99 protein-coding genes, 2 tRNA genes and 3 other annotated features (2 of these 104 running past the window's edge) are annotated in these 115343 nt (G+C 56.4%); of the genes, 75 read left to right on the top strand and 26 right to left on the bottom strand.

The genetic code is table 11. The features are described from left to right. Together leuB and ACTQY5_RS03485 are read left to right on the top strand one after the other, a co-directional pair. Positions 1–535 carry the 3' portion of a 3-isopropylmalate dehydrogenase gene (leuB, locus tag ACTQY5_RS03490; protein WP_441368820.1) on the top strand. Its footprint begins 539 nt before the window's first position, so only the last 535 of its 1074 coding nucleotides appear in the window; its start codon lies beyond the left edge, outside the window; its stop codon occupies positions 533–535. Positions 536–640: 105 nt separating this feature from the next. Next, complete coding sequence (locus ACTQY5_RS03485; RefSeq protein WP_441368819.1) at positions 641–1234, top strand: DNA-3-methyladenine glycosylase I; 594 nt, start codon at positions 641–643, stop codon at positions 1232–1234. A gap of 46 nt (positions 1235–1280) precedes the next feature. Here the strand turns inward: ACTQY5_RS03485 and ilvN (ACTQY5_RS03480) are convergent, their stop codons facing one another. The 5 genes from ilvN (ACTQY5_RS03480) to ACTQY5_RS03460 form a co-directional block, all read right to left on the bottom strand. Beyond that, on the bottom strand, positions 1281–1784 hold the full coding sequence (ilvN, locus tag ACTQY5_RS03480; RefSeq protein WP_154487499.1) for an acetolactate synthase small subunit: 504 nt from the start codon (positions 1782–1784) through the stop codon (positions 1281–1283). Next, complete coding sequence (gene ilvB / locus ACTQY5_RS03475; protein ID WP_154487501.1) at positions 1781–3478, bottom strand: biosynthetic-type acetolactate synthase large subunit; 1698 nt, start codon at positions 3476–3478, stop codon at positions 1781–1783. The genes ilvN (ACTQY5_RS03480) and ilvB (ACTQY5_RS03475) overlap by 4 nt, the downstream gene beginning before the upstream one ends. Before the next feature lie 39 nt (positions 3479–3517). Continuing rightward, positions 3518–4528, bottom strand: a complete 1011-nt coding sequence (ilvC, locus tag ACTQY5_RS03470) for a ketol-acid reductoisomerase (RefSeq protein WP_022487954.1) — start codon at positions 4526–4528, stop codon at positions 3518–3520. 82 nt (positions 4529–4610) lie between these two features. Continuing rightward, positions 4611–4850 (bottom strand) — a binding site (T-box leader). Between the two features lie 131 nt (positions 4851–4981). Next, a complete protein-coding gene (locus ACTQY5_RS03465; RefSeq protein ID WP_022487955.1) occupies positions 4982–5668 on the bottom strand; it encodes a response regulator transcription factor in 687 nt (228 codons plus the stop codon). Next, positions 5646–7151: a sensor histidine kinase gene (locus tag ACTQY5_RS03460; RefSeq protein WP_022487956.1), complete on the bottom strand. Its 1506-nt coding sequence runs from the start codon at positions 7149–7151 to the stop codon at positions 5646–5648. The genes ACTQY5_RS03465 and ACTQY5_RS03460 overlap by 23 nt, the downstream gene beginning before the upstream one ends. Before the next feature lie 238 nt (positions 7152–7389). Continuing rightward, positions 7390–7629, top strand: a binding site (T-box leader). Positions 7630–7773: 144 nt separating this feature from the next. Between ACTQY5_RS03460 and ilvB (ACTQY5_RS03455) the strand changes: the two genes are divergently transcribed. From ilvB (ACTQY5_RS03455) to ACTQY5_RS03440, 4 genes are all read left to right on the top strand, one after another. After that, positions 7774–9471, top strand: coding sequence for a biosynthetic-type acetolactate synthase large subunit (ilvB, locus tag ACTQY5_RS03455; protein ID WP_022487957.1), 1698 nt, complete (start codon positions 7774–7776; stop codon positions 9469–9471). Positions 9472–9483: 12 nt separating this feature from the next. Beyond that, a complete protein-coding gene (gene ilvN, locus ACTQY5_RS03450; RefSeq protein ID WP_022487958.1) occupies positions 9484–10047 on the top strand; it encodes an acetolactate synthase small subunit in 564 nt (187 codons plus the stop codon). Further along, entirely contained in the window at positions 10044–11294 is a 1251-nt protein-coding gene (locus tag ACTQY5_RS03445) for an ATP-binding protein (protein WP_441368818.1), read from the top strand. The genes ilvN (ACTQY5_RS03450) and ACTQY5_RS03445 overlap by 4 nt, the downstream gene beginning before the upstream one ends. Before the next feature lie 94 nt (positions 11295–11388). Next, positions 11389–11949, top strand: a complete 561-nt coding sequence (locus ACTQY5_RS03440) for a methylated-DNA--[protein]-cysteine S-methyltransferase (RefSeq protein ID WP_288310807.1) — start codon at positions 11389–11391, stop codon at positions 11947–11949. Between the two features lie 30 nt (positions 11950–11979). Here ACTQY5_RS03440 and ACTQY5_RS03435 read toward each other — a convergent pair whose 3' ends face one another. Next, entirely contained in the window at positions 11980–13485 is a 1506-nt protein-coding gene (locus ACTQY5_RS03435) for an ArnT family glycosyltransferase (protein WP_441368817.1), read from the bottom strand. Between the two features lie 157 nt (positions 13486–13642). Between ACTQY5_RS03435 and ACTQY5_RS03430 the strand changes: the two genes are divergently transcribed. Continuing rightward, complete coding sequence (locus ACTQY5_RS03430) at positions 13643–15532, top strand: YadA-like family protein (RefSeq protein WP_441368816.1); 1890 nt, start codon at positions 13643–13645, stop codon at positions 15530–15532. A 38-nt stretch (positions 15533–15570) separates the two neighbouring features. Here the strand turns inward: ACTQY5_RS03430 and ACTQY5_RS03425 are convergent, their stop codons facing one another. Then, on the bottom strand, positions 15571–16692 hold the full coding sequence (locus tag ACTQY5_RS03425) for a 5-methyltetrahydropteroyltriglutamate--homocysteine S-methyltransferase (RefSeq protein WP_154487511.1): 1122 nt from the start codon (positions 16690–16692) through the stop codon (positions 15571–15573). 148 nt (positions 16693–16840) lie between these two features. Beyond that, a complete protein-coding gene (locus tag ACTQY5_RS03420; protein WP_441368815.1) occupies positions 16841–21127 on the bottom strand; it encodes an acyl-CoA dehydratase activase-related protein in 4287 nt (1428 codons plus the stop codon). Between the two features lie 226 nt (positions 21128–21353). On the opposite strand from ACTQY5_RS03420, the gene ACTQY5_RS03415 reads away from it, so the two are divergent. Then, positions 21354–22202: a carcinine hydrolase/isopenicillin-N N-acyltransferase family protein gene (locus ACTQY5_RS03415; RefSeq protein WP_441368814.1), complete on the top strand. Its 849-nt coding sequence runs from the start codon at positions 21354–21356 to the stop codon at positions 22200–22202. Positions 22203–22323: 121 nt separating this feature from the next. Beyond that, the gene (locus ACTQY5_RS03410; protein ID WP_441368813.1) at positions 22324–23937 is read left to right on the top strand and encodes a putative polysaccharide biosynthesis protein; all 1614 of its coding nucleotides are present in this window, start codon (positions 22324–22326) and stop codon (positions 23935–23937) included. A gap of 46 nt (positions 23938–23983) precedes the next feature. On the opposite strand, the gene ACTQY5_RS03405 is transcribed toward ACTQY5_RS03410, so the two are convergent. Beyond that, a complete protein-coding gene (locus ACTQY5_RS03405) occupies positions 23984–24940 on the bottom strand; it encodes a M23 family metallopeptidase (RefSeq protein WP_022487970.1) in 957 nt (318 codons plus the stop codon). 141 nt (positions 24941–25081) lie between these two features. After that, positions 25082–25621 (bottom strand): PadR family transcriptional regulator, encoded by a 540-nt coding sequence (locus ACTQY5_RS03400; protein WP_022487971.1) that lies wholly within the window; start codon positions 25619–25621, stop codon positions 25082–25084. Between the two features lie 172 nt (positions 25622–25793). Between ACTQY5_RS03400 and ACTQY5_RS03395 the strand changes: the two genes are divergently transcribed. From ACTQY5_RS03395 to ACTQY5_RS03385, 3 genes are all read left to right on the top strand, one after another. Then, positions 25794–26777 (top strand): alpha/beta hydrolase fold domain-containing protein, encoded by a 984-nt coding sequence (locus tag ACTQY5_RS03395; protein WP_441368812.1) that lies wholly within the window; start codon positions 25794–25796, stop codon positions 26775–26777. Between the two features lie 13 nt (positions 26778–26790). Continuing rightward, complete coding sequence (gene ygiD / locus ACTQY5_RS03390) at positions 26791–27582, top strand: 4,5-DOPA dioxygenase extradiol (RefSeq protein ID WP_022487973.1); 792 nt, start codon at positions 26791–26793, stop codon at positions 27580–27582. 160 nt (positions 27583–27742) lie between these two features. Continuing rightward, on the top strand, positions 27743–29137 hold the full coding sequence (locus ACTQY5_RS03385) for an NAD-dependent succinate-semialdehyde dehydrogenase (RefSeq protein ID WP_022487974.1): 1395 nt from the start codon (positions 27743–27745) through the stop codon (positions 29135–29137). A 39-nt stretch (positions 29138–29176) separates the two neighbouring features. Here ACTQY5_RS03385 and ACTQY5_RS03380 read toward each other — a convergent pair whose 3' ends face one another. After that, on the bottom strand, positions 29177–30418 hold the full coding sequence (locus ACTQY5_RS03380) for an aminopeptidase (RefSeq protein WP_441368811.1): 1242 nt from the start codon (positions 30416–30418) through the stop codon (positions 29177–29179). Between the two features lie 415 nt (positions 30419–30833). Between ACTQY5_RS03380 and ACTQY5_RS03375 the strand changes: the two genes are divergently transcribed. The 20 genes from ACTQY5_RS03375 (at position 30834) to ACTQY5_RS03280 (ending at position 48069) form a co-directional block, all read left to right on the top strand. Then, complete coding sequence (locus tag ACTQY5_RS03375) at positions 30834–31145, top strand: hypothetical protein (RefSeq protein ID WP_441368810.1); 312 nt, start codon at positions 30834–30836, stop codon at positions 31143–31145. Next, positions 31139–32995 (top strand): V-type ATP synthase subunit I, encoded by a 1857-nt coding sequence (locus ACTQY5_RS03370; protein WP_441368809.1) that lies wholly within the window; start codon positions 31139–31141, stop codon positions 32993–32995. The genes ACTQY5_RS03375 and ACTQY5_RS03370 overlap by 7 nt, the downstream gene beginning before the upstream one ends. A 14-nt stretch (positions 32996–33009) precedes the next feature. After that, positions 33010–33486 (top strand): V-type ATP synthase subunit K, encoded by a 477-nt coding sequence (locus ACTQY5_RS03365; RefSeq protein ID WP_012937581.1) that lies wholly within the window; start codon positions 33010–33012, stop codon positions 33484–33486. Between the two features lie 16 nt (positions 33487–33502). After that, positions 33503–34111, top strand: a complete 609-nt coding sequence (locus tag ACTQY5_RS03360) for a V-type ATP synthase subunit E (RefSeq protein WP_330011903.1) — start codon at positions 33503–33505, stop codon at positions 34109–34111. 1 nt (position 34112) lies between these two features. Next, positions 34113–35108 (top strand): V-type ATPase subunit, encoded by a 996-nt coding sequence (locus tag ACTQY5_RS03355; RefSeq protein ID WP_074705073.1) that lies wholly within the window; start codon positions 34113–34115, stop codon positions 35106–35108. A 26-nt stretch (positions 35109–35134) separates the two neighbouring features. Continuing rightward, positions 35135–35461 (top strand): V-type ATP synthase subunit F, encoded by a 327-nt coding sequence (locus tag ACTQY5_RS03350; protein WP_012937584.1) that lies wholly within the window; start codon positions 35135–35137, stop codon positions 35459–35461. 6 nt (positions 35462–35467) lie between these two features. After that, positions 35468–37243 (top strand): V-type ATP synthase subunit A, encoded by a 1776-nt coding sequence (locus ACTQY5_RS03345; RefSeq protein ID WP_187287533.1) that lies wholly within the window; start codon positions 35468–35470, stop codon positions 37241–37243. Next, the gene (locus tag ACTQY5_RS03340) at positions 37236–38627 is read left to right on the top strand and encodes a V-type ATP synthase subunit B (protein ID WP_441368808.1); all 1392 of its coding nucleotides are present in this window, start codon (positions 37236–37238) and stop codon (positions 38625–38627) included. The genes ACTQY5_RS03345 and ACTQY5_RS03340 overlap by 8 nt, the downstream gene beginning before the upstream one ends. A gap of 3 nt (positions 38628–38630) precedes the next feature. Next, positions 38631–39266, top strand: a complete 636-nt coding sequence (locus tag ACTQY5_RS03335) for a V-type ATP synthase subunit D (RefSeq protein WP_012937587.1) — start codon at positions 38631–38633, stop codon at positions 39264–39266. A 104-nt stretch (positions 39267–39370) separates the two neighbouring features. Beyond that, positions 39371–40723 carry a MocR-like pyridoxine biosynthesis transcription factor PdxR gene (pdxR, locus tag ACTQY5_RS03330; RefSeq protein ID WP_308664031.1) on the top strand — a complete coding sequence of 451 codons (1353 nt, stop codon included), beginning with the start codon at positions 39371–39373 and terminating at the stop codon, positions 40721–40723. A gap of 94 nt (positions 40724–40817) precedes the next feature. Further along, positions 40818–41375: a hypothetical protein gene (locus ACTQY5_RS03325; RefSeq protein WP_154487547.1), complete on the top strand. Its 558-nt coding sequence runs from the start codon at positions 40818–40820 to the stop codon at positions 41373–41375. A 15-nt stretch (positions 41376–41390) separates the two neighbouring features. After that, complete coding sequence (locus tag ACTQY5_RS03320; protein ID WP_441368807.1) at positions 41391–41966, top strand: nitroreductase family protein; 576 nt, start codon at positions 41391–41393, stop codon at positions 41964–41966. Between the two features lie 26 nt (positions 41967–41992). Continuing rightward, on the top strand, positions 41993–42850 hold the full coding sequence (locus tag ACTQY5_RS03315) for an NAD(P)/FAD-dependent oxidoreductase (RefSeq protein WP_154487551.1): 858 nt from the start codon (positions 41993–41995) through the stop codon (positions 42848–42850). Beyond that, on the top strand, positions 42847–43854 hold the full coding sequence (locus ACTQY5_RS03310; RefSeq protein WP_441368806.1) for a hypothetical protein: 1008 nt from the start codon (positions 42847–42849) through the stop codon (positions 43852–43854). The genes ACTQY5_RS03315 and ACTQY5_RS03310 overlap by 4 nt, the downstream gene beginning before the upstream one ends. Before the next feature lie 220 nt (positions 43855–44074). Next, positions 44075–44542, top strand: a complete 468-nt coding sequence (locus ACTQY5_RS03305; RefSeq protein ID WP_022487996.1) for a peptidylprolyl isomerase — start codon at positions 44075–44077, stop codon at positions 44540–44542. After that, a complete protein-coding gene (locus tag ACTQY5_RS03300; protein ID WP_154487555.1) occupies positions 44539–44808 on the top strand; it encodes a GIY-YIG nuclease family protein in 270 nt (89 codons plus the stop codon). The genes ACTQY5_RS03305 and ACTQY5_RS03300 overlap by 4 nt, the downstream gene beginning before the upstream one ends. A 156-nt stretch (positions 44809–44964) precedes the next feature. After that, positions 44965–45162 carry a cold shock domain-containing protein gene (locus ACTQY5_RS03295; RefSeq protein WP_009015310.1) on the top strand — a complete coding sequence of 66 codons (198 nt, stop codon included), beginning with the start codon at positions 44965–44967 and terminating at the stop codon, positions 45160–45162. Positions 45163–45271: 109 nt separating this feature from the next. Next, the gene (locus tag ACTQY5_RS03290; RefSeq protein WP_022487998.1) at positions 45272–46027 is read left to right on the top strand and encodes an SDR family NAD(P)-dependent oxidoreductase; all 756 of its coding nucleotides are present in this window, start codon (positions 45272–45274) and stop codon (positions 46025–46027) included. A 9-nt stretch (positions 46028–46036) separates the two neighbouring features. Then, complete coding sequence (gene brnQ / locus ACTQY5_RS03285) at positions 46037–47383, top strand: branched-chain amino acid transport system II carrier protein (protein WP_154487557.1); 1347 nt, start codon at positions 46037–46039, stop codon at positions 47381–47383. A gap of 77 nt (positions 47384–47460) precedes the next feature. Further along, positions 47461–48069, top strand: a complete 609-nt coding sequence (locus tag ACTQY5_RS03280; protein WP_022488000.1) for a porin family protein — start codon at positions 47461–47463, stop codon at positions 48067–48069. 41 nt (positions 48070–48110) lie between these two features. On the opposite strand, the gene ACTQY5_RS03275 is transcribed toward ACTQY5_RS03280, so the two are convergent. Beyond that, a complete protein-coding gene (locus ACTQY5_RS03275) occupies positions 48111–48875 on the bottom strand; it encodes a helix-turn-helix transcriptional regulator (protein ID WP_441368805.1) in 765 nt (254 codons plus the stop codon). Continuing rightward, positions 48875–50368 carry a hypothetical protein gene (locus ACTQY5_RS03270; RefSeq protein WP_441368804.1) on the bottom strand — a complete coding sequence of 498 codons (1494 nt, stop codon included), beginning with the start codon at positions 50366–50368 and terminating at the stop codon, positions 48875–48877. The genes ACTQY5_RS03275 and ACTQY5_RS03270 overlap by 1 nt, the downstream gene beginning before the upstream one ends. Before the next feature lie 169 nt (positions 50369–50537). On the opposite strand from ACTQY5_RS03270, the gene ACTQY5_RS03265 reads away from it, so the two are divergent. Beyond that, positions 50538–50614 (top strand) — tRNA-Arg (locus ACTQY5_RS03265). A 33-nt stretch (positions 50615–50647) separates the two neighbouring features. Here the strand turns inward: ACTQY5_RS03265 and ACTQY5_RS03260 are convergent. Beyond that, positions 50648–52051 (bottom strand): aspartate ammonia-lyase, encoded by a 1404-nt coding sequence (locus tag ACTQY5_RS03260; protein ID WP_022488002.1) that lies wholly within the window; start codon positions 52049–52051, stop codon positions 50648–50650. 287 nt (positions 52052–52338) lie between these two features. Between ACTQY5_RS03260 and ACTQY5_RS03255 the strand changes: the two genes are divergently transcribed. The 11 genes from ACTQY5_RS03255 (at position 52339) to ACTQY5_RS03205 (ending at position 64156) form a co-directional block, all read left to right on the top strand. Further along, positions 52339–52707, top strand: a complete 369-nt coding sequence (locus tag ACTQY5_RS03255; RefSeq protein ID WP_154487563.1) for a CidA/LrgA family protein — start codon at positions 52339–52341, stop codon at positions 52705–52707. Then, entirely contained in the window at positions 52700–53383 is a 684-nt protein-coding gene (locus tag ACTQY5_RS03250) for an LrgB family protein (protein WP_302573757.1), read from the top strand. The genes ACTQY5_RS03255 and ACTQY5_RS03250 overlap by 8 nt, the downstream gene beginning before the upstream one ends. A 139-nt stretch (positions 53384–53522) precedes the next feature. Continuing rightward, a complete protein-coding gene (locus ACTQY5_RS03245; protein WP_154487567.1) occupies positions 53523–54677 on the top strand; it encodes a M20 family metallopeptidase in 1155 nt (384 codons plus the stop codon). 21 nt (positions 54678–54698) lie between these two features. Next, positions 54699–56138, top strand: coding sequence for a YfcC family protein (locus tag ACTQY5_RS03240; RefSeq protein ID WP_022488006.1), 1440 nt, complete (start codon positions 54699–54701; stop codon positions 56136–56138). A 91-nt stretch (positions 56139–56229) separates the two neighbouring features. Then, positions 56230–56483, top strand: a binding site (T-box leader). A gap of 85 nt (positions 56484–56568) precedes the next feature. Beyond that, a complete protein-coding gene (locus tag ACTQY5_RS03235) occupies positions 56569–57549 on the top strand; it encodes a bile acid:sodium symporter family protein (RefSeq protein WP_022488007.1) in 981 nt (326 codons plus the stop codon). A gap of 87 nt (positions 57550–57636) precedes the next feature. Beyond that, positions 57637–58392 carry a hypothetical protein gene (locus ACTQY5_RS03230; protein WP_308664036.1) on the top strand — a complete coding sequence of 252 codons (756 nt, stop codon included), beginning with the start codon at positions 57637–57639 and terminating at the stop codon, positions 58390–58392. A 130-nt stretch (positions 58393–58522) separates the two neighbouring features. Further along, positions 58523–59398 (top strand): NAD(P)-dependent oxidoreductase, encoded by an 876-nt coding sequence (locus ACTQY5_RS03225; RefSeq protein WP_308664037.1) that lies wholly within the window; start codon positions 58523–58525, stop codon positions 59396–59398. A 128-nt stretch (positions 59399–59526) separates the two neighbouring features. Beyond that, on the top strand, positions 59527–60570 hold the full coding sequence (locus tag ACTQY5_RS03220) for an ABC transporter substrate-binding protein (protein WP_154487573.1): 1044 nt from the start codon (positions 59527–59529) through the stop codon (positions 60568–60570). A 109-nt stretch (positions 60571–60679) separates the two neighbouring features. After that, positions 60680–62365, top strand: coding sequence for an ABC transporter permease (locus ACTQY5_RS03215; protein ID WP_154487575.1), 1686 nt, complete (start codon positions 60680–60682; stop codon positions 62363–62365). 14 nt (positions 62366–62379) lie between these two features. Then, on the top strand, positions 62380–63450 hold the full coding sequence (locus ACTQY5_RS03210) for an ABC transporter ATP-binding protein (protein WP_308664038.1): 1071 nt from the start codon (positions 62380–62382) through the stop codon (positions 63448–63450). A 325-nt stretch (positions 63451–63775) separates the two neighbouring features. Further along, positions 63776–64156, top strand: a complete 381-nt coding sequence (locus ACTQY5_RS03205; RefSeq protein ID WP_022486751.1) for a RidA family protein — start codon at positions 63776–63778, stop codon at positions 64154–64156. 38 nt (positions 64157–64194) lie between these two features. On the opposite strand, the gene ACTQY5_RS03200 is transcribed toward ACTQY5_RS03205, so the two are convergent. Beyond that, positions 64195–64947, bottom strand: a complete 753-nt coding sequence (locus tag ACTQY5_RS03200; RefSeq protein WP_022486752.1) for an IclR family transcriptional regulator — start codon at positions 64945–64947, stop codon at positions 64195–64197. A gap of 199 nt (positions 64948–65146) precedes the next feature. Between ACTQY5_RS03200 and ACTQY5_RS03195 the strand changes: the two genes are divergently transcribed. Both ACTQY5_RS03195 and ACTQY5_RS03190 read left to right on the top strand, forming a co-directional pair. Further along, complete coding sequence (locus ACTQY5_RS03195; protein WP_154487579.1) at positions 65147–66115, top strand: agmatinase; 969 nt, start codon at positions 65147–65149, stop codon at positions 66113–66115. 3 nt (positions 66116–66118) lie between these two features. Continuing rightward, positions 66119–66637, top strand: a complete 519-nt coding sequence (locus ACTQY5_RS03190; protein WP_154487581.1) for a folate family ECF transporter S component — start codon at positions 66119–66121, stop codon at positions 66635–66637. A 42-nt stretch (positions 66638–66679) separates the two neighbouring features. Here the strand turns inward: ACTQY5_RS03190 and ACTQY5_RS03185 are convergent, their stop codons facing one another. The 3 genes from ACTQY5_RS03185 to ACTQY5_RS03175 form a co-directional block, all read right to left on the bottom strand. After that, on the bottom strand, positions 66680–68083 hold the full coding sequence (locus tag ACTQY5_RS03185) for a radical SAM protein (protein WP_288310765.1): 1404 nt from the start codon (positions 68081–68083) through the stop codon (positions 66680–66682). Positions 68084–68252: 169 nt separating this feature from the next. Then, complete coding sequence (locus ACTQY5_RS03180; RefSeq protein ID WP_370833513.1) at positions 68253–68576, bottom strand: AzlD domain-containing protein; 324 nt, start codon at positions 68574–68576, stop codon at positions 68253–68255. Then, a complete protein-coding gene (locus ACTQY5_RS03175; protein ID WP_370833514.1) occupies positions 68573–69331 on the bottom strand; it encodes an AzlC family ABC transporter permease in 759 nt (252 codons plus the stop codon). Before ACTQY5_RS03175 ends, ACTQY5_RS03180 begins: the two co-directional genes overlap by 4 nt. Before the next feature lie 185 nt (positions 69332–69516). Here ACTQY5_RS03175 and ACTQY5_RS03170 point away from each other — a divergent pair, with 185 nt between their 5' ends. The 5 genes from ACTQY5_RS03170 to ACTQY5_RS03150 all read left to right on the top strand — a co-directional run bounded on the left by ACTQY5_RS03170 (position 69517) and on the right by ACTQY5_RS03150 (position 74617). Next, the gene (locus ACTQY5_RS03170) at positions 69517–70782 is read left to right on the top strand and encodes a DUF1015 domain-containing protein (RefSeq protein WP_022486758.1); all 1266 of its coding nucleotides are present in this window, start codon (positions 69517–69519) and stop codon (positions 70780–70782) included. Further along, positions 70766–71851: a 3-phosphoserine/phosphohydroxythreonine transaminase gene (gene serC / locus ACTQY5_RS03165; RefSeq protein WP_154487589.1), complete on the top strand. Its 1086-nt coding sequence runs from the start codon at positions 70766–70768 to the stop codon at positions 71849–71851. The genes ACTQY5_RS03170 and serC overlap by 17 nt, the downstream gene beginning before the upstream one ends. Before the next feature lie 12 nt (positions 71852–71863). Next, positions 71864–73114 (top strand): sodium/glutamate symporter, encoded by a 1251-nt coding sequence (gene gltS, locus ACTQY5_RS03160; RefSeq protein WP_441368803.1) that lies wholly within the window; start codon positions 71864–71866, stop codon positions 73112–73114. 135 nt (positions 73115–73249) lie between these two features. Beyond that, the gene (locus tag ACTQY5_RS03155; protein ID WP_022486761.1) at positions 73250–73804 is read left to right on the top strand and encodes a LemA family protein; all 555 of its coding nucleotides are present in this window, start codon (positions 73250–73252) and stop codon (positions 73802–73804) included. 30 nt (positions 73805–73834) lie between these two features. After that, the gene (locus tag ACTQY5_RS03150; protein WP_441368802.1) at positions 73835–74617 is read left to right on the top strand and encodes a TPM domain-containing protein; all 783 of its coding nucleotides are present in this window, start codon (positions 73835–73837) and stop codon (positions 74615–74617) included. 222 nt (positions 74618–74839) lie between these two features. On the opposite strand, the gene hydG is transcribed toward ACTQY5_RS03150, so the two are convergent. Then, positions 74840–76261: a [FeFe] hydrogenase H-cluster radical SAM maturase HydG gene (gene hydG / locus ACTQY5_RS03145; RefSeq protein ID WP_154487595.1), complete on the bottom strand. Its 1422-nt coding sequence runs from the start codon at positions 76259–76261 to the stop codon at positions 74840–74842. A gap of 993 nt (positions 76262–77254) precedes the next feature. Between hydG and ACTQY5_RS03140 the strand changes: the two genes are divergently transcribed. From ACTQY5_RS03140 to ACTQY5_RS03130, 3 genes are all read left to right on the top strand, one after another. Continuing rightward, positions 77255–77620 carry a hypothetical protein gene (locus tag ACTQY5_RS03140; protein ID WP_308664043.1) on the top strand — a complete coding sequence of 122 codons (366 nt, stop codon included), beginning with the start codon at positions 77255–77257 and terminating at the stop codon, positions 77618–77620. Between the two features lie 27 nt (positions 77621–77647). Beyond that, complete coding sequence (locus ACTQY5_RS03135; protein ID WP_441368801.1) at positions 77648–78490, top strand: hypothetical protein; 843 nt, start codon at positions 77648–77650, stop codon at positions 78488–78490. Between the two features lie 164 nt (positions 78491–78654). Then, positions 78655–79629 (top strand): hypothetical protein, encoded by a 975-nt coding sequence (locus ACTQY5_RS03130; protein WP_441368800.1) that lies wholly within the window; start codon positions 78655–78657, stop codon positions 79627–79629. A 137-nt stretch (positions 79630–79766) separates the two neighbouring features. On the opposite strand, the gene ACTQY5_RS03125 is transcribed toward ACTQY5_RS03130, so the two are convergent. Beyond that, positions 79767–80294, bottom strand: a complete 528-nt coding sequence (locus ACTQY5_RS03125; RefSeq protein WP_154487597.1) for a hypothetical protein — start codon at positions 80292–80294, stop codon at positions 79767–79769. 200 nt (positions 80295–80494) lie between these two features. Next, positions 80495–80571: transfer RNA gene (locus tag ACTQY5_RS03120), tRNA-Arg, on the bottom strand. 184 nt (positions 80572–80755) lie between these two features. On the opposite strand from ACTQY5_RS03120, the gene obgE reads away from it, so the two are divergent. The 7 genes from obgE (at position 80756) to ACTQY5_RS03085 (ending at position 87832) form a co-directional block, all read left to right on the top strand. After that, complete coding sequence (gene obgE, locus ACTQY5_RS03115; protein WP_022486765.1) at positions 80756–82033, top strand: GTPase ObgE; 1278 nt, start codon at positions 80756–80758, stop codon at positions 82031–82033. Between the two features lie 56 nt (positions 82034–82089). Continuing rightward, complete coding sequence (gene proB / locus ACTQY5_RS03110; protein WP_154487599.1) at positions 82090–83214, top strand: glutamate 5-kinase; 1125 nt, start codon at positions 82090–82092, stop codon at positions 83212–83214. Between the two features lie 15 nt (positions 83215–83229). Next, positions 83230–84486, top strand: coding sequence for a glutamate-5-semialdehyde dehydrogenase (locus ACTQY5_RS03105; RefSeq protein WP_154487601.1), 1257 nt, complete (start codon positions 83230–83232; stop codon positions 84484–84486). A gap of 189 nt (positions 84487–84675) precedes the next feature. Then, complete coding sequence (locus ACTQY5_RS03100; RefSeq protein ID WP_302573729.1) at positions 84676–85749, top strand: efflux RND transporter periplasmic adaptor subunit; 1074 nt, start codon at positions 84676–84678, stop codon at positions 85747–85749. A gap of 17 nt (positions 85750–85766) precedes the next feature. Beyond that, a complete protein-coding gene (locus ACTQY5_RS03095; protein ID WP_441368799.1) occupies positions 85767–86465 on the top strand; it encodes an ABC transporter ATP-binding protein in 699 nt (232 codons plus the stop codon). Continuing rightward, positions 86458–87672 carry an ABC transporter permease gene (locus ACTQY5_RS03090; protein ID WP_022486770.1) on the top strand — a complete coding sequence of 405 codons (1215 nt, stop codon included), beginning with the start codon at positions 86458–86460 and terminating at the stop codon, positions 87670–87672. Before ACTQY5_RS03095 ends, ACTQY5_RS03090 begins: the two co-directional genes overlap by 8 nt. Further along, on the top strand, positions 87665–87832 hold the full coding sequence (locus tag ACTQY5_RS03085; RefSeq protein WP_288174262.1) for a hypothetical protein: 168 nt from the start codon (positions 87665–87667) through the stop codon (positions 87830–87832). Before ACTQY5_RS03090 ends, ACTQY5_RS03085 begins: the two co-directional genes overlap by 8 nt. Before the next feature lie 175 nt (positions 87833–88007). Here the strand turns inward: ACTQY5_RS03085 and ACTQY5_RS03080 are convergent, their stop codons facing one another. Further along, positions 88008–89678, bottom strand: coding sequence for an RNA-binding domain-containing protein (locus ACTQY5_RS03080; protein ID WP_022486771.1), 1671 nt, complete (start codon positions 89676–89678; stop codon positions 88008–88010). 264 nt (positions 89679–89942) lie between these two features. Beyond that, positions 89943–91013, bottom strand: a complete 1071-nt coding sequence (locus ACTQY5_RS03075; protein ID WP_441368841.1) for a sodium/glutamate symporter — start codon at positions 91011–91013, stop codon at positions 89943–89945. Between the two features lie 32 nt (positions 91014–91045). Between ACTQY5_RS03075 and ACTQY5_RS03070 the strand changes: the two genes are divergently transcribed. After that, positions 91046–91303, top strand: a complete 258-nt coding sequence (locus ACTQY5_RS03070; RefSeq protein WP_308664049.1) for a DUF3870 domain-containing protein — start codon at positions 91046–91048, stop codon at positions 91301–91303. 147 nt (positions 91304–91450) lie between these two features. Beyond that, a complete protein-coding gene (gene glyA, locus ACTQY5_RS03065; RefSeq protein ID WP_441368798.1) occupies positions 91451–92779 on the top strand; it encodes a serine hydroxymethyltransferase in 1329 nt (442 codons plus the stop codon). A gap of 177 nt (positions 92780–92956) precedes the next feature. On the opposite strand, the gene ACTQY5_RS03060 is transcribed toward glyA, so the two are convergent. Next, positions 92957–93520 (bottom strand): HutD/Ves family protein, encoded by a 564-nt coding sequence (locus ACTQY5_RS03060; protein WP_288310776.1) that lies wholly within the window; start codon positions 93518–93520, stop codon positions 92957–92959. A gap of 199 nt (positions 93521–93719) precedes the next feature. Between ACTQY5_RS03060 and ftcD the strand changes: the two genes are divergently transcribed. The 3 genes from ftcD to ACTQY5_RS03045 are packed head-to-tail and all read left to right on the top strand — an operon-like array spanning position 93720 to position 96963. Next, entirely contained in the window at positions 93720–94625 is a 906-nt protein-coding gene (gene ftcD, locus ACTQY5_RS03055) for a glutamate formimidoyltransferase (protein WP_022486777.1), read from the top strand. 27 nt (positions 94626–94652) lie between these two features. Further along, on the top strand, positions 94653–96323 hold the full coding sequence (locus ACTQY5_RS03050; protein ID WP_441368797.1) for a formate--tetrahydrofolate ligase: 1671 nt from the start codon (positions 94653–94655) through the stop codon (positions 96321–96323). 19 nt (positions 96324–96342) lie between these two features. Further along, the gene (locus ACTQY5_RS03045; protein ID WP_022486779.1) at positions 96343–96963 is read left to right on the top strand and encodes a cyclodeaminase/cyclohydrolase family protein; all 621 of its coding nucleotides are present in this window, start codon (positions 96343–96345) and stop codon (positions 96961–96963) included. Positions 96964–97247: 284 nt separating this feature from the next. Here ACTQY5_RS03045 and ACTQY5_RS03040 read toward each other — a convergent pair whose 3' ends face one another. Then, positions 97248–98696, bottom strand: coding sequence for a sigma-54 interaction domain-containing protein (locus ACTQY5_RS03040; protein WP_441368796.1), 1449 nt, complete (start codon positions 98694–98696; stop codon positions 97248–97250). Between the two features lie 274 nt (positions 98697–98970). Here ACTQY5_RS03040 and ACTQY5_RS03035 point away from each other — a divergent pair, with 274 nt between their 5' ends. The 4 genes from ACTQY5_RS03035 to hutH all read left to right on the top strand — a co-directional run bounded on the left by ACTQY5_RS03035 (position 98971) and on the right by hutH (position 105302). Beyond that, entirely contained in the window at positions 98971–100569 is a 1599-nt protein-coding gene (locus ACTQY5_RS03035; protein WP_022486781.1) for a BCCT family transporter, read from the top strand. A 4-nt stretch (positions 100570–100573) separates the two neighbouring features. After that, the gene (locus tag ACTQY5_RS03030; protein ID WP_308664052.1) at positions 100574–102103 is read left to right on the top strand and encodes an HAL/PAL/TAL family ammonia-lyase; all 1530 of its coding nucleotides are present in this window, start codon (positions 100574–100576) and stop codon (positions 102101–102103) included. 266 nt (positions 102104–102369) lie between these two features. Continuing rightward, the gene (locus ACTQY5_RS03025) at positions 102370–103674 is read left to right on the top strand and encodes a Na+/H+ antiporter family protein (RefSeq protein WP_154487611.1); all 1305 of its coding nucleotides are present in this window, start codon (positions 102370–102372) and stop codon (positions 103672–103674) included. Positions 103675–103742: 68 nt separating this feature from the next. Continuing rightward, positions 103743–105302, top strand: a complete 1560-nt coding sequence (gene hutH / locus ACTQY5_RS03020) for a histidine ammonia-lyase (RefSeq protein WP_154487613.1) — start codon at positions 103743–103745, stop codon at positions 105300–105302. Positions 105303–105407: 105 nt separating this feature from the next. On the opposite strand, the gene ACTQY5_RS03015 is transcribed toward hutH, so the two are convergent. Continuing rightward, complete coding sequence (locus tag ACTQY5_RS03015) at positions 105408–106823, bottom strand: FAD-binding oxidoreductase (protein ID WP_022486786.1); 1416 nt, start codon at positions 106821–106823, stop codon at positions 105408–105410. A gap of 215 nt (positions 106824–107038) precedes the next feature. Between ACTQY5_RS03015 and ACTQY5_RS03010 the strand changes: the two genes are divergently transcribed. From ACTQY5_RS03010 to ACTQY5_RS02990, 5 genes are all read left to right on the top strand, one after another. Continuing rightward, positions 107039–108667 (top strand): hypothetical protein, encoded by a 1629-nt coding sequence (locus ACTQY5_RS03010; RefSeq protein WP_441368795.1) that lies wholly within the window; start codon positions 107039–107041, stop codon positions 108665–108667. A gap of 107 nt (positions 108668–108774) precedes the next feature. Beyond that, on the top strand, positions 108775–109929 hold the full coding sequence (locus ACTQY5_RS03005) for an efflux RND transporter periplasmic adaptor subunit (protein ID WP_022486788.1): 1155 nt from the start codon (positions 108775–108777) through the stop codon (positions 109927–109929). A 14-nt stretch (positions 109930–109943) separates the two neighbouring features. Continuing rightward, positions 109944–113093, top strand: coding sequence for an efflux RND transporter permease subunit (locus tag ACTQY5_RS03000; protein ID WP_022486789.1), 3150 nt, complete (start codon positions 109944–109946; stop codon positions 113091–113093). A gap of 172 nt (positions 113094–113265) precedes the next feature. Continuing rightward, the gene (locus ACTQY5_RS02995; RefSeq protein ID WP_022486790.1) at positions 113266–115023 is read left to right on the top strand and encodes an ABC transporter ATP-binding protein/permease; all 1758 of its coding nucleotides are present in this window, start codon (positions 113266–113268) and stop codon (positions 115021–115023) included. A gap of 19 nt (positions 115024–115042) precedes the next feature. Beyond that, on the top strand, positions 115043–115343 hold the start of the coding sequence (locus tag ACTQY5_RS02990; RefSeq protein ID WP_022486791.1) for an alanine/glycine:cation symporter family protein. The gene runs 1061 nt beyond the window's last position; 301 of the gene's 1362 nt are visible here — the first part of the coding sequence; it begins with the start codon at positions 115043–115045; its stop codon lies off the right edge, out of view.

The following is a 115343-nucleotide window of genomic DNA, read 5'->3' as shown; positions in this document are numbered from 1 at the left end:
GCGCCGGGGCAAGGTGACCAGCGTGGACAAGGCCAATGTGCTGGGGGCCTCCCGGATGTGGCGTAAAATCGTGGAAGAAATCCATGAGGTCAAGTATCCTGATGTGGAACTGAACCATTTTTATGTGGACAACTGCGCCATGCAGCTGGTGCTGAACCCGAAACAGTTCGACGTGATCCTTACCAACAACATTTTCGGGGATATCCTCAGCGACGAAGCCTCCACCATTGCCGGCAGCATCGGGCTCCTGCCTTCTGCCAGCCTGGGGGACGGCACCGGGCTCTATGAACCCATCCACGGCAGCGCCCCGGACATTGCCGGAAAGGACATTGCCAATCCCCTGGGGACCATCCTGTCTGCCGCCATGCTGCTGCGCTATTCCCTCCATCAGGAAGAAGCCGCCCGGGCCATCGAAAAGGCCGTGGACGAGGTGATGAAAGCCGGCTACCGGACTCCGGACCTGGCCGGAGAAGGACTCACCACCGTAGGCACGAAGAAAATGGGCCAACTGGTGGCGGAAGCGGTGAGAAAATAAGGGGTCTGCTGCCTGGGCAACAGACCGTCAGCTGTCAATGGTCAGCGGCCGAAGGAAAAAAGCTGCCTGGAAAGGCAGCTTTTTTTGATGAAGGAGATGAAAATTATGACCCAATGGGCGGACGGGAAAATACGGTATTTCTGGGCCAATCCCAACAATCCCTTGTATATCCGGTACCATGATGAGGAATGGGGCCGGCCGGTCCATGAAGACCGGAAACTGTTTGAGATGCTGCTTTTGGAAACCTTTCAGGCCGGCCTTTCCTGGGAGTGCGTACTGAACAAGCGGGAAGGGTTCCGGCAGGCCTTTGACGGCTTCGACCCGGAAATCATTGCCCGTTATACGGAAGCAAAAACAGAAGCTCTCCGGCAAAATCCCGCCATTATCCGGAACCGGCTGAAGATCCGGGCCGCCGTGACCAATGCTCAGGTGTTCCTGACCATCCAAAAGGAATGGGGGACCTTCGACCGGTACCTGTGGCACTGGACGGAAGGAAAGACCATCCGGGAAACGGGCCTTGCCCATTCCCCTCTGTCCGATGCCCTGTCCAAAGACCTGAAGAAGCGGGGTATGAAATTCGTGGGCACCACGGTGGTCTACTCCCTCCTCCAGGCCGTAGGAGTCATCTGGAGCCATGAGAAGGGGTGCTTTTTAGAGCAGCCGGAAGAACCGGCCGCGTCAACGGCCGCTGACCGCTGACCGCTGACAAAAAAGGAGTTCCGCAAAACGCGGAACTCCTTTTTCTTTACATCTTCTTCACCGGCACCAGCCCCCGTCCCAGGGAAATCTGCCCGGTCCGGGCGATTTCGATGATCTGGTAGTCTTCCAGGACTTCCAGCAGGGCGTCGATGTGGTCTTCCCGGCCGGTGAGCCGGAGCACCAGGGACTTTTTCTGCACGTCCACCACTTTGGCATGGAACAGGTCCGCCAGGTTGGTCAGCTCTTCCCGCGCCTGGGGGGTGGGGGCGCTGACTTTGATCATGGCCAGTTCGTAGCTCACAAAGGGAGCGTCGTCCAGGTTCACCACCTTGATCACATCGATAAGCTTGGCCAGCTGTTTGATGGCCTGGTCCAGCTCGTACCGGTCCTCCACGGACACCACGATGTTGATCCGGGTCACGTCCCGTTCTTCCGTATAGCCGGCGTTGATGAACTCGATATTGATGGCCCGGCGGCTGATCAGTCCGGCTACATGGGTCAGGACCCCGGGCTTGTTGTCGGCCAGGATGGCCAGATGCTGTCGAATCATGATTGTTCGCCTCCTGTTACCATTTCATCCAGTTTCTTCCCACCAGGGACCATGGGGTAGACATTTTCGTCCGGCGGGATGGTCACTTCCAGAAGGGCCGGGCCGTCCTGGGCAAAAAGTCTGTCCAGGGCTTCCGGCAGCTGGTCTTCCGTTTCCACTGTCCAGGCCGGTACGCCCATGGACTGGGCAATCCCTGCAATGGACGGATTGGCCGTCAGGTCGGATTCGGCAAAATGGCCCTGGTAGAACATGCCCTGCCACTGATGGACCATGCCCAGGGTGTTGTTCCGCAGGACGACGGTCTTTACGGCAATGCCGTATTTGTGGAGGGTGGCGAATTCCTGACAGTTCATCAGGATGCTCCCGTCTCCGGTAATGAGCACCACCGGGTTGTCCGGAGCCCCCAGCTTGGCTCCCAGGGCGGCGGGCAGACCGTAGCCCATGGTCCCCAGGCCTCCGGAAGTGATGAAGTGATGGGGCTGGGAAACCGGGTAGAACTGGGCGGCCCACATCTGGTGCTGGCCCACATCGGTGGCGGCAATGGAATCGGGACCGGCCTTTTGGGCCAGCTGTTCCAGCACTACCTGGGGAGAAAGCCCTCTGTCAGAGGAAGGACGGGTACCGGAAGGATGGCCGGCCTTCATTTCCTGGAGCTCCTGGCGCCAGGTGACGGTCTGGACCGCCGGAATGGGGGCGGCTTCCAATTTCTTCCAGAAGGCGGGCAGGGACCAGCGGAGATCCCCGTTCACACTGAGATCCGCGTGGACGATCTTGTTGATCTCCACCTGATCGATGTCGAAATGGACGATCCGGGCTTTGGGAGCGAAGTTGGCCACAGAGCCGGTGACCCGGTCGTCGAACCGGGCTCCCACTGTGAGCAGCAGGTCACACTGGGTGATGGCCATGTTGGCGGTCCAGGTGCCGTGCATACCGGCCATGCCCAGGTTTTCCTCCCAGGCATCGGGGATGGCTCCTTTGCCCATAAGGGTGTATACCACCGGCAGCTGGGCGGCTTGGACGATCTGCCGGAGGGTGTCCGCAGTGTCGGACAGGACCACTCCGCCGCCCACCATCAAAAGGGGACGGTGAGCCTTACGGAGAGCCTCCAGGGCCCGGTCCACTTCTTCTTCCCGGCCTTCCTGGAGGGGCTGATACCCCCGGAGGGAGACGGTTTCCGGATATTCGTAGTCAAAGGCCGTGTCGAACACATCCTTGGCCACGTCCACCAGCACCGGTCCCGGCCGGCCGCTCCGGGCGATGTAGAAGGCTTCCTTCAGCACCCGGGGCAGGTCCTGAACCTTTTTCACCAGGTAGTTGTGCTTGGTGATGGGGGTGGTGATGCCGGAGATGTCCGCTTCCTGGAAGGAATCCCGGCCGATGAGATGGGTGGCCACCTGGCCGCTGATCACCACCAGAGGGATGGAATCCATATTGGCGGTGGCAATGCCGGTGACCATGTTGCAGACTCCGGGACCGCTGGTGGCAAAGCAGACACCCACTTTCCCGGTGGCCCGGGCATAGCCGTCCGCTGCATGGACGGCCCCCTGTTCATGGCCGGTGAGGATATGGGGGAATTTCATCCGGTACAGAGCATCATACAGGCTCAGTACGGCCCCTCCAGGATAGCCGAAGACAACCTGGACCTGTTCTTTTCGCAAACTTTCGATGACGGCTTCTGCACCGGTGATTTTCATGGTTTCCCCTGCCTCCTTTAAAGCTGGAATGGTTGTGGATTACTCGTTTTTGTCGTTTTCATGGAGCCAGGGCATCATGCTGCGCAGTTTTTCCCCGACTTTTTCGATGGGATGTTCCGCATGCTGACGGCGCATGGCCAGGAAGTGAGCCCGGCCGCCGGCACGGTTTTCCAGCAGCCAGTCTTTGGCGAAGGTGCCGTCTTGGATATCCTTCAGAACCTGTTTCATGGCAGCTTTGGAATCCTGGGTCACCACTTTCGGGCCGGCGGTATAGTCCCCATATTCGGCGGTGTCGGAAATGGATTTCCGCATTTTGGCCATGCCGCCTTCGTACATCAGGTCCACGATCAGTTTCATTTCATGGAAGGTTTCAAAGTAGGCGATTTCAGGCTGATAGCCGGCTTCGCACAGGGTTTCGAATCCGTTGGTGATCAGCTGGCAGATGCCGCCGCACAGGACAGCCTGTTCCCCGAACAGGTCAGTTTCCGTTTCTTCTTGGAAGGTGGTCTGGATGACCCCGGCACGGGTGCCGCCGATGCCTCTGGCATAGGCCAGGGCCAGGTCGAAGCATTTGCCCGTGGCATCCTGTTCCACTGCGAATACATCAGGGACGCCGCCCCCTTCTACAAAAGTCCGGCGGACCAGATGGCCCGGACCTTTGGGAGCCACCATGAACACGTCCACATCAGCGGGAGGGACGATCTGCTTGAAATGGACGTTGAACCCATGGGCAAAAGCTAGGGCGCTGCCGCTTTTCAGGTTGGGAGCGATTTCGGCTTTGTACACATCGGCCTGCTTTTCATCAGGGATCAGGACCATGGTTACGTCAGCAGCGGCTACCGCTTCGGCTACGGTCTTCACTTCCAGGCCGGCAGCCCGGGCCACATCGGCGGATTTGCTGCCTTTGTACAGGCCCACCACCACGTTGACGCCGCTTTCCTTCAGGTTCAGGGCATGGGCATGGCCCTGGCTGCCGTAGCCGATGACGGCCACCGTCTTGTCCTTCAGTACGCTCCAGTTAACGTCCTTGTCATAAAATACTTTTGCCATGGGAAACATCTCCTTTGAAAATAGAAATAAAATGGGGATACACTGCAGGGGTCTTTCGTATAAAAAAATCCGTCCCTATGAAAATAGGGACGGAAAGTTTCCGCGATACCACCCTGGTTCTCCGGCCATTGCTGGCCTGGAGCGCTCTGCAACGTACAATCATACGCGTTCCGGTTAACGGGGGAAAGCCGTCCGTGCTTACTGTCTTTCAGCAGGCTCCTGGGGGAGGATTTTCCTTTGCCGGTTTCTGCTGGCTCTCACCATCTGTCAGCTCTCTGGGAGAAACGGGAGGCAAAGTACTCGTTCCCTTCATGGGATTTGCCTTGTTCACTTGGTTTGAAAAGGATGGTGTCAGTATACATTGCACAAGAACAGTTGTCAACATGATTTTTAAAAAAGTTTCAAAAGCACAAAACGAAAATAAAAAGTGTAAAGAATGTAATAGCCGTTTTTCTATTTCCGGAACCGGTAGCCCACGCCCCATACGGTTTCGATGTACTCCGGTTTGGTGGTGGAGGTTTCGATTTTTTCCCGAATCCGGTTCACGTGGACGGAAACCGTGGCCGTGTCCCCCAGGGAATCTTCTCCCCAGATCCGCTCGAACAGGGTCTCTTTGCTGAACACGATCCCCGGATGTTCCGCCAGGAACAGCAGCAGGGCGAATTCCTTGTTGGGCATGATCACTTCTTTCCCGTCCACATAGACCCGGTGGCCTTCCCGGTCGATGGTCAGGCCTCCCCGCTGGAGCACCGGGCTGGCGGCTTTCTGGCCGGTGAGCTGCCGGTACCGCTGGAGATGGGACTTTACCCGGGCCACCAGTTCTCCCGGGCTGAAGGGCTTCACGATATAGTCATCGGCGCCCAGGCCCAGGCCCCGGATCTTGTCCACATCTTCCTGCCGGGCGGACACCATAAGGATGGGGATGTTCCGCTTTTCCCGGATCTGCCGGCACACCTGGAACCCATCCAGCCCCGGCAGCATAATGTCCAGCAGCACCAGATCCACCTCTGGTTCCAGGGCTTTCTTTTCCCCGGAGGGGCCGTCCGGGGCGATTTCCACCTGATAGCCGTTGGCTTCCAGATAATCCCGTTCCAGTTCCGCTATATCCCTGTCATCTTCAACAATCAGGATCTTTTCCATTGTTCCCATTCTCCTCCAAAGAAAATTCCATGCATATTTTCAGGCCCCTGGGCTGATTGGCCTCCGCCCAGATCTTTCCCTTCATGGTTTCCACGATTTTCCGGACCACCGCCAGGCCCAGGCCGCTGCCGGCGGACACATGGCTCCGGGCCCGGTCCGTCCGGTAGAAGCTTTCAAAGATCCGGTCCAGCTGGTCTGGTGCCACCCCGGATCCGTTGTCCGCCAGTTCCAGCCGTACCCGGTTCTTTCCGTCAGAGAACAGGTGGAATTGGGCGGTGCCGGTTTTTTCCGTTTTGTATTTCCAGCTGTTGCTCAGCAGGTTGTCCAGCACCCGGGCAAACTGGTCCCGGTCCATTTTCACAGGGGCCCGGTCCAGGGTGCTTTCCAGAGTCACCTGGAGGCCGTTCTGTTCCCAGTGATCCTTTTGTTCCTCCACATAGTCCTTCAGACAGGCGCAAAGATCCACCGTTTCCCAATGGAAGGGAACCTGGTCCAGATCCAGTTTGGAAAACAGGAACAGGGTCTGGTTCAGTTTGGCCATGCTTTCGGTGGTTTCCAGGATTTTCTGGAGGTACCGCTGCTGTTTTTCCGGGGTGTCCGCGATCCCGTCCTGGAGCCCGGAGGCATAGCCCTGGATTTTGGTGAGAGGGGTGGCCAGGTCGTGGGCGATCCCTGCCAGCATTTCCTTCCGGCTCCGGTCATACTGCTCCCGTTTTTCCCGGGCATGGCGCAGTTCCAGCCGGGTGGTCTCAAAGGCCCGGAGGGTGTCTCCGATTTCATCCCGGCTGTCGGCTTTCACCGGGGTATCCAGGTCTCCCCGGCTCACCTGGGCGGCCACCCGGCGGAGTTTGTTCAAAGGCTTCAGCAGCTGGACGGCCATAAGCCGGCTGAGAGCCAGGCCTGCCAGGGCAGCGGTCAGCATCACCAGCAGGAAGGCTCCTACGAAGCTGCCCTTGAAAAGTTCCTTGGAGTGCATGGCGAACCGGTCGTCGGTTTCCACCAGCGGGTCAGCCCCCACCACATAGGTTTCCACGCCGGTCTGGAGGGAACGGTAGTAGAAGGCCACTCCTTTTTTCCCCCAGCTGATGCCACCCCGGCCTTCCGGTACCTGCTGGAGAGTGGCGGTGCGGATTTCCTCCGGCTGCTGCCCTTCCGTCACATAGAAGGGCTGGCCGTTCCGTTCCAGCAGTACCCGGAGCCCCTGGTCTTCCAGATGGTCACTGACCAGCAGCAGAGGTTTGGGTTTGTCCGGGTTGTAATGGTCTGACCGGACCCGGAGCCGGGTCAGTTCAAACTGGATGGACAGAGTGGGGCCGCTTTCCGGCCAGATGAAGGAAAGGACGCTGGCACGGTTCAGGTTTTCTATACCAAAGATCCAGAAAATCCCCACACTGAGCACCATGAAGCAGAGTACAGGGGTCAGGATCATCAGATAGTTGGCGGCCAGCAGCCGTTTCCGGATGGGAAGGTCTTTCCAGCGCATAGGTTCCACAGTCCCGCCCGGGAAAAGCGGGAGGCTCCTTTCTTTTTGACTGTCTTCATATTATAGCATTTTTCCCGGGGCCTCCGAATGGAAGGAAAGATTGTTTCGAAAGAGTTTATGGGCTGTTTCTTTCTTTACAATAAAAAAATAAAAAATGGGAGAATGCAACAAAAATACAAAAAATCATTGACAAGCGTACTCACGGGAGATAAAATAGCGACAATTCACAATTTCAAATCCCAATCCCATGAGGGGAAAGAGTAGTCCGGGGGAAGCTGACAGAGAGATGGCGGCAGGTGCGAGCCATCAGGGGAACCTGGAGGAAACTGGTCCCGGAGGAGACAGGCTGAAGCAGGGCAGTAGGCCTGGACGGTGTTCCCCGTTACCGGAAGCGCGTATGACTGTACGTGGCAAAGTGTCCCGGACCAGCAATGGACCGGGGAAACAGGGTGGTACCGCGGATTTTTCCGTCCCTTTGGAGGGACGGATTTTTTTATTTCTGCGGCCACCGTCAAATCGACTTTCCCCACCAGGGTTCCGATACCAGAACCCATTGAAAAGGATCAGGGCCACGATACCAGGGCCCAGTTGAAAAGGAAACAGCGTTGAAGGAGGACCTCTTATGGAAATGACCGGCGCAGAAGCCATCCTTGCATGTCTCAAAGCAGAACAGGTCCCGGTGGTTTTCGGCTACCCGGGAGGGGCCGTACTGGGCCTGTATGATGCCATTTACAAAACCAACTTTCCCCATATCCTCACCGGCCACGAACAGGGGGCCATCCACGCGGCGGACGGGTACGCCCGGGCCACCGGAAAGGTGGGGGTGTGCATTGCCACCAGCGGCCCCGGGGTCTGCAACATGGTGACGGGGATTGCCACCGCCAACATGGATTCCATTCCCCTGGTGATCATCAGCGGTCAGGTGGCCACCTCCCTGATCGGTCAGGACGCCTTCCAGGAGGCGGACACCGCAGGGATCACCACTCCCATCACCAAATACAACTATCTGGTCCGGAAGGTGGAGAACCTGCCCCAGGTGCTGAAAGAAGCCTTTTACATTGCCCGGACCGGCCGGCCGGGACCGGTGCTCATCGACATCGTCACCGACGTGTTCGATGCCAGACTGGATTTCCAGTATCCCCAGGAGGTCCATCTCCTGGGCTACCAGGGGAGTCTCCATCCCCGGCAGTCCGATGTCCGGCGGGCGGCGGAAGCCCTCTGCCGGGCCCACCGTCCGGTGATCATGGCCGGAGGCGGGGTGATCCTGTCTGGCACCGGAGGAGTGCTTACGGAACTGGCCCGAAAAACCGGGATCCCGGTGGTCACCACCCTGATGGGGAAAGGGGCCGTGCCCGATTCCCTCCCCCAGAACCTGGGGATGCTGGGGATGCACGGCAGCTACGCCGCCAATATGGCAGTATCCGGCTGTGACCTGCTGCTGGCTTTCGGGGTCCGGTTCGACGAACGGTCCACCGCCAAGGCCAGCCTGTTTGCCCCGGCGGCCCGGATCGTCCATTTCAATGTGGAACCGGGGGAAATCAACAAGATCATCCCGGTCCAGGTGGCGGTGCCCGGCGATCTCCAGGAATCCCTGCCCCTTTTTGCCAGTCTGGTGGAACCTCTGGCAGAAGCCGTTAAAGAGCAGACGGCTCCCTGGCGGGAACAGGGAGAAGAAATGAAACGGGAGGTCCCCTGCAGCGCCCATGGGTGCACCGGGGGGATTTCTCCGGAAACCGCCCTGAAACAGGCGGCGGCCCGGGCTCCCCAGGACACCCTTGTGGTCACCGACGTGGGCCAGCACCAGATGTGGGCGGCCCAGTTCTTCCCTACGGAACAGCCCCGGCATTTCCTTACGTCCGGAGGGCTGGGCACCATGGGGTTCGGCCTTCCTGCCGCCCTGGGAGCCAAAGTGGGGGAACCGGACAAAACCGTCCTCCTGATTACCGGGGACGGGAGCATTTTGATGAACTGTCAGGAATTCACCACCCTGCCCACCTACGGCATCCAGGTGAAGATCATCGTCCTGCGGAACGGCCAGCTGGGCATGGTGCGCCAGCTCCAGGGCCTGTTCCGGGGAGGCCGGTATTCCCAGACCAAACTGATCCGGAAGCCCTCCATGGCCAAAATCGCGGAAGCCATGGGGATCCCTTCCCGGAGCATTTCCCGGCCGGAAGAGCTGGCAGCAGGTCTGGAGTTCCTGTTTGGGTCGGAGGGATCCGCCCTGCTGGAAATCACCATTCCCGAGGATGAACGGGTCTATCCCATGGTCCCGGGCAGCAAAGGGCTGGATCAGATGATCCTGGGCCCGGAAGAGAAATAAGGAGGAAAACCCATGAAATGGCAGCATATCGCCCTTCTGGTCAACAACCGGCCGGGAGTCCTGTCCCATGTGGCCGGACTCATCGCCCGCCGGAACATCAATATCGAATGCCTGAACGTAGGCTACACGGAAATCCCGGAAATCAGCCGGATCAACCTGGTGGTGGGAGTGGAAAGCCGGTTCCAGCTGGACCAGGCCATCCACCAGCTGAGCCATCTCATCGATGTAATCAAGGTGGTGAACCTGGATGATGCCCCCCTGGTGAGCTATGAACTGACCCTGATCAAGGTCAGCGCCCCTACCCCCCAGATCCGGGAAGAACTGACCAACATTGCTGGCCTGTTCCATGCCAAGATCGTGGATGTGTATCCGGATTCCCTGATTTTCCGGCTTACGGGACGACAGGATCATATTGAGGCCTTAAAGCAGATGCTCCGGAGCTACACCGTCCTGGAAATCGCCACCACCGGCCAGATTGCCCTGGGACGGGGGCCCCAGACGGTGAAGGACAGCCTGCTGGCCGCACCACGGCCGGAAGAAACGGAACCGGCTGAAAGGAAAGGAGAACAGCCATGAGCCAGAACCAAACCGCGGATTTCCGCCTGTTTGCCCGTTTGTCCGTCCTCCGGAACCTCCGCCGGGATCCGGTGATCCACAGCCTGGCCAAAGTCCAGGCCCATCCGGAACGGGAGAAACACCTGGCCCGGGCCCGGGAAGCTGTCCTGGCCGCCGCTGAAGAGCTGGGCCTTGCCGGGAACCTGTGGCAGGGATACTTTTTCCATCTCCTGGCAGAAGGGGACAACCTGGCCGCCCAGGTGGCGGAAAACCGGGGCACCGCCGGCAGCGGCCTTCTGGCGGCTCTCACCCGGGATCTGGAGGCCCTCCGTCCCTTTTTGGACCTGTCCGGGCAGGCGGTGTTCCAGGACGGGTTCTATGACCATTATGAACCCAGCCGGCCGGCCCGGGAGAACCTGGAAAGCCAGCTGGCCCGGCAATTGAAAGAAACCCCTGAAGCCGCCGGACAGGCCCGGCTGCTGCTCCACCATTACCAGCGGTACGGCCGGGGGAAAATGGCCCGGTATGAAGCCTTCTGCCTGGATGCCAAGGGACGGTTCCAGGGGATCGCTGACTTTCCCCATTACGCCTGGGACGATATCCTGGGCTATGAGGACCAGAAGGAGAAGCTCCTGGCCAATACCCGGCAGTTCATGGCCGGACGGGGCTGCAACAATGTGCTGTCCACCGGCAGCCGGGGCACCGGGAAGTCCACCTCCATCAAGGCCCTGATCCCCCTGTTCAGTGCCCAGGGCCTGCGGCTGGTCCAGATCAAGCGGGATCAGCTCCAGCTCCTGGCGGAAGCCATGGAACGGGCCGGGAAGATCCGCAGCCACCGGTTCCTGTTCTTTTTCGACGACCTGTCCTTCGATGAGAACGAAAAGGAATACAAGTACCTGAAATCCGCCATTGACGGAGGGGCTGCTCCCCAGCCGGACAATGTGATGCTGTGCGCCACCAGCAACCGGCGGCACCTGCTGAAGGAAACCTGGACGGACCGGAGCGACGACCTGGAGGCGGAAGTGTACCGGGAAGACGCCACCAATGAATCCATTTCCCTGTCCGACCGGTTCGGGCTGATCCTCCATTTCGGGGCTCCCACCCAACAGGAATACCTGGCCATCATCGACCACGAACTCCGGAAAGAAGGCATCCAGCTGTCCCCGGAAGAACTCCGGGTGGAAGGGGTCCGGTGGGAAATGGAACACTCCGGCCGGAACGGAAGGATCGCCAAACAGTTCGTCCAGTGGTATCTGGGGAATCATTGAGAGGGTTGCTGCGTCTGCAGCAGCCCCTTTTTCATGTCTGATAACCGCCGGTTTTTTTTTTTGGTACAATATAGGCAGAACAGGAGGGAAAACCATGAAAAAGACGGTGTTGTATCTTGCCAAAGCAGAAAGCCCCCTGGGGACCATCCTCTTGAGCAGCCATGGAGAAAAGCTGAACGGGCTGTGGTTCCAGGGAGAGAAGTATGAAGAAATCCGGATGAAAAACGAAGGCGGTGTGGAAGAACGGCCGGATCTCCCTGTATTCCAGGAAACCCGGCGTTGGCTGGACCTGTATTTCCAGGGGAAAGATCCAGGCTTCACGCCTCCCCTTGAACTGTCCGGCAGTGATTTCCGGCAGCAGGTAGGGCGGATCATGCTGACCATTCCTTACGGAAAGACCATGACCTATGGCGCCATTGCCCGGGAAATGGCCCGGAGGGAGGGAAAGGAGCGGATGTCGGCACAGGCCGTGGGAGGAGCGGTGGGCCACAATCCCATCAGCTTGATCATTCCCTGCCATCGGGTGGTGGGGACCAGCGGAAGCCTGACCGGATACGGCGGCGGTATGCCCCGGAAAGTGTGGCTGCTGGAACATGAAGGAATCGATCTGAAAGCCTCCGGTTTCACCATACCGAAAAAAGGGACTGCCCTGTAACAGGGACAGTCCTTTTTGCTTCCAGGAGATTCAGGTTCTTCCCCACACGGTCCAGCGTCCTCCTTCTCCCAGTTTCTCCCAGTCTCCCGAGACCTGCTGGAGGAAGTCTTTCTGGCTGCTCTGGTCCACCAGTACAATGAGCCGTCCCGTATCCGGCAGATCTTCCAGGGCTTGGAAGGGCATCATGTTCTTGGCGTTCCAGCTGATCCCTTCCGGCCGCATCTGCTGCAGCCGCTGCCGGGTTACCAGCCGGGGAGCGGGGATCTTGCTGTAATAGGTGAAGGATACCGGATACCGGCCTCCGTACACGTACACCGGAACCCCCGGTACATGATGGGCAGAAACCAGCTGGGCCGCATCCCAGGCGGAAGCCTGGCGGCACAAAGGGGCGGCCAGCACAAAAGACAGCACCGTGAACAGCAGGCCCATGGCCACGGCTGCCCGTTTCACCCAGTACTGGAGATCCAGCCGGCTGGCGGCACAGGCCAGGCCTATGGCCAGCGGGGGCAGACAGGGGAAGGTGTAGGTGGGATATTTGGTGGCCATGCATTCAAAGAAGAACCAGGTGACCAGCACCCACAGGAACAGGAACCGCTGCCGGTCGTCCAGGCTCTTCCAGAAGGTCCGGGTTTTGATCCGTTCCTTCAGGGTCTTCCCGTACTTCTTCCACAGCCAGGGCAGGCTCAGGCTCCAGGGGAAGCAGCCAATGAGGAAAATCAGGAAGTAATACCACCAGGTGTTGTTCCGGGGATGTTCGGACACCGTGGCCCGGAGCACATTGTGGACCCCGATGAACCCGTCCAGGAAGGCGAAACCGTGGAGAAGTGTCATGGGAACGTACCAAAGGGCGGCAATGGCCAGAGCCAGCAGGATCCCCCGGAACAGCTTCATGTGGGCCAGGGTCTTGAAATCCCGGTTCCCGGCCAGGTAGGCCAGGATGATCAGGCCGGGGAGCACCAGACCCAGAGGCCCTTTGGTCAGGATGGCCAGACCGGCCAGGGCATAGGCTCCGTAATACAGACGGGGCCGTTTTTCTGTCTTGGCCAGGTAGAACAGCATCAGGGCTCCATCTATGGCAACAAACAGGGTCATGTCGGTGATCACCGCCTTGGCCAGGTAGAAATATTCCACACTGGTGGCCATAATGAGACCGCTGAGGAATCCCACATTCCGGCTGTACAGCTTCTGGGCGAACCAGTAGGTCTGGAGCACCCCGATGGTGCCGAAAACCGCCGGGAAGAACCGGGCGGCAAAGGAAGTCTCTCCAAACAGCCGGAAGGCCGCCAGCAGTTCTCCGTAGAACATCCAGGGCTTGTCATACCAGTAGTTCCCGTAGATCCGGGGGGAAAGCCAGTCCCCGGAAGCCAGCATCTCCTTGGCGGTAAGGGCATAGTTGGATTCCACCGGATCGGTGATCAGCAGCTGTCCGTTGCCGGCAAAGAACAGCACCAGGCTCAGCAGCAGAAGCAGGAAAGCAGGCCAGTGCCGATGATAAAAGCCCAGCAGCGGATTGTCGTCATGTTCCCAATATTCCATATCCGGATCCTCCCATATCTTGATGGTTCCAGTATAGAAGGGAATCTTAAAGGAAAATTAAACACAATCGAAGGATTGATTAAAGAAAAGGAGGACAGCTGTACGTACGACTGCTGGTATGACAGGAAGAGGAAAAATAAAATACGGAAAATTCCAAGTGAACCCGGAAGACGGTAACCGGGACCGGAATTATCTCAATGATGGAGCCAAGGGAACCGATTCCCTGGCAGTAGGGGCCGGGGCTTATGCCGATGGGACCATGGGGGCAACCGCCCTGGGCAATGATGCCCATGCAGAAGGGGAACGGGCTTTGGCCGTAGGGAACGGATCCCGGGCCACAGGGTTGGATGCCATTGCCATCGGCACCGGGTCCCAGGGAGAAGCCAATGGCACCAATGCCATTGCCATTGGGGAACAGAGCCATGCTGTAGGCATGTACACCACAGCGGTAGGCAGTTATTCCGAAGCCACTGCAGAAGGGGCCGTGGCCCTGGGGCAGCAGGCCAAGAGCAAAGGAGAAATCAGCACCAGCATCGGCATCATGGCCAATGGCATGGGCGAAGGAGGAACGGCCGGGAATCATTCCACCGCCGTAGGGGCCTATTCTGAATCTTCCGGACTGGCTTCCACAGCTCTGGGCGGCTTCAGCAAAGCCACTGAGAAATTTGCCACTTCCCTGGGGTATGCCAGTGGAGCCGGCCTGCGGGGGACGGCGGTGGGAGCTGCCAGTAAGGCAGAAGGAGAAGGGGGAACGGCAGCCGGTATCCTGAGCCGTGCTGTTGCCTCCGGGTCCGTGGCTCTGGGCATGGAATCCGTGGCCGACCGGGAAGCGGGCTGGCAGGGCTACCATCCCGTATACGGCCAGATGGTCGATTCGTCTCCTGCCTGGCAGTCCTCGTGGGGCGCCGTGTCCGTAGGAGCTGGGCCTCAGGATCAGGATGAAAACGGCAGGCCGATTCCCCAGCGGACCCGGCAGATCATCAACCTGGCTGCCGGTACGGAAGATACGGATGCCGTGAACGTAGCCCAGCTGAAGGAAGCCATGAGCGATGCCCGGATCTCCATCCATGCCGGAGAAGGGATCATTGTGGAGAAACGGGGAACGGAATACACCATCAAGGCCAATCTCAACGGATTGAGCAACGAACATGGAACGGTACATATCCTGTCCGACCCCAGTGAGCTTCCCGGCACCCAGGATGAGCCGGAACTCAGACCGGCCAGAGCTGCCCTGCGGGCGGTGGCGGAACCGGAAACTGACGACGGAGGTCCGGTCCATGTAGGCTACGTGGCCAACGAGGTGGATTTTGCCACCGACGATGGGAATACCGCCAAACTCAACGACGGGGGCACCGTCAAGGTACTGGGCGGGGACAACATCCATACGGCTTCCAGTTCCACTACAGTCGAAAATGGCCGGACTGTGGACAAAATCCACATCCATCTGAAACCGGACATCAAGGTGGACAGTGTGACCATCGGGGAAAAGGGCCCGGTGCTGGATGGAAAGGGTATGGATATGAAAGGTCTGTCCATTACGGGACTGGCACCTGGTGAAGTGTCGGCTGCCTCTACAGATGCAGTGAACGGCAGCCAGCTTCACGCCACCAACCAGATGGTCCAGGAAAATCGGCAGAACATTACCCAACTGGGGAACTCTCTGAACAAACTGGATGCCCGGGTGAACCGGGTGGGTGCCGGGGCCGCCGCGCTGGCAGCTCTCCAGCCCCTGGACTTTGATCCGGATGACAAATGGGATTTTGCCGCCGGATACGGCAATTATGCAGGAGCCCATGCCATGGCCATCGGGGCCTATTACCGGCCCACGGAAGATGTGATGTTCAGTGTGGGAGGCTCCTTCGGCGGAGGCGAGAATATGGTCAATGCCGGAGTCACCTTCAAATTGGGCAAAGGAGGCAAAGTGACCACCTCCAAGACGGCCATGGCCAGGGAAATCAGCATCCTCCGCAGCAATGTGGAAGAACTGAAAGCCATCGTCAACCGCCAGAGTGCCCTGATCGATCAGCTGACTGCAAAAGAACGGTAAGGAAAAGGGGCTGTTGCGTATGCAACAGCCCCTTGTTTTCATGCATCTTCCCAGACTTTTTCCGCAATGGACCGGATCAGCCGGAGCTTGGCCCACTGTTCTTTTTCCGTCAGAAGGTTCCCTTCTTCGGTGGAGGAGAAACCGCACTGGGGACTCAGGCACAGCTGGTCCAGGGGTACGTATTTTTCCGCTTCCCGGATCCGGGCGATGATGTCTTCTTCCTTTTCCAGTTCCGGGGTCTTGGAGGTCACCAGGCCCAGGACCACCTGCTGGTCTTTGATGAACCGGAGAGGTTCGAAGCCTCCGGCCCGGTCGCTGTCGTATTCCAGGAAGAATCCGTCCACATGGCAACGGCCGAAGAGGGTTTCCGCCACCGGTTCGTAGCCGCCGCTGGAGAACCAGGTGGAACGGAAGTTCCCCCGGCAGATGTGCATGGTGATGGTCATGTCCTCCGGTTTGGCTTCCAGGGCCCGGTTGATCATATCCACATAGTGGTTGGCCAGTTCATCCAGGTCAAAGCCCCGTTCTGCATAGGCTTTCCGCTTGTCTGCGTCGCAGAATTCTCCCCAGCTGGTGTCATCCAGCTGCAGGTACCGGCAGCCGGCAGCGTAGAAGGACCGGATGGCCTGCTGGTAGGCCAGGGCAATGTCCGTGAACAGCCGGTTCTGGTCCTGGTATTGGGGAATGGGTTCATAGTGTTTTTCCCGGACGCAGCAGATCAGGTGCAGCATGCTGGGAGAGGGGATGGTCATTTTGGCCAGGGTGTCCCCGGCGGCTTCCTTCAGGAACCGGAAATGGTCCAGGAAGGGGTGGCTGCCGAAGCTGATGGGACCGGTGATCTTGGCAGTCCGGGCTTTGGGCTGGGCCCCTTTGAAATGGACGGACCAGTTTTCTGCGGAAATCTCCGTAACTCCTTCCAGTTCCGTCAGGAAATCCAAGTGCCAGTACCGGCGGCGGAATTCCCCGTCGGTAACGGCCCGGAGTCCAACTTCTTTTTCCTTGGCCACCAGGTCTCGGATGGCTTCGTCTTCCGCAGCCTTCAGGTCAGCGGCAGTGATGGTCCCGGCGGCAAAAGCCTCCCGTTTTTCCTTCAAAGCAGCCGGCCGCAGAAAGCTCCCTACAATATCATACCGAAAAGGCGGTTTGTTCTTTACAGTCATGAATATATCCTCCCACATCATTCACATTTTGTTCATGGGAAAAGTATAGCATACGCATAGGGATTTGGATAATGCAGAAAAACAACCGGTTGCTATAGATTTTGGGAATAACAAAAAAGGCCTGCTGCGCCGGCAGCAGGCCTTTTCTTTAAATCATGATCTCCCTCTTCGCCAGATTCTCGTCGAAGAAGCCTTTTTTCTTTTCTGCTTTGGGAGCGGGAGCCGGGGCGGCGCTGGTGCGGATGTTCTCCACAAACAGCAGCAGCCGGTTGGTCACGTTCACGTCGCTGACCCCGCTGTCGAAGTCCAGGCTCAGCAGGTTCATGTGGGGATAGAGGGATTTGATCTTCTTTTCGATCCCCTTGGAGATGATGTGGTTGGCGATGCAGCCGAAAGGCTGGAGGCTGATTACATTCTCAATGCCGTGCTTGGCGAAGTTCACCACTTCCGCCGGCAGCAGCCAGCCTTCCCCGAACTGGGCGGCCATGTTGATGATGTTCTTCCCGTCGTTGGCCAGTTCGAAAATGTCCTCGATGGGAGTGAAGTATCGGAATTCTTCCCCGATCTCGTTGAACTTCTTCACCTGCTTGTTCACCCACATGTACAGCACATCGGCAATCACATTGGGCATATGGTGCCGTTCCAGGCCGAATTTCCGGTTGGTGATCCGGTTCACGAAGGCCTGCATGAAGAAGGGTGTCAGGAGAGGCGGCATCACTTCGATGGAATGCTCCATGAGCCAGCCAGTGATGTTCTTATGGGCGAAGGCGTTGAACTTCAGGTAAATCTCCCCTACGATCCCCACCTGGGGCAGCCGCACATCCGGCTTGGCCAGGTCGTTGAATTCCGCCGCCGCTTCCTTCAGCAGCTTCAGAAGGCCGCTGGAGCTGTTGGCTTCGATTTCCTTCTTGGCCAGATCCAGGTACTTGTCCTTCAGTTCTTCTGCTTTGCCCTTTACGGTTTCCCGGACCACGGAGGCATTGAAGAACTTGGCCAGGCAGTCGGAGAACAGCACGGTGGAAACGGTGATCTTGGCGATTTTCAGCCAGTTCAGTTCAAACCCCGGCTGGTCGTTCTGGATGTTCTTGCTGGTGGCCAGGGACAGCACCGGGGTGTCCTTGAACCCGGCAGAAATCAGGGCGTGCTTGATGAGACCGAAATAGTTGGAGGCCCGGCACTGGCCGCCGGTCTGGGTAATGGCCACTGCCGTGTGGGACGGGTCGTATTTCCCGGACTGGAGAGCCCGGATAAAGTCTCCCACCACCAGGGTGGCCGGGTAGCATACTTCGTTGTTGGCGAACTTCAGCCCCAGATCCGCACTCTGGACGGTACTTTCCGGCAGGGTTTCCACATGGAACCCTGCATTCTTCATCACCGAAGGGATCAGAGGGGAAATGAAGGGGGTGAAATAGGGAGCCAGGATGGTGTAGTCCCGCATGCTCTTTTCGAAGCGGGGAGGCTGTTCGAAGGGGGTGGAAGTGAATTTGGCATCCCGGTTGTACCGGATGCTTTCCACCACGGACCGGACCCGCAGTTTCAGAGAGCCGATATTGGACACATCGTCGATCTTCAGCAGGGTCAGGGCCTTCCCGTGACGCTGGAGGATGCCCCGGACTTCGTCCTGGAGAAAGGCATCCGGGCCGCAGCCGAAGGAGGTCATTTCCATAAAGTGGACGCTGTTGTCCTGACGGGCCACCCAGTCGGCAGCCTTGGAGATCCGGTTGATGTAGGCCCACTGGCGGACCAGATAGGAATCATCGATGGTGATGGTGCTGTCATCCCGGACCAGGTCCTCGTTGATCACATTGATGCCCATGGCTGCAATGGATTCGCTGAGTTTGTGCTGGATCAGGGGGTCCGTATGGTAGGGACGTCCTGCCAGCAGGATGGTCAGCTGTTTATTGTCCCGGCTTTTCCGGAGAATTTCCTCATTCTTTGCCTTGATGGCCCGGCCGTATTCTTCCTGGGCCTTCAGGGCCGCCTTCAGGGCCTTGTCCGCGGTGAACCGGTCAAAGCCGATGTAGCTCAGGTATTTCCGGATCTGCTTCTTCAGCAGGGATTCATCCTGGAAGTTGATGGGCGGGGAATCAATGGGGATCTCCGTGTTCACCACGCTTTTGATCACGTCGGAATAGCCGGAGACCACCGGGCAGTTGTAGCTGTTCAGCTGCCGCTTGTCATCCTGCCGTTCGTAGATCACATAGGGCATGAAGATCCGGTTCACCCGCTTCCGGATCAGGTTGTTGATGTGGCCGTGGACCAGTTTGGCCGGGAAGCAGATGTTGTCGCTCATCACATCGTGGATCCCGCCTTCGTAGTTCTTGAAGGTGGAGGGATCGGACAGCTGGACCTTCAGGCCGCAGGTGGTGAACAGGGCATGCCAGAAGGGATAATCCTCGTAGATGTTCAGGCACCGGGGGATCCCGATGACCCGCTGGGCATCCTCGTTTACCGGACGGTCGAAGAGCAGCTTGTATTTGTAGTCGTAGATGTTTTCTCCGGGCTTGTGGTCTTCCCCGTTGTTGGTGAAGAATTTCTCACATTTGTTCCCGGAATAATAGATGCTGCCGTTGCTGAAGTTGTACTTCTTGATCAGGCAGTTGTTTTCGCAGCCGTGGCACTGGAGCTGGCTGTCAGTGTAGTTGGCCACATGGATCATGTCGTCCAGGGTGGCTTCCCCTTCCGCCCGGCTCCGGGCAAACAGGGCACAGCCGTAGGCTCCCATGATTTCCGGGATGTTGCTCCGGTGGACAGTGGTGCCGGTCAGCAGTTCGAAGGCCCGGACCACCGCATCATTCTTCATGGTGCCTCCCTGGAGGACGATGTCGTTCCCCAGGTCATGGGTGTTCTGGAGCTTCAGTACCTTGTACAGGCAGTTCTTGATCACGGAATAGGCCAGACCGGCGGAAATGTCCCCGATAGTGACCCCTTCCCGGAGGCTCTGTTTTACCTTGGAGTTCATGAACACCGTGCACCGGGTACCCAGGTCGCAGGGTTCCTTGGCTTCACAGGCCAGTTTGGCAAAGTCGCTGACGGAATAGTTCAGCCCCTTGGCGAAGGTTTCCAGGAAGGTGCCGCAGCCGGAGGAGCAGGATTCGTTCAGTTCCATCCGGTTCAGGACCCCGTGATCCACGAAAATGGCCTTCATGTCCTGGCCCCCGATGTCCAGGATAAAGGAAACGTCCTGGTGGATTTTCCGGGCGGCCAGATAATGGGCGATGGTCTCGATGATGCCGGTCTTCAGGTCGAAGGCGGCTTTGATCAGGTCTTCCCCGTAGCCGGTGGAACAGCTTCCCAGGATCCGGGGGTTGGCTCCCACCTTCAGGCATTCTGCATAGAACGCTTCGAAGGCTTCCTGGACGGCGCCGATGGGATTCCCGTTGTTGGGCCCGTAATGGGTGTACAGGATCCGGTCTTCCGGGTCCGTAACCACCAGCTTGGTGGTGGTGGAGCCGGAGTCGATGCCCACATAGACTGCGTCGGTTTCCGGGGTGAGAGGGGTCAGCTGGATGGCGTCCGCTTCCTTGGCTTTTTTCCAGGCGGCATAGTCTTCCGGGGATTTGAAAATGGGAGGCAGGATGTCATCGGACCGGACGGCCACTTTGGGAGCGCTTTCCAGTTTTTCCACCAGCTGGTCGAAAGTGATGGAAGGAGCGTCTGCCGCACTGAGGGCAGTGCCGTAGGCCGGAATCAGGTTGGCGTTGTCCGGCACCACGAAATTCACATAGGGGATCTGGAGACAGTCCATGAGAGCCTTCCGCAGAGCGGGCATAAAGGTCAAAGGACCGCCGCAGAGCAGGATCTTGGGCTCGATGGTGCAGCCGTGGCTCAGGGTGGAAATCACCTGGACCGCCACTGCATGGAAAATGGAAATGGCAATGTCTTCCCGGCTCACGTTCTTGGCCAGCAGGTTCTGGATATCCGTTTTGGCAAAAACTCCGCAGCGGGAAGCGATGTAGTGGACGTGCTGGGCCTTTTCCGCCAGCCCGTTCAGCTGTTCGATGGGAATCCCCAACAGCACAGCCATCTGATCCAGGAAGGCCCCGGTGCCGCCGGCACAGTTCCCGTTCATCCGCAGATCACAGCTGCCATCTTTTTTAATATACACGATTTTGGCGTCTTCGCCGCCGATGTCGATCAGGGTGGCCACGTCCGGATATTTGGCTTTGACGAATTTGGTGGCGGCGATGACTTCCTGTTCAAAAGGAATATTGAATTTTTCCGCCACCCCCATGCCCACGGAACCAGTGATCTTCAGCTTCAGGCTGGCGGCTCCGATCTGGGAACGCAAAGTCTGCAGTTCTTCCCGCAAAACGCCAGCCACATTGGCCTGGTGCCGCTTGTAGCGGGAAAACACCACATGGGAATGATTGTCCAGCACGACGATTTTGCACGTGGTGGACCCGATGTCTAAACCTACACGATACGTACTCATAATGCACCTCATCTTAAAGTGTATTTAATTATAGCACAAATCCCGGAGAACTCCAGTGGTTAATCCAACATAGGGTATGTGGCAGCAGGTCCTGAATGAAACCCTTATCGCAGTGCAGAGTGAAGGGGGCAGAGGATTCCCTCCAAGCCCGGTGTTGGGGGCATAAGGCCCTGAAAGGATAATTGTGATACAATGACAGAAAACAAAGAAAGGGAAGGAATCCATCATGGGAATTTCAGTAAGGAAACTTCTCCCAGTCTGCCTGGCCGCCTGGTTGCCGGCGGCTGCCGCCTGGGGATGTACCCTGTTCGGAGCTCAGGGGAGCCGGGTCTTGGGAGGGGGAAGTCTGCTTGTAAAGAATCGGGACTGGCGGCCGGAATATCAGGAAATGCGGCTGGCCCAGGGACCTTTATACCGGTATTATGGAATCTATGGGGGAGCGGAAAACCATATGGCTCTCAAAGGCGGGGTTAATGAAGCCGGCCTGGCGGTGTTCTCAGCATCTGCCAGCAGCATCCCGCGAAAGGAACGGCTGGCCATGGGGCCTTGGGGAAAGGGGGCGCTGAAAGAACTTCTGGGCAGCTGTGCCACAGTAGAAGAGGCGCTGGCCAGGGGTACGGATTTGGGAGGTCCCAAATTCCTGCTGCTGGCAGATGCTTCTGAACTGGCCTGGGTGGAAGTGGGGGATCATGACCAGGTGGCTGTGCGCCGGGTCAGCAACGGTACCCTTTCCCATACCAATTTTTATCTGAGCCCGGAGTTCCAGCGTCTGAATCTGAAAGAGGGCGTTTCGGCTCGGCACCGGTACCGCCGGATCGAAGAACTGCTGGCAAGCCAGCAGACCCCGTATGTGTTGGAAGATTTGATCCGCTTCAGCCAAGACAAGGCGGAAGGACCGGACAACAGCATCTGGCGGCTGGGCAGCCGGCCGGACGGACCTCAGACCCTTGCTGCTTTTGGGGTGTGGCTGCATCCGGGAGCCCGGCCGGATGTGTTTGTCAAGATCCGCTACAGCCCCGGAGACCAGGGAAGGGAGGATGAGTATCAGCTGGATGGAGAACATTTATTTCCCTGATCCATGGGAGAAATGCCCACAACCTGCCAAAATATGATAAAATAATACAATTACAGTGCAAATCCCAGGAGCCCGGCGGACCCGTCGGGGTTCCTGCAGAAACCGATAAAGGAAGGGCAGTATGGAACAGCAAGGACAAACTTCCGGCAACAGCAAGACGAAAAAATTTTTGAAGGGTACTTTGATTCTCACCATTTCCAGCATCGTGGTGAAGGTGATCGGGGCCCTGAACTGGGTGATCCTCTCCCGGGTCATGGGGGGCGAAGGCATTGGTCTGTACCAGATGGGCTTCCCCATCTATCTCATGGCCATCACCGTTTCTTCCGCCGGGATCCCGGTGGCCATTTCCATCATCACCGCGGAAAAAGTGGCCAAGGAGGACTATACCGGGGCCCAGCGGGTGTTCCGGGTATCCCTGCGGATGCTGTTCTGCACCGGGCTGTTCTTCTCCCTGTGCCTGCTGGTGATGGCCAGATGGCTGGTGTCTTCCGGGATCATCCCGGATCCCCGGGCCTACTATTCCATCATCGCCCTGGCACCGGCGGTGTTCTTCGTCACCTTCCTTTCCAGCTTCCGGGGGTACTTCCAGGGCTGGCAGATCATGACTCCCACCGCCTGTTCGGAAATCACCGAGCAGCTGGTCCGGGTGGTCACCATGATCGCCTTTTCCTATCTGCTGATGCCCTACGGTCTCACCTATGCGGCAGCCGGGGCCAGCATGGGGGCTGGGGCCGGGGCCCTGTGCGGCCTCCTGCTCCTCCAGGTGTTCTACCTCCGGCTGAAGCACAAATTCTTCCCCAAAGGGGAACAGAAGGTGCCGGAAGCGGAACAGGAACCGGCCGGGAAAATCATCCGCCGGCTCATCGCCCTGGCCCTGCCCGTATCCATGTCCAGCCTGATGCTGCCCATTGTGTCCAACCTGGACATGATGATCGTGCCCCGGCGGCTCATGGTGGGAGGCTGGTCCATGTCCGAAGCCACCACTCTGTTCGGGTATCTCACCGGCATGGCGGTGCCTCTCATCAACATGTCCACCATCCTGACGGCGGCTCTGTCCATCAGTCTGGTGCCTGCCATCAGTGAATCCCGGGTGCTGGAAGACAGGGAAGGGATCCGGGAAAAAGTGGCGGCGGCCTTCTCCGTGGCGGCGGTAATCACCATTCCCTGCAGCATCGGCCTTCATGTACTGGGAGGACGGGTGGCGGCCCTGATTTATAACGCCCCCAAGGCCGGGCCCTCCATTGAGACCATGAGCTGGGCCATTTTCCTCCTGGGGCTCCATCAGGTGAGCACCGGGATCCTCCAGGGGTTGGGGAAGACCAAGATCCCGGTGATCAATATGATCATTGCGGCGGCTTCCAAAGTGCTCCTGAACTGGAACCTGACCCCCACCCTGGGAATCGTGGGGTCCTCCTGGGCCACTGTGGCGGATATCGGGATCGCCGCCATCCTGAACCTTTTCTTCATTAAAAAGTACACCGGCTTCTCCCTGGAACTGAAGCAGCTGGGAAAAACCGCCCTGGCTGCCCTGGTCATGGGAGCGGCGGTGAAAGGCTTCCTGGCCCTGGTGCCCAACTGGGGTGCCTGGAGCATCTTGGGCGGCATGGCCGTGGCCGTGCCCGTCTACGGCATCCTGCTGCTGGTGCTGAAGACCATGCCCGAAGAAGAACTGAACCAGATCCCCTTCCTGGGAAGGAGAATGGTGATGGTGGGGAAGAAATTGAAGTTGTTATAAAAAAAGCTGTGAAGAAATGAGGATTCATTTCTTCACAGCTCCTTTTTTATCCCACCGGCCTTGCAAAATTCAGCGGATTCACCGGACTCCCGTTCTGGCGCACTTCGAAATGCACGTGAGGGCCGGTGCTGTAGCCGCTGCTGCCGGCGTAGCCGATGATGTCTCCCCGGCGTACGGTCTGGCCCGGCTGGACGGCGATGGCGCTCATGTGGCCGTAGCAGGTGGTGAGCCCGTTGCCGTGATTGATGCTGACGAACCGGCCGTAGCCCCCGTTCCACTGGGCATCTTCCACCGTTCCGGCAGCGGATGCCTTGATGGGGGTGCCGTAATCCACGGCGATGTCCACCCCGGGATGGTAATCACTGCCGTTCCCGAAAGGATCTGCCCGGAGCCCGAAGAAGGAACTGATTTCTCCGCCGCTCACCGGCCAGCCGTAGGTGCCGTCCCCGGTATCCGACAGGGCCAGCAGCATGTTGGTGAGGTTTTCCTTCTTGTAGGCCAGCTTTTTCCAGTTGATTTCATCCTGGACTTCCAGTACGGAAAGCTGGTCAGCGGTGGTGGAGCCTCCCTGGCCCCCTTTGTCCAGTTCCTTGGACTTTTTGTCCACGGCATCTTCTCCGATTTTTACTCCGTCCTTGGCCAGCTTCTGACGGACGGCGTTTTCCACCTGGACCACCTGGGCCAGTTCCCGCTGGAGCTTTTCGTTGTCATCCATAAGCTTGGCCAGCCGTTCCGTATAGACCCCATAGTCCGCCCGGTAGTTGGCCAGTTCCGTCTGTTCGTCCCAGGCCTTGAACAGCAGCCCGGCACACACCGCCAGCCCCATCAGGCTGGCCAGGAAGGCACCGCAGAAGCCCACCAGCAGCTTGGGCCCTGCATGGAATTCCTGGATTTGCCCGTCTGCATCTTTCCACTGGAAAGAAAAACCGGCTCCCACCAGGTGCCCGGAAGGGAGGATCCCCTTGATTCCTTTCAATTTATCCGTCAGTTCCTTTTTCTCCATACCTGCTCCTTACAAAAAGGACGTGCCGGCGGCACGTCCTGTACAACTCTTCGATTGTTCTGCACATCTTGACTACCGGGTCAATATTTTATCGCGAAAATCCGGTGCCTTCAACCGTTTCCCCAAAAAATTTACAAATTGTTAAATCTCCGCCAACTGCTTCTTTTCCCACTCCAGCTTCCGGGTTTCCCGCTGGATGGCTTCCTGGAGGATCAGGGCGTGGCCGTATTCTTTTTCCCGGTCTTCCTGGGTGGGGAACAGCAGCTGCCAGCGGAGCCGGAGGTGGGCCAGCCGTTCTTCGTGGCGTTGGATGTCTTCCAGGAACAGCTGACGGAGCTGGGGATCTTTCCGGCTGCGGATCAGGTACAGTTTCATGGTGAATTCGTCCCGGGTGGGCATGATGCTGCCCAAAGGCTGGGCCAGCCAGTCCCGAAGCCGCTGGCGGCCGGAAGGGGCCAGGCGGTAGTATTTTTTCTGGAGCTTGGTGCCCACGGTGCCGGTATAGCTGGTGATCTGTCCACTTTCTTCCAGCTTCCGGAGTTCCGGATAGACCTGGCTGTGACGGGCGCTCCAGAAGTCTCCCACTTCCTGGGCAAAGATCTTCCTGATGTCGTAGCCGGTGAGATCCTGCTTGGCCAAAAGGCCCAGCAGAACATACTGGAGGGTGTTTTCTTTCGTCATGGGAGGGCTCCTTTCTTCCGTTGTATTATATCATAGAAAAAAGGACATCCAGGCATATTGACAGCCTGTCTGCCAACATGCTACACTCGTGACAACCAAAATATGTAAATATTTACATGTTTTCCTTCAGCAGGAGGAAGACAGTCTGAGAGCGAGCAAGGGAGGCAGTTTTATGAAAATGAAAGGAAAAATGAGCCGGCTGGTGCTGTCCAGTCTGCTGCTGCTGGGCATGACGGGATTTTCCGGGGCAGAAGGGGCAGAGCATTATGCCAGCAAGATCCTGGAGGTGACTCCGGTGAAAACGGAAGTGAAGCAGATTTCCGGTGTGGTCTATGAACAGGTGCCCACCCGGGGCTATCCCAATGTGCCCATGGCCATGGATCTGCTCCAGCCCCAGAAAAAAGAGAAAATGCCCGCCATCGTCTTTGTAACCGGTGGGGGCTTCATCAACGCCAACCGGGACAACGGGGTCCAGCTGCGGAACTACCTGGCGGAAAAAGGCTATGTGGTAGCCAGCATTACCTACCGGGTGGCGCCCACCGCCCGGTTCCCGGAACCTCTGGAAGATGTGAAGGCATCCATCCGGTATCTTCGGGCCCATGCGGACAAATGGAACATCGACAAAAACCGGATCGGCATCGTGGGAGGCAGCGCCGGGGGTTATCTCTCCGCTTTTGCAGGGACCACCAGCGGCACCAGGACCTTTGACAAAGGAGAAAATCTCCAGGAATCCAGCCAGGTGAACTGTGCCGTGGATCTCTACGGGCTCTCCGACCTGAGTCGGGTGGGCATGGACTACAGCCCGGAAAACCAGAAGCTCCATCAGTCCGCCGGAGCCACGGAAGCCCTGTGGATCAATGGCAGCCCGGTGTTCGGCGGAAAAGACGGCGGGGTCAGCGCCGATCCCAAAGCCACGGAAGCAGCCAACCCCATTGCCTATATCGGGAAAAACAGCGCCCCCATGCTGCTGATGCACGGGACGGCGGACAAAGTGGTGTCCCCGGGCCAGACGGACCTGCTGTACCAGGCCCTGAAAGCCAAGGGAGTTCCGGCAGAACGGTATGAGATTCCGGGAGCCGCCCATGGAGGCGTGTACTGGGTTCAGGACAATGTGCTCCAGGTGATTGGAGATTTCTTTGACAAGTATCTGAAATAAAAGGAGAGAAACCATGGAAGATCAGAAAATCATGCCGGTGGTGTTTTCCGGCCATGGCAGCCCCATGATTGCCCTGGCACACAATGCAATCACGGAAGGGATGGACCGGATCGGCCGGGCCGTGGAAAAGCAGTTCGGCAAACCCAAGGCCATCCTCATGGTGTCCGCCCACTGGTACACCCACGGGACCTTCGTCCAGAGCGCCCCGGAACCCCGGCAGATCTATGACATGTACGGCTTCCCCAAGGAATTGTATGAAGTGAAGTATCCTGCCAAAGGGGATCGGGAACTGACCGGGAAGGTGCAGGAACTGCTGGGTTCCGCCGTGGCCGTCAATGACGACTGGGGCATCGATCACGGGGCCTGGACGGTGCTGGTGCATATGTTCCCCAAGGCGGATATTCCCGTGGTCCAGCTGTCCGTGGACGGGGATATTTCCCATGAGGAAGAATTTCAGCTGGGCCGGAAGCTGGCAGATCTCCGGAAACAGGGATATCTGATCCTGGGCAGCGGCAACGTGGTCCACAACCTCCGGGAAGTGGAATGGGACAACAAGGGCGGTTCTGCCGCCACTCTCCGGTTCAATGACTATATTACCGAAGCGGTGCTCCAGGGAGACACGGACAAGGTGATCGGGTTCGGATCCCATCCGGATGCGGCGTATGCCGTACCCACTCCGGACCACTACCTGCCCCTTCTGGTGTGCCTGGGAGCCGCCGGAAGCGACCGGGCCCAGGTGTTCAACAAAGTTTGCAACCTGGGATCCATGGCTATGACCGGGTATGCCTGGGGGATGGAGAAATAAAGAGAATACAGGGCTGCTGCAGGAACTGTTGCATATGCAACAGTTCCTTTTTAATTAATAAAAATTCTTAAAAATACTTGCGCTTCTGGAAGCTATATCGTATAATATGGCTAACTGTAAACGGCATAAATACAATTGAAAAAATAAAGGAGGAACAAAGATGGCTTATCAGACGATTTACCCCTATACCAATGAAGTGCTCCAGTCCTATGAAAATCTGTCCGATGCTGGGGTGGAAAAAGCCCTGGAACGGGCCTATGGACAATATCAGGCCTGGCAGCAAGACAATGATGTGGAAGGCCGGAAAGCTGTCCTGCGTCAGGTAGCCGCACTGCTCCGGAGGGATTTGGACCGGTATGCGGAAACCATGACCAAAGACATGGGCAAACTGTTTGTGGAAGCCCAGGGAGAAGTGGCCCTCTGCGCCGCCATTGCCGAATATTATGCGGACCAGGCGGATGGATTCCTGGCTCGGGAACCGGTGGAAACCCCTGCCGGCAAAGCCTATATCCTGAAACAGGCCCGAGGTGTGATCATGGCGGTGGAACCCTGGAATTTTCCCTTCTATCAGGTGATGCGGGTGTTTGCTCCCAACTTCATCATAGGGAATCCGCTGCTGCTGAAACATGCCTCCAACTGTCCTGGCTCTGCCCTAGCCTTTGAAGCCCTGGTCCGGGAAGCGGGGGCTCCGGAAGGAGCTTTCCAGAATCTGTTTGCCAGCTATGATCAGGTTTCCCGGATCATCGAGGATCCCCGGGTGGCCGGAGCCTGCCTGACAGGATCGGAACGGGGAGGTTCCTCTGTAGCAGAACATGCCGGAAAGGCCCTGAAGCCTTCCTCCCTGGAATTGGGGGGCAACGATGCCTTCATTGTCCTGGATGATGCGGATATGGACGAAGTGAAGTCCCAGCTGTTTGCCGCCCGTTTGTACAATGCAGGGCAGGTCTGTGTTTCTTCCAAACGGTTTATCGTGACGGAAAAGAACTATCACCGGTTCCTCCAGGATCTGACGGAAGTCTTTGCTTCCGCCCAATGGGGGGATCCCATGGATCCGGCTACCACGCTGGCACCTCTGTCCTCCGCCACGGCCAAGCGGGATGTGCTGGCCGCCATTGACCAGGCTGTCCAGGCCGGTGCCCGGGTGGTGTACGGGAACCAGCCTATCGAGAGCCCCGGTTATTTCGTGATGCCCACCATCCTGACCGATGTGACGAAAGACAATCCCCTCTACAACAAAGAAGTCTTCGGCCCGGTAGGTGTGGTATACAAAGTCCGGAACGAAGAGGAAGCCATTGCCTTGGCCAATGATTCCAGTTATGGACTGGGGAACACGGTGTTCAGCAGTGATATGGACCATGCAGGCCGGGTGGCGGCCCGGATCGAAACCGGTATGAGCTTCATCAATCATGGCTGGACCTCTCTGCCGGAACTGCCCTTCGGAGGCGTAAAGAATTCCGGTTACGGCCACGAACTGTCCCGGAGCGGATTCGATACCTTCGTGAATCAGCACCTGGTGTTCATTCCTCAGGCTGTATGGGAACGGCACGGGAAGTAAAAATTAAAAGGGGGTGTGATTTTTTCACACCCCCTTTTTTTACGCCCAATCCCCGTCCACGAACACGGGCACCCGGGTGCCGTCTTTCCGGATCCCGGTGATGGAAAGATCCGGGCTGCCCACCATGAAGTCCACGTGGATCATGGAATCGTTGAGGCCGGCTTTTTTCTGCTCTTCTTCGCTCATGTCCGCTCCCTTTTCCACACAGGTGGGGTAGGCATCTCCCAGGGCCAGGTGGCAGGAGGCGTTTTCGTCCAGGAGGGTTTCGTAGAAAACCCTGTCCATAAGGGAAATGGGGGAGTGGTAGGGGATGAGAGCCACTTCCCCCAGCCGGCAGGCTCCTTCGTCCATTTTCAGCAGGTCTTTCAGGATTTCTTCTCCTTTTTCTGCAGTGGCTTCCACCACTTTTCCGTTTTTAAAGGACAGCCGGAAATTTTCAATGAGATTGCCGCTGTACACCAGAGGCCGGGTGCTGCACACCACCCCGTCCACCCGGTCCGCCTGGGGAGCGGAATAGACTTCTTCCGTGGGGATGTTGGCGTTGAACAAAAAGCCCCGGCCGGTAGTTTCGGCTCCGCCCTGCCAGATGTGACGGTCTGGCAGGCCTACGGTGAGATGGGTGCCCAGGCTGTTTCTATATTCCAGGGCAGTGAACTGCTGGGCGGTCAGCCATTCCCGCCGCTGTTTCAGCTCTGCCAGATGCTTGTCCCAGTCCGCCAGCGGGTCTTCTCCCAGGCACCGGGCCGCATCCAGCAGCTGGATCCACAGCCGGTCCCTTCCTTCCTGTTCCGGCAGATCCGGATACAGCAGGCGGGCCCAAACGGTACTGGGGACGGCGGCCACCAGCCAGTTGGTCTTGGAAGCCATCATCCCGTCGGAATACTCCTTTACCGCCTGGTGGAACGCCTTCTGCCAGGCCATGATCTTGTTCCGGTCGATGCCCTTCATGGCATAGGGGTCTGCGGAGATCAGGCTCAGGAAGGCCGCTCCCTTCCGGTAGTAGTACAGGTTGAATTCGCTGCGCCAGCCCGGGACGGATTCAAACTTGTCCTGGGTTTCATATTCGTACCGGAGCCGGGTGGTGCCGTTGCAGTACCAGTTGAACACCACCTGGGAAGCACCGGCCCGATAGGCCTCTTCCGTCAGCAGAGTGGCGAAAGAACTGGCCTCCACCGGGGCGTTGATCACCAGGATCTGGTCCTTCTGGAGGCAGATTCCTTTCTTCACCAGCACCCGGGCATACAAAGGCAGCTGCCGGGTCAGGGTTTCTTGTATATCCATGGAAAATCTCTCCTTTACAGTGTTAGTATGAATCTATTATAGCGGAAAAACAGGAACAGGCCAATGGAAGGGAGCGGGGCCAACGCCCCTACGGTTTGTACTGGCTCAAAATCAATTTGCTGAAATGGATTTCTTTTGGCCGCTGACCGTTGAGAAGGCTGCTGTGCAGGCAGCGCCTCTTTTTATATTTGTACCAAATGATACAAAAACTTTTGATAATGGAACAAAGTCAGGAAAAACTCTTAAATTTCCACAAAGTTTATGTTACAAAAATAGATACAGTATAGTATAATGGGTCTATAGTATACCAGCAGGAATTTTTCTGTTTTTGTTGAAATACTATATTGTTACCGCAATTTTATTTTTCATTGGAATCCGGAAGGCACAGCCTTCCCTGTGCAAAGGTGGTGATACCATGTCCATGCTGGAAGACATCAAAAATGCGGAACAGAAGGCGGATGACCTGAAGAAACAGGCCACCCTGGAAGCCCGGAATACCGTCCGGGATGCCCAGACGGAAGCCCACAAAGAGGCAGAAGCCCTGATCGCGGAAGCCCGGAAACAGGCGGCCGCGGCCATTGCCCAGGCAGAAGCCCAGGCCAAACAGGAAGCCGATGCCCTGGTGGCGGAAAACCGGAAACGGGATGAGGCCCAGGCGGCAGAGGCCCGGAAAAATCTGGATGGGGCAGTCCAGTATATTATGAAGAAGGTCGTGATCGAATGTTAGTCCCTATGCAAAAACTGACTCTCTACGCCCTGAAAGCCGATCGCGATGCCCTGCTCCTGGCCCTCCAGAAGGACGGGAGTGTGATGCTGGAACCGGAAGCAGGAAGCAAGGCCCTGCCCGGATCAGAAAAAGTCAGCGCCCAGCTGGATAAAACCGGTCAGGTGCTCCAGTTCCTGGTCCAGAATGGTGCCAAGAATCCCCTGTTTCCTCAGAAAGAAACCATTTCCTATGGGAATTTCCTGGAAGAGACCCAGGAAGGCCGGAAGCTGACGGAAAAACTGGATACCACCGCCAGCAAGATCGCTTCCCTGGAAAGTGAAGCGGCGGCCCTCCGGACCCAGGCGGAAAGCCTGGATCCCTGGATGGAACTGGACATTCCCCTGGAACAGCTGAGCTTTACGGAAACCACCCGCTGCCATGTGGGATTCCTGCCGGAAAAAGAAATGCCGGAATTCCAGAAGGCCATCAGCGGCCTCCTGGCGGATGTGAGCCTGTATGGGGTGACCCAGGACGGGCAGGCCATGGTGGTGCTGGCTTATGAAGAGGCCGACAGTGAAGTGAAGCATCTGCTGAAGGAACATGATTTCAGCGAGGCAGTGCTGCCCAAACACAGCGGCCTGGCGGCAGATGTCCGGAAGGAACTGCTCCAGGAAGCGGAGGAAAAGGAAGCACGGATCAGCCGTCTGAAGGAGGAAACCCGGGAAAGCATCCCCCGGAAACAGCAGGTGGAACTGTACTACGACCAGCTGAGTGCCGCCCATGACCGTCTCCAGAACGGCGGGGTGGAAACCGTCAGTGCCTTCAAGGTACAGGGCTGGGTGCGGAAGGACCGGACCCAACGGGTGGAAAAGGTGGTCCAGAGTGTCACCGACGCCTACCAGCTGACCTTTGCAGATCCGGCAGAAGGGGAAATCCCTCCTACGGTACTGGAAAACGGCAAACTGGTGGAACCCTACGAAAGCGTAGTGGAACTGTATTCCCTGCCCAAAGCCGGTTCCATCGATCCGGATCTGGTCATGGCTCCCTTCCACTTCATCTTTTTCGGCATGATGCTGTCCGATGCAGGCTACGGCCTGGTGCTGACCGTGATGCTGTATTTTGCCCTGAAGAAGTTCCGGCCCACCGGGTTCGCCCGGCAGCTGGCCATGGTGATTTTCTTCGGGAGTATTTCCACCATTATCTGGGGAGCCATGTTCGGCGGCTGGTTCGGCCTGGAATGGCAGCCTCTGCTGTTCGTCCCCATGAAGGAACCCCTGAAGATGCTGGCGCTGTGCTTCGGCCTGGGGGCCATCCATCTGGTGGCCGGCATGGTGGTGAAAATCTACATGCTGCTCCGGGATGGGGATGTGATGGGAGCGGTCTGTGACCAGATCAGCTGGCTCATCATGTTCCTGGGCTTCTTCCTCATGGCACTGGTACCGGGGCCTGTGGGCAAGTACCTGGCCTGGCTGGGTGCCGGCATCATCGTCCTGTTCGGGGGACGGGAAAAGAAGGGCATCGTGAACCGTCTCCTGGGCGGTCTCCTGACCCTGTACAACATCAGCGGTTATCTCAGCGATCTGTTGAGCTATTCCCGGATCTTTGCTCTGGGACTGGCCACCGGGGTCATCGCCATGGTCATCAATACCGTGGCCCAGATGCTCTGGAGCGCAGGTCCTGTGGGCATTGTGGCGGCCATCCTGGTGCTTCTGGCAGGGCATTACTTCAACATCATCATCAACGTGCTGGGTGCCTTCGTGCATAGCAGCCGTCTGCAGTACATCGAATTCTTCGGCAAGTTCTACGAAGCCGGCGGCCGGGCATTCCTGCCTTTGGCGCTCCGGACCAAGTATACTGACATTACCAAATAAGGGAGGATTTCATTATGATTACTTTAGGAACAGCGCTGGCATTTGGCGGGGCAGCAACGGCTGCCGCTCTGGCAGGGGTTGGCAGTGCCATCGGCGTAGGGATCGCCGGGCAGGCCGCTTCCGGTGTGGTCAGCGAAGACCCGGACAAGTTCGGTAACGTACTGGTACTCCAGGCCCTGCCTGGTACCCAGGGCATTTACGGGCTGCTGATCGCTTTCATCATCATCCTGAACCTGGGGGTCATTGACGGGAACGTGAAAGACCTGACCACCTTCCAGGGCCTGGCCTATCTGTTTGCCGCACTGCCCATGGGCATCGGCGGTCTGCTGTCCGCCATCTATCAGGGGAAAGTGGCTGCCTCCGGCATCTATCTGACGGCAAAACGGCCGGAAGAAACCGGTAAAGGCATCATCCTGACGGCCATGGTGGAAACCTACGCCGTGCTGAGTCTGCTGATTTCCTTCATCATGGTGAACGGGATCAAATTATAAGAAAGGGTGACCCGTCGTGTCTGGCGATAAAATCATTCAGAAAATAGAAGAAGAAGCGAAGCAGGACGCGGCAGCCATCGGAGCAGCGGCTCAGGAAAAGGCCCGGAAGGAAAAGGAACAGATCCTGGCCAAAGCCCGGGAAGAGGTCCGGGAAATCCAGGCCAAATCCCAGGTGGATGCCAAAGAAGCGGCCGGCCGTCTGCAGCTGATCGCGGAGCTGCAGAGCCGGAAAGAGAACCTGGCCAGCAAGCGGAAAGTGCTCCAGGAAGCCTTTGATCAGGCTGCCGGGCAGCTGGAAGCCCTGCCCCGGGAACAGTGGGAAAATCTGATCGGGCGGATCATCCTGGAATCGGATCTTACCGGCCGGGAAACCCTGGTGGTACCGGCCAAGGACCGGCCCCGGTATGAAAACGGATTCCTGGCCCGGCTCAACGGTGAGCTGAAGGCCCAGGGCCGGGAAGGGGCACTGGCCCTGTCGGACAAAGAGGCGGATTTCGCCGATGGGGTGCTGATCGAAGGGGATACCTGTGATTATGACGGTTCCTTCGCCACCCTGCTGGAAGACGTACGGACCGGGGAGGAATACCGCGTGGCAGAGCTCCTGTTTGGCGCGGAGGTGAAGTAAAATGGCCCAGCCCAGTTATGAATATGCTCTGGGCCGGATCAGCGTCCTGTCCACCCATCTGCTCACCGCAGCCCAGCTGCGGCGGATTGCGGAAGCCGACAGCACAAAGGCGGCCATGAAGCTGCTGCTGGAGACCGGGTACGGGGAAAATACGGCCACGGAACAGGAACTGGCCCAGGGAGAAATCGACCTGATCATCCGGGCCCAGATGCAGCTGACCCGGAAACGGATCCAGGAACTGACGCCGGATCCGGAACTGACCGGTCTGTTCCTGCTGCCGGTGGATACCCACAACCTGAAATGCCTGCTGAAGGCACGGCTGCTGGGAACCCAGGCGGACGCCATCCTCCGGGAGGGAGGCAATTTCGACCTGAACCTGCTGAAGGACATGGTCCAGACCAAATATTATGAAGACCTGCCGCCCATCTACTGCCAGACCCTGAACGAAATCGAAGGGGATCTGGCCCGGGAAGCGGATCCTTTCCGGCTCAGCGCCCTGCTGGACGGAGCCATGTTCCGTCAGGCAAAGGCGGTGCTGGACCGGAAAAAGGAAGACGGCTTCATCCGGAAGTATTTTTCCCTGTGGGCGGATTACCTGAATACCATCAGCCTGATCCGGGCCCAGAATCTCCACTGGGAACTGTCCCAGCTGCGGCTGGTCCTGGTGGACTGCGGAGAGATCCCCCGGACGGTGTTCGAAGAAAGCCTGGATGTGCCTCCGGAACAGCTGGGGGCCCGTCTGAACCAGGGAAGCCATGGGGCGGAACTGGTCCAGGCCATCAATGAATTTGCACAGACCAATGAGCTGGGGGTCATTGCCCGCCGGATGGAAGAGGGGCTGAGCCTGATCCTCCGCCGGGCCAGATGGGATACCCATTCTCTGGGGCCCATCGTGGGATACCTGGAAGCCCGGGAAACGGAAGCGGAAGCCCTGCGGATGATCTTCGGAGCCATCCAGGGCGGCTTTGAACCCCAGCTGCCCAGTGTCTATGCCTGATCACAGGAAGCATGGGAGGCAGCAAGATGGATAAAAAGAAAATTGCAGTGATCGGCGATCCCAGCTCCGTGATGATCTTCAAAGCCGTAGGATTCGATGTGTTCTACGAGGAAGAACAGGAACAGATAGAGCGCAGGATCCACCGTCTGGCCGATGGGGGCTATGCCGTGATCTATATTACGGAAACCGCCGCCCAGAAGGCCCAGGCGGTGATCGCAGAATATGCTACCGCTACCTTTCCCGCTATCATCCCCATCCCCGCCGGGAACAAATCCCTGGGACTGGGCATGAAGCGTGTCCGGGAAAATGTGGAAAAAGCAGTAGGCGCCGATATTCTATTCAAGGAAGGGTAGGGAACAATCGTGAGTGGAAAGATCGTGAAAGTATCCGGCCCGCTGATTGTCGCCGAAGGCATGAAAGACGTGCAGCTCCATGATATGGTCCGCGTCAGTGACAAGCGCCTGATCGGTGAAGTCATCGAGCTTCGTGATGATAAGGCTTCTATCCAGGTTTACGAAGAAACGGCCGGCCTGGGGCCGGGGGAACCGGTGGAATCCACCGGGTCTCCCATGAGTGTGGAACTGGCTCCCGGGCTGATCGAAAGCATCTTCGACGGGATCCAGCGCCCGCTGGAAAAAATCTATGAACTGGCCGGGGACCGGATTAGCCGGGGGGTGGAAGTGCCCAAACTGAACCGGGAAAAGAAATGGCAGTTCGTGCCGGTGGCCAAACCGGGGGATCAGGTCTCCGGCGGTGATGTGATCGGCACGGTCCAGGAAACCCCGGCGGTGCTCCACAAGATTATGGTGCCTCCCGGCAAAAGCGGCACCGTGGAATGGGTCTATGAAGGGGAAGCCACCATCCTGGACCCGGTGTACAAACTGAAGGACAGCAAAGGGAATGTACAGGAATATCCCATGCTGCAGCAGTGGCCGGTCCGTGTGGCCCGGCCCTACAAGACCAAGCTGCCTCCGGAAGAACCCATGGTCACCGGGCAGCGGGTCATCGATACCCTGTTCCCCATTGCCAAAGGGGGCGTGGCCGCCGTGCCCGGTCCTTTCGGCAGCGGCAAGACGGTCATCCAGCATCAGCTGGCCAAGTGGGCGGATGCGGACATCATCGTCTATGTGGGCTGTGGGGAACGTGGGAACGAAATGACCGACGTACTGAACGAATTCCCGGCTCTGAACGATCCTCGTACCGGCCTGCCGCTGATGAAGCGGACGGTGCTGATCGCCAATACCTCCGACATGCCGGTGGCCGCCCGGGAAGCGTCCATTTACACCGGTATCACCATTGCTGAATACTATCGGGACATGGGCTACAAAGTGGCCATCATGGCCGACTCCACCTCCCGCTGGGCGGAAGCCCTCCGGGAAATGTCCTCCCGTCTGGAAGAAATGCCTGGTGAAGAAGGGTACCCGGCGTACCTGTCCTCCCGTCTGGCGGAATACTACGAACGGGCCGGGGAAGTGGAATGTCTGGGCCAGGAGGACCGGGTAGGGGCGGTTTCCGCCATCGGGGCCGTATCCCCTCCCGGCGGGGATATTTCCGAACCCGTATCCCAGGCCACCCTGCGGATCGTGAAGGTGTTCTGGTGCCTGTCTTCGGCCCTGGCCTATGCCCGGCATTTCCCGGCCATCGACTGGCTCCAGAGCTATTCCCTGTATTCCGACCGGCTGCGGGCTTATTATGACGCCAAAGTGGCTCCCGACTGGTCCAAACTGGTGGGGACCGCCATGGAGATCCTCCAGGAAGAATCCAACCTGAACGAAATCGTCCGTCTGGTGGGGATCGATGCCCTGGGCTTCAAGGACCGGATCACCATGGAATGTGCCCGGTCCATCCGGGAAGACTTCCTGCACCAGAACTCCTTCCACGAAGTGGATACCTACACTTCTCTGGAAAAACAGTATGACATGCTGAAACTGATCATCACCTGGTACGAGAAAGCCCTGGATGCCATGACCAAGCATGTGAAACTGGACAAACTGATCGATATGCCCATCCGGGAACAGATCGGCCGTGCCAAGTACATTCCGGAAAAAGAACGGAAGGAAAAATTCGGCCAGCTGAACCGGGATCTGGAGCAGGCCTTTGCAGAACTGACGGAAGAGGGTGAAGAAAATGCGTAAGGATTACAAGACCATCCGTGAAGTGGTGGGCCCTCTGATGCTGGTGGATCAGGTGAAAGGCGCAACCTATGACGAACTGGTGGAAATCCACCAGGCCAACGGGGAACTCCGGAAGGGCAAGGTGCTTACCGTGGACGGGGACAAGGCCCTGGTCCAGCTGTTCGAAGATTCCCAGGGGCTGCAGCCGGCTACAGCCAAGGCCCGGTTCCTGGGCCACGGGATCCAGCTGGGGGTGTCTCCCGCCATGCTGGGCCGGGTGTTCGACGGCATGGGCAGCCCCATTGACGGGGGGCCGGCCATCATCCCGGAAGAATACAAGGACATCAATGGGGAACCCATGAACCCGGCGGCCCGGGAATATCCTTCGGAATTCATCCAGACCGGGGTCAGTGCCATCGATGGCCTGAACACCCTGGTCCGGGGGCAGAAACTGCCGGTGTTCTCCGGTTCCGGTCTGCCCCATGCCCAGCTGGCTGCCCAGATCGCCCGGCAGGCCCGGGTACGGGGCACCGACGAAAAGTTCGCCGTGGTGTTCGCTGCCGTAGGGATCACCTTCGAAGAAGCCAACTTCTTCATGCAGGACTTCAACCGGACCGGGGCCCTGAGCCGTGCGGTGATGTTCATCAACCTGGCCAACGACCCGGCGGTAGAACGGATCGCGACCCCCCGTATGGCCATTACCGCGGCGGAATATCTGGCCTTTGAACTGGATATGCACGTGCTGGTCATCATCACCGACATCACCAACTATGCCGATGCCCTCCGGGAAGTGTCCGCTGCCCGGAAGGAAGTCCCGGGGCGCCGGGGCTACCCTGGGTATCTGTATACGGACCTGGCCACCATGTACGAACGGGCCGGCCGGATCCGGGGCAAGAAGGGATCCATTACCATGATCCCCATCCTGTCCATGCCGGAAGACGACAAGACCCACCCCATCCCTGACCTGACCGGGTACATCACCGAAGGCCAGATCATCCTGTCCCGGGAACTGTACCGGAAAGGGCTGACGCCGCCCATCGACGTGCTGCCTTCCCTGTCCCGTCTGAAGGATAAAGGGGTGGGCAGGGGCAAGACCCGGGAAGACCATGCGGATACCATGAACCAGCTGTTCGCCGCCTATTCCCGGGGGAAACAGGCCAAGGAACTGGCCACCATCCTGGGGGATTCCGCCCTCAGCAAGGTGGATAAGCTGTATGCCCAATTCGCCGATGCCTTTGAAAAGGAATACGTCTCCCAGGGGTACCGGACCAACCGGTCCATCGAAGAGACCCTGGATCTGGGCTGGAAGCTGCTGGGGATCCTGCCCCGCAGCGAGCTGAAACGGATCCGGGATGAATACCTGGACAAATACTACAAACCGGCGGACGGCAGCAAGGGGGAATAACCCATGGCGACCAACGTGAATCCGACCCGGATGGAGCTGACCCGGCTGAAACGCCGGCTGGCCACCGCCGTCCGGGGGCATAAACTGCTGAAAGACAAACGGGACGAAATGGTCCGGCAGTTCATGATCTACATTCGCCGGAACCACGAGCTGCGGCTGAAGATGGAAAAAGCCCTTCAGAACGTGTCCCACCATTTCGTGGTGGCCCGGGCCCATATGGGGTTCCTGACCATGAACGAAGCCCTGCTGTACCCGGCCCGGAGTGCCGAGTTCGAAGTGGGGAGCAAGAATGTGATGAGCGTGGACGTGCCCACCCTGACCTATACGGGGGCTACGGCGGATGATGCGGCCCAGGTGCCCTATTCCTTCGCCTTTACCACCGGGGAACTGGACACGGCGGTGACGGAACTGACCACCTGCCTGCCGGATCTTTTGGAACTGGCGGAAGTGGAAAAGACCTGCAACATGCTGGCGGATGAAATCGAAAAGACCCGCCGGCGGGTGAACGCCCTGGAATACGTGATGATCCCGGAAATGCAGGAAAGCATCAAGTACATCACCATGAAGCTCAGCGAAAACGAAAGAGCCAGTACGGTGCGCCTGATGAAAGCCAAGGAAATCATGGCGAAACAGGCGTGAAAAACAGAGTGCTGCAGGTTGTCTGCAGCACTCTGTTTTTTTATGCTACAATATCCGTGACTATAGATCCTGCTGAAAAGCAGCACTGAAAGGAGCACGGTTCTTTGCTGACCACTTTTAATTTCCGGGTACAGCCGGGGGCGGGTCCCCTTTACCGGCAGCTGGCCGCTTATTTCTGCCGGGAAATCCGGCTCCACCACCTGGGATCCCAGGACTTTCTCCCTTCCATCCGGAAGCTGACCCGGGACCTGAAACTGAGCCGGACCACCGTGGAGGGAGCCTATCAGATCCTCATCGACCAGGGAGTGGTGGAAAACCTGCCCAACCGGGGGTACCGGGTGGCTGCCTACCGGCCCCGGGAAGAGGGAGAGGAGCCGAAAACCCCGCCGGATCCGGCCCGGCCGGCTGTCCTTTACAATTTTTCCAACAATTACATCGATACCTCCACCTTCGATACGGTGCTCTGGCGCCGGTGCCTGAACCAGGTGCTCCGGAATCCCGCCTCCATTGCCGGATACGGGGATCCCCAGGGAGAACCGGAACTGCGGAAGGTGCTGGCCCGGTACAGCTACGCTTCCCGGGGGGTGGTGTGCCGGCCGGAACAGATCCTGGTGGGAGCCGGTCTCCAGACCCTGCTGCTGGTGCTGCTGCCCCTGCTGCCGCTGGAACGGAAGGTGGCGGGACTGGAAGCCCCCGGGTTCCCCCAGGCGGAACAGATCTTCCATCTCATGGGCTGGGAAACCTGTGCCTACGATCCGGCAGACCCCAAAGGGGACTGGCCCGGCCTTTTGATGATCTCTCCCGCCAATCCCTACAAGGGACGGGCCCTGACGGAAAAAGAACGGAACAACCTGATCGTGGCCACCCAGCTGGAGCGGGTGTACCTGCTGGAAGACGACTACAATGGGGAATTCCGCTACCTCCACCGGCCCACCCCTGCCCTCCACAGCTTCGGGAACCGGGAACAGATCATCTATCTGGGGTCCTTTTCCCGGACCATGCTGCCTTCCCTGCGGATCAGTTTTTTGGTGCTGCCGGAAAAACTGCTGCCTGCCTACCGGGCCATTGCCGGCCGGTACAACCAGACCTCGTCCACTGTGGAACAGCTGGCCCTGGCGGCCTATATTGAAGAAGGGCACCTGACCCGGCACATCCGGAAGCTCCGAACCCTGTACCGGACCAAGAGCCGGCTGCTCCAGGAAGCTCTGACTGCCGTGTTCGGGGACCAGGTACGGCTGCTGGGCTACGGCTCCGGGCTCCATCTCCACATTGCCCTGGATCGGTCGGGGACAGCAGAAGAACTGGCCGCCCGGGCCCTGGAAAAAGGCGTCCGGGTGATCCCTGTCCGGGGTACGGAACCGGGCCGGCCTCCGGAATTCCTCCTGTCCTTTGCCGGCATCGGAGAGGAAAAGATCCGGGCAGGAGTGGAGGCCCTCCGGGAAGCCTTGGAGGAGTAAAGGAAAAGACAATTGTCTTCTTTCCTCTGGGTAGGGTATAATAAAAAGGATACAGAAAAATCATGAAAGCCCAAACATTGGGGGAGGTGGATGTATGAAAAATACCTGGGAAATTGCCCTTCTGGCCGTGATGCTGGGGATGGGCGGGCCGGCGGCCGGGGAAGCGGCCCAGTATTTTGCTCCCCGTTACAGCCTCAGCGCCAACGGCCAGCTGCAGCCCCCTCTGACGGTGGAATTCCAGAAAGGGGTTCCCCAGAAGATCAGTGCCAGCCTTACCGGTGCCGCCGGCAGCGAAAAAGTCCTGGTGCTGGGCTGGCAGGTGGGAGACGGAGTAGGCCTGTGCACCCTCCAGAAAGGGGTGGAATACGCCCTGTACAAACTGGATTTCCGTCCGGGAAAACAGGATATCTTGGTGCTCAGCTACGGCCGCCGGGGCACCGGCAAGACCCATCTGAATGAAGTGGCCGTCATCGGGGAGGATTCCCTGGGGGTGATCCGGCAGCTGCCGGTGAACGGCTTTGTGCCCACCGATGTGTTCAACAGTCCTCTCCAGATCCGCCAGCAGGAAGCGGTGCTGTTCCTGGAACAGGCTCCCCATGTGCTGGCCCTCCGGGCGGACGGAGAAAACGGCTATGTGGCCGAAGTGGAATAAAAAGGAGTGATTGGAATGGAATTGGCTTCCCTGTATGATACCTGCCGGACCTACCGGCGTTTTGAACAGAAACCGGTGGATCCGGCCCTGCTGCGGACCCTGGCGGATGTGGCCCGGAAACGGAGCTGCGGCCGGAACGGCCAGAGCCTCCGGTTCACGGTGGTGGCAAGCCCCGCCAACGTGAAGGCCATGCAGCCGCTGCTCCGGTGGGCGGCAGCCCTGCCCAAAGAAATCGGCACCCCCAGGGAAGGGGAACAGCCGGTGGCCTTTGTGGTAGTGTCCCGGCCCAAGGAGGCCAACCCCACCATCACCAGCATCGACGTGGGCATCGCCCTGGATGCCATGGCCATCACTGCCTGGACCCAGGGGGTGGGCAGCGCCATCCTGGCAGCGGTGGACCGGGTAAAGATCGCCGCTCTGCTGGAGATCCCGGAAGACCGGGAAGTGGTCACCGTGCTGGCCCTGGGCTATCCCGCCCACAAAAGCACCCTGGTGCCCGGGGAAGAAGGGAAACTGGCCTACTATGTGGATGAGGCCCGGGATTATTATGTGCCCAAACTGCTCCTGGAAAAAGTGGCGGATTTCAAATAAACGGATAAGAAAACAAGGAGAAAGCTATGCTGTATGACATTGCCATTGTAGGGGGCGGCCCTGCAGGCTGCAGTGCGGCGGTGACCGCCGCCAACCGGTCCCTGTCCGCCCTGCTGCTGGATACCGGGGATTTCGGCCTGGCCCTGCGGAAAAGCACCCTGGTGAAAAACTACCTGGGGATGCCGGACCGGTCGGGAGCGGAACTGATGGACGCCTTTACCGCCCACATGAAGGCCGCCGGGACCACGGTGGTCCCCCACAAGGTGCTGAGCATCCTGCCCCGGGAAAAGCACTTCTATCTGGCCACCCCGGGAGAAGTGTACGAGGCCCGGAGCATCCTGCTGTGCCCGGGAGCCTCCCACGGAAAGCCCCTGGAGGGAGAAACGGCCCTTGTGGGGAAGGGGGTCACCTACTGTGCCACCTGCGACGGGTACCTGTACCGGGGAAAGACCATCGGGGTGGTGACCAATCTGCCCTCTGCCTGGGAAGAAGTGGAATTCCTGGCGGGGGTGGCTGGAGAAGTGAAGCTGTGGGCGGACTTCCCCCTGCCGGAAAAACGGCCTGCCAATGTGCAGATCATGGAAGGCAAACCCCGGAAGGTGCTGGGAGAGGAACGGGTGGAAGCCCTGGAAACCACTGCCGGCACGGAAAAACTGGAGGGGCTGTTCCTGCTCCGGGAAACGGATCCTCTGGACCGGCTCCTGCCGGGACTCCGGCTGGATGGTCCCTTCATCCGGGTGGATGACAACCTGGCCACCAGTGTGGAGGGAGTTTTTGCCGCCGGAGATGCGGTGGGCTATCCCTGGCAGATCAACAAAGCGGCGGGAGAAGGCCAGAAGGCTCTGCTGTCTGCGGCTTCCTGGCTCCGGGAGAACCCGGTATGAACGGTGGCAGGATCCGGCATTTCCTGTTGGTCCTGACGGTTCTGGCATTTTTGGGCTGCTTGGCCGGCGGGTGCAGCCGGTCCCAGACGGCAGAAAGCAGCCAGACCGCCGGAGAAACGGAAGCGGCTTCGGAAACAAAGGCCCTGGCTCCCGGGGAGGGGGAACAGGGAGCAAGGGTGGAATTCGTCAACCGGGAACACAAAATGGAACGGGTCATATTCAGCGGAGGTTACCTGCGCAGCCTGCCGGAAGAAAAGCCGGAAACCATCCTCCGGCCGGCCCCGGAGGGAGCCCAGGGGATGATCTTCGGGAAACGGGAGATCAACGGACTGGAATGGGCCAAGGTGGCCACCCGGGACGGGGTCACCGGCTGGTATGCGGTGCCGGCCAAAGAAGGGGCCGGGCCCCGGGACAAACGGAATCCCCTGCAGATCACCAACGATGGGTATGAGACCACCTTTCCCCAAGTGACCGGCGGGGTGGCTCCTCAGGTCCAGGACCGGATCAACCAGGAACTGGGGAACTACCTGTCCGTGTACCGGCACATTACCGGCCCGGTGGAAAGCGAGCTCCAGTGCCAGGTCACCTACAACCGGCGGCAGATCCTGAGCCTGGTGTTCCAGGGGACCCCCATCCTGTACCGGAGCTATCCGGTGTCGGAAGTGAACAGCCTGGCCAGCTGGACCCGGCTGAAGAACTACGCTTATGTATCCTCCCTCCAGGGAGGAGCTGATCCCACTCTGCTGGTGGCCCGGATCACGGACCTCCACTATGCCCTGGTATTCGACCTGGCCACCGGCAGCCGGCTGACCCTGGACTATTTCCTGGGAGCCAACCGGCAGGAAGCGCTCCAGGAACGGCTGGCCGGACTGGGCGAAGGAGCCCGGCTCCAGAAGGATGATTTCTACATCACCACCCAGGGACGTCTGGTGGCCCTGGCCTCCGTCCCGGGCAAAGGACGGGTGGATCTGGATCTGTCGGATCTGGTGATCAGGGAGTTTTAGGGAGGTGCGGCGCACCTCCTGTCAGCTGTCAACGGTCAACGGCCGTTGGAAATCAATTTTGCCAATTGATTTTGAACCCTGAACCGTAGGGGCCGCACGCCGGGCGGCCCGCAAACCCTACGGACAAACGGTGATTTGGCGGGCGGCCGGGCCTGCCGCCCCTACAGAAACGATTTCCAGGGGCTGCTGAAGGCAGCCCCACAACAACGAGGTGAACAACATGAACAAAAAAGTGCATTTCCATACGAATCTGGGAGATTTTACTGCGGAGCTGTTTGAGGACAAGGCTCCCAAAACCGCCGGGAACTTCCGGGAGCTGGTGGAGAAGGGATTCTATGACGGGGTCATTTTCCACCGGGTCATCGACGGCTTCATGATCCAGGGCGGGGATCCCACCGGCACCGGCATGGGCGGCCCGGGCTACACCATCGACGACGAATTCGGTCCCGGCCTGGCCCACAGCGGGGAAGGGATCCTGTCCATGGCCAATGCCGGCCCCAACACCGGAGGCAGCCAGTTCTTCATCACCCTGGATGCCACCCCCTGGCTGGACGGCCATCATGCGGTCTTCGGGAAAATCACCCAAGGGATGGATGTGGTCCATAAAATCGGCTCCACCCCCACGGATTTCGCCGACCGTCCCCTGAAGGACGTGGTGATGGAAAAGGTGGAAATCGTAACAGAATGACTGCCTACGTCTATATGGTGCGCTGTGCCAACGGCGCCCTGTATACCGGCTGGACAAACGACCTGGTCCACCGGCTGGCCATGCACCGCCGCGGGTCCGGGGCCAAATACACCCGGGCCTTCAAGGCGGTGGACCTGGCCTATTTTGAGGAACTGCCGGACAAAAGGACGGCCCTTCAGCGGGAATATGCACTGAAACAACTGGCAAAAAAACAAAAAGAAGAGCTGGTCCGTCAATTTCCTCGAAAATCTTTGAAAATACCCTGAGTCGTCTGTACTCTCGCAATTCTTTTGCTTGTAAAAGTCCAGGGGTTATGCTAGAATGGAACACAGAAACAACGGACTTACTGAATGTTGAACTCACGCAGGTATCACATATAGTTGGATCGTTTTTCGCAATAATTTTTAGGAGGCCAAGTAAAGATGACTGGCAAAGTTAAATGGTTTAATGCTGAAAAGGGTTATGGTTTCATTGAACGGGAAGATGGCGGCGATGTATTCGTTCATTTCTCCGCAATCCAGGGTGAAGGCTTCAAAACTCTGGAAGAAGGCCAGGCTGTAGAATTCGACGTTGTCGAAGGCAACCGTGGTGAACAGGCTGCCAACGTTGTGAAACTGTAAGATATAGATATCTGCAAGAACAACAAGCGCAACAAAGAGGGGATATCGTGGAAACGGTATCTCCTTTTTTTCTGTTTGGGGAACAAATTGCAGGAAGGGAGTCGTGGATATGATCGGATACGGAATGGAGAAGAAAAAAGGGGTCATCAGCGGTGGCACGTCCGGCATCGGCCTGGCAGCAGCCCGGCTGCTGGTCCAGGACGGAGCCACAGTGTGGCTGGTGGGCCGGGATCCGGAACGGGGCCAAAAGGCAGTGGAGAGCCTCACAGGGCTGCCGGGAGAAGCCCTGTATCTCCAGGGAGATGTAAGCACCGTGGAAGGCTGCCGGAAAATCGCCGGGGAACTCCAGGCACAGCACCAGGAACTGGATTTTCTGGTGAACAGCGCCGGGATCTACCAGGAAAAGCCTTTCCAGGACGTAACGGAAGAGGATTATCAGCAGCTGATGGATGTGAATGTGAAGGGGACCATTTTCCTCACCCAGGCCCTGCTGGACCTTTTTGTCCAGGACGGTCCGTCCATTGTGAACATCGCTTCTGACGCGGCCCTGGAAGGAAATTACGGCTGCTGTCTCTATGCCGCTTCCAAGGGAGCTGTGGTGGCCTTTACCCGGTCCCTGGCCCTGGATCTGGCCCCCTGGATCCGGGTGAACTGCCTGTGTCCGGGGGATGTGGATACCCCTCTGGTGGAAAAACAGCTGGCGGAAGGGGGCTATTCCCGGGAATCCATGGCTTCTGTATATCCCATGGGACGGATCGGAAAACCGGAGGAAGCGGCCCATATGATCTGTGCGGTGCTGTCCCCTATGAACGGCTTCATGACCGGCGCCATCATTTCCGTGGATGGCGGCCTGACCGCCAAATAAGGAGGCACCATGAACAATCACAAACTGACTTCTGCTGAATATCTTTTTGTGGGCTCCATGCTGTTCGGGATGCTGTTCGGAGCCGGGAACCTGATCTTCCCGGTGCACATGGGCCAATTGGCCGGTGCCCATTTCTGGAGCGCCAACATCGGCTTCATTGCCACCGGGGTGCTGATGCCCTTCCTGGCGCTCATTGCCTTCGGCCTTTCCGGCAGCGGCAGCCTGGAAGAACTGGCCGGAAACGTGCACCCTGTCTTTGCCCGGGTCTTTACAGTACTGCTGTATCTGACCATCGGGCCGGCCTTTGCCCTGCCCCGGACTGCCACCGTGTCCTACCAGATCGGGATCGTGCCCTTTGTAGGAGAGAACCAGACCCTGATCCTGGCCGGGTTTACCTTTCTGTTCATGGGAGTGGCCCTGCTGTTTTCCCTGAAGCCATCCAAACTGGTGGTGTACATCGGGAAATTCCTGAACCCGGTGTTCCTGGCTTTCCTGGCCATCCTGGTGGCAGTGGCCCTGGTCCATCCCATGGGGTCCATTGCCGGAAGCCTTCCCCAGGGAGACTATGTGGACCATGCTTTCCTTACCGGGTTCAAGGAAGGGTACAATACCATGGACGTACTGGCCATGCTGGCCTTTTCCGTGGTGGTGATCGATACCCTGAAGAATCTGGGCGTCCGGGATGTGGCCACCATTTCTGTGGATCTGCTGAAGGTAGGGGGCATTGTGGTGTTCCTTATGTCCCTGATCTATACTCTGATCACCTGGCTGGGCACCTCCAGCCTGGGACAGCTGGCGGTATCCGCCAACGGGGGCATTGCTCTGGCCCAGATCGCCCATGGCTATTTTGGACCGGTAGGAGGCATGCTGCTGGCGGCCATTGTGACCTTCGCCTGCCTGAAGACCGCCATCGGCCTGATCACTGCCTGCGCCAACACCTTCCAGGAACTGTTCCCCGGGACCCTGGGCTACAAGGCTTACTGTGTGGTCTTTGCAGGGATTTCCTTCCTGATCGGGAATGTGGGGCTCACCCAGATCATTGTGCTGGCTGTGCCCATCCTCATGTTCCTGTATCCCATGGCCATTACCCTGATCCTGTCCTCCTTTGCCTCCGCTCTTTTGGGGAAGGACCGGCGGTTGTACCGGTGGCCCATGGTGCTGGCCGGTGTGGCGGCTTTTGGGGATGCCCTCAGCGTGCTGCCCAAAGGGCTCCAGGGGACGGCGCCGGTCCAGGCTTTGCTGGGCTGCTACCATCAGCTTCCCCTGTTTTCCCTGGGGATGAGCTGGCTGCTGCCCACCCTAGCGGCCCTGGCTGCAGCCGCAGCGGCCGTGAAGCTCTCCGGGGGAAAACAGTGAAATTTTGCGAAAATTGATGAAAAAGTGTATAATGAAAGAATGATGAATGTTTGAATCCATTGAAGGAGGGATTTCCCATGAAAAAAATGATGATGGCCACTGCAGTGCTGAGCCTGCTGCCTTTGACCGTGGCCTGTGCTTCTCCCCTGGCCAAGATTGCTCCTGGCGCTGCAAAAGTCGATGCCAACGTCACGGTGGGCAATACTCTCAAATGGAAACAGCACGGAGAGACCAAAGACTTTGGAGGTGATTCCCGGTACCGGGTGGGGGGTACCATCGGGATCGCCGACAACCTGGGTCTGGATTACCGGTATGCAGCCCATGAAGGGGACCATGATGCTTCGGCCCAGTCCCATCAGGTAAGCCTGATCTATCAGTTCAATCCCTATCTGTACGGGTACGGGGGCTATGTGCGGAACCGGCTGAAACAGCATGGCTACCATGACAACAACAGCGGCTATCAGGTGGGGGCCATAGGCCGGCTGCCCATTACGGACAAGACCACCGGCTGGGCCAAGTTCGGCACCGGCAACAACATCACCCAATATGAACTGGGCGTGGGCTATGCCTTCACCGACAACTGGGAAGCCAACGTCTCCTACAACGACAGCAAGTACAAAGATTTCAAAGGAGACATCGATGCCAAGACCCATGAAGTGAATGTGGGGGTATCGTACAAGTTTTAAAAAAAGGAGATGTCATGCGTCCTGTGTGACATCTCCTTTTTTCACATTTTCTCCACCGCATGGAGCAGCTGGGTCCTGTTCTTTACCTGGAAACGCTGATAGAGCAGGCTCAGTTGTTTTTTTACGGTGATTTCCGCCACGTTCAGTTCTTGGGCGATTTCTTTGTTGGTCCGGCCTTCTTTCACCCGCCGGATCACCAGCTTTTCCCGGGCAGTGAAGGATGCCTCCTTCAACGGGCGGCCTTTGGCCGGAGTGAGGGAATAGGACAGGACCGCCTGCAGGAATGCGGCAAATTCCGGCTGCCGGGCGGCTTTCACCAGCAGGGGACCCAGCAGGGACTGGTGCTCAACAAAAGGCAGGTACAGTCTGTCTTTCAGGGCTTCAGCCAGGGTGGACCGGAGCAGGGCGGCCGCTTCTTCCCCAAGGCCCGTATGCTCCAGGGCCGCAATCTGGACAATGGCATCGTAGCACCGGCACATTTGGGAAGAAGTGGGAGCTGGGACGGCATCCTGGGGACGGGTGGAAAGGAGCAGCAGCTGGTATCTGCCCATGGTCAGCTGGAGACGGTGCCGGGTGGACTGGCGCATCCCCTGGAGGGAAGGATAATCCGGCAGGCTGTTCATCCGTTCCAGATGTTTTGCCAGGCTGGGAGAAGGCTGTTCCAAAAGGCTCTGGACGAAAATCCCCACCAGATCCAGGTCCGTCCGGGTCAGGGGGTCTGTAATCAGCTGGGACAGCTTCTGGTAATGCTTTTTCCAGCCTAGGAACTGTTCCTGGTCCTGCCGGATCAGGGCGATCCGGGGCATCAGGAACAGAGCGATGATGGCCCGCTGCTGTTCATCCAGGGTCCGGCAGGGAGCATCAGAAAAGCCTGGAGCACTTCTTCGGCCGTGGACAGTTCCCCCTGGAGATAGGCCAGCTCCGCCGCCACTGTGGAACGCCACAGGGGACCGCTGACGCCCTGGAGGGCTTCTCCGCAGCCGTCATAGAGGGCCTGGAGCTGGCGGGTGTTCCGGGCCAGGCTGCCGGCCCGGCGGTAGTACAGCACCAGTTGACCTGAGACACCCCGGTGGATGCCTTGGAAATAATCCCGGGGCAGCCGGATACGGTGCTCCCGGCAATAGGTGAAGAACTGCCGGAAGGCCGGCTCCATGGCGCCCAGGTCCGGCAGGCTGTCCAGGGCCGTAAGGAAAAGGATCCGGGCTTGGTCTTCCGGGGTACAGGTCCAGGCATCGGGCAGGGAGGCCAGCAGGATTTCCCGTTCTTCCCGGGCGGTCTGAGGGGACTGGAGCAGGTTCAGGGCCAGGAGGATCAGGCCGCAGCCAGCAAAATGCCGGGCTTTTTCCTCCTGAGGGCATTTCCGGAGCAGCTGGATCAGCAGGGAGGGAGGCTGCTGGTATAAAATGGCAAGGCCCGCCTGTTCTACGGCCTGGAGGGCCTGGGGCCAGGCTTTTCCCCTGAGAGCCAGGGCAAGGGCCTGGGCAAAATCTCGGCTGCGGAGCTGCCACCGGGCGGCCTGGAGACAGGCTTTCTTCTGCCAGTTCCAGGATTCACACTGGAACTGGCTCTGGAGATATTCCTGGAACACCGGATGGAAGGCAAAGGTCCCCTGGAAAGGCTCGTAGGTCAGGAAGGGGCTGCGCTTCCAGTGTTCTTCCAGCCGGGCTAGGGTGTCCGGGTGGGGGCAGAGGAATTCCGCCTGGGCCCGGGAAAAACGGGGGAACAGGGAAAGAATCAGGCAGACCTGCTGTTCTTCCCGGGAAAGGGGATGGAACAGTTTCCGGATCAGCTGGTACATCAGTTCCTTGTCGTGGGGGGTGAACAGGTCCGGATCCGCCGTCTTCAGCTTCCGGAAGTTCCGGATTCCCTGGCTGATGGCAAACAGCTCGTTTTCCCGGACGGCCTCATAGGCCATGGAATGGTTCAGATAGGTGATTTCCCAGCGGCCGGCGGCGTTTTTCCGGAAACAGAAGGCACAGCGCTGGTAGCCCTGGAGATACATTTTGTAGGAGGGATCCGTTTCCACCAGGGAAGACACCTGGACCAGCCACAGTCCCTCTGCCAGAGGACGCACCAGGGACCGTTCCTGGCTCTGCCGGCAGGGAATCAGCTGATCCTGGCCCTTCCGGAAAATGGCGGCAACCCTGTCCCGGCCTTCCGCCTCCATTTCCTGCCCGGCCCCCAGCCAGATCACATCAGGAGCCAGATGGGCCAGCAGAGGATCCGGATCCGTTTTTTCAAAATAGGCATGGAGGATGGTGCGGGCCAGCTGGAGCAGTTCCTGTTCGATGGCTGTCATGGGAATTCCTCCTTTCAGGGATACAGAGGACCGCCCCTGGGATAAAAGGACGGAATAAACTGTTAATTTATATTATAAGGGAGAATCAGGAAAAATGTCTACATTTCCTGACAAAAGCAGGGGTATACCTTGCTTCCGGGGACGGCAGTTGTTATAATAATCATGTTATGCGGTTGTAGCTCAGTTGGATAGAGCATCTGCCTCCTAAGCAGAGGGTCGCGCGTTCGACTCGCGCCAATCGCACCATATGATAAAAAAAGCTGCCGCAAGGCAGCTTTTTTATTTCGCCACCGGCGTGGTCATCTTATAGGGATCCAGGACTCTGTCCAGCTGGGTGTCGCTGAGGTAATGGCGGCTCCGGGCCAGTTCCACCACCGGGATGTTCTTGGCCAGGGATTCCTTGGCCAGCTTGGCGGCTTTTACGTAGCCGATGTAGGGGCTCAGGGCCGTTACGATGCCGGCGCTCATTTTCAGCAGGTGCTGGCAGTGTTCCCGGTTGGCGGTGATCCCTTCCACACAGTTGATCCGCAAGGTGTCCGCCGCTTCCCGGAGCATGTCGATGCTCTGGAACAGGGAATAGAAGATCACCGGTTCAAAGGCGTTCAGTTCCAGCTGTCCCGCCTCCACGGCCATGGCGATGCAAGTGTCGTTGCCCACCACCCGGAAGGCCACCTGGCTCACCACTTCCGGGATCACCGGGTTCACTTTCCCGGGCATAATGGAAGATCCGTTCTGCTTGGCAGGCAGGTTGATCTCTTCCAGGCCGGTCCGGGGACCGGAAGACATGAGCCGCAGGTCATTGGAAATCTTGGACAGGGCGATGGCACAGTCCTTCAGGCTGCCGGATACGGCGGCGAAACTGTCGATGTTCTGGGTGGCATCGATCAGGTCCGCGGCCTGGGTAAAAGAAAAGCCGGTCAGCCGGGAAAGATCTTCGGCAATATGGCGGGAGTAGGCAGGGGCTGCATTGACTCCGGTACCGATGGCGGTACCGCCCATATTGATTTCGGTCATTTCTCTGGCTGCCGACTGGATCCGTCTGAGCCCTCTGTCCAGGGCGGTGGCATAGGCTTTGAATTCCTGGCCCAGGCGGATGGGCACTGCGTCCTGGAGCTGGGTCCGGCCCATTTTCAGGATCGGGTCGAATTCCACTCCTTTTTGGGCAAAGGCCTCTTTCAGGGCTTTCAGGCTTTTGTACAGGTCTTCCAGCAGGAAAAGGGCGGTCAGTTTCCCGGCGGTGGGGATCACGTCATTGGTGGACTGGCCCCGGTTCACATCATCGTTGGGATGGACCAGGGTGTAATCTCCCTTTTCCCCGCCTAAAATCTCGATGGCGATGTTGGCGATTACTTCATTGGCATTCATGTTCAGGGAGGTGCCGGCGCCGCCCTGGATGGGATCCTGGATGAACTGGTCCTGGTATTTCCCTTCCAGGAGCTGATCGCAGGCGGCCACAATGGCATCTGCGGTTTTGGGAGTCAGGGTGCCTGCCTGCCGGTTGGCCAGGGCGCAGGCTTTTTTGATGTACGCCAGGCTGCGGATCATGACGGGATGAGTGGACTGACCGGTGATGTGGAAGTTCTCATGGGCACGGAGAGACTGCACCCCATAATAGGCGTCCCGGGGGACGTACTTCTTGCCGATAGAATCACTTTCCAAACGTTCGAGTTTTTGCTCACTCATTGCCTGTTTCCTCCTTGGAAATCAATTTATGGTCCCATTATAAACCTTTTTCTCGAACAATCAAGCATAAATTCTTCATAGCGTTCTAAAAATATTGAACGGCAATGTAAAACTCAATGACGTATGTTCGATAAAATTTGAATTCGTACAGAAGAATTGTCAGCTAATTAAGTAAAAATAAGTCAGATTTTACAGTAAACATCTTCCCTTCCGGCCGTTGATACTATATACTATTAATATTGTGTGTTGCGGAACGTCTTGTATTTGCAGTGTAGTTGGGGGGAGTCATGAATATTGTCATGGAATTGGCGCTGATTTTCGGCGTCTGTCTGATCGGCATCGGCATCGCGGAGCTGCTGCCCTTTACGGTACCCTACAGTGTGATCAGTCTGCTGGTGCTGACTTTTCTGCTGTACCGGAAAATCCTGAAACCGGAGCAGATTAAAGATGCCGGCGGGTTCTTCATCCGGAATATGGGTATTTTTTTCGTCCCGGCGGTGGTGGGGACCCTGGAATATGTGGAAACCCTGAAAAACTATCTGATCCCCTTCCTGGTGATCACCCTGGTGACCACGCCTCTGGTGTATTTCATTACCGGCTGGAGTGTCCAGATTTGTTTGAAACTGTGGAGAAAGAAAGGAGCCTCCCATGCCTGATGCATTTACCCGTACCCCGTTTTTCGGCCTGACCCTGATCTTCATTTGCTGGGTCCTGGGGGTGAAACTCCAGAAAAAGACCGGCTGGCTCCTGTGCAACCCGGTGCTCACGTCAGCCCTGATGATCGTGGTGATCCTGACGGTCACCGGGGTGCCCCTGAAGCATTTCAATATGGGCGGGTCGGTGATCACCATGCTCCTGGGACCGGCCACGGCGGTGCTGGCCCTGAATATTTATCAGCAGCGGAAGGTACTCCAGGAGAACTTCCTGCCCATCCTGGTGGGCTGCACCATCGGCAGCCTGGGGAGCATCATTGCGGCTCTGGCCCTGTGCCATCTGTTCGGTACCAATTCCGTCTTTTCCGCCTCCATGCTGCCCAAAAGCGTCACCACGGCCATTGCCCTGGGGATTTCGGAAAACGGCGGGGGCATCCCGGGCATCACCGCAGGAGCGGTGGTGATCACCGGCATCGAAGGGGCGGTATTGGCTCCCTTCCTGAGCAAACTGTTCCATATTACGGATCCGGTGGCGGAAGGGGTGGCCATCGGTGCCTGCAGCCACGCTGTAGGCACCAGCAAGGCCCTGGAAATCGGCAAGATCCAGGGTGCCATGAGTTCCATATCCCTGTGTGTGTGCGGGATCATAACCACGGCACTGGCGCTGTTTTTTATGTGAAAAAGGGGGTGTGAAAGAATTCACACCCCCTTTTTTCTATTGCCAACTCCGAAGATTTTCGATAAAATAAAAATTAATATACACTATATCTGTATAAAATATCGATGATAAGTTGCTGTATTGTACAAAGGAGAAACCCATGGAGCAGCAAAACAAACAAATCCAGGAAGCGGTGGAAAGCTTCCGGCAGGACATGCTGGATTTTTGGAAGGATCTGATCAACTTCCAGGCCGGCAGCAAGGAAAAAGAACGGATGGAGACCCTGATGGAAAAGGTGTCTGCCTATCTCCAGAAGCTGGGAATGGAAAGCGAACTGGTGGAAACCGGGGCGGTCCCCCTGATCCGGGCCTGGTCCGGGAAGGAAAGGGCCGGCCAGCCCATCCTCCTGAGCGGACACCTGGATACGGTGTTCCCCAACGGCAGCTACCCGGAAAATCCCTTCACCATCAAGGAAGGAAAGGCCTATGGCCCCGGGGTCTGCGACATGAAGGGGGGGATTGTCATGGCGGTCTACCTGGCCAAAGTGCTGGAAAAAATCGGCTATGACCGGCATCCCATCAAACTGCTTTTCGTCCCCGATGAGGAAATCACCCACCAGGGGTCCCGGGCGGACCAGCTGCTGGCGGAAGAAGCCAAGGGCTGCCTGTGCGCCTTCAACCTGGAAACCGGCCGGATGGACAACTGCCTCACCGTAGGCCGAAAAGGCTGCATGGATGTGTGGATCACCGTCCACGGAAAGGCCGGCCATGTGGGCAATGCCTACACCAAATCCGCCAACGCCATTGAAGAAATGGCCCACAAAATCGTGGCCCTCCGGGCTCTTACGGACCTGGACAAAGGCCGGATCGTCAGCACGGACATCATTTCCGGGGGCACGGCCTCCAATGCGGTGCCGGATACCTGCCGGATCGAAGTGGACTGCCGGTACGATTACAATGAGGACAAGGACAAGCTCCAGGAAGCCATCCGGGCCATCTGCGCCGAGACCCATGTGGCCGGCACCCGGACAGAAGTGGAATTCCCGGCCTTCATGCCCGTCTTTGAACGGACCGAAGGCAATGACCACCTGCTGGCCCTGGTGAACCAGGCGGCTGCGGAATTCGGGATCCCGGCTTTCGGTGCGGCTCATCCCGGGGGCTGTTCCGATGCCTCCTTCATGGCCCAGGCGGGGATCCCCATCCTGGATTCCGTGGGGGTCCAGGGGGATGGAGCCCATACTCTCCAGGAATATGCCATCGTTGAAACCATGTTTGAACGGACCATGCTGCTGACCGCAGCCATCTGCCGTCTGTAACTGCTGTAAAGGGGAGTTGTTATGACAGAAAACAAACAGGACACCGTCCAGAAACCGGTGAACAAAAAAGTATCGGTACCCAGCCCGATCATTATCATCTTCTTTATCCTGATCCTTACCGCCATTGCCACCTATCTGATCCCGGCCGGGATCTTTGACCGGGTGAAGGATGCGGCCAGCGGCCGTATGGTGGTGGATCCCAACACCTTCCATTTCATCGCCAAGCATCCTGCCGGCTTCTTCGACGTGTTCAAGGCGGTGCCCCGGGGCGTCAAAGGGGCCAGCGGTATTGTAGGTTTCCTGATGATCATCGGGGGAGCTTTGAACGTAATGGCGGCCACCGGGGCCATCAACGGGGCTCTGGGCCATGTGGTCACCAAGGTGAAGGGTCGGGAAATGCTGCTGATCCCGGTGCTGCTCACCATTATGACCTGTCTCAGCACCTTTGCCGGCTGCAGCGAGGAATACATCGCCTTTGTGCCCCTGATCATGGCCGTATGCTATGCCCTGGGGTTCGACTCCATTGTGGCGGTGGCCATGCCTCTGGCCGCTGTAAGCGGGGGCTACGGAGCCGGGGTGACCAACGCCTTTACCGTAGGGGTGGCCCAGAGCATTTCCGGCCTGCCCATGTTCTCTGGCATCCAGGTCCGGGTGGCCATGCTGGTGGTGCTGATTGTGATCAATGTGGTGTATACCATGTGGTATGCCCGGAAGATCAAGAAGAATCCGGAAAGCAGCTACATGTACGATTATGACCAGATCTACCGTCCCCAGATGGACCTGAGTGCCTATGAAGGGGATAATGTGCTCATGACCGGCCGTCAGAAGATCATCATGGGCGGCTTTGTGGTCACCGTGGCCGCCATCCTGGTGGGGGTCATCAAATACGGCTTCTACATGGATGAACTGGCCGCCCTGTTCCTGATGATGGCGGTGTTCGCCGGCATTGTGGGACGGCTCAGCGTCAACGACTTTGCCAACGCCTTCATCGGCGGAGTGAAGAACATGGCCATGCCCTGCATGATGGTTTCCCTGTGCAAAGGGGTGACCCTGCTCATGGGGGACAGCAAGATCCTGGATACCATTATCTACTACCTGGCGGCCGGGCTGAATGTATTCCCTCATTCTCTGCTGGGCTTCGGCATGTTCATCGTCCAGGACGTGTTCAACTTGGTGGTGCCTTCCGGCTCCGGCCAGGCAGCCATCACCATGCCCATTATGGCACCGCTGGCGGATCTGGTGGGGCTCACCCGGCAGACCGCCGTCCTGGCCTTCCAGATGGGGGACGCCTTCACCAACATGATCACCCCGGCCAGCGGCACCACCATGACTGTGCTCACCGTAGCCGGTGTGCCTCTCCGGCGCTGGTGGAAGTTTGCCTTTCCTCTTTTGGGGCTGGAATGGATCTTTGCCTTCGTGGTGATGTGGTACGCTTCCGCTACCCATCTGGGACCCTTCTGATGGACGTATGGATGTCCGCGTATTGAGGACTTGAAAAAAACTTGTTGACAAATTTTCTCAAAAGCGTATAATAAAGCCCATAACAAAACATCAGACAGTGTTGAATGGGAAAAGTACTTGTCCAGTCTCACATTCCAGAGAACCTGCCGCTTGGTGCGAGGCAGGATGCTGAGAGGAGAAGGAAAATCACCCAGGAGCTGCCCGCTGAAAGATTCCAAGTAAGTGGGGCCGGCTGACAGCCGTTATTCTGTCCGGCATTGGAAGGGAAATCCGGAGATGCTAGTAAAGAGGTCGCAGCAGCGACAACAAGAGTGGTACCGCAGAGCACAGCGCTTTGTCTCTTACAGGAGACAAAGCGCTTTTCTTTTTCTCCCAGGGAAGCCATCAGCCGTTTGATTTTTGCAGAAAACATTTTTTGGAGGGGTAAAACATGAATCTGTTGACAAAAGTAAGTGGCTTTGTAGGGAAAAATCTCACCTGGCTGGTGCTGGCTACCATCGTGGGCGGCTATTTTGTTCCGGGGGCCTTTTCCTGGTCCGTCCATTACACTGTATGGCTCCTGGGTGTGGTGATGTTCGGCATGGGCATGACCCTCCATCTGTCCGATTTCAAACTGGTGCTCCAGCGGCCTAAGGAAGTCCTGGCCGGTACGGTGTGCCACTACACCATCATGCCTCTGGTGGCCTTTGCTCTCACCAAGGTGTTCCATCTGAGCCCGGATCTGGCGGTGGGCATGGTGCTCCTGGGTTCCTGCCCCAGCGGCACCGCTTCCAATGTGATGAGCTTCCTGGCCAAAGGGGATGTGCCTCTGGCCGTATCCGTCACCACTGTTTCCACCCTGCTGGCTCCTGTGATGATGCCCTTCCTGGTATGGGCCCTGGCCGGTGAATATGTGAATGTTTCCTTTGTTTCCATGGCTCTCACGGTGATGAAAGTGATCCTGGTGCCTCTGGTGCTGGGGCTCCTGGTCCACAAAGCCGTAGGGGAAAAGTTCCTGGCCCAGATTCAGAAAGTGCTGGTGCTGCTGTCCGCTTTTGCGGTGCTGTCCATCCTGGGCGGCGTGGTGGCTGTGAACGGAGCCAAGATCGTGGCCCTGGGTGCCTTTGTGGTGGTGCTGGTGCTGCTCCATAACCTGGTGGGCTTCGGCATGGGATATTTTATCACCGGGAAACTGGGTATGGGCAAACCCCAGCAGCATTCCGTGACCCTGGAAGTGGGGATGCAGAATGACGCCCTGGCCCTGTCCATCTGCGCCGTGTATTTCGCTCCTGCCGTGGCCATCCCGGCTGCTGTAGGCGCCGCCGTCCATCAGATCACCGGTTCCTTCCTGGCCGGCCTCTTCGCCCGGAACATGGACCGGTACGAAGCCAGAAAAGCCGCCAAAAAAGCAGCGGTGGCAGTGGGGGACTGAGTTAAAGGGAGTGCTGCACGTTCTGTGCAGCACTCCCCCTTTTTTTTTATGCTATAATATTCCCGTATCAGAAAGGCGGGAAATCGTATGTTGAAGAAAATCATGCTCCTTGGCTGCCTGCTGGCCCTTTTTCTGGGAGCCGGGTGCGGCAAAGAGACCAATAAAACAGAACAGGTCCATGTGGCTTCTTATCCGGGCTGGGTGGAAATCCAGGCCGGGGATCAGGAATCCTTTGCGGTGCCTCCGGAAATGATCCTCCAGAGCCAGGAAACCCGGGATGAACTGCTGAAAGCTCCGGACCTGGATCCGCTCTTGAAAAAATGGCTGGAAGCGGACCAGGAAGTGGTGAAGAGCCCCGGGTCCGTCATCGTCCAGAGCGGGAAACTGGATCCGGTGCCCTGGAATACCGATGAACACCTGGTGTGGGTGGAATTCAAGACCGTGGCCAGCCCGGAAAAAATGCCCCGGTACGGCCAGAACATCGGCCTGAAAGGGGACCAGATCAAAGAGTTCGGAGACATTACCCGAAAGAGCATCGAAGGGATCTATCATAAAATGACTCCGGAGGGCTATGAAGTGAAGTTCAGCAATTGGCAGCCCATGGCCAGCACCATTGTGAACGGGGTGGAAAATCTCCATACCAGCTATGACTTCCAAGTGCTCCAGAAGGGACAGCCTCTGATGACCTTCCATGCAGAACGGTGGACCCTGTTCAACCTGGACCGGGTCCATACCCTGACTGTGGTGTGGAACAAGGCGGATGACGGCTACTGGAAAGAAGACACCCACAAGCTCACCAACATCATCAACACCCTGAAGATCACCCCCAGCAAGGGGAAATAGGGGGATGTGAGGCTTTGTCAACGGTCAGCTGACAATCCAATTCCCTCTTGCGCGCCTCCATTCCCATAAATTATAATGATTCTAAATGATGTGGTTTTGTTTTGCATTTTTCCGGAAAGAAGGGGTTTGTATGACGGAAATCCGTGATATTGGCTTTATCGGTACGGGCATTATGGGAAAATCCATGCTGCGGAATCTGGGGAAGGCAGGGTATGCAATGCACTGTTATGCCCGGCATCCGGAAAAAGTGGCGGATCTGAAGGCAGAAGGGGTTACCTTTCATCCTTCCATCGCCGATCTGGCCGGTGCCTGCCAGTGCCTGATCACCATTGTGGGCTTTCCCCGGGATGTGGAGGAAGTCTATCTGGCCCCCGGGGCTCTTATGGACAGTGCCCGGCCCGGCAGCTTCCTCATTGACATGACTACCACCAGCCCCACCCTGGCTCAGAAACTGTATGCGGAAGGAACCAAACGGGGCTTCCATGTGCTGGATGCACCGGTGACCGGCGGGGATACCGGCGCCCGGAACGGCACCCTGTCCATCCTGGTGGGCGGGAAAAAGGAAGATTTCGATGTGCTCCAGCCGGTGTTCCGGGGCATGGGTACCAACATCAACTACATGGGAGAAGCAGGGATGGGCCAGCATGCCAAGATGGCCAACCAGATCATGATTGCCGGTGCCTTGTCCGGAGTCTGCGAAGCCCTCCGGTACGCCCAGGCCAACGGCCTTGATCTGGAAACCCTGTTGAAGGCAGTGTCCACCGGGGCGGCGGGCAGTGCCCAGCTGAATGCCTTCGGGCCCAAGATCATCCAGGGAGACTATGCTCCCGGCTTCTTCCTGAAGCATTTCATCAAGGACATGGGCCTGGCGGAAGAAGAAGCGGAAAAGAAGGATCTGAAGCTGCCGGTGCTCCACCAGGTGCTGAAGGAATACCGTTCCCTGGCCAAGGAAGGGAAGGGGGACCTAGGGACCCAGGCTCTGTTTACCTATTATGAAAAAAAGTAATGGACAAAACTGATTTTTGACGTTTTTCCGGATGGAAACGGATATACTGAAAGAAATCATCCCTGACAGGCATCAGGGCATCACAAATTATCAGAATAGAAAAAATCATCAGGAAAGGACGGGATTGTATGAGCAGCAAGAAATGGCTGGCCGCGGCAGCGGCTCTGCTGGCCTGCGGAACCCTCCTCCTGGCCGGCTGCGGCGGGGGAGACAAAAAGGCGGCGGATGGGAAGAAAGGGGTATCCGGGAATGTAATGGTCTACACCTCCATGTATCCGGATATCGTCAACTCCATGTGCAAACCGAAAGTCCAGAAAGCCTTCCCGGATCTGAAAGTCAGCTGGTTCCAGGGCGGAACGGAAAAGATCAAGACCAAAATCGCCGGGGAAGTCAAGGCCAACAAGATCAGCGACGATGTGCTGATGGTGGCGGATCCTTCCTATTACATCTATCTGAAGGAAAAAGGTCTGCTGCTGGATTATAAATCTCCGGAAACCAAGCATCACATCATGGAAGTGGACAAGGACGGAGCCTGGGCGGCTGTCCGGGTCTGCAACATGATTATCGCCTACAACAAGGACAAACTGAAACCGGAAGATGTTCCCACCAGCTGGCAGGATCTGACCAACCCCAAGTACAAGGGCCGGATTGCCATGCCCAACCCCCTGCTGTCCGGTACCGCCTATGTGGCCGTAGGGACCCTGGCGGACAAGTTCGGCTGGGAATACTTTGATGCCCTGAAAGCCAACGGCCTCCGGGTGGAAGAAGGGAACAGCGCCATCCAGAACAAGCTCCTGACCGGAGAATACATGGCCGCTATCATCCTGGAAGAAAACATCCTGAAGCTCCAGCAAACCAAGAAGGAACCTCTGGAAGTGGTTTATCCCAAGGAAGGCTGCATCCTGATTTCTTCCCCCATCGGGATCTTCAAGGCCACCAAGAACCCGGAAGGGGCCAAAGCCCTCACCGACTGGTGGCTGAGCAAGGAAGGCCAGGCGGCGGTAACAGCCGGCTGGATGCATTCTGTGCGGGATGATGTGGAAAAACCCAAAGGGGCCAAGTACAGTCTGAAGGAACTGCTGAAGAACGCTCTGAAAGTGGATTGGGAAAAACTCACCCGGGACGAATCCAAGATCAAGGAAGAATTCCGGTCCAGAGTCATGGATGCCTGATCCGGCGTGTTGCGGGACATGATGCCCAAGTATGCCTGGAGACAAAAGGAGTCAGGGTCGGGAATCCAGCCCTGGCTCCTTTCCTGCCTCATTGTGTCCAAAGGAGTGTATGGTGAAAAAGTGGAATTTGCCTCGAATCGACAGTAAGTTTGCGGTCATTGCCCTTACCGTCCTGGCTCTGTTGTATTTTATCGTGCTGCCTCTGGCGGTACTGATCTGGGACAGCGTGATGGTGGAGGGGACCTTTGACCTGAGCAATTATGCAGCGGTGTACAGCCAGAAAGTGAACCTGAAAGCCCTGCGGAACACCGTGGAGATTTCCCTTCTGGTGATGCTGCTCAGCGTGCTGATCACCTTTCCCCTGGCCTGGCTCATTGGCCGGACGGACCTGCCGGGACGGAAAAAGTTCCGGACCATCCTGGTGGCCAGTTACATGATCCCACCCTATGTGGGAGCCATTGCCTGGACCCAGCTGCTGAACCCGGATGTGGGCTATCTGAACCAGCTGCTGAAAACCCTGTTTTCCCTGTCCCAGGCGCCTTTCAACATCTATACCCGGGGCGGGATGATCTGGGTCCTGACCTTATTCTATTCTCCCTTTGCCTTCATTACCATTTCCCGGGCCATGGAAAAAATGGATCCTACCCTGGAGGAGGCTTCCCGGATCGCCGGAGCGTCTCCCCTCAAAGCCCTGTGGGATGTGACTCTGCCTCTTATGGCTCCCAGCATCTTGGCCGGGGGACTCCTGGTGTTCATCGGTGCCGGTTCCTGTTTCGGGATCCCGGCCATAGTGGGGATGCCCGGGAACATCGAAGTGCTCACCACCCGGATCGTATCCTTCGTGTACATGGGGGATGACCAGGGAATCCGGGACGCCACCACGTTAGCGGTTTCTCTGATGTTTCTGGCCAACGGGCTGCTGTTCTTCATGAGCTGGCTCATGGGCCGGAAGGACTACACCACCATCAGCGGCAAAAGCACCCGTCCGGTGCTGGTGGAACTGGGCCGTTGGAAAGGACTGGCCACTTTCTTTGTGGGGCTCTACGCCTTCCTTTCCGTGATCCTGCCCCTGGGGTCCATTGTGATGACCTCCTTCATGGTCAGCATGTCCAAGGGCATCCGGCTGGACAATTTCGGCATCGACGCCTGGATCCCGGTGCTGGAAAACAGCCAGTACCTGGACTGCATTTGGCGGTCCCTGGGCTATGCCTTCATTTCCGCCTGTGTGGGTACCCTGCTGGCCCTGTTTGTAGCCTATCTGTCCGTAAAGACCCGGGTGCCCGGCCGGTCCCTGCCGGATATCCTGGTGATGGTGGGGGGCAGTACCCCCAGTGTGGTCATTGCCCTGGCCCTGATCATCTTCTTTTCCGGCAACTATGGGCTGAATCTGTATTCCAGCATGTGGATCCTGATCGTCAGCTATCTGGTGAAATACATGACCATGAGTGTCCGGACCATTGCCGCTTCCCTGAGCCAGGTCTCCAGCAGTCTGGAAGAGGCGGGGCTCAACGCCGGGGCCGACTGGCTGCGGGTGTGCCGGGACATTATCATGCCCCTGATCGCCCCCTCCATTGTGGCCGGCTGGTTCCTGATCTTCATGCCCAGCTTTTATGAACTGACCATGTCCAACCTGCTCTACGGCAGTGACACCCAGACCATCGGGGTGCTGCTTTACGAGCTCCAGACCTATGCGGATACCCAGAATGCCTCCGTGCTGTCGGTGATCATCCTGGTGATCGTCATGGTGGGGAACCTGATCCTGAACAAGGTATCCAAGGGCAATATTGCCATTTGATGAGGAGGACTATTGTGGCTCAAGTAAAATTGGAACATCTCTACAAACGGTTCGGTGCCGTGACGGCCGTGGGGGATTTCAACCTGGAGGTGGCGGATGGGGAATTCATATCCTTCCTGGGACCCTCCGGATGCGGCAAATCCACTACCCTGCGGATGATCGCCGGCTTTGAACGGCCCACGGAAGGGAACATCCTGCTGGGGGACACCCTGGTGAGCAGTGCGGAATCCCATGTGTTCGTACCCCCGGAAAAGCGGAACATCGGCATGGTGTTCCAGTCCTATGCGGTATGGCCCCATATGACTGTGGCGGAAAACGTGGCTTATCCCCTGAAGATCCAGAAGGTCCCCAAAGAGGAACGGGACAAACGGGTGGCCGAGGCTCTTTCCATGGTCCATCTGGACAAGTACGGGGAACGGTATCCCAGCCAGCTGTCCGGAGGCCAGCAGCAGCGGGTGGCTCTGGCCCGGGCTCTGATCGCCCAGCCGGGTCTGCTGCTTCTGGACGAACCGCTGTCCAACCTGGATGCCAAACTCCGGGAAAGCATGCGGTTCGAAATCTCCTCCCTCCAGAAACGGCTGGGGATCACGGTGATCTACGTGACCCACGACCAGTCGGAAGCCATGACCATGAGTGACCGGATCGTGGTGATGAACGGAGGCGTGGTCCAGCAGGTGGGACGGCCTTATGAAGTGTATACCCATCCGGTGAACCGGATGGTGGCGGATTTCATCGGCCTGGTGAATTTCCTGCCGGCGGAAGTCCGGGGCGAACGGGTCTTTGTCCAGGGCACCCAGGTGTCCTTCCCCAATAAGGCGAACCTGCCGGCAGGGCCGGCCATCATCGGGGTCCGTCCGGAAAACATCACCCTGTCCAAAACCGGTGGGATGCTCCAGGGAACGGTGAAGCACCGGTTTTACATGGGAGATGCGGTGGATTACCGGATCCAGGTGGGAGACCATGTCCTCCGGGTGATGACCCACGGCAGCGCCTATCATCAGTGGGCCGATGGGGAACCCCTGTACCTGGATCTGGAAGACGTGATCCTCCTGAACAACGAGAAGAGCAATTATGTGATTACGTGAAAGAGGGGGTGTTGCACGTTTCGTGCAACACCCCCTTAGCTGTAGAGCCGCATAGCGGCTCAAGTCTGGAGTCGGAAGTCTGGAGCCGAAGGTTAAATTTGCAGGCAAATTTTTTGAATGTGTAGAACCTTTGGACGAAATGATCGCTCAGATTGATTTCGATTCTGGTTTTACATAATCAAAAGGATCCGTCCAGCCAGACGGATCCTGTCCTGAGGCTTCCGACTTCAGACTCCCGACTTCCGACTAAGGGGCTGTTGCGTATGCAACAGCCCCTTTTCCATGGTATAATACCCCTATCCCAACTTTTAAGGAGGTTTTTCCCATGAACAAACAGATTGCAACTCCCAAAGCCCCCGGTGCCATCGGACCTTATTCCCAGGGTATCGAAGCGTCCGGCAAGACCGTGTATGTTTCCGGCCAGATCCCCATCGACCCGGCTACCGGTGAATTTGCCGGGACAGATATTGTGACCCAGACCCGCCAGTCCCTGACCAATGTGAAAAACATCCTGGAAGCCGCCGGCTACACCATGGAGGATGTGGTGAAGACTACAGTGCTTCTCAGCGACATTGCCGATTTCGGTCCCATGAACGAAGTGTACGGCACCTTCTTCACCGGCGTATGCCCGGCCCGTGCCTGCTTCCAAGTGGCCGCTCTGCCCAAAGGGGCCCTGGTGGAAATCGAAGCTTTTGCGTGCAAGTGATAAAAGGGGGCTGTTGCCATGGGCAACAGCCCCCTTTTTCACTCTTCCAACAATGCACTTTTCCGCTCCAGCCGGGTTACCGTTTCTTCCAGTCCCTGCCGGAGCACCGGGTAGGTGATGGCCCGAAGCCGGTCCACTGGACCGGAAATGGTCAGGACGAACCGTTTATCCTTCAGATGGAGGGGCATGGCGATGGCGGCCACCCCCTGGTCCACTTCTCCTTCCGAAATACAGTATCCGTCCTGGAGGATCTTCAGCAGCTGGTTCTTCAGGATCCGTTGCTTCGTCCGGTCCGGTTCCAGTTCCTGGAGCAGCTGCTCCCGCAGTTCTTCCGGCTGGGCGGCCAGCAGGGTCTTGCCTGTGGCGCCGCTGCGCAGAGGGACGATGTAGCCCCGTTCTCCCGCCACCCCCAGACGGTGCCGGCTTTTGGCCAGGTCCGCACAAATCCCCGTATGGCCCAGGAGCACGGACAGTACCACGGTTTCGTTGAACTTTTCCGCCAGCCGGTGCATTTCTTCCGACAGCAGATCCCGGGAGGTGTTGTGGACGGAAACGGCGGAAGCCACCAGCAGGATCCCGGTTCCCAGATAGTACTTTCCGGTTTTGGCGGATTGTTCCATCCATCCAGCCTGCTGGAGGGTCCGGAGGATCCGGTAGACCGTGGTCTTGTGGAGCCCCAGGGCTTTGCTGATTTCCGTAAGGCTCAGGGTTTCCCGGCGCTGGGCGGCATACAGCTCAAGGATCCGGATGGCATGGAGGACGGAATGGACCGCCGGTGTGGTTTCTGCCATAACATTGAACTTCCTTTCCCAATGGATCTTGTTTTCCCTCATTATACGGAGAACCAAAAACAGGGTCAAGGAAAATTGTTTCGTTATAGTGTCCGTATTGCGAAATAGTGTCCAATTTCGTTGACTTCCCAGAGGGGTCTTCCTATAATGGTCCCAAGAGAAGGGAAAACCCAAGTACAGAAAGAAGAGGAGATTGCACATGGACAACTTCAGCCTGCAGAAACCTTTGAATATGGCCCCTACGGGCATTGCCACCTTTGCCAAAACCGACCTGGCGCCGGATATTTACAACCTGAATGCGGATATCGCCATCCTGGGAGCGCCGTTTGACCTGGCTATCCAGGGACGTACTGGCTGCCGGCTGGGGCCCCGGGGCATCCGTCTGGGTTCCACCCGGTTTACCTACAAAAAAGGCGGCACCTACGATTCCGAACGGAAAGAATTCTACATGGATACGGACAAATGGAAGGTGGTGGACTGCGGGGATGCGGATTATATCCCCGGGGACCTGATGGGTACCATGGCCAACCTCCGGGAAGCGGTCCGGATCATCCAGAGCCAGGGTACCATGCCGGTGGTGCTGGGTGGGGACTGCGCCGTGGACTTCCCTATGCTTCAGGGCATGGAAGGGGCCGGCAAGTTTGACATCATCCACATTGATGCCCATCTGGACTGGACCAAGCCTCTGGACGGGCAGAAATATTTCAATGGGTCTCCCATGCGGAACGCAGCCAGCCTGCCCTATGTGGGACGGATCCTCCATCTGGGGATCCGGGGCATCGGCAGCAGCGGCCCGGAAGACTTTGCAGAAGCCCGGGAACACGGGGACGGGATCTACTCCGTCCGGGACGTGCGGAAAAAGGGCATCGAGGCCATCCTGGACGAATTCCAGCCGGCGGACAAAGTGGTGCTCTGTTTCGACATCGATGCCATGGATGCGGTGTACGCTCCGGCCACCGGTTCTCCCATGTTTGGGGGCTTCAACTACGACGATGCGGTGGATATCCTGGAAGCCATTGCCAACCATACGGAACTGGTGGGGATGGTGCTGACGGAAGTGGCCCCTCCTTTTGACGATGTGGGGGGCACCACCGGGTATCTGGCGGCCCGGCTGATTTCTGACATGCTGGGGTTTGCCACCAAGGCCCGGGAAAAGAAACAGGAGTAAGCCATGACAGGGCTGCAGAAAAGGCGGCCCGGACAGTGGATCACCATGATCGGGTTCTGTGTGGCCATGGAGGTGATCCTGGCCCGGTTCCTGTCTCTCCATACCTGGAATCTGAAAATCGGCTTCAGCTTTCTGCCGGTGGCGGCGGCTGCCCTGTGGGGCGGGCCTCTGGCCGGCGGCATCACCGGGGCCCTGGGGGATCTGATTGGAGCCCTGCTGTTTCCGGTGGGAGCTTATTTCCCCGGATTTACCCTGTCCAGCTTCCTGGATGGGGTGGTGTACGGCTGGTGCTTCCGCCGGGGCATCGGCAAGCGGCAGATCCTGTTGGCGGTGCTGGTGGTCCAGGTGGCCATCAGCCTGCTGCTGAACACCTTTTGGCTCACGGTATTGTTCCAGGTCCCCTGGAAAGACCTGGCCACTCTCCGGCTGTTCCAGTGCGCTGCCGGGATCGTGATCAAGTTCGGGATCCTGAGCCTGGTACTGCCGGTATTGAAGAAACATCTGGTTCCCTTAGGAAAATAAAAGATGGGTGTGCTGCACGTCTTGTGCAGCACACCCATCTTTTCAATCTGCTCCTAAAGGTATTTCTTCTTTTTCTTTCTTTTCCTGGATCTCCTTCCAAAGTTTTGCAGCCATAGGAGCCCAGGCTTTGGCATAAGCTTGGCAGCTGCCGCAGAGGGTATCCACGTCTTCCGGAGACTGGAGATCGGTGGAACGGGCTCCGGAGCGATGGACCATGGCCTTCAGGCAGTCCGGGTTTTCCAGCATGGGGCAGGGCCGCAGGTGATTTTCATTGAAGGGCTGGCCTTTGGCATACTCCTGGAACAGGGGCTGGCGCAGGCAGGTGAGCAGGTCGTCCCGGTTGATATTGGCACTGGAATAGTGGATGAATACACAAGGTTCCACATCCCCGGCCGGGTTGATGTGGCAGTAGTTCCGACCCCCGGCGATGCAGCCGCCGATGAATTCCCCGTCGTTCTGGAAGTCGATGGGGAACAGAGCGATGGGATTTTCGCTGCTGCGGATCTCCCGAATCCGCCGGACCATATAGGCACGCTGCTCCGGGGTAGGCAGCAGATCCAGGGACGCTTCGTTGCCCACGGGCATATAATGGAAGAACCAGCTGTACCAGGCTCCGTTGTCTACCAGCATCTGGAGGAAACGGTCACTGGTGACGGTCTCGATGTTCTTCCGGGTGTAGCAGATGGATGTCCCGAAGAAAATCCCGTATTTCTTCAAAAGGGCCATGGCGTGCATCACTTTATCGAAATCACCTTTGCCACGGCGGCTGTCATTGACTTCCCGATAGCCTTCGATGCTGATGGAGAAGCTCAGGTTCCCCACGTCCACTACCTGGCGGCAGAAATCCTCATCGATCAGGGTGCCGTTGGTGAAGGCGTGGAATTCACAGTCCGGATGGGCCCGGCAGAGCTTCAGGATATCCCCTTTCCGGACCAGAGGTTCGCCCCCGGTCATCATGAAGGTATGGACCCCCAGGGCTTTCCCCTGAGTCACGATCTTGTCCATGGTTTCATAGGAAAGGTTCAGGGTATGGCCGTATTCCGCCGCCCAGCAGCCGATGCAGTGCATGTTGCAGGCACTGGTAGGGTCGAACAGGATGGTCCAGGGAATGTTGCAGTGGTATTTTTCCCGGCAGGCTTTCCGGGTCTTCAGTCCATAAAATCCCGATTCAAAACCCAGATTCATGATCCCGGTTTTCAGGATATGGGGATTCAGGGTATCCAGGCCCCGTTCCACAAACTTCCACCATTTTCCGTCCTGGCGAATCAGTTCCCGGGCACCGGCAAAGGAGGAAGGGGCGAAAAAGCTCCCAAAGAATTTCTCCATCAGATAGGAAAGACGGAGCAGGGATTTCTTCCGTTCTTCCGGATCTTTTACAGACAGTACATGATCAACCACCGTTTCCACGGCTTTCCGTTCAGCATCATGGATCAGCTTGCTTTCCATGATCCCTCATCTCCTTCATTACAACTTCAGATATAAGTATAGCAGACGGAGATCAAAAGTCAAAAAGACAAATCAATTTCACAATTAAAAAAATAAACAAAGAGAAAAGTGTAACATGGTGTTACAAAAAAAGCTGTGAAGAAATGAGGATCCATTTCTTCACAGCTCCTTACAAAAAGTGCTCCAACAACGCAAACACGCCGCCTCCGGCCAGTACTGCTACGCCCAGGGATTTGGTCTTCAATACCAGGGGAGTGATCAGCAGGGTGGTCAAAAGGGGAATGTTGTGGAGGGACAGGTTCAGGCGGCCTTCTGTCAGGAAAATATCCGGGAACACCAGGGCTCCGAAAATGGCCGGAGGCACAAAGGTCAGCCACACCTTGAACCAGTGGGGAATGGGATGTTTCCGGATAATGGCCATGGGGATCACCCGGGGCAGGAAGCCGGTGAGAGCCATAATCAGGATCACGATGAGGATATAGGTTTCACTCATGCTTCACTGCCTCCTTCCATGGTGCCGCAGTTTTTATCGCTGTCTTCTTCCGTACGGGAAAGGGCAGGGACTTTTTTTTCATGCTTCAGGTACAGCCAGGCGGCCAGTCCGGAAGGAATCAGGGACGCCAGGACGATATGGAGCTTGTAGGGCACCACCTGGGACAGCACCACAGCCAGGATCCCGGCAGTCAGGCCGGTGATCACCATGGTCCGGTTCTTCAGGTAGTTGGACCAGATCCCCAGGAACATGGCGGTAAGGATGTAGGACACCAGGGACAGATCCAGGTGGATCAGCCGGGAGGCATAGCAGCCGAAGGCGTTGGCTACTGCCCACACCCCCATGCTGAGGATATCCAGGCCCAGCGCTTCTTCATGGGTCCAGTGGTCCTGCCCTTCCTGGAAGGAAGAAAGGTTCACCGCAAAGGTCTCATCGGTGGTACCGTAGGCGAACAGCCCGGTGTAGAGTCCTGATTTTTGAGAGACCAGAGGAGCCAGAGTGGAGGTGAACAGGGAATACCGGAGGTTCACCATCAGGATGGTGAGAGCAATGGAAATATAGGAGGCACTCTGGAGCATCATGGCGATCCCGATGAACTGGGAACTGCCGGCAAAGGCCAGCACGCTCATAATGAACATATGGAAGGGATTCAGGCCGGCCTTTTCTCCCAACATGCCGCAGGCCATTCCCAGCACCCAGTACCCCAGGATAATGGGAGCGTCTTTCTGCAGTACACGTCGTGTAATATAAGCCATGAACAAAACCCCTCTTTCTATGTATAATGGATACAGAATTCTTTGTCCCATATTATATACCAGTTTACGAATTTTTACTATAAAAACGCAAATATGGTATAATGAACCTATGACACAATATTGCAGAGGGACTTTTGTTACGAAAAGCACCCAAAAATCAAAGCTATCATTCGGGAGTGATAATTATGGCAGAAATCAGACCTTTTGCTGCCCTGCGTCCGGTTCCGGAACTGGTCAGTCAGATTGCTGAATTACCTTATGATGTAATGAGCACCCAGGAAGCACGGGATATCCTGAAAAAGAATCCTCTGAGTTTCGTCCGGGTCACCCGGGCAGAAGCGGATCTGCCGGAAAATGTGGCAGAATCGGATCCCAGGGTTTATGCCAAAGCCCGGGAAAACCTGGAGGACTATGTGGCCAAAGGCCAGATGAAACAGGATCCCCAGCCCTGCTACTATATCTACCGGCAGCAGATGGGGGCCTATATCCAGATCGGTCTGGTGGCTGCCGCCTCTCTGAAGGAATATAAAGAAGGAATCATCAAACGCCATGAACTGACCCGCCAGGTGAAGGAAACGGACCGGGTGAATCACATTCTGTCCACCAAAGCCCAGACCGGGCCGGTGTTCCTGGCCTACCGAAGCAAGGGGCTTTTGACCGCCTTCCTGCTGGAATACATGGGCAGCCATACGCCGGTGTACAATTTTGTAGGGGATGACAAGATCCGCCACACCCTGTATGTAATCAGCGAACCCCTGAAGGTAAAGGAAGTGACCCGTCTGTTCCAACAGGTGCCGGAACTGTACATCGCCGATGGCCATCACCGGTGCGCCGCAGCCCTGCGGGTGGCGGAAGAACTGGCCAAACGGCCGGGTCAGACCGGAAAGGAAGAATACAACTACGTGCTGTCCGTGATCTTCCCCTCCAACATGCTCCATATCCTGCCCTACAACCGGGTTGTCCGGGATCTGGGAGAACTGAGCGAAGAGAAGTTCCTGGAAATGGTCCAGGAAAACTTCCTGTTGGAAAAGGACGACCGGCCGGTGGAACCTCAGGTTCCTCACACCTTCGGCATGTATATCAGCGGCCAGTGGTACCGGCTGACCGCCAAACCGGATACCTATCCCACCGCTGACCCCATCCATTCCCTGGATGTAAGCATCCTCCAGGACAATCTGCTGGCACCGGTGCTGGGCATCGACGATCCCCGGACGGATCCCCGGATCGACTTTGTGGGAGGCGTACGGGGGCTGGGAGCCCTGGAAGACGCGGTGGACGGGGAAGATGCCACCGTGGCTTTCTCCCTGTACCCCACTTCCATGGATCAGCTGATGACGGTGGCGGACAAGGGACTGGTGATGCCTCCCAAATCCACCTGGTTTGAACCGAAGCTCCGGGACGCACTGACTGTACACTTAATAGGAGATGAACAAGATGGGAAGAATCTTTAATTTCGGGGCAGGGCCCTCCATGATGCCCCTGCCGGTGCTGGAACAGGCCCAGCGGGAACTGCTGGATTACAAGGGAAGCGGCATGTCCATGCTGGAAATCAGCCACCGGAGCCCCCTGTTCGAGGAAGTGAACGACCAGGCCCAGGACCATATCAAAAAACTTCTGGGCATGGATGACAGCTGGAGCGTAATGTTCATGGGCGGCGGGGCCACCCTGCAGTTCTCCATGATCCCCATGAACTTTCTGACCCCCGGGAAGACCGCGGCTTATGCCATTACCAGTACCTTCTCTGAAAAGGCCATCAAGGAAGCCCATAAAGTGGGAAATGCGGTGGAAGTGTACAGCAGCAAGGCCACGGGCCTGGACCGGGTGCCCCGGCCGGAAGAACTGGTGCTGCCGGACAACTGCGCCTATCTCCATCTTACCGGGAACTGCACCGCAGAAGGCCTGGAATATTTTGACTATCCGGATACGGGGGATGTGCCCCTGATCGTGGACATGTCTTCCGACATCCTCAGCCGGCCCATCCCCCTGGACAAGTTTTCCCTGATCTACAACGGGGCTCAGAAGAACATCGGTCCTGCAGGGGTCACGGTAGTCATGGCCAAAAAGGATTTCCTGAAGGGACGGGATCCCCAGCTGCCCATTATGATGAACTACGAAACCTATGCGGACCACGATTCCACCTACAATACCCCGCCGGTATTCGGCATCTATTTGGTGGATCTCATGTCCCAGTGGCTGCTGGACCAGGGAGGGCTGGAAAAGGTGGAACAGCGGAACATCGCCAAGGCCAGAAAGGTCTATGACGTGCTGGATGCCCATCCGGACTTCTACAAGGGCCATGCCCAGAAAGACAGCCGGTCTCTGATGAACGTAACCTTCAACCTGCCCTCCAAAGATCTGGAAGGCAAATTTGTGGAAGAGGCCAAGGCTCGCGGCATGGCAGGGCTGAAGGGCCACCGGGCCGTAGGGGGCATCCGGGCTTCCATCTACAACGCCATGCCGCTGGAAGGCGTCCAGAAGCTGGTGGACTTTATGGAAGATTTCTGGAAGAAAAATCGCTAAGGACGTGACACCATGTTTATTTCCCTGTCCGAGGGAATATTGACCATCCGGGCGGATGGCATCTGCACCACCGCCCTGGCAGCGGTGATGCTGCTTTTGGGGGTGTGGCTGAAGGGACAGAGCCGGCTGCTGCGGAAATACTGCCTTCCTGCACCGGTGGTAGGGGGCACCCTGGCCATGCTCCTGGTGTTCCTGGGCCACGAAACCGGGCTGTTCCAGATGGAATTCGATACCCAGTTCCAGATCCCCTTTATGATTTCCTTCTTTACGGCGGTGGGACTGGGCGCCAAGCTGTCCGCCTTCAGCAAAGGGGTGAACAAAGGCGGGAAACTGCTGCTGATCTACTGGCTGATCACCGCCTTCATCTCCCTGTGCCAGAATCTCATCGGCCTTGCCGTAGGCCGTGTGATCGGCCTGGAACCGGCCTATGCCCTGCTGTCTTCTGCCATTTCCATGGTGGGAGGCCATGGGGCCGCCGGGGCCTACGGGAGCACCTTCCTGAAAATGGGGTATCCCGCCAGTATGGAAGTAGGGGCCTCCGCCGCCACCTTCGGGCTCATTGCGGCGGTGATGTGCGGAGGGCCCATGGGCCGTTTCCTCATTGAAAAATACCATCTCCATTCGGAAGACACGGAAGAGGTCCAGCCCCTTCCGGAAAAAACCAGGGAACTGACTCATCAGCAGATGGCCAAACTGGACATCCTGATCAATGTGGCGGTGATCCTGATCTGCATGGGCCTGGGGGTCTGGCTGGCCCAGGGGGTGGGAATCCTGCTGAACATGACCTTCCCCAGTTATGTGTGCGCCATGTTTGTGGGGGTACTGGTCCGGAACCTGAATGAAAAGTTCCAGGTATACCGGTTCAGTGAATCCCTGGTGGGGTCCTTCGGGGAAATTATGCTGAACCTGTACCTGGCCATTGTGCTCATGTCCCTGAAACTGTGGGAAATGGCCGGGATCCTCAGCGGGGTCATGCTCATTGTGCTGGCCCAGGTGGCCTTCATGCTGACCATGTGCTATTTTGTGGTGTTCCGGCTGCTGGGGAGCAACTACGATGCGGCGGTGATGTGCGCCGGTCTCTGCGGCCACGGGCTGGGGGCGGTGCCCTCTGCCATGGTGAACATGACGGTGCTGGCGGACCAGTACGGCATGAGCCGGAAAGCCTTCCTGATCGTGCCGGTGGTGGGGTCCTGCCTGGCCGATCTGGCCTATCAGCCCCACACCCTGCTGTTGATCAAGCTGTTTGTGGAGAATCTGAATTAGGGGGTGCTGCTGAGCAGCACCCCCCTTAATTCACAAGAAGTTTGACTTTTTGACATTGACAGGGTTACAAAAATCGGATACTATGCAGAGTAGAGAAGGAAATTTTGACAGTTCTTTACAAGGAGGAACGGACAGATGAAAAAAGGTCTGGTGATTTTCTTTGCGGTGGTCCTGCTGCTGGCCGGGTGGATCTTCGGGTCCTACAACGGGGTGGTCACCGCCAACGAAAATGTCAATGGAAAATGGAGCCAGGTGGAAACCCAGCTCCAGCGGCGGAGTGATCTGATCCCCAACCTGGTGAATACGGTGAAAGGATATTCCGCTCATGAAAGCCAGGTGTTCACCGATGTGGCCAATGCCCGGGCCAAACTGGCAGGGGCCCAGAACGTAAGCGAAGCGGCCCAGGCCAATGGGGAACTGAGCAGTGCTTTGAGCCGGCTTCTGGCCATTTCCGAAAACTATCCCCAGCTGAAGGCCAATACCAACTTCATCCAGCTCCAGGATGAACTGGCCGGGACGGAAAACCGGCTGGCGGTGGCCCGTAAGGACTACAACGATGCGGCCCAGGCCTACAACGCCAAGATCAAAAGCTTCCCCACGGTGCTGGTGGCCCGGATGATGGGCTTCCAGGAACGGAGCTATTTCAAGGCGGATCCCCAGGCCCAGAAGGCGCCCCAGGTGAAGTTTTAACCGGGGGAACACCATGAAAGGAGGAGGCCTATGAAACGGCTGCTGCTGCTTCTGGTGCTGGTCTGCCAAATGGTCTTTGTCCCGCTCCAGGCAGGAGCGGCAGCCCAGGTCCCGCCCCGGCCCACATCCAGCATCTATGTCCAGGACCAGGCGGGGGTCCTGTCCCGGAGCACCCGGGACACCATCCGTGCCTACAGTACGGCCCTGGCTCAAAAGACCAAGGCCCAGATTGTGGTGCTGACGGTGCCCAGCCTCCGGGGCCAGTCCCTGGAGGACTACTCCCTGACGGTGCTCCGTCAGTGGGGGATCGGGGACAAGGAAAAGAACAACGGGGTCTTGCTGCTGGTGGCAGTCCAGGACCGGAAAAGCCGGATCGAGGTGGGGTATGGGCTGGAAGGCGCCCTGCCGGACGGGCTCACCGGACGGATCCAGGACCAGGCCATGCTGCCCTATTTCCGTCAGGGGGATTATGACCGGGGCATCCTGAATGCCTATTCGGCCATCCTCCAGACGGTGCTGAAAGAGTACAATCTTACCCCTCAGGACCTGCAGGTGGAAAAGACCCTGCCGGCCAAACAGGGGGACAGTGTGACCGTATCCCCTTTGATGGCAGGAGCCGGGCTTTTGGGAATCCTGATCCTGTTTCTCCTGGACCGGGTGCTTTTGGGAGGCGCCCTGTTCCGTTTCCTCTTTTACCTGTTCTTCTTCCGGGGCGGCGGCCGCGGAGGCGGCGGCTTCGGCGGAGGAGGCTTCGGAGGCGGCAGCTACGGGGGCGGATCCGGAGGCGGCGGGGGCTCCAGCAGGAGTTGGTAGGGGCTGCGGAGCAGCCCCAGCCTGCAGTCACTAGTCTCTAGTCTGCAGCCGATGGGAGGAACCCGATGGGATGGGTTCCTGGAAATGAAACGGGCGGCTCTGGCGACATTTTGCTTTGCAAAAGTCTTGAACCGCCCCTACGGCTGTTCCTACGACGTTTCTACGGAGATCAGCTGACAAAAAAGGGTGTTGCACGCAACGTGCAACACCCTTTTTTTACTATTAGAACCGGAAATCCCGTTCCCCTCCATCGATTTTCTGGAGATAGGATTCGCAGGTGGCTCTTACTTGCGGGTTGGGAATGTGGTTCAGTTCTCTTTGGATGGCTTCCATGCCTTTCTGGCGGGTTTCCGGGGAGGCGTAGTCGTCCAGGTATTCCCGGAGGGTCAGCAGGGCATTAGGCTGGCAGCAGTTGGAGATTTCTCCCGTTTTGGCCAGGCTCATGAACCGGTCCCCGGTGCGGCCGGCCCGGTAGCAGGCGGTGCAGAAGCTGGGGATGTACCCGTCGGTGAGGAGCCAGTTGATCACCTGGTCCAGGGTCCGGTTGTCGTTTACTTCGAACTGGGCGGAATCTTCTTCTTCCTCTTCTGCATAGCCTCCTACGCTGGTCCGGGAAGCGCCGCTGATCTGGGAAACCCCCACTTCCAGTACAGCTTTCCGGGTGGCAGCGGATTCCCGGGTGGAAATGATGATCCCGGTGTAGGGAACGGTGATCCGCAGGATGGCCACGATCTTCTTGAACATGGCATCGGAAATGGCGTTGGGGAAGGATTGGACGGAAATGTCGTCGGCCGGACGGATCCGAGGCACGCTGATGGTGTGGGGCCCTACCCCGAACATGGCTTCCAGGTGTTCCTTGTGCATCAGCAGGCCGGCAAAGTCATACCGGTACATATTGAGGCCGAACAGCACCCCGACTCCCACGTCGTCGATGCCCCCCTCCATAGCCCGGTCCATGGCTTCCGTATGGTAGGCATAGTCATGTTTGGGACCGGTGGGATGGAGCTTTTCGTAGTTTTCTTTATGGTAGGTTTCCTGGAACAGGATGTAGGTGCCGATACCGGCTTCCTTCAGCTTCCGGTAGTTTTCCACGGTGGTGGCGGCGATGTTCACGTTCACCCGGCGGATGGCGCCGTTTTTGTGTTTGATGCTGTAGATGGTATGGATGCATTCCAGGATGTAGTCAATGGGATTGTTCACCGGATCTTCCCCGGCTTCCAGGGCCAGCCGTTTGTGGCCCATGTCCTGGAGGGCAATGACTTCTTTCCGGATTTCGTCCTGGGTGAGCTTCTTCCGGGCAATGTGTTTGTTCTTCATGTGATAGGGACAGTACACACAGCCGTTGACGCAGTAGTTGGACAGATACAGAGGGGCAAAGAGCACGATCCGCTGGCCGTAGATCTTGTCCTTGATTTCCCGGGCCAGGTCATAGATCCCTTCCAGGATGGAGGGGTCTTCGCAGGCCAGGAGCACGGAAGCTTCCCGGTGGGTGAGGCCTTTCAGGGTCCGGGCCTTTTCCAGAAGGCTCCGGCAGTAGTCCAGGTCTTTGCTCTGCTTATCCGCAAAAGCCAGGGTGTCCAGGATTTCCTGGTGGTTGATGAATTCATCCGCTTTCGGAGATGCAGGATTGTACGGTATGGTCATTTTTTCCTCCCCTTCGCTCCCTCTGAAATAGAAAAAAGGAGCCCGGCCTGAAAAAGGCCCAGCTCCCCCTGTGATTCGTTCCTGTACTGCCTTAGTACTCGGTTCACCTTGTACGCAGGGAGCAGATTATGGATATTGTAACGTGTGGAACAAAAAAAAGCAAGAAAAAGAAACAGGAAGTATGTGTCAACAAGTTCTCGGTGAAACCTTCATCACAGTATAGTTATTCATTCATGTCCGAAAGTGAAGAGTGCAGAGTGAAGAGTGAAAAGTGCAGAGCATGGGCCCGTAGAGAGGCCGCACAACCGGCGGCTCGCCAGATGTACGAGTCTATGACCCCAACGATGTAGGGGTTCGCCGAAGGCAAACCCGTCCCGGCCGCCCAGAGGGCAAAAACTTCTATACCCATACACCCGCGAGGGCTCTCCGCCGGGAGGGCAGACCCGTTCGTCCCTGGCGGGAGGCTCACAGCCTATTGCCTTGCCCTGTCGGTCAAAGGCAGCGGCTACGGACCAGGAAGCTTCCAGGGCCCGGGCGAAAGTCTGGCACTGGAGCTCGATTCCCCGCCGCCAAACCTCTTTTTCCAGTGCCAATCTGTTGGAACACCCCTTTATTAAGTTGATGAATTCTGATACAATGAAATCCAGGGAAGACCTTCGCTCCTATCTGTAGTGGTGTGGTAACTAATACTTATAGGATGAAGGTCTTCCTTTTTGCAAGTTTATAAGGGATTATTCATTTCACCGAGAACTATTTTACACTAAGGGAACAGCTGCAGCAGGCCAGGCAGGAACAGAGAAAGCGGATGGACAGGGTGTGGCTTTTTCTGCCACTACCCGGACCGGACAGGAAGACCGGCGGAAACTCAATGAACGCTGTAGTAACTTATAAAATTGATAAGAGTGCAGCAGAGGGAGGAGTTGGCAAATATTTGGCGATCCCAAGTACAATAGGGATTATTCTGATAGATTTGATGGAATAGGATGTGAAATTATGGATATTATGGATATTATTGCACTTTTTTTCTTGGGTGTCTTTTTATATGGAGTTTTTTATGTAACGTGGAAAAAAGAGGAGCCGATATTATGGAAAATCGGATCGCTAGCCTTTTTATCGATAAATTTGATTGTAGTTCTTTTATTTGAAGCGCCAGATCAATTTTATCTGCTGGTTAGAAAATATAGGTATTATTATATTGCTTGGAAATATGGAGCGATGGGCATGTTTTTAGTAGGGTATTTAAAGTGGATTTTTGTTCATACTGAAAAAGGAACAGAAATACGAAAGAAAAAAATCAAAGATTTCTTAACAACATCATTATGCTTAATTATACTTGTTATTTTGCTTATAAATGAGTAACATAGCATGAATTTATCATGGTAAAGTTTGAAAGATGAAACTTGTAATTGTCTTTATAAATTGGCGACCATCTTTGACAAGGATAAAGTCCAGGAAAAACAGGAACTGGTGAACGAACTGAGCAAAGTGGGGAACCGGGCCATCCATGAACTGGCCGCACGGAGAGGCTGGCAGGAAGGCAGTGAGGAAAAGATACTGGCCCACAGTATTTTCGGAGGGCTGCTCAGTTCCCTGGCAGGCGGAAAAATCGCAACCGGAACATTGGCCGGGGGTGTGGGAGAATACGTAAACGGACGTATTCTGGCCGCCAAAGGGAAAGCCTGGGTGGAAAAGCATCCGGACCTGGTCCAGGCCATCAGCGCCGCGGTAGGAAGTGCCGTGGGGGCAGTGACTGGAGAAAGCAGCATCGGGAGCAATGTGAGCCTTGGGGGGACGAAGTGGAATGCCTTTGGTGATGGACATCCAGGAAAGAAAATGACATCAGTTGCAATTGGGGTAGAACATGGAAAGATAGGACATGTATCCCTTATCATAGGATTCGAAGACGGAACATATGAGGAAGGAAATTTTGGAAGATATGGGGGAGATGGTGGACGAATTAGTTTTGTAGATTTGCCTTCACCAATAGGACCAGGAACTTATACTTTTGATTATAATTATTATCTGGGTAAAGATAATAAAACTGTCTATTTTTTAAATCTTGACGCAAATGATGTTGCCTATTGGTATAATAATGTCAATATACAAGAAGGTGGATATAGAAAGTTCGAAATGGAAGGGGGAATTATTATAGGAATAGATAACAAAAATAATTTAATATACTCTGGTGATTCGTATCGTAATGGGAGTTTCGAAGATTATAATCTTTAGTCAAATAACTGTACAACTACAACAGTTAGCGCACTTTATGGACCAAGCGGAAAAGACAATTTTCTTTTAAATGCATTGGCTAATGAATTTTATCCGGCTTATGTGAATCAATTATTAAAAGTGTTCGGCTATTCGTCGGGACTTGTATATAAGGTATATAACGGATGATGAAAAAAATAATAGGTGTTGTAGTGATTGTGATTGTTATAGTGTTGTGGAATCCATTTACTTTGCTTCCCAAATCAGGGCCCGTTTGGGCGGATGATGCCTATTTGATTGCAAGAACAAACGATGGATTTTCTTTAATATATCCTGCGGACTATTACAGGTATGTGTTCTTTCCGTTTCGAAAATTGACAAAAAATGACAGGATTTGGAAAAATGCAGTCGACTGCAAGGGAAATGGAAATAAGCTGTTACTTGTGTATATAACGGAAGAAACTGAACATGATCTGGTGCTGCGGATTATTGATCCAGAAAAAAATCAAAAAATTGTACTTGCGAAATCAGTTCCTAAGGATATCCAACGCGATGCATATCCACGGTTGTGGATTTCACCACACTATTACTGGGTTGAGGCAGGAAGGGTTCTGTATCGGATTGAGCAGGCTGCAGAAAAAGTGGGCGTGGAAAAAGTCTCGGATTTACAGCCACTCCTTTCAATAAATAATGATACAGGTGTTTTTCAGCAGGAATTTTCTGGGGAGCGAATCCTTTCAAAGAGGATTCGTCCTGAAGAAAAAATTCTGGGATGGGGAATTCAGGGGGACAGCATCATTACGGATGATGGGAAAACGACAGCTTCTGTAGAGTTGATTACAGGTAAAAGAACCGGAGTGATAAGGCCCTCTTATGGAAGAATGAAGATCAATGGAAATATGGGCAATCTTATGCTTTTTGAATTTATCCATGAAAGTGGAGAGGTTCCTTTTTTTGATCCTCGGTTATGGGTCAAGTCCTTTATATATCGATTGAATTTCTTTTACTACAGACCCTATCTCCTTGATATAAAAGAAAACAAGTATTTTGAAATGCCCTTGGAAGTTCAAAAAATCTGTCGTAGTAAAAATGATTTTATTACAGGCTACAGTGGAACTGTGGATATGGAAGCCATGGATAAAATAGCAGAAAAGAATTGAAAAATTACGAGGTCATAAAACAACGATCCCAGGAGCCAGCTTACCGCTCCTGGGATCATTCTCTGTATTCAGTTGTCAAAGTTTCCAGGTCTTTCTCACTCAATTGTATTTTGGACTCACCCCAAAAGCCAATTGGCTTACTTGAATTTCAATTCCTGATAACCGATCAACGCAGTTGCCGGGTTCAAAAGAGCAGTCCCGGTAAGGGTTGCAGTTTCGAAAGTGGCTTTGTAAATCACAAACGGTGTACCGCTTTTATCGTCTGTATATTTCGTGACCACAATATTCTTGGCATCCGGATAGTCTGCCAATATGGTTCCTTTCACATCAGCTTCCGTTTTGTTCACCGTAACGGATCCAGGATAGTTGCTCGTCTTGATGACGGCACTCTGTACCTTGCTGGTGGCCCGGTCCACAACGATTTCGTACCGCTGCAGAGTATCGGGAACCAGATACTCCAGATCAAACTTTGCATCATCCGTCTTCGCACTTGTCAGCACCGCTTCAGGCGGTACGACCTTCGCTGCAGCATCAATCGCAGCCTGTTTGCTGGCAATGGTATCTTTTACGGTTGGTGCAGCCATTGCGGGAACAACCGTACCAAAAGAGGAAGCAACAACCAATCCGGCAACGATTGCTTTCGCGATCTTTTTATCTAGGCCCATTGGAAACCCCTCCTGTCTTTCGGAACTTCCAACCTTCCCTGTCTTTGGTTGGATTTCCTTTCTTGGCTTTATCATAGCATTTTTCTAAAAATATGCAAGAAAAATCAGAAAGCGGCTGAAAAAGTTACAGTTTTTGTATAAAATGGTACGGCACAAAAAAAGAAGCTGTTGCATTTGCAACAGCTTCCTGTACATTCAATTGGTGGCCCCGGAGTGATTCGAACACTCGACCTTTTGGTTCGTAGCCAAACGCTCTATCCAGCTGAGCTACGGAGTCATTACCGAACAGTCATTATTATACGGGAAAGGGGAAAATCTGTCAAGGTGTTTTTGAAAAAACGGAAGAAAATCGGAGATATCCGGGAGGAAAGCCGGGACCCTCTAGGCATTTCCGCCCTGATATTATATAATAAGATATTAATCAATTACTGTTTTTACAGAAAGAAAGGCAAAGGTGTAACATGCTGTTTACGGATAAAGCAAGAATTTATGTGGAAGCCGGATCCGGTGGCGACGGTGCTTCCAGTTTCCGGAGAGAGAAATATGTGGCCTGCGGGGGCCCGGACGGAGGCAACGGAGGCCGGGGCGGTTCCGTGGTGCTGGTGGCGGACAAGGATCTGAATACCCTGGTGGATTTCCGCTACAAGCGGAAGTTTGTGGCCCAGCGGGGCGGCAACGGGGCGGCTAAGAACTGCACCGGGGCCAAGGCACCCAATGTGGAAGTGAAAGTGCCTCTGGGGACCGTGGTCTATGACGATGCCACCGGGGTGGCCCTGGCGGATCTGGCCCATCCGGGAGACCAGTTTGTGGCTGCCCGGGGCGGCCGGGGCGGCAAAGGGAATGCCTGCTATGTGACCAGCACCAAGCAGGGGGTCACTTTTGCGGAAAAAGGCGAACCGGGGACCAAGGGCTGGCTCCGGCTGGAACTGAAGATGCTGGCGGATGTGGGGATGGTCGGGTATCCCAGCGTGGGGAAATCCTCCATTGTGGCCCGGGTATCCGCTGCCCGTCCGGAAGTGGCGGCCTATCACTTCACCACCCTGACTCCCGTGCTGGGAGTGGTCCGGCTGGATGCGGAAACCAGCTTCGTACTGGCGGACTTGCCGGGGCTCATTGAAGGGGCGTCCCAGGGTGTGGGCCTTGGCCATGACTTCCTCCGGCATATCGAACGGACCCGGGTGATCCTCCATGTGGTGGATGTAAGCGGCTGCGAAGGCCGGGATCCGGTGGAGGATTTCAAGAAGATCAATGAAGAGCTGGTCCTCTACAGCGAAAAGCTGGCCAAACGGCCCATGCTGGTGGTGGCCAACAAAATGGACCTGCCCGATGCGGAAGAGAACTTCAAAAAGCTGGAAGCCTATGTGACGGCCCAGGGGTATCCCATTATGAAAGCCTCTGCCGCCACCGGTCAGGGGCTCCGGGAAATCATGTGGAAGGCCTATGAGATGCTCCAGAAGGCTCCGGCGGAAGAGGAAGTCATCGACATCGGCAAAGTGGAAGAAGCGGATCCGGATTCCTTTACCATCCTGCGGGATACGGAAGATGCGGATTTCGAAGTGAAAGGGAAGAACATCGAACGGCTGGTGGCCATGACCAATTTCGACAACGAGGAAGCGGTGTACCGGTTCCAGCTGATCTGGCGGAGACTGGGGATTGAAAAGGCCCTGAAGGAAAAGGGCATCCAGGAAGGCCAGTCGGTGAAAATCGGAGACATGGTCTTCGATTATGAAGAGCAGTAAGGGGAAGCGGGGCCTGAAAAGCAGGTTCTGTCTGTATGCACAAAGGGGTTGATTCCATGGATCGCGCCAAGATGGCAGAAGTCAAACGTGTGGTGGTGAAAGTCGGGACCAGTACCATTACTTATCCCAACGGCAAGATCAACTATGAAAAAATCGAGAAACTGGCCCGGATCATGACGGACCTCCAGAACCAGGGGAAAGAAATGATCCTGGTGTCTTCCGGGGCCGGAGCAGCCGGGGTGGGCCGGATGGGCCTGGACGCCAAGCCTTCCACCATTCCCGGGAAACAGGCCTGTGCCGCTGTGGGCCAGGGCATACTGATGCATATTTACGAACGGCTTTTCGGGGAATACGGCCAGGTGGTGGCTCAGGTACTGCTGACCAAGTCGGACATGGTGAACCGGCACAGCTATGCCAATGCCCGGAATGCGCTCCAGGAGATGATTTCCTGGGGGGTGATCCCCATCATCAACGAAAACGACGTGGTGGCCATCGATGAATTCAAGATCGGGGACAACGACAACCTGTCCGCCCTGGTGGCCAGCCTGGCGGATGCGGATCTGGACATCCTGCTGTCGGACATTGACGGACTCTATACCGCCAATCCCAAGACCCATCCTGAGGCCAAACTGGTTTCTGTGGTGGAGGAAGTGACGCCGGAAATCGAAGCCACTGCCGGAGGAGCCGGATCCAAGAATGCCACCGGCGGCATGCTCACCAAGCTCCAGGCGGCCAAGAATGCCATGAGCGCCGGCATTGCCCTGATCATTGCCAACGGAGAGGATCTGGAAATCCTTCGTCGGATCATGAGAGGAGAACCAGTGGGGACTCTGTTCGTCCCTCGGGAAAACCATCTCCGGTTCCGGAACCAGTGGCTGGCTTTCGGGTCCAAGATCAGCGGAAAGATCATTGTGGATGAGGGGCTGGCCAAAGCCCTGCGTCAAAAGGGGAGCTGCAGCATCCTGCCGGTGGGCATTACCGCTGTGGAAGGCAGCTTCGACAGCGGGGACACGGTGAGTGTCCGGGATCAGGAAGGCCATGAACTGGCCCGGGGCATGACCAACTACAACGCGGAAGACCTGAATCTGATCAAAGGCTGCAAGACCAGCCAGATCGAAGAAAAGATCGGCTACAAACATTATGATGAAGTCATCCACCGGGACAACCTGGTGGTATTGTAAGAGGGGGCGGAAACCATGTATGAAGTGGGAATGGTGCGGACTCAGGGAGAAGCCGCCAAAAAGGCTTCTCTGGAACTGGGCATCCTGAATACCCGGGTAAAGAATGCGATCCTGGAAAGTATGGCGGACGGGCTCTTGGCGGAAGAAAAGGCCATCCTGGAAGCCAATGCCGTGGATATGGAAGAAGGCCGGAAATCCGGGCTCCGGGACTCTCTCCTGGACCGGCTGCTGTTGACCCATGACCGGCTGGCCCAGATGGCCAAAGGCATCCGGCAGGTGGCCGGGCTGCCGGATCCGGTGGGGCGGATCCTCAGCGGGGCCAATCTGGCCAACGGACTGACCATCACCAAGATTTCCGTGCCTCTGGGGGTGATCGGGATCATCTATGAAGCCCGGCCCAATGTGACCGCCGACGCCATTGCCCTGTGCGTGAAAAGCGGCAATGCTGTGATCCTGAAGGGGGGCAGGGAAGCCCTCCATTCCAACAAGGCCGTCAGCGATGTGCTGATTGCCTACGGGGAAAAGGCGGGACTGCCCCAGGGATCGGTTCAGTTCGTCAATGTGCCGGACCGGGCTGCGGTGGATGAACTGATCCATCTGGAAGGTCTGGTGGATGTGGTGATTCCCCGGGGCGGGGCCGGACTGATCAAAAACGTGGTCCACAATGCCTCTGTACCGGTGATCGAAACAGGTGCCGGGGTGTGCCACACCTATGTGGATGCCTATGCCAATGTGCCCATGGCGGTGGAAATCGCCATGAACGCCAAAGTGAACCGGCCTTCCACCTGTAATGCCATGGAAACACTGCTGGTCCACAAGGACATTGCGGACGCTTTCCTGCCGGCCATGCTGGAGGCTTACAAAAAGGCCCATGTGACCATCCTGGGGGATGCCCGGACCCAGGGCTACAGCGGAGACGTGCAGCCTGCCACGGACGAGGACTGGGCCACGGAATACGGTGACCTGCGGCTTTCCGTGAAGGTGGTGGACAGCCTGGAAGAGGCCGTGGCCCACATCCGCCGGTACGGCACCGGCCATTCGGAAGCCATTGTCACGGACAACTACGAAAATGCCCGGAAGTTCCAGCAGCTGGTGGATGCGGCAGCGGTGTATGTGAACGCCTCCACCCGGTTCACTGACGGGTTCGAATTCGGCTTCGGGGCGGAAATCGGCATCAGCACCCAGAAGCTCCATGCCAGAGGGCCCATGGGCCTGCCGGAACTGACCACCACCAAATATCTGGTCAACGGCAATGGCCAGGTCCGGAAATGACCGAAACGACCATGCATAGACAGTAAGAATTTCTGAGTTGTTTACAGACTGTTCATGGGAGATTCATAAATCTTTTATACAATAGCAGTATCCATAAGAGAATGAGGGAACGGATGTATGGAGAGCCATTCTCTGTACATCCGTGCTTTTTTTCCTGCAGGAGCAGGAGGATGATGGAGGGAAAACAGCGTGAACATCGTGCAGAAGCATAAAGTGCTGCTGATAGTCCTGGCAGTCCTGATTGCCGGCGGGGCCGGCGGCTACAAGTACTACCAGGTCAAAAAGACCCAGGAGGCCGTGGCGGCCACCCGGACCGATGCCGTGCAGCGGGGGGATCTGCGGAAGACCATTTCCGCCACCGGGGCCCTGAAAGCTCTGGACAACGTGGATATCAACTCCAAGATCACCGGCCGTATCGTCCAGGTCTATGTAACGGAAAACCAGCATGTGACCGCGGGCCAGGCTCTGGTGAAACTGGATGACACCTCTTTAAAGGCCACCCAGGAAATGAAGCGGGCTGCTCTGGCGGACAAACAGGCCACCTACGAACGGGACCAGGCACTGCTGGAACAGGGGGCCATTGCCCAAAGCGTATTCGATACGGCAGAAGCCAATTATCGGGTGGCCAAAGCAGAATATGAACAGGCTACGTCCAATGTGAATGATACGGTGATCAGCACTCCCATTGACGGGTATGTGATCGGTAAACCCACTCCTGTGGGGCAGACCGTATCCTCCGGTATTTCCACGCCTCAGGTACTGATGAGTGTGGCCAACCTGGACAAAATGCAGATCTACCTGATGGTGGATGAATCGGATATCGGCCAGATCAAACAGGGGCAGACAGTGGAGTTCACCGTGGACGCCTATCCCAATGAAACCTTCAAGGGAACCATCAGCCTGATCGGCCGCAGCGCCACCACCACCAACAACGTAAACTACTACACCTGCTATGTGGATGTGGAAAATTCGGAAGGGAAGCTGCTGCCCACCATGACCGCCCGGGCCAATGTGATCGTGGATGAAATCCAGGATGCCCTGACTGTTTCCAACAAGTGCCTCCATACGGAGAATGGGGAAAAGTATGTGCTGGTCTATGACAAGGCCACCAACACCAGCCGGAAGGTGCCGGTGCAGGTGCTGCTTACCGGGGAAGACCGGGTGGCGGTCCAGGGGGATCTCCAGCCTGGGGATGAACTGGTGGTGAAGACCACCAAGGCCACCGGCGGCACCAACAACAGACGGATGGGGCCTCCGATCTAAGAGACGGGAGGACAGCCATGAACGTCATTGAACTGAAAGACATTGTAAAAAGCTATCAGATGGGGGATACCATCGTCTATGCCCTGAACCATGTAACAGTGGATTTCGAACAGGGCAAATTCACTTCCATTGTGGGGCCTTCCGGCAGCGGAAAATCCACCATGATGAACATCCTGGGCTGTCTGGACCGGCCCACTTCCGGGGAATATTATCTGGAGGGAAAGAACATTGCCAACTACACTGACGATGAACTGGCCCGGACCCGGAACCGGCGGATTGGATTCGTGTTCCAGAGCTTCAACCTGCTGAACCGGCTGACGGCGGTGGAAAATGTGGCCCTGCCCCTGATTTACGCCGGGGTGAACCTGGAAGAGCGGACCAAAAGGGCGGAACAGGCCTTGAACAATGTGGGGCTGGGGTCCCGGATGTATCACAAACCCAACGAAATGTCCGGGGGCCAGCGGCAGCGGGTGGCCATTGCCCGGGCCCTCATCAACAATCCGGCCATCATCATGGCCGACGAACCCACCGGGAACCTGGACACCAAATCCACCCTGGAGATCATCGACATCTTCGAGAAGCTGAACCAGGAGGGGAAAACAGTGATCATGGTTACTCACGAACCGGAACTGGCGGCCATGACCCAGCGGATCCTGGTGATGCGGGACGGCCGGCTGACGGAAGAGAAAGAGGGAGGAGGTCAGGTGGTTGTTTAGAGAATGTGTGAAAATGGCCTTTGAAGGGATGCTGGCCAACAAGATCCGGACCTTCCTGACTATGCTGGGGATCATCATCGGGGTGGGCGCCGTCATCGCCATGGTATCCCTGGGACTGGGGATGCAGCAGAAGGTCAAGGAAAACATCACCAGCATGGGCAGCAACCTGCTGATCGTTATGAGCGGCGGCCGGACGGCCAATGGCCAGCGGATCGCCAGCGGCAGCGGGGCCAAACTGACCTACGAAGATGCCAAGGCCATCGAAAAGAACGTGGATGGCATCAAGTATGTGGCCCCGGGGGTGCAGGCCAGCTATCAGCTGGTGGCCGGGAACCAGAACTGGACCTCCCAGGTCCAGGGTGTCACACCCAACATCCTGTCCATCCGGAACTATTCCATCGATCAGGGCCGGATGTACAGCCAGCGGGATATGAACGGACGGGAACGGGTGTGCGTCATCGGGAAGACCGTGGCGGATACCCTGTTCCCGGACGGGAATGCTGTGGGGCAGATCATGCGGATCAACAAGGCTCCCTTTACGGTGATCGGGGTGCTGGCTTCCAAGGGACAGTCGGCTATGGGACAGGACCAGGATGACATTGTGTTCGTTCCCCTGACCACAGCCATGCAGCGGCTCATGGGGCTCACCTATATCCGGAACATCACCATCCAGTGTGAAAATGAAAACACAGTGTCCCAGGTCCAGTCCGATGTGGTGACGCTCCTCCGGACCCGGCACAAGATCAAGACGGGAATGGATGACGATTTTTCCGTCCGGGATCTGACGGAAATCATCAAGACCGCCCAGGAGACCACCGGGTCCATTACCCTGCTGCTGGCCATTGTGGCCGGAATCAGCCTCCTGGTGGGGGGCATCGGTATCATGAACATCATGCTGGTGTCCGTTACGGAACGGACCCGGGAAATCGGCATCCGAAAAGCCCTGGGGGCCACCTATCACGACATCCTGCTCCAGTTCCTGGTGGAATCCATGGTGATCGGGGTCACCGGGGGCACCACTGGCATGATCCTGGGGACGGTGATTTCGGTGATTGCTGCCAAGATCATTGGCTGGCCCATTGTGATTTCCATTGCAGCCACCATTATCTCTGTGGTGTTCTCCGTGGGCATCGGCCTGTTCTTCGGCCTCTATCCGGCCAAGAAGGCAGCCCTCCTGGATCCCATCGACGCCTTGCGCTATGAATAAGGCACCCAAGCCCACCCTCCGGCAGAAATGGAGAGGGTTCCAAGCATTCCTCCGCCGTCCCAAGACCCGTTTCGACATCAAAGACCGGGGCCGGGCCCTGGTCCTGTTCCTGATAATTGTGGCAGGACTTATGTGGGTGGTGGAGAAAATAGGAGAATAAAAAAAGCTTGCTGTCCGTGGATGTCTTCCACACGGGCAGCAGGCTTTTTTTGTCAGCGGCAAACGGTTAACGGTCAACGGCCGGATGATAAAATCTGCAGGCAGATTTTTTGAATAGGCACATTGATTCTATTGGAAAAAAGCTGTAGAGCGGTTCTGAACTTTTGTGTTTTCCCCTACTGTACGATTTTATAATACGAATATCTCCCTTTTCCAATAATCTTCAATTTCTTTTCTTTACATAATGTTTGTAGAATGGTATAAGCTTGAGTTTTCGTAATATGCAGCAACTCTACTACATCGTTTTTTGTGATGCTGCCATTCTGACGTTTTGCAAGGGTCAGAACCATTTCTGGGAAGCGGACTGAATCAATGCCGCGCTGTCTGGTATATTCTTTTGCTTTGCCTGTCTTTGTGTAAGGGCTGCATCCCAACATAAACATGCGGTTATGTCCTCTGCCTATTTCTTCCACCAAACCGCGTTCAATCAACATTTCCATCATTGGTTTAAGTCTGGAAAGTTGGATATGGGTCTTTTCAGATAGATCTTTGCTGCTCATTTTCCGTTCACTGTAAAGAGCTGAAAGTACCAGTAACGTATTGATGGAAAGAGGATGTCCGATACTTTTTTGCTCATCCATGACCATTCGGATAAAAGGCAGATCGGCTTTGGCACGTGGAATGAAGAGAACCACATTTTTTGTAGTGGATGCAGAATAATCTGGCCAAGGTCGGCCAAAAGTAATGGAACCTTCAAAAATACGATCTATACCGCGTCCCGTCCTTTCAGCCAGACCAATTCTTTTTAAGGCATCTGATAAGGTGGGGTTCCGCCCATAAGGTTCAGCCGTCAATAAATTATCCAAAGAAATACCATCAATGAATCCTCCCGGACTGCTTATAGTTAATCCTTCATCTGTCAGTTGCACATGGACTGATCCCAGTACAGAATAATCCCGATGCGCGAATGCGTTGATTAAACCTTCACGAAAAGCTGGCTTAGAAAATTCTGGAATGGGTATTCTAAAAAGGCCATAGTCAAATTCCTTTTCCGGATTCCAGGGCTTCATATATTCGGAGAATAATTCAACCAATTCGATAATTGGTTTACAGTAAGATTCGTTGATAACGACGTTGGTTCCTTGGAGTACTTGAAAATCCGCTTTTGCCGTTGGAACAAGTTTTCGTAAACTGTTTTCTTTACCGATCAAGAGCAGACCAGTTAATGTTGGATAGACCTTTTCTCCTACGCGTGCTGTAAACTGCAAGGCCTGTGCCAGTTCTTCATCAGTTAAGGTGAGTAAAGACTGCTCCCCATTCTGGTTCTGGATGGTTTCCCGTAACCTGATAAGTTGATTTGGATCCAAGTCTTCCAGGGATCCGTCCTTAATGGGCTGTGCTGAAAAGTCAAGCTTCCGCAAATCAGAGAGCCGAGTATAGATCTCATAAGGATACATGGGAATGACTTCCGGGGTTCCATCGATTTTCAATCTTCTTTTTAAAATTTTACCAGAAGCAGAAGCAACAATAGAATAGCTTTTGGGAATATGGATTGCCATAATGGGTAAATTTTGTGCATAAATCACTTCGGTACGGACAGAAAGAGAGGGGCGGGTCTTGTTGGCAATTAAAGCTGCCAATCTGATCGGATCCTGATGAGCAGATATGATTCCGGTGATACGGCCATCATCCTCTATACCCAGATAAAGAGTGCCGCCTTCCGTATTGGTCATTCCAACGATTTCATCGATCAAATCATTGACAGGATACCCTTTTCCGCTATTCCCCCGGTCGCTCTTAAATTCAATAGACAGTGATTCTTTTTTTGGTAAATTGTCTGTCTGCATCGTAACACCTGCCTGTTTCAATAAAAGAATTCAACTTAATTCAACTCATTAAACAAATATCAAAAGGGATTCAATTCATTTTAACTCAATAAATGAATTGAATCAATGATATCAACTCAAAAAATGAGTTGAATTGAATTGAAATTGAATTAAAGAAATAAAATGGAAATTATTGGAATGTTGTAATCCTGAACCCGTAGGGGCCGCACGCCGGGCGGCCCGCAAGTTTGACGGATACAAAGGCGAAAAGAGAGGACATCTGTCTTACAGCAGATTCATGAACAGGGTGATGATCAGCGAGTTTACGATATCCGTAAAGAATCCTCCGCAGATGGGAATGATCAGATAAGCCTTTTCTGAGGGGCCATAGACCTTTGTCAGGGAATCCATATTGGCCATGGCATTGGGGGTGGCCCCCATACCAAATCCGCAGTGGCCGGAGGACAGGACAGCTGCATCATAATCCCGTCCGCAGCAGGAAAAGGTGATAAAATAACAGAATGCGGCACAAATGCCTGTCTGGATCAGGAGAATCACCAGCATGGGCAGAGCCAGCCCTGCCAGCTGTTGGAGTTTCAGCCCCATCATGGCCAGGGCCAGGAAGAAATTCAGACAGATGGAACCTATGGTGCTGATTCCCGGGACGGGAATATTCTGCCCCTGGCTGTCACTGATATTGCGGATCAGGATCCCGATAATCATAGAGCCTACATAAGAGACCATGGTCAGGTGGATCTGGTTAAAAAAGTACGTGATAAAGGTGCCTGCTCCAGAGGCCAGGAATAAAAGAGCAAGGGCCCAGGTCCCTCGTTCCGGATCCAGCGTTTGTCGAAAATGCGTGTTTTTCTCCAGCTCTGCTTTGGCTTCTTCGTTCTTGAAACCTGAAGAACTGGTTGTCAGGTGAAGAGAAACAATGCGTTTTCTGGCAACCGGATTGCCAATGAGATTTCCTGCAATCAGGCCATAGGTGGCTGCAGCAATGGCAACTGTTAAAGCATTGCTGATGCCCATGTCTTCCAGCAGAGGAGCGAAAGCAGCAGAAGTTCCATGGCCTCCTGTCAGGGGCAGAGAACCCAATGCCAATCCCAGCAGAGGCGGAAGACCGAAGAAGTGACACAGCAGGGCACCGGCCGTATTCTGAAGAACTATCAGAACAGCTACAACCGCCATAAAGATAATCAGTGTCTTACCTCCTTTTTTAACCATGGAAATGCTGGCGGAAAACCCCACACTGGTAAAAAAGAGATTCATGAAAACACTTTGAAGACTGGTGTCCAGAGTCAGATTCAGCAGGTTGAGTTCAAAAAGGGAAAACTGGAGAAGTGCAAAAACAATTCCTCCGATTACCGGACCGGGAATACAGTGCCATGTATGGTACGTTCAGCCTGAGCCTGATCATCGATGGACACACCGGGATGATCCTCAATGCCAGTGCCAATATGGTGATGCAGGATACGGTAGAGTTCCTGAAAGACATCCTGATAGGGCGCAATCTGCTGACAGATGGGGAAGCCGTTACGTTGATCTTGAAGAAACGGTTCCTGGCACTGTCACAAAAAGCCGTTATTACCGCCTTCAAGGATGCCCAGAATCATTTTCTGCTGGTGTACCCACAGGCGAAATAAGCACTCTTCTGCAGATTCTTTTTTAATGGGACTGGGATGACCTCTCAGTACTGTCTTGGGGAAGAACAGGCAGCTGTTGGATTTCAGCTGTATTGTTCTTCTTTTTTCTTGTGTTCTCAACCTCTCATGCTGGAAAGGAGTCCTGAAATGAAATCTGTAAAACAAGATGCTGTAAAACTGCTGGATATTTTCGATCCTGAAATGGCCAGTCTGCTGCATAGAGAAGAAAAAAGGCAGTTCGAAACCATTGGCCTGATCGCCTCTGAGAATGTGGCATCTCCGTTGTCCACCTGCATGGAAGGATCCGTATTCACCAACAAAAATATGGAAGGGTATCCGGGAAAACGGTTCGTGGGAGGCTGTGAACTGGCGGATCAGGCGGAACTGCTGGCCTTGGAAAGAGTCAAAAAAGTCTTTGGGGCAGAACATGCCAATATCCAGTCTGGCAATGCGACGATTGCCAATTGCGCCGTACTGACCGGTCTTCTGGAAAGAGGAGATACTTTTTTGGGATTGACTCTGGATAATGGAGGCCATTTAAGCCATGGAGCCAAATTCCATTACAGTGGGCGGGAGTTCAATGCCCTTCACTATGGCGTCAACCGGGAAACAGAACGGATCGATATGGATCAGGTTCGCCAGATGGCTTTGGAACATCATCCCAAACTGATTGTTACCGGGGCTTCTTCTTATCCCCGTATGATCGACTATGCAGGATTCCGGTCCATCTGTGACGAAGTGGGGGCCTATTTCTGGGTTGACTGTGCTCACGATATCGGTCTCATTGCAGGCGGTGCCATTCCCAGTCCCGTATCCTATGCGGATGTGGTGACATTCTCTACCCAGAAAACGCTCCGGGGGCCCCGGGGCTGTGGAGTGATCCTGTGCAAAGAGGCTCTGGGGAAGAAAATCGACAGAGGGGTCTTTCCCCGTATCCAGGGCGGGCCCAAAGGGGATATGCTGGCCGCCAGAGGCGTGCTGTTTTTGGAACTGATGCAGCCGGAATTCCGGACCTATGCCCATCAGGTGGTGAAAAATGCCAAGGCACTGGCCAAAGGCTGTGCGGATGAAGGGATGCGGCTGATTACCGGTGGGACGGATACCCACATGGTCATGCTGGATGTGACGCCGGTCATTGCCAATGGACAGCTGGCGGAGACACTGCTGGCCAGCGTGGGAATCATCACCAACAAGAACATGATCCCCTATGATACGCTGCCTCCCAGTCTTGGCAGTGGGCTGCGCATCGGTTCTCCCACCATGACTACCAGGGGTGCAAAGGAAGAGGAGATGTATGAAATCGGCCGGCTGCTGGGAAAGGTGTTGAAGAACAAAGACAATGAAGAGGTGCTGGAACAGGTAAAGCAGGAAGTCCGTCAGCTGGCCGTCAGCCATCCCATGTTTTCCAGTGAATGGATGCCGGAAAAAATCAGGGCCCAGTTCGATGCCATGTACTGTCACGAAACCTTTGAATAAGGACCAGGGCAGGATGCATAAACGGCTAATGCCTGTGCGGGCCGCCCGGCGTGCGGCCCCTACGGTACCGCTTTACCCATTCGAAAAATTTGCCTGCAGATTTTATCAAACGGCTGTTGACTGCTGACAAAAAGGAGGTGCTGCCTGTATGCGTTTTTGCACAGGCAGCACCTCTTTTTACTTCACCACAATATACAACACGGCCACCCCTTCCGGCAGGACCAGCTCACCGGTCCCTTCCGGGGGAAGAACATAGAGAGTGTCTGGTTCCAGGGGCTTCCCGTCCAGAGTGGCGCCTTTCAGCTGGGCTTCCGTCCAGAAGGGAACGTAGACGAAACGCCGGGGAGCGGGCTGGAGAGGCTTGTTCCCAGTGATCTTTTCGCAGTGGGCCGTCAGGCCTTTCCGGGTCATCACGTTGAAATCCACCGCTTTCCCCATGGAGTGGGTATGCCAGGCTCCGTCAAAAGAAGCCTGTTCCAGGGGCCCCAGGGTCACCTGCCGGTTCCCGTCTTCCGGGAAGGTGAGGGTAAAACCACCCTTCAGGGGCAGGATGATCCGGTCGTAATCAGGGAGCAGGGTAAAATCCGAGGCTTCCAGATCCACCGTGGCGGAACTGATCCGGACGGCGAAATCCCGTCGGGCATAGGCGCTGCCAGGGGGATCGATGTAAAATTCCGTGGTAGTGCCTCCGGACCAGCGGGTGGTCACCGCCTGGGCCCGGGACAGTTTCAGGATGTCCATAGTATCACCTCATTGCAAGAGTCTTTTCCAGTTTCATCCTAGGGAAAGAACGTCCAGAAAGTGTCAAAAAATAAAAATATCGGAAAAAATTGATTTCAGACGTTTTTTAGGCGAAGAATTCATACTATAATAGCAAACAGGGGCATAAAGATGCCTTTCAGCTGTTACCAAACTATAACTGTCTGATGGAGGTGCCATTATGGCGAAAAAATTGGTTGAATTTGTTCCGAATTTCAGTGAAGGCCGGGATAAGGAAAAGGTTGAAAAGATCGTTGACGAAGCCCGGAAGATCAAAGGGCTGAAGATCCTGGATTACTCCAGCGATGCTGACCACAACCGTTCTGTCGTCACCATCATCGGTTCTCCTGAAGCGGTTACGGAAGCAGCCATCAACATGGCCAAAGTTGCCATCCAGCTGATCGATATGCGGACCCACCATGGGGCTCATCCCCGGTTCGGTGCCGTGGACGTGGTTCCCTTCACTCCGGTGATGGGCGTGACCATGGACGAATGCGTGGCCATTGCCAATGCTGTGGGCAAGGCTTATGGGGAAATGGGCATCCCTGTGTATCTGTATGAAGATGCCTGCACCAAGGAAGCCCGCCGGAACCTGGCTGCAGTACGGAAAGGCCAGTACGAAGGCTTCTTTGAAAAGATCAAGGATCCGGAATGGAAACCGGATTACGGCCCTGCCGTCATGAACGAAAAATCCGGCTGTTCCGCTGTAGGCGCCCGGGTGCCTCTGGTGGCCTTCAACGTGAACCTGGACTGCAGCGACAAAGCGGTAGCCGATGCCATTGCCCGGAAAGTCCGGAACATCGGCGGCGGTCTCCACTATGTAAAGGCCATGGGCGTGAAACTGGAAGAACGGAACCAGGTACAGGTTTCCATGAACTTGGTGAACTACGAAAAATCCGCTGTGTACCAGGCTTTTGAAATGATCAAGATGGAAGCCCGCCGGTACGGCGTCAATGTGGTGGGCAGCGAAGTCATCGGGACCGTTCCCATGAAGGCACTGCTGATGGCTGCAGAATATTATCTGCAGATTGAAAACTTCAACCTGGACGAAATCCTGGAAAAACGGCTGCTGGAACTGGAAGAGTAACAAGTCGGTCCACAAGGAGGAAATTCGATGCTGAGCGATATCGAGATTGCACAAAAGAATGTGATGGAACCCATCAGCAAAATCGCTGACAAAGTGGGGATCCTGCCGGAAGAACTGGAACAGTACGGTCACTATAAAGCGAAGATTTCTCTGGATGTGCTGAAACGTCTGGAAAACAAACCCAACGGGAAACTGGTGCTGGTCACCGCCATTACCCCTACCCCTGCCGGGGAAGGGAAATCCACCACCAGCATCGGCCTGGCCCAGGCTCTGAACCGGGTGGGCAAAAAGGCTGTGGTGGCCCTTCGTGAACCGTCCCTGGGACCTGTGTTCGGGATCAAGGGCGGGGCTGCCGGCGGCGGTTATGCCCAGGTGGTTCCCATGGATGACATCAACCTCCATTTCACCGGAGACATGCATGCCATTACTGCAGCCAACAACCTGCTGTCCGCCATGATCGACAACCACATCCATCACGGCAACGAACTGCGGCTGGATGCCCGTCAGATCACCTGGCGCCGGGTCATGGACATGAACGACCGTGCCCTGCGGAACGTGGTGGTGGGCCTGGGGGGCAAAGTCTGCGGATTCCCCCGTCAGGACGCTTTCACCATTACGGTGGCTTCTGAAATCATGGCCATCCTGTGCCTGGCCAAGGACCTGGAAGACCTGAAAGCCCGGTTCGGCCGGATCGTCATCGGCTGCGACCTGGACGGGAATCCGGTCCATGTGCACCAGCTGGGCTGCGAAGGGGCCATGGCCATGCTCATGAAGGATGCCATCAAACCGAACCTGGTCCAGACCCTGGAACACACTCCGGCCATTATCCACGGCGGGCCTTTTGCCAACATCGCCCACGGGTGCAACTCCCTCCTGGCCACCAAGATGGCCCTGAAACTGGGCGACATTGCCATTACGGAAGCCGGCTTCGGTGCCGACCTGGGTGCTGAAAAATTCATGGACATCAAATGCCATTACGGCAACATCTATCCGGATGCAGTGGTGCTGGTTGCCACCATCCGTGCCCTGAAGATGCACGGGGGCGTCGCTAAGGCTGATCTGAGCCAGGAAAATGTCCAGGCTGTCAGCGACGGGTTCTCCAACCTGGCCAAACAGGTGGAAAACATGCGGAACTTCGGGCTGCCGGTCCTGGTGGCCATCAACAAGTTCGCCACGGATACTCCGGCGGAAATCGACATGCTGCTCCAGAAATGCGCCAGCTACGGAGTGGAAGTCAGCCTGAACGAATGCTGGGAAAAAGGCGGCGAAGGCGGCATCGACATGGCCAACAAACTGGTGGCCATGCTGGAAGAACAGGCTCCGGAAAAAGTGGAACTGTACGATGTGAACGATACCATCCCCAACAAGCTGAAGGCCATTGTGACCAAGATCTATGGCGGCGACGGAGTAACCTTTACCCCCAATGCCAAGAAACAGATCAAACAGCTGGAAGACTGGGGACTGGACAAACTGCCGGTGTGCGTGGCCAAGACCCAGTATTCCCTCAGTGACAATCCGGCTCTCCTGGGCGCTCCCAAAGGGTTCAAGATCAATGTCCAGGATGTGCGGGTATCCAACGGGGCAGGGTTCATTGTCTGCCAGACCAGCAACATCATGGTAATGCCCGGCCTGCCCAAGAAACCGGCGGCCCTGAAGATGGACATCGACAACAACGGCAAGATTTACGGCCTGTTCTGAGCAGGGAGGAAAGGATCCAATGGAATTACGCAAACTGACAGTGGAAGGATTCATCAATGAAACGGCCTCGTCTTCTCCGGCTCCCGGAGGGGGCAGCATTGCAGCCCTGAACGCTTCTTCTTCCGCCGCCCTGATCGCCATGGTGGCCAACCTGACCCTGGGCAAGGAAAAGTATGCGGCTGTGGAAGGGGACATGAAGGATGTGGCGGCCAAAGCCACGGCCCTGAAAGATGATTTCCTGGCCCTCATTGATGAGGACAGCAACGCTTTCAATAAAATCATGGCAGCCTTCAAGCTGCCGAAGGATACGGACGAAGCCAAGAAAGCCCGGAGCGCGGCCATCCAGGAAGCCACCAAGGGCGCAGCCCTGGTGCCCTTCAAGGTGGGCCAGAAAGCCAACGAGCTGTTTGCTCTGGCGGAAACCGTGATCACCAAAGGCAACCAGAACGCCATCACCGATGGGGCAGTGGCGGCCATGAATGCACGGGCTGCCGTACGGGGAGCCTTCCTGAACGTAAAGATCAACCTGGGCAGCATCAAGGATGCTCTGTTCGTGGAAGATCTGAAAAAGAGAATGGCTGAAATCGAAGCCGATGTGGATGCCAGAGAACAGGCACTGTTGGGCAAGGTGAAGCTGTAAGAAAAAGGGGCTGTTGCAAGAGCAACAGCCCCTTAGTCAGAAGTCGGGAGTCTGAAGTCGGAAGCCTCAGGACAGGATCCGTCTGGCTGGACGGATCCTTTTGATTCTGTAGAACCAAAATCGCAATGAATCTGAGAAATCATTTCGTCCAAAGGTTCTACACATTCAAAAAATTTGCCTGCAAATTTAACCTTCGGCTCCAGACTTCCGACTCCAGACTTGAGCCGCTATGCGGCTCTACAGCTAAGGGGGTATTGCACGAAACGTGCAACACCCCCCTTTTTTTACACCTCGATCCCGTATTTCCTGATCCGGTACTGGAGATTTTGACGCTGGATCCCCAGCTCTTTGGCGCTGCGGGTAATGTTCCCCTGGTTCCGGCGGAGGGTTTCCTCCAATAGGTACATTTCGTAGCTGGCCATTTTTTCCGCCAGGGTACGGCCCGGCATATCCGGAGGCGGGTCCTGGCGCCCGGACCGGGGCAGGGCGGATCTCTTCCGGCTGGTCTCCCTGAGGGAGGGGGCCGTCCAGGGGGCACGGATAAAGTCCGGAAGCAGGTCATCGGTGAGCTCGTTGCCTTCCGCCAGGTTCATGGCATAGTCCAGTACATGGAACAGCTCCCGGACATTTCCCGGCCAGCTGTACTGCTGCAGCTGCCACAGGGCTTTGGGGGCAATATGGGTAAGGGGATAGGCATAGCGGCTGGCGCAGCGGCGGAGGTAGAAATGGCACAGGGCTTCCAGATCATCGATCCGATCCCGGAGCGGGGGAATCTGGAGCACCATGGTGGCCAGCCGGTAAAACAGGTCTTCCCGAAGCTGGCCGGTCCGGACCAGCTGGAAGGGGTCCTTGTTGCAGGTAGAGATCACCCGCACATCCACTTCCCGTTCCCGGGTCTCTCCCACCCGGCGGAAAACACCTTCCTGGAGTACCCGGAGAAGCTTGGCCTGCATGGCCGGACTCATGGAATTCAGTTCGTCCAGGAACAGGGTCCCTTCATGGGCGGTTTCCAGCAGACCTTTCCGGTTGGTGGAACCGGTATAGGCCCCGGCTACGGTACCGAACAGGATGCTTTCAATGAGGCTTTCGGGAACGGCGGCACAGTTGAGCACCACCAGGGGCTTGTCTTTCCGGCGGCTCAGCTGGTGGATGCTTTGAGCCAGGATTTCCTTGCCGGTGCCCGTCTCTCCGTAGATCATGATGTTGCTGTCCTGGGGAGCCACCTTTCGGACCGTCTTTTTCAGTTCCTGCACGGATGGAGCTTCTCCAATGAAATCCTCCAGGTCATAGCTGCGCTTTTTCTTTTCCTGTCCCTGAGCCAGGGCCAGGTTCTGGGCCCGGTTCTGGAGCTGTTCCAGCAGCTGCCGCCGTTTGTCCAGGAGAAACACGTCTTCTTCAAAGTCGATGGCCGCCGTCAAAGTCCCGTTCTCAAAGACCGGATAGGCGGTGTTGAAGGTGTAGTGTTCCTTTCCGTCCATGGTTTTGTACCGGCAGAGCCGGTTCCGAATCTCTTTCTGTTCCCGGATGCAGGACAGGGTGGTGCTTTCTTCTGAAGTCACATTGACCACGGACAGCAGAGCTTCTCCCCGATACGGACTGTTTTCCGGCACACCCATCATCTGCCGGGCCTTCCGGTTCATGAAAATGGCTTTCCCCAGAGGAGAATAAATGTAGACTGCTTCATCCAAAAGGTCCAGGGCTTTTTCCAGAAAATGGATATAAGATGTCATCATGCCCTCCTTTTATGCGCAGAAAAATTTTGCAGATGCAGAATGATTTTGCATTTCTCTTTTCATTATGCCTGTTTCCCAGGGCAAAGGCAAGAGAAATCTGCTTCAGAAAGGCAGAAATTTGTTGTAAATGAAATAAAACAGGGTGAGAAGAAAAAGTATGCAGTATACATAGGAGATTTTTCCGGAAAACAGAAGAACTGGCATCCAATTTGCATAATAAAAAGACAGAAATCAACAAACGCAGCCACAACTGCAGAATCTGGGAGGGATTGCAATGAATGCGCAGACAACCGACAAAAAGGGCATCCGCTGGGATGTCTTCGTCCCCTGTTTCCTGATCATCGGCGGAGCCGCCATCCTGGGGGTGGTGAACAACGCCTGGCTGACAAAGGTGACCCAGGCCATATTCGGCTGGTCCCTGGAAACTTTTGGCTGGCTGTATCAGTGGGTGGCCCTGGGCACCCTGATCCTGATCACCCTGCTGGCCTTTTCTCCTCTGGGGAAGATCCGGTTTGGCGGACCCAACGCCAAAGCCAAATTCTCCTTCGGTGCCTGGTTTGCCATGACCCTGACCGGAGGCATTGCCACCGGGCTGATCACCTACGGGGTCAATGAACCGTTGATCTATTACGGCAGCATCTACGGGGAACTGAAGGAAACGGGCATTGCTCCCTTTACGCCGGAAGCCTCTTTCTTCGCCATGGCACGGTGTTTCTACAACTGGACTTTTATTCCTTATGCCATGTATGCCCTAAGCGGTGTGATCATTGCCTACATGTATTACAACCGGAAGAAGGAACTGTCCGTAGCCGCGTCCCTGACTCCTCTCTTCGGGGAACGGGTGACCAAAGGCTTCTGGCGGGCAGCCATTGACACTCTGTCGGTGCTGGCCATCGCCCTGGGGCTGGCGGCTTCCCTGGGTGCCGGGTTGGCTCTGGTGGGCACCGGGCTTACGGCTGCCTACGGAATCAAACAGGGGCCGGTGGTCTGGTTCATCCTGACGGCCGTTATCACCGCCACCTTTACAGTTGCCTCCGTCATGGGCATCGACAAAGGGATCAAATGGCTGGCCAACCTGACCACCAAGATCTTCTATGCCCTGCTGATCCTTTTAATCATCATCGGGCCCACCGTGTACATCCTGAACATCACCAATGTGGGGATGGGCTACTGGCTGGACCGGTTCTGGACCTGGGCCCTGGATCCCTACCTGGCGGAAGGGAAAGCTCTGGTCACCTGGTGGACCATGTATGACTGGGCCATCTGGATCGCCTATGCACCCCTCATGGGGATTTTCTTTGCCATGATCGCTTACGGGCGCACCATCAAACAGTTCCTGCTGATCAACTGGATCCTGCCGGCAGTGTTCGGTCTGGTGTGGTTCTCCGTCTGGGGCGGCACAGCCCTCCAGTGGCAGATGGACGGCCGGGTGGATATTGTCCAGGCCATCAAGGCCGGGGGCGCGGTATCCGGGATCTGGACCTTCCTCCAGGCCATTCCTTTTGGGGGCGTGCTGATCCCGGTGATCATCATCACCCTGATCGCCGCTTTCTCCACCACTGCGGACACCATGTCCACCACCATTGCAGCTCTGTGCACCAAAGGAGCCAGTCATGATGAAGAACCGGCTCTCTGGCAGAAAGTGGTCTGGGGGGTCTCCATCGGTGCCATTGCCGCTATCATGGTGGCCTTCGGCGGCGGGGAACAGGGAGTCGACGGGGTGAAATTCCTGGCGGCCTGCGGCGGCTTTGTGGTGCTGGCCATTTTCATCCTTCAGGTGGCAGCTGCAGTGAAGGTGTTCTTTATGGAAAAAGAAACCAAAAAGGACATTGTGGACAGTGAAGATCTGATCGAGACACCGGAAGGGAAGTGACACCATGTCTGAGACAATTATCCTTGGACCGAAAATCAATCTGGAAGATTTTATGGCCGTGGCCCGGTTCCATGCTCCGGTGGAATTTTCTCCCGGGTATTGTGAACGGGTGAACCGGTCCCGGGCCCTGGTGGAAAAATGGGTGGAAGAAGAAAAAGTCATGTACGGGGTCACTACCGGTTTCGGGGCCCTGTGCACCAAAGCCATCAGCAGGGAAGAAACTGCCCAGCTCCAGGAGAACATCATCCTGTCCCATTCCGTGTCCGTAGGGAAACCTCTGCCGGAAGAAGCGGTCCGGGGAACCCTTTTGATGATGCTCCAGAATCTGGGCCAGGGATACAGCGGGGTCCGTCTGGAAGTGCTGGAACAGATCCGGCAGTTCCTGAACCGGGGAGTGACGCCCTGGGCTCCTGGAGACGGCAGCGTGGGATACCTGAGCCCGGAGGCCCACATGGCCCTGGTGATCACCGGACGGGGAAAAGCCTGGTACCGGGGGAAACTGCTGGAAGGCCGGGACGCCCTGGCACAGGCGGGACTGGAGCCCCTTACCCTGGCTTCCAAGGAAGGGCTGGCCCTGGTGTCCGGCACCACGTCTCCCACGGCCCTGGGAGCCATCGGTCTTTATGACCTGCTCCAGGCGGCCCGGACCGCCGATGTGGTGGGGGCCATGAGCCTGGAGATCCTCCAGGGGGTCATGAATGCCTTCGATCCCCGGGTCATGGCCGTCCGGCCCCATCCGGACCAGGCCAAAGCGGCGGAAAACGTTCGGAACCTGCTGGCGGATTCCCAGGTGATCGCCGCCGCCCGGGGAAAACGGGTCCAGGACGCTTTATCCCTCCGGTGCATCCCCCAGCTCCACGGGGCGGCCCGGAAAACCCTGGAAGATGCCAGGAGAACCCTGGAAATCGAAATGAATGCCTGCTGCGACAATCCCATCCTGTGGCCGGAGCCCGGGAACGAGGACGTAATCTCCGCCTGCAATGCGGATTCCGCCTATGTGGGGATCGCCATGGATTCGTCCTGTATGGCGGCCACCATGATGGCCAAAATGTCCGAACGGCGGAACAACCGGCTCATTGACGGAAATCTGTCCGGGTACCCCTGGTTCCTGATCCAGAATCCGGGGCTCAATTCCGGGGTGATGATTCCCCAGTACACCCAGGCGGGGCTGCTGAACCAGATGCGGATTCTGTGTACTCCTGCGGTGATTGACAACACGCCTACCTGCGGGAACCAGGAAGATTATGTGGCCATGGGATACAATGCGTCCCTGAAATCCCTGAAAGTGGCGGAGAAACTGGAATACATCCTGGCCATTGAGCTGCTGTCCGTCTACGAGGCCCAGCCCTTTGTGGACGGAAGCCTCCGGCGGAGCAGCGCCAGCCGGCAGGTGCTGGCGGAAATCGCCCAAACAGTGCCGGAAATGAAAGAGGACATGTACCTGTATCCCCATATCGAGTTCCTGAAGGAAAAGATCCACGACGGAAGCATCCTTCGTTGGGCGGAAGAAGGAATGGGGAAGAAGCTGGTGTAAAAAGAAGGTCTAAAAAGAAGGTGCTGCACGTTGCCTGCAGCACCTTCTTTTTGTCCATAAAACGTCTTCTGCTTTAGCGAAATACTGGAATAAAAAACGACAAAGTATACTGTATACAATAAAAAGAAAATTCAAAATCGTGTCCCGTCTGAAAAATATTTGACATTCTTCTGACTTTTTTACAGTACAATAAATCCGTAAGACAAAGGGGATTGCGCAGGAATCCCCGCAAACGGAAAAGTGAATAGAAAAGGAGTGATCAATGTATGGAAATCTTAACCAACCCCATCGTCGTCTCCGTAATTGTCATGTCCGTCTTGTGCCTGCTCAAGATGAACGTCCTGTTCGCCATCCTGGTGGCAGCCATTGTAGCCGGAGCCACCGGCGGCCTGGCCATTGACAAAACGGTGAGCATCCTGATCGGCGGGATGGGCGGCAACTCGGAAACCGCTCTCAGCTACATCCTGCTGGGGACCCTGGCAGTGGCCATCGGACGGTCCGGCCTGGCAGACATTGCAGCACGGAAAATCACCAAGGTGGTAGGGACGAAAAAAACAGCCTTTGTATTCCTGATCGCTTTCGTGGCCTGCTTCTCCCAGAACCTGATCCCGGTACATATTGCATTCATCCCTATCCTGATTCCCCCTCTGCTGGTGGTAATGAACCATATGAAACTGGACCGGAGAGCGGTTGCCTGCGCACTGACCTTCGGACTGAAAGCCCCGTACGTATCCCTTCCTGTAGGGTTCGGGCTGCTGTTCATGACCATCATCAAGGATCAGATGGTGGCCAACAACGTAATGGTTTCCATCAGTGACATTTCTTCCGTTATGTGGATCGGCGGTGCCTCTATGTTGGTGGGCCTGATCCTTTCCACCATTTTCTACAGCCGTGACCGGGAATACAAGGACCTGCCCATTATGGGCCAGGATGAAAAAGCCGGGGAAACGGAAATGAACGCGGACTGCTGGAAAGCCCTGGCCGGTGCCGTAGCCGCCTTTGTGGCCCAGCTGTACTTCAAATCCCTGCCCATCGGCGCCATGTGCGGCCTGCTGGTCATGCTGGTTACTGGTTCCATCAAATGGAACAAGATGGATGAAATGGTGGATGGCGGCGTCAAGATGATGGGCTTCATCGCCTTCGTTATGCTGGTGGCTGCCGGTTATGCCAACGTGCTCCGGGAAACCCATTCTGTGGAATCCCTGGTTATGGCCACCACGGCTGTAATCAACACCAAATTCAGCGGCGCCTTCCTGATGCTGGCCGTGGGCCTGCTGATCACCATGGGCATCGGCACTTCCTTCGGGACCATCCCTGTGGTGGCTTCCATCTACATCCCCATGGGCCTGAAACTGGGCTTCAGCATCCCTTCCATCATCCTGCTGATCGGGATTGCAGCAGCACTGGGGGATGCCGGATCTCCTGCCTCCGACTCCACTTTGGGACCCACCTCGGGGCTTAACGCGGACGGACAGCACAACCATATCTGGGATACCTGCGTACCCACCTTCATTTTCTTCGATGTGACCCTGTTCATCGGCGGCCTGATCGGCGCCATGATCCTGGGCTGACTGGATAACAATCAGGGGCTGCCAGGCAGCCCCTTTCTATGGAATTCACTTGTAAGGAGGAAAATCACATGCTGAAAGATGTAAAAGCCATTAAAGAAGTCGTACTGAACGGGAATGACCTGACCCTGGAACAGCTGATCGCCGTCAGCCGGTACAATGCCAAGCTGAGCTTCGATCCTGATGCTGTGGACCGGATCAAGGCTTCCCGGGCTCTTATCGATGATATCGTCAACAGTGACCGTGTGGTTTACGGGGTTACCACCGGGTTCGGCTCCCTGTGCCGGGTCCACATCTCCAAAGATGACTGTGCCCAGCTCCAGGAAAACCTGATCCGTACCCATTCCTGCGGCTATGGGAAACCTCTCAGCCGGGAAGTGACCCGGGCTGCCATGACCATCCGGGCCAACGCCCTGGTGAAAGGCTATTCCGGCATCCGGCTGTCCACCCTGCAGACCCTGGTGGATATGATCAATAAAGGTGTCCATCCTTACATTCCGGAAAAAGGTTCCCTGGGGGCTTCCGGTGACTTGGCGCCTCTGGCCCACATGGTTCTGCCCATGCTGGGGCTGGGTGATGCGGAATATCAGGGCACGGTAATGCCCGGCAAGGAAGCCATGGAAAGAGCCGGCATTCCCATTATCCATCTGGAAGCCAAGGAAGGGCTGGCCCTCATCAACGGCACTCCGATCCTGACCGCCATGGGCGTGTTTGCCCTGTGGGAAGGCATGTCCCTGCTGAAACAGAGCGACATTGCCGCCGCCCTGTCCGTAGAAGCCCAGCGGGGCATCATCGATGCCTATGACGAACGGCTCCATGTGATCCGCCCCCACAGAGGGCAGCTGGATACCGCCTACAACATGCGGAACCTGCTGGCCGGCAGTACCTATGTGACCCATCAGGGCCAGCTGAAGGTACAGGATGCTTACTGCCTGCGCTGCGTACCCCAGATCCACGGGGCCAGCAAAGATGCTCTGGGCTTTGTGAAGGACAAAGTGGACATTGAAATCAATGCGGCCACCGACAACCCCATCGTCCTGCCGGATGGAGATGTGATCTCCGGCGGGAACTTCCACGGCGAACCCATGGCTCTGCCCTTCGACTTCCTGGGCATCGGGATCTCCGAAATCGCCAACGTTTCTGAACGCCGTCTGGAACGGCTGATCAACAACTCCCTGAGCGGATTCCCCTCCTTCCTGGTGAAACATTCCGGCCTGAACTCCGGCTTCATGATCACCCAGTATGCGGCAGCCGCTCTGGTCAGCGAAAACAAGGTCCTGGCCCATCCTGCTTCTGTGGACTCCATTCCTTCCTGCGAAAACCAGGAAGACCTGGTCAGCATGGGTGCCCATGCCGCACGGAAAGCCGGAGAAATCGCCTTCAACGCACGCCGGGTGGTGGCAACGGAAATCCTGGCCGCCTGCCAGGCCATCGACCTGCGGGAAGGGGAAGGCTTCAAACTGGGTGCCGGTACCCAGGCTGCCTATGATGCCGTCCGGAAGACCAACGACTTCATCGCCTACGACAAGGACATCGAAATGTTCAAAGAACTGGAAAAGATCACCAACCTGGTCCAGGAAGGCGGTATCCTGGATGCAGTAGAGGACAAGGTGGACCTGAAGTTCTTCTGAGAAATCCCATAACCATCCCTCTGGAGGCTGTTGCTTTTGCAACAGCCTCCATTTTATGCACAAAAAAAGACTGCCGCAGTTGCGGCAGTCTTTTGGCTGCAAAAATCAGAAGCAGACTTTGTTGGGGTTCAGGATCAGGTTGGGGTCGAAGACTTCCTTGATGCCCTGCATCAGGGAAATGGTGGTGTCGCCCAGGTTTTCTGCCAGGAACTGGACCTTGCCGAAGCCGATGCCGTGTTCCCCGGAAATCTGGCCGCCCAGTTCCGTGCATTTGGCGTACAGCAGATGCATGAACTGTTCCACGGATTTCTTGAATTCCATCAGATCCATGTCGTTGGCACAGGTGTAGATGTGCAGGTTGCCGTCCCCGGCATGGCCGAACATCTTCACTTCGAAGGGGAAGTCTCCCTGGATTTCCTTGATGTACAGGACAAAATCCGGGATCTTGGATACAGGGACCACCACGTCACATTCATCCAGCAGCTTGAACTGTTCTTCGATGCCTTCCAGGAAGGAGGAACGGGCTGCCCAGGTCTTTTCCAGGAACATGGGAGTATCTGCCACCAGCACATCCAGGGCACCGGCTTCCAGGAGCATTTCTGCCGCTTCTTCCACCTGTTTGTCCAGCAGGTCCCGGTCGTTGGAATCCAGGGTCACCAGGAGATAGGCACCCACTTCCTGGCCTTCCACTTCTTTCGGGAAGACGCTTTTGCCCATGTAGGCTTCGGAAGATTCCAGGATTTCCTTTTCGAAGAATTCCAGGGTCTGGGGATCCAGGCCGGAATGTTTGATGGCCGGCACGGCACCGATGCCGTCAGCCAGTTCCGCAAAGGGAACGATCAGGGTTACATGGCATTTGGGCGGGGCAATCAGTTTCAGGGTCAGTTCCGTAATGATCCCCAGAGTGCCTTCAGAGCCGATGATCAGGTTCAGCAGGCTGTAGCCGGAAGAGGTCTTGGAGACGGGAGCCCCCAGATGGATCACTTTCCCGGTGGGCAGGACCACGGTCATGGCCTGGACGTAATCCCGGGTGGTGCCGTATTTTACGGCCCGCATGCCTCCGGCGTTGGTGGACACATTGCCTCCCAGGGTGGCGAATTTTTCGCCCGGATCCGGGGGATAGAACATCCCGTGGGCCAGGGCGTCCTTGGACAGGGTGTCCAGCAGGACCCCGGGCTGTACCCGCACGTTCATGTTCTTTTCGTCATAGCCCAGGATCTGGTTCATCCGGGAGGTGCACAGCACCAGGCCCCGCTGGACCGGAGTGGCTCCGCCTGCCAGGCCGGTGCCGGCGCCCCGGACGGTGACCGGGATGTGATGTTCGTTGCACAGCTTCATAATGGCGGCGATTTCTTCGGTGCTTTCCACATCGATGGTGGCTTCCGGCATGCCGATGCCGTAAATGGGCATATCATCATGGGTGTAGTCCGGGTTGATGTCTTCGCCGGTGATCACCCGTTTTCCAGAAATTTCACGGAGTGCTTCCAGCACATCCGGTGTAATCGGATTGTATTCGATCATTGTACAAGCTCCCCCTTCGGTTCTATAAAAAGAAACATGGGGATAGTATAATCAATTTCTTACGGACTGTAAAGAACTTTCTTAATATTTGGTAATTCGTGAAAACTTATCCATCCACCGGATACAGAATCTTTTCAGAGAAAGCAGACGAAAAGGGGAAACCTATAGTATAATGAACTATAAAACATGATGGAAAGGGTAAGTGTGGGTGGACCATGGAACAACCAATCGGGAAAAAAATCATACTCAGCCTGGCCCTGGCAGGAAGTCTCTGCCTGCCGGTACTGGCAGATGCAGCAGCACCGGTGCATGACCTGCGGACTTTTGCTCAGACAGACGGAACGGAACCGGCTGCCGGCTCCGGAGAAACGGCTCTGGCTGACAAAAAGGGACCGGCCAAGACCGGAACCCAAAAGCCGGGGATGGAAGCAGCCGGGAAGGACAGTGTCAATCCGGTCCAAAAAGCCGATGATCTGCGTCGGACCCGAGAAGTGGACTTTTCCCTCCAGCGGGGTCAGCTGCTCAGCGAAGCCATCGGGGATATTGACGGAGATGGCGTGGAGGAAGTGGTGGATCTTATGGGGAATCCCCTGGTGGATAAATCCAGCTACATGGGGGATATGTACCTGATCGTCCGGGAAACCGGCGCTGCCGGGGCCAACCGGGTGAAATACTACTACCGGCCTCAGAACCTGGGAGGCTACAATGCCTACCTGACCCTTGCGGATGTGACTGGAGACGGGTATCCGGACGTGATCATTGCTGCGCCCAGCGGCGGCTCCGGCGGGATGGTCTCCTACCGGATCCTGGATGTGATCGACGGGAAGCTCCAGGAGGTGTTCGGCCAGGAAGAGAACCGGGGGGTGTCCATGGTGGGCACTTATCTGCCGGATTACCGGGCCAGCCTGTCCTTCCCGGATCTGAAACAGGACATGGTGCTGGATCTTTCCGGGGAGAAGGACGCCTACCGGAACCTGAACGTGTACAATGAGGACGGCAGCCTGAAAGAATCCGGCCTGCGGCCCTATATCCAGAACCTGAGTCAGCTCAGTGCCCTGGACGTGAACGGGGACGGGGTGGATGAAGTGATCACTATCCAGAAGGTGCTGGGGGTGCTGAACGCGGAACCCCTGGGCTATGTACGGACTGTGTGGGAATACCGGGCCGGAGGCTGGGAACCCAGGAACGTGGGGTTCCAGGCGGAGCTGTACACCAAACCCACCTATACCAGCGGAGACAAGGTCACCGGGGAAAGCGGCTACGAAATCGTTTCCCTGAAGGTGCCGGCGGAAAACGGGGCGGTGGAATATCCCCACTTCCAGAAGCTGGATGGGAAACTGGCCTGGAAACTGAACCATGGCATCGAATCCTTTGTCCGGAATCAGCTGAAGAACGTGTCCATCGGCACCCGGCTGAACCTGGATTATGATGTGAAATACAGCGGCCGGCACTATGCCAGCATTATGGTCCTGGGGCTCCTGACGGAACGGGACAAGAGCCAGGCCATTACCCGGTGCTGGAACTTCAATATGGATACCGGAGAGGAAGTGGCCCTGAAGGACATGATCCGGCCCTGGGGAAAATTCTGGCGGATGGTGGAAAAGGAAACAGCCGCCGGCGGACTGCTGCTGAAGCCGGAAGACGTGACTGGCTATTACTTCGATGGAGAGGCTCTGGGCCTTTTGTACGGGGACCAGAAGGAATACGATCTGGAGGCGGAAAAGGTCCTGCCGTTCCTGACGAAAAACCGTCCCGGGGAAGTATTTTTGACTAGCCAGTCAAATGAAGAAAACGTGAAAAAAGAAGTAAAAAACGTAGAAAATAAAGAAAAAACCTCTAAATAACAGGTTTGAATCTGGAAATTGCATACGATATAATATACAAGGTTTTCTATAACTGTTTCACGATTGCAGTACATGCCCGCAAGGGCAGGATTTTAGGAGGATTGTCCATGTTAGGAAAGAAAAAAGCGATATCCATCGGGATGGCTCTCCTTCTGCTGGTAGGCGTTGCCGGCTGCGGCAGCAAGACCACACCGGCGGCGGGAGACGTGGCTGTAAAGTCCATGAAGGTCATCAAGCGGGATACCCCCATTACCTATGATTACACCGGCTTCGTGGAAGCGGCCAATGACGTGCAGATCAAGAGCAAGGTCACCGGTACCATTGTCCAGAAACTGGTGAACGGCGGGGATTATGTGGAAGCCGGTCAGCTGCTCTATGTAATCGACCCCCGGAACTATCAGAATTCCGTGCTGAATGCCCAGGCCAATTTGGCCAATGCCCAGGCCACTCTGGCCAATGCCCAGCGGGATGCCGCCCGGTACCAGACCCTGTATGAACAGGGGGCTGTAAGCAAACAGACCGCGGACCAGTACAACACCCAGCTGGCTCAGGCCCAGGCTGCCGTGGATGCCCAGTCTGCCATCCTGGCTTCTTCCCAGGTGGATGTAAGTGATACCCAGATCGTGGCTCCTTTCTCCGGGAAGATCGATACCAATCCTCTGGCGGAAGGTTCTTTCGTAACGGCCAACTCCACGGTGCTCACCACCATTTCCGGCAGTGATCCCATGCGGGTGCGGTTCTCCGTATCCCAGGCGGATTACCTGGATATCATGAAAGGGAACACCAACAACGGCACCAAGCTCCAGAACGTGACCATGAAGCTCAGCGACGGCACCACCTATCCGGAAAAAGGTTCCGTGACCCAGGTGGACCGGGGCGTCAGCGACACCACCGGTACCCTGACCCTGAAGGCGGAGTTCCAGAATCCCAACGGGGTGCTGCTGCCCGGTATGTTCGCCAACATTTCCGTGGTGGGTTCCACGGTGCCCAACGCCATCCTGGTGCCTCAGCGGGCTGTCACCGACGTGATGTATAAGCATTTCGTCTATGTGATCAACAGCGACAACACCGTCAGCATGAAGGAAGTCCAGCTGGGGGCCCGGATCGGGAAACTGTGGCTGGTGAAGAGCGGTCTGGACGGTACGGAAACCGTTGTGGTGGAAGGGGTCCAGAAGCTGAAGGAAGGCGCCAAAGTCAACGCTTCCCCTATGACGGAAGCGGATCTGGATACCACCGACACGACCCAGACCAGCGGGAAGTAAGGAGGTAAAGTAGAGTGGCAAAGTATTTCATTGATCACCCTGTATTTGCCTGCGTCATAGCCATCATCATCACTCTGGTGGGAATCATTTCCGCCTACAACCTGCCTATTGCCCAGTATCCCCAGATCTCCAATCCCCGGATCAGTGTGCGGACCAACTATGTGGGGGCCAGTGCGGAGGTTGTGGAACAGTCTGTGGCCCAGGCCATTGAAAAGCAGGTCAACGGGGTGGACAGCATGGTGGATATGAACTCCACCAGTGACAACCAGGGCAACTACACCCTGGACGTAAAGTTCGAACTGGGGACGGATCCGGATATGGACTCCGTCAAGGTGCAGAATCGGGTAGCCCAGGCTTCTGCTTCTCTGCCCAGTGAAGTAAGCACCTACGGGGTCACCACCAAGAAGGAATCGGCGGAAACCATCATGTATTTCGCCCTGACTTCCCCCAACGGCACTTATGACACCCTGTTCATGAAAACCTATGGGGCCACCCAGTTCGTGGATGCCCTGAAGCGTGTGAAAGGGGTATCTGAAGTCAGCGAATATGGACCGGAACTGTCCATGCGGGTATGGCTGGATCCCATGAAAATGGCCCAGCTGGGCGTGACGGCGGCAGATGTAAAGAATGCCATTGCCAGCCAGAACGTCCAGGCACCTGCTGGGAGCATCGGGGCCCGGCCCAATGAGGCGGATCAGGAATTCCAGTATTCCGCCCGTGTGAAAGGCCGTCTCTCCACTGCGGATGAATTCGGCAACATCATCATCAAGAACAGCAGCGGGAATCTGCTCCGGGTAAAAGATGTGGCCCGGGTGGAATTCGGTCCCCGTGACGACAGCGTTACCTCCAAACTGGACGGAAAGAACGCCATGAACTACGCCATCAGCCTGAACACCGACGCCAACGCCCTGGAATCCGTGGCAGAAGTGAAGAAGGTGCTGGCGGAGGCGGAAAAGAACTTCCCGCCGGATCTGAAACTGACCATCGTACAGGACAACACCGAATATGTACGGGAATCCCTGAAGGAAGTGGTGGTCACCCTGGTGGAAACCCTGGTACTGGTGGTGCTGATCACCTGGGTGTTCCTGCAAAGCTGGCGGGCCACCCTGGTTCCTACCCTGGCCATCCCGGTTTCTCTGTTGGGAACTTTCGGGTCCTTCATCATTTTTGACTTTACCATCAATACACTGACACTGTTCGCCCTGGTGCTGGCCATCGGGATCGTGGTGGACGACGCCATCGTAGTGGTGGAAGCCGTGGAACACAATGTGGATGCCCTGGGGATGGATCCCAAGGAAGCCACCTACAACGCCATGCGGGAAGTATCCGGAGCCATTGTGGCCACTGCCTTCGTACTGCTGGCCGTGTTCCTGCCCGTAGCCTTCCTGAGCGGGATCACCGGGGTACTGTACAAACAGTTCGCCCTGAGTATCGTGGTGGCTCTAAGTATCTCCGCCGTAGTGGCCATGTCTTTGAGCCCCGCCGTGTGCGCCATGGTGATCAAACCCAAGGATCCCAACGGCAGCAAAGGATTCCTGGGCAAAATGTTCGGCTATTTCAACCGGTGGTTGGAACGGACCACCGGCAAATACGTAAAGAACGTGAAACGGCTGCTCCGGCATTTCAAACTGGGGCTGGTGGGACTGGCCATCGTCTTTGTGCTGATCGGCATGTTCTTCAAGCTGATCCCTTCCTCCTACCTGCCTGATGAAGACCAGAGCTTTGCCATGATGACGGCTTCTTTGCCGGAAGCGGCTTCCACCAACCGGACCACCAAAGTCACCAATGAAATGGTGGAAGAGATCCGGAAGATCCCCGGGGTGAAACATGTACTGCAAATCGTGGGCATCGATGTACTGTCCATGGGCAGAAAGCCCAATGCGGCCATCATACCGGTAAAACTGGATGATATCCAGAACCGGACCACGGAGGATACGAGTGTATTCAGCGTCCTGAAAAAGCTGAACATGATGGGTGCCCAGAACCCGGCGGCCACTTCCATGGCCTTCAACCAGGCCGTACTCCCCGGTCTGTCCAACACCGGGAGCCTGAGCCTGTACATCATGGATACCACCGGCCATGACACCAACACCATGGCCAAAGATGTGCAGACCATCCTGGGCAAGCTTCGGCAGCGTCCGGAACTGGCCACCATCTACACCACCTTTACCGATAATACTCCGGCCCTCCAGTTCGATGTGGACCGGGCCAAGGCGGAAAGCCTGAACGTGCCGGTATCCAGCGTATTCACCGCCCTCCAGGCCAACCTGGGCGGCAGCGAAGTCAACGACTTCAACCTGCTGGGCAAGACCTGGAAAGTGGTCATCCAGGCTGATCCCAAATACAGAGGGGATGTAAAGAGCTTCTCCAACCTGTATGTGGCCAGCACCACCGGGTCCCTGGTGCCTCTGAGCGCTTTGGTAACCAGCAAGGAAATTCCGGCTGCCCCAGTTATCACCCGGTTCAACGGGGCCCGTGGGGCCAAGATCGCCGGGTCTCCGGCCACCAACGTGTCCACCGGTCAGGCCATTGCCGCCATCGAAAGCGTGCTGAACAGCGAACTGCCCAGTGGGTATACCTACCAGTGGACGGACCAGAGCCGGGACGAAAAAGCCGCCGGGAACTCTTCCTTCATGATGTTCGGGATCTCCTTGGTGTTCGTGTACCTGTGTCTGTCCGCCCTGTATGAAAGCTGGACCCTGCCTCTGGGCATCATCTTCGCGGTGCCTTCCGCCGTTATGGGCGCTGTAGGCTTCCAGTTCCTCCGGGGGCTCACCAGTGATATCTACATGCAGATCGGGCTGATCGTGCTGATCGGGCTGTCCGCCAAGAACGCCATCCTGATCGTGGAATACGCCAAGATGAGAGTGGACGACGGCTGGGCTGTCATGCCCGCTCTGGTGGATACGGTTACGGTCCGTCTCCGTCCTATCCTGATGACTGCCTTCTCCACGGTCATCGGGGCTGTGCCTCTGGCCTGGGCCAGCGGCGCCGGTGCCGGCAGCCGTACCTCCATCGGTACCGCCATCATCGGCGGCATGATGGCTTCCACCTTCCTGAGCCTGTTCCTGGTGCCGGTCCTGTTCCTCACCATCGAAAAGGTCTTCCATCCCAAGGTGCCTGTAGGCTCCGTGGATGATCCGATTCCGGAAGAAAAGAAATAACGTGGTAAAGGACTGCTGCATTGCAGCAGTCCTTTACTGTCAATAGTCAATCGACAATTGAAAAGGGGCTGTTGCGTATGCAGCAGCCCCTTTTTTCTCCAAAAATCTTTGCTTTTTTTCATTGGAACGGATATAATAGTTTTTATTCTTGATTGTGTAAGGTGAAGGACACGTGAAACAAACAAATGGTACGAAAAAACTGCTCATTCAGGTTTGGCACCTGACCCGCAGCTATTGGAAAAGTGAAGAAAAGAAAAAAGCCTACGCCTTACTGCTGGCCATCCTGGTGCTGACCCTGGCGGTGGTGGCCATGCTGGTGCTGCTGAACCAGTGGAACAACGCTTTCTACACCGCACTCCAGAACTACCAGACAGAAGAAATCTTCCACCAGCTGAAGCGGTTCACTGTGCTGGCTTTTATCTATATCATCCTGGCCGTTTATGCCTACTACCTCCAGCAGGTGCTGGTGCTGAACTGGCGGCGCTGGCTCACCAACCGGTACATCGACCGGTGGCTCCAGCACCGGACCTATTACCGGCTGGAAATGTTCGGGAAGGAAATGGACAACCCGGACCAGCGGATCAGTGAGGACGTGAATCTGTTTGTCACCAAGACCCTGGGGTTCTTTGTGGGGATCGTGAAGGCCCTGTGCACCCTGGTTTCCTTTGTGGTGATCCTGTGGCAGCTGTCCGGTCCCTTTTCCTTTGCCTTTTTGGGCCGTACCTGGCACATTGCCGGGTATATGGTCTGGGTGGCGGTGGCTTACGCCTCTGTGGGAACCTGGCTCACCCACCGGGTGGGCCACAAGCTGGTGGCCCTGAACTTCTTCCAGCAGCGCCGGGAGGCGGATTTCCGGTTCAGCATGATGCGTATGCGGGAAAATGCGGAAAGCGTGGCATTCTATCAGGGAGAACAGCTGGAAGGGAAAGTGTTCAAGAAACGCTTCGCCCTGCTGCTGGACAACTTCTGGAAAATCGTCCTGAAGCAGAAACAGCTGGTGTGGCTGAATTCCGGCTATTCCCAGATTGCCATCATCTTTCCTTTTGTAGTGGCCATTCCCCGGTTCCTGCGCCGGGAACTGACCCTGGGGGGCCTGATGCAGGTGGCCACGGCCTTTGGCCGGGTCCAGGATTCCCTGTCCTACTTTGTGGACATGTACGCTTCCCTGGCGGAATGGCAGGCGGTGGTGGACCGGCTCACGGGGTTTGAGGAAGACATGGTCCGGGTCCAGGAAGCCGGCAGCCAGAGCCATGTGGAACGGGTGGAAAGCACCGGCGGCGCTGTCCGTCTGGAGCCTCTGGAAGTGGACCTGCCCAACGGACAGCCCATCCTGAAACCTCTGGACCTGACCCTGGAGCCGGGCACCAATGTGCTGATCAAGGGCATCAGCGGCAGCGGGAAAAGCACTCTGCTCCGGGCCCTGGCGGGGATCTGGCCCTTTGCCCGGGGAAAGGTAGCCCTGCCGCCCCAGGATCAGCTGATGTTCATTCCCCAGCGGCCCTATCTGCCCTTGGGGACTCTCCGGGATGCGGTGCTGTATCCCGGCACCCGGGAATTTTCCGACGAAACCCTGAAGGAGGCCCTGGAACAGTGCCGGATCGGGTATCTGACAGTCCATCTCCAGGAAGAAGGGGACTGGTCCCATGTGTTCTCCATCGGGGAACAGCAGCGGCTGGCCTTTGCCCGGGCCCTGCTTTATCAGCCCCGGTGGCTGTTCCTGGATGAATCCACTTCCGCCCTGGATGAGGAAACGGAAGGGGCCCTGTACCGGACCCTGGGAGAAAAGCTGCCTGGGACCACCCTGGTCAGCGTTGGACACAGAAGCACGCTGCTCCGCTATCACCAGCGGGTGCTGGCTTTGGATAAAGAAACACATACAGCTTCTCTGGAAAGTGCGGAGAAGTGGGAAGAGCGCCTGCGGGCTCAATGAAAAAGGGGGAAGTTTGTTTATGAGTATTGCGTTGCTGAATCAGATCGACAGCTTTGTCTGGGGACCGCCCTTGCTGGTCCTGTTGGTGGGGACCGGGATTTTCCTCAGCTTCCGGCTGGGTTTCCTGCAGATTTTCCGTCTGCCCCGTTCCCTGAAACTGATCTTTTCCGCGGAAAACCAGGGAGAAGGGGACATCGATTCCTTCAAGGCCCTGTGCACCGCCCTGGCTGCCACTGTGGGCACCGGGAACATTGTAGGGGTGGCTACGGCCATCAAAGCCGGGGGGCCGGGGGCCATCCTGTGGATGTGGATCGCCGCCT

It is taken from the genome of Acidaminococcus sp. HCP3S3_H5, from assembly GCF_052122235.1.
GTDB lineage: Bacteria > Bacillota > Negativicutes > Acidaminococcales > Acidaminococcaceae > Acidaminococcus.
Note: the sequence above shows the minus strand (reverse complement) of the source record. Positions and strands in the feature narration are given on the sequence as shown.

What these genes read in the sequence shown, in the direction of transcription:
- ACTQY5_RS03085 (WP_288174262.1), top strand. Translation starts at nt 87,665, where the DNA reads ATGAATAAGGCACCCAAGCCCACCCTCCGGCAGAAATGGAGAGGGTTC.
- ACTQY5_RS03275 (WP_441368805.1), bottom strand. Translation starts at nt 48,875, where the DNA reads ATGCCCCGGATCGCCCTGATCCGGCAGGACCAGGAACAGTTCCTAGGC.
- ACTQY5_RS03355 (WP_074705073.1), top strand. Translation starts at nt 34,113, where the DNA reads ATGGCCCAGCCCAGTTATGAATATGCTCTGGGCCGGATCAGCGTCCTG.
- ACTQY5_RS03370 (WP_441368809.1), top strand. Translation starts at nt 31,139, where the DNA reads ATGTTAGTCCCTATGCAAAAACTGACTCTCTACGCCCTGAAAGCCGAT.
- ygiD (WP_022487973.1), top strand. Translation starts at nt 26,791, where the DNA reads ATGGAAGATCAGAAAATCATGCCGGTGGTGTTTTCCGGCCATGGCAGC.
- ilvB (WP_022487957.1), top strand. Translation starts at nt 7,774, where the DNA reads ATGGAAATGACCGGCGCAGAAGCCATCCTTGCATGTCTCAAAGCAGAA.
- ACTQY5_RS03425 (WP_154487511.1), bottom strand. Translation starts at nt 16,692, where the DNA reads ATGACTGTAAAGAACAAACCGCCTTTTCGGTATGATATTGTAGGGAGC.
- ACTQY5_RS03060 (WP_288310776.1), bottom strand. Translation starts at nt 93,520, where the DNA reads ATGGACATCCTGAAACTGTCCCGGGCCCAGGCGGTGACCACCCGCTGG.
- ACTQY5_RS03190 (WP_154487581.1), top strand. Translation starts at nt 66,119, where the DNA reads ATGACAGGGCTGCAGAAAAGGCGGCCCGGACAGTGGATCACCATGATC.
- ACTQY5_RS03270 (WP_441368804.1), bottom strand. Translation starts at nt 50,368, where the DNA reads ATGACAGCCATCGAACAGGAACTGCTCCAGCTGGCCCGCACCATCCTC.
- hutH (WP_154487613.1), top strand. Translation starts at nt 103,743, where the DNA reads ATGCTGAAAGATGTAAAAGCCATTAAAGAAGTCGTACTGAACGGGAAT.
- ACTQY5_RS03095 (WP_441368799.1), top strand. Translation starts at nt 85,767, where the DNA reads ATGAACGTCATTGAACTGAAAGACATTGTAAAAAGCTATCAGATGGGG.
- ACTQY5_RS03315 (WP_154487551.1), top strand. Translation starts at nt 41,993, where the DNA reads ATGCTGTATGACATTGCCATTGTAGGGGGCGGCCCTGCAGGCTGCAGT.
- ACTQY5_RS03380 (WP_441368811.1), bottom strand. Translation starts at nt 30,418, where the DNA reads ATGGATATACAAGAAACCCTGACCCGGCAGCTGCCTTTGTATGCCCGG.
- ACTQY5_RS03350 (WP_012937584.1), top strand. Translation starts at nt 35,135, where the DNA reads ATGGATAAAAAGAAAATTGCAGTGATCGGCGATCCCAGCTCCGTGATG.
- ACTQY5_RS03045 (WP_022486779.1), top strand. Translation starts at nt 96,343, where the DNA reads ATGGAATTACGCAAACTGACAGTGGAAGGATTCATCAATGAAACGGCC.
- ACTQY5_RS03180 (WP_370833513.1), bottom strand. Translation starts at nt 68,576, where the DNA reads ATGAGTGAAACCTATATCCTCATCGTGATCCTGATTATGGCTCTCACC.
- ACTQY5_RS03195 (WP_154487579.1), top strand. Translation starts at nt 65,147, where the DNA reads ATGGACAACTTCAGCCTGCAGAAACCTTTGAATATGGCCCCTACGGGC.
- ACTQY5_RS03235 (WP_022488007.1), top strand. Translation starts at nt 56,569, where the DNA reads ATGAATCTGTTGACAAAAGTAAGTGGCTTTGTAGGGAAAAATCTCACC.
- ACTQY5_RS03215 (WP_154487575.1), top strand. Translation starts at nt 60,680, where the DNA reads ATGGTGAAAAAGTGGAATTTGCCTCGAATCGACAGTAAGTTTGCGGTC.
- ACTQY5_RS03460 (WP_022487956.1), bottom strand. Translation starts at nt 7,151, where the DNA reads ATGCGCTGGAAAGACCTTCCCATCCGGAAACGGCTGCTGGCCGCCAAC.
- ACTQY5_RS03340 (WP_441368808.1), top strand. Translation starts at nt 37,236, where the DNA reads ATGCGTAAGGATTACAAGACCATCCGTGAAGTGGTGGGCCCTCTGATG.
- ACTQY5_RS03080 (WP_022486771.1), bottom strand. Translation starts at nt 89,678, where the DNA reads ATGCAGACAGACAATTTACCAAAAAAAGAATCACTGTCTATTGAATTT.
- ACTQY5_RS03170 (WP_022486758.1), top strand. Translation starts at nt 69,517, where the DNA reads ATGGCAGAAATCAGACCTTTTGCTGCCCTGCGTCCGGTTCCGGAACTG.
- ACTQY5_RS03405 (WP_022487970.1), bottom strand. Translation starts at nt 24,940, where the DNA reads ATGGAGAAAAAGGAACTGACGGATAAATTGAAAGGAATCAAGGGGATC.
- ACTQY5_RS03070 (WP_308664049.1), top strand. Translation starts at nt 91,046, where the DNA reads ATGTATGGTACGTTCAGCCTGAGCCTGATCATCGATGGACACACCGGG.
- ACTQY5_RS03030 (WP_308664052.1), top strand. Translation starts at nt 100,574, where the DNA reads ATGTCTGAGACAATTATCCTTGGACCGAAAATCAATCTGGAAGATTTT.
- ACTQY5_RS03280 (WP_022488000.1), top strand. Translation starts at nt 47,461, where the DNA reads ATGAAAAAAATGATGATGGCCACTGCAGTGCTGAGCCTGCTGCCTTTG.
- hydG (WP_154487595.1), bottom strand. Translation starts at nt 76,261, where the DNA reads ATGACCATACCGTACAATCCTGCATCTCCGAAAGCGGATGAATTCATC.
- ACTQY5_RS03015 (WP_022486786.1), bottom strand. Translation starts at nt 106,823, where the DNA reads ATGATCGAATACAATCCGATTACACCGGATGTGCTGGAAGCACTCCGT.
- brnQ (WP_154487557.1), top strand. Translation starts at nt 46,037, where the DNA reads ATGAACAATCACAAACTGACTTCTGCTGAATATCTTTTTGTGGGCTCC.
- ACTQY5_RS03175 (WP_370833514.1), bottom strand. Translation starts at nt 69,331, where the DNA reads ATGGCTTATATTACACGACGTGTACTGCAGAAAGACGCTCCCATTATC.
- ACTQY5_RS03225 (WP_308664037.1), top strand. Translation starts at nt 58,523, where the DNA reads ATGACGGAAATCCGTGATATTGGCTTTATCGGTACGGGCATTATGGGA.
- ACTQY5_RS03440 (WP_288310807.1), top strand. Translation starts at nt 11,389, where the DNA reads ATGAAAAAGACGGTGTTGTATCTTGCCAAAGCAGAAAGCCCCCTGGGG.
- ACTQY5_RS03445 (WP_441368818.1), top strand. Translation starts at nt 10,044, where the DNA reads ATGAGCCAGAACCAAACCGCGGATTTCCGCCTGTTTGCCCGTTTGTCC.
- ACTQY5_RS03295 (WP_009015310.1), top strand. Translation starts at nt 44,965, where the DNA reads ATGACTGGCAAAGTTAAATGGTTTAATGCTGAAAAGGGTTATGGTTTC.
- ACTQY5_RS03410 (WP_441368813.1), top strand. Translation starts at nt 22,324, where the DNA reads ATGGAACAGCAAGGACAAACTTCCGGCAACAGCAAGACGAAAAAATTT.
- ACTQY5_RS03320 (WP_441368807.1), top strand. Translation starts at nt 41,391, where the DNA reads ATGGAATTGGCTTCCCTGTATGATACCTGCCGGACCTACCGGCGTTTT.
- ACTQY5_RS03300 (WP_154487555.1), top strand. Translation starts at nt 44,539, where the DNA reads ATGACTGCCTACGTCTATATGGTGCGCTGTGCCAACGGCGCCCTGTAT.
- ACTQY5_RS03220 (WP_154487573.1), top strand. Translation starts at nt 59,527, where the DNA reads ATGAGCAGCAAGAAATGGCTGGCCGCGGCAGCGGCTCTGCTGGCCTGC.
- ilvB (WP_154487501.1), bottom strand. Translation starts at nt 3,478, where the DNA reads ATGAAAATCACCGGTGCAGAAGCCGTCATCGAAAGTTTGCGAAAAGAA.
- ACTQY5_RS03130 (WP_441368800.1), top strand. Translation starts at nt 78,655, where the DNA reads ATGATGAAAAAAATAATAGGTGTTGTAGTGATTGTGATTGTTATAGTG.
- ACTQY5_RS03375 (WP_441368810.1), top strand. Translation starts at nt 30,834, where the DNA reads ATGTCCATGCTGGAAGACATCAAAAATGCGGAACAGAAGGCGGATGAC.
- ilvN (WP_022487958.1), top strand. Translation starts at nt 9,484, where the DNA reads ATGAAATGGCAGCATATCGCCCTTCTGGTCAACAACCGGCCGGGAGTC.
- ACTQY5_RS03415 (WP_441368814.1), top strand. Translation starts at nt 21,354, where the DNA reads ATGGGAATTTCAGTAAGGAAACTTCTCCCAGTCTGCCTGGCCGCCTGG.
- ilvC (WP_022487954.1), bottom strand. Translation starts at nt 4,528, where the DNA reads ATGGCAAAAGTATTTTATGACAAGGACGTTAACTGGAGCGTACTGAAG.
- ACTQY5_RS03310 (WP_441368806.1), top strand. Translation starts at nt 42,847, where the DNA reads ATGAACGGTGGCAGGATCCGGCATTTCCTGTTGGTCCTGACGGTTCTG.
- proB (WP_154487599.1), top strand. Translation starts at nt 82,090, where the DNA reads ATGGATCGCGCCAAGATGGCAGAAGTCAAACGTGTGGTGGTGAAAGTC.
- ilvN (WP_154487499.1), bottom strand. Translation starts at nt 1,784, where the DNA reads ATGATTCGACAGCATCTGGCCATCCTGGCCGACAACAAGCCCGGGGTC.
- ftcD (WP_022486777.1), top strand. Translation starts at nt 93,720, where the DNA reads ATGGCGAAAAAATTGGTTGAATTTGTTCCGAATTTCAGTGAAGGCCGG.
- ACTQY5_RS03250 (WP_302573757.1), top strand. Translation starts at nt 52,700, where the DNA reads ATGCCTGATGCATTTACCCGTACCCCGTTTTTCGGCCTGACCCTGATC.
- ACTQY5_RS03240 (WP_022488006.1), top strand. Translation starts at nt 54,699, where the DNA reads ATGACAGAAAACAAACAGGACACCGTCCAGAAACCGGTGAACAAAAAA.
- ACTQY5_RS03125 (WP_154487597.1), bottom strand. Translation starts at nt 80,294, where the DNA reads ATGGGCCTAGATAAAAAGATCGCGAAAGCAATCGTTGCCGGATTGGTT.
- ACTQY5_RS03365 (WP_012937581.1), top strand. Translation starts at nt 33,010, where the DNA reads ATGATTACTTTAGGAACAGCGCTGGCATTTGGCGGGGCAGCAACGGCT.
- ACTQY5_RS03435 (WP_441368817.1), bottom strand. Translation starts at nt 13,485, where the DNA reads ATGGAATATTGGGAACATGACGACAATCCGCTGCTGGGCTTTTATCAT.
- glyA (WP_441368798.1), top strand. Translation starts at nt 91,451, where the DNA reads ATGAAATCTGTAAAACAAGATGCTGTAAAACTGCTGGATATTTTCGAT.
- ACTQY5_RS03205 (WP_022486751.1), top strand. Translation starts at nt 63,776, where the DNA reads ATGAACAAACAGATTGCAACTCCCAAAGCCCCCGGTGCCATCGGACCT.
- ACTQY5_RS03385 (WP_022487974.1), top strand. Translation starts at nt 27,743, where the DNA reads ATGGCTTATCAGACGATTTACCCCTATACCAATGAAGTGCTCCAGTCC.
- ACTQY5_RS03010 (WP_441368795.1), top strand. Translation starts at nt 107,039, where the DNA reads ATGGAACAACCAATCGGGAAAAAAATCATACTCAGCCTGGCCCTGGCA.
- ACTQY5_RS03025 (WP_154487611.1), top strand. Translation starts at nt 102,370, where the DNA reads ATGGAAATCTTAACCAACCCCATCGTCGTCTCCGTAATTGTCATGTCC.
- ACTQY5_RS03155 (WP_022486761.1), top strand. Translation starts at nt 73,250, where the DNA reads ATGAAAAAAGGTCTGGTGATTTTCTTTGCGGTGGTCCTGCTGCTGGCC.
- ACTQY5_RS03005 (WP_022486788.1), top strand. Translation starts at nt 108,775, where the DNA reads ATGTTAGGAAAGAAAAAAGCGATATCCATCGGGATGGCTCTCCTTCTG.
- ACTQY5_RS03035 (WP_022486781.1), top strand. Translation starts at nt 98,971, where the DNA reads ATGAATGCGCAGACAACCGACAAAAAGGGCATCCGCTGGGATGTCTTC.
- ACTQY5_RS03185 (WP_288310765.1), bottom strand. Translation starts at nt 68,083, where the DNA reads ATGGAAAGCAAGCTGATCCATGATGCTGAACGGAAAGCCGTGGAAACG.
- ACTQY5_RS03485 (WP_441368819.1), top strand. Translation starts at nt 641, where the DNA reads ATGACCCAATGGGCGGACGGGAAAATACGGTATTTCTGGGCCAATCCC.
- ACTQY5_RS03290 (WP_022487998.1), top strand. Translation starts at nt 45,272, where the DNA reads ATGATCGGATACGGAATGGAGAAGAAAAAAGGGGTCATCAGCGGTGGC.
- ACTQY5_RS03040 (WP_441368796.1), bottom strand. Translation starts at nt 98,696, where the DNA reads ATGATGACATCTTATATCCATTTTCTGGAAAAAGCCCTGGACCTTTTG.
- ACTQY5_RS03245 (WP_154487567.1), top strand. Translation starts at nt 53,523, where the DNA reads ATGGAGCAGCAAAACAAACAAATCCAGGAAGCGGTGGAAAGCTTCCGG.
- ACTQY5_RS03335 (WP_012937587.1), top strand. Translation starts at nt 38,631, where the DNA reads ATGGCGACCAACGTGAATCCGACCCGGATGGAGCTGACCCGGCTGAAA.
- ACTQY5_RS03325 (WP_154487547.1), top strand. Translation starts at nt 40,818, where the DNA reads ATGAAAAATACCTGGGAAATTGCCCTTCTGGCCGTGATGCTGGGGATG.
- ACTQY5_RS03305 (WP_022487996.1), top strand. Translation starts at nt 44,075, where the DNA reads ATGAACAAAAAAGTGCATTTCCATACGAATCTGGGAGATTTTACTGCG.
- ACTQY5_RS03050 (WP_441368797.1), top strand. Translation starts at nt 94,653, where the DNA reads ATGCTGAGCGATATCGAGATTGCACAAAAGAATGTGATGGAACCCATC.
- ACTQY5_RS03400 (WP_022487971.1), bottom strand. Translation starts at nt 25,621, where the DNA reads ATGACGAAAGAAAACACCCTCCAGTATGTTCTGCTGGGCCTTTTGGCC.
- ACTQY5_RS03140 (WP_308664043.1), top strand. Translation starts at nt 77,255, where the DNA reads ATGGATATTATGGATATTATTGCACTTTTTTTCTTGGGTGTCTTTTTA.
- ACTQY5_RS03200 (WP_022486752.1), bottom strand. Translation starts at nt 64,947, where the DNA reads ATGGCAGAAACCACACCGGCGGTCCATTCCGTCCTCCATGCCATCCGG.
- ACTQY5_RS03420 (WP_441368815.1), bottom strand. Translation starts at nt 21,127, where the DNA reads ATGAGTACGTATCGTGTAGGTTTAGACATCGGGTCCACCACGTGCAAA.
- ACTQY5_RS03465 (WP_022487955.1), bottom strand. Translation starts at nt 5,668, where the DNA reads ATGGAAAAGATCCTGATTGTTGAAGATGACAGGGATATAGCGGAACTG.
- ACTQY5_RS03230 (WP_308664036.1), top strand. Translation starts at nt 57,637, where the DNA reads ATGTTGAAGAAAATCATGCTCCTTGGCTGCCTGCTGGCCCTTTTTCTG.
- serC (WP_154487589.1), top strand. Translation starts at nt 70,766, where the DNA reads ATGGGAAGAATCTTTAATTTCGGGGCAGGGCCCTCCATGATGCCCCTG.
- ACTQY5_RS03255 (WP_154487563.1), top strand. Translation starts at nt 52,339, where the DNA reads ATGAATATTGTCATGGAATTGGCGCTGATTTTCGGCGTCTGTCTGATC.
- ACTQY5_RS03395 (WP_441368812.1), top strand. Translation starts at nt 25,794, where the DNA reads ATGAAAATGAAAGGAAAAATGAGCCGGCTGGTGCTGTCCAGTCTGCTG.
- ACTQY5_RS03260 (WP_022488002.1), bottom strand. Translation starts at nt 52,051, where the DNA reads ATGAGTGAGCAAAAACTCGAACGTTTGGAAAGTGATTCTATCGGCAAG.
- ACTQY5_RS03150 (WP_441368802.1), top strand. Translation starts at nt 73,835, where the DNA reads ATGAAACGGCTGCTGCTGCTTCTGGTGCTGGTCTGCCAAATGGTCTTT.
- ACTQY5_RS03105 (WP_154487601.1), top strand. Translation starts at nt 83,230, where the DNA reads ATGTATGAAGTGGGAATGGTGCGGACTCAGGGAGAAGCCGCCAAAAAG.
- gltS (WP_441368803.1), top strand. Translation starts at nt 71,864, where the DNA reads ATGTTTATTTCCCTGTCCGAGGGAATATTGACCATCCGGGCGGATGGC.
- obgE (WP_022486765.1), top strand. Translation starts at nt 80,756, where the DNA reads ATGCTGTTTACGGATAAAGCAAGAATTTATGTGGAAGCCGGATCCGGT.